Here is a 115,343-nt window from a genome sequence, read left to right on the forward strand (position 1 = left end):
TGCGCAATAAACACGGCAAGTTGTCTATTATTTTGCCATTTTTGATATCTGCCATACCTTTTGCCTATCTGGGCGGCACATTACATTTGTCAAAAACTACATTTTTATGGGTATTATTAATGTCACTTATTGTGGTTGCTGTGCGTATTTATTTTTGGAAAAATGCTGGCTTTAGACTAGATTTAAACCATCAGAAAAAATCATCATCCCTTTAGTTTCTGGTTCAATACTTGGGTTGGTTTCAGGTATTGTTGGTATAGGTGGTGGGATATATTTAATCCCTATTATGTTTAGAATTGGCTCCCCAAAAGAGGCGGCAGCAACAGCTGCAATTTTTGTTTGGAGTGTGTCATTTTCTGGGCTTGTTTCATGCTTGCAATATAACTCGATTGATTTAACACAGTATATGCCACTTATTGCAGCAGTCATTATTGGTGGCTTTTTGGGTTCCTATATAGGTTCATTTAGATTGAGTCCAAAAGCCATGGAAAAAATATTAGGTCTTATTATTTTAGTAGCGATTGCATTTTTATTTAAAAAGTTATTGTTTTAACTACTTGCAATAATGAATGCTTTAAAGCGTTTGGCAATGGGTGAGAGTTTATTATTATTGTGCACCACATGCCAGTGGCGAGTAATGGGGAATTTTTCAACATTAAGCTGCTTGATAACACCACTTTGTAATTCTAACTTAACCGTATGCTTAGAGACAAAACCAATACCTAGCCCTGCTTGAACTGCTTTAATGGTTGCTTCGTTAGAGTTAATTTCAATATTTGAATTAAATTGCATGCCTGTAATGCGCTCAATAGTAATACGTGTGCCTGAGCCTTGTTCACGGGTAATTAAAGTTTCACGCATAAGTGTTTTAATGGTGTTGTGATTATTAGCAAGTAATGGGTGTTTAGGATGTGCAATAGCGATGAGCGGATTTTCCATAAAGGGCTGTGTTATTAGTGGCATGTCTGATGGTGGTTCTCCCATGACCACTAAATCAGTTTCATTGTTACTTAGTTTTTCAAGTAGCAATTTGCGATTGGTCACTTCTAGGTGAAAAGTCATTTTTGGATATTGTTGTTTAAATTTTGCCAAGACGTGGCTAATGAATGAGTTGGTTGTGGTGGCAACTACAATTTGCAGATGTCCAGAGTCAGGATCTAGTGTTTGTTCAATATCAGATTTGGTTTGTTCTAGCTTGTTAATCACTTCTAAACAGGTTTGATATAGTTTATTTCCAATAAAAGTAGGATAAATGCTTTTGCCTTTAATATTAACCAAATCAGAACCAATATTTTTTTGCAGTTGTTGGATTTGCATATATACAGCAGGTTGTGTAATATTAAGCTCTTTGCTGGCTTTGGTAAAACTGGATAGACGTATTACCGCTTCAAAGCTGTATAGTTGTTTTAATGTATAGTTAATCATTTTGATGAGATTTATTTGTTAGAAAAATCATAAGTAAATATTATTATTTACTAAAAAATATTATTTTACATTATTTAAATGTTCTTGTATCATGGGTATTTTTTAATAAACAGGAGTCCACAATGGATCAATCCAATAGATACGCCGATTTGTCATTAGACGAAGAAACGTTAATTAAAGAAGGTAATCATTTCCTTGTTGCCTATACTATGACACCAATGCCTGGCTTTGGTGGTTATTTAGAAACAGCAGCTCATTTTGCTGCTGAAAGTTCAACAGGTACCAATGTGGAAGTATCAACTACTGATGATTTCACTAAAGACTTAGATGCGATGGTGTATGAAATTGATGAAGCTAAAGGCATCATGAAAATTGCATATCCTAACAACTTATTTGACCGCAACTTAATTGATGGTCGTGCTATGGTTGTGTCATTACTTACTCTGATTATTGGTAATAACCAAGGCATGGGTGATGTTCAATGTGCTCAAATCCAAGATTTCTGGATTTCAAGAAAATTCTTAGAAATTTTTGACGGTCCTTCTATGGACATCACTGATTTATGGAGCATCTTAGGTCGTCCTAGAACTGATGGTGGTTATATTGCAGGAACAATTATTAAACCTAAGTTAGGTCTTCGTCCAAAGCCTTTTGCTGAAGCGGCATACCAGTTCTGGCTGGGTGGTGATTTTATTAAGAATGACGAACCTCAAGGTAATCAAGTTTATGCTCGCATGAAAGATGTAACGCCTTTAGTTGCTGACTCTATGAGACGTGCGCAAGATGAAACTGGCGAAGCTAAAATTTTCTCTGCTAACATTACCGCTGATGATCATCATGAAATGTGTGCTCGTGCTGATTACATCTTAGAAACTTTTGCTGAAAATGCGCATCATGTAGCTTTCTTAGTTGATGGTTATGTTGGTGGCTGTGGTATGATTACTACTGCACGTCGTAACTACCCTAATCAATACTTGCATTATCATAGAGCAGGTCATGGCGCGATTACTTCTCCAAGTTCTGTGCGTGGTTATACTGCTTTTGTTTTGGGTAAACTTTCTCGCCTAATGGGTGCGTCCGGTATCCATGTAGGTACAATGGGATTTGGTAAGATGGAAGGTGGTGCTGATGATAGACATATTTGTTACATGTTAGAACGTGACAGTGCTGATGGTCCTTTTTTCCATCAAGAGTGGTTTGGCATGAAACCTACTACTTCAATTATTTCTGGTGGTATGAATGCACTACGCCTTCCTGGTTTCTTTGAAAATTTAGGTCATGGTAATGTTATTAACACGTCTGGTGGTGGTTCTTATGGCCATATCGATTCTCCTGCAGCGGGTGCTAAGTCACTGCGTCAAGCCTATGAATGTTGGATGGCGAAAGCAGATCCAATTGAGTTTGCTAAAGACCATAACGAATTTGCTCGTGCATTTGAGTCATTCCCGGGCGATGCTGATTCTCTATATCCTGGTTGGAGAGACAAGCTAGGCGTTCACAAGTAAAACTTGTAGTAAGTAGTTCATAAAAAGCCTCTGCCACATGCAGGGGTTTTTTATATAAAGTATTAAAATATAAACATTATAAATTTAGGATAGGACCATGTCAGATTTCGATATCAACCAATTTAAAATTAAATTAGAGCCTTTTTATGAAGCTCAGTCAAACGAAGTAGAACTATACACTACAGCATATAATGCAAAATTACCAGTGATGGTCAAAGGGCCAACAGGTTGTGGTAAATCTCGTTTTATTGAACACATGGCTTATAAGCTAGACAAGCCTATTATTACCGTATCTTGCAATGAAGATATTACTGCTTCGGACTTGATTGGTCGTTTTTTACTAGATGCTAATGGTACTCGTTGGGTAGATGGTCCATTAACACTAGCAGCACGTCATGGTGCAATTTGTTATTTGGATGAAATTGTAGAAGCACGCCAAGATACAATGGTGGTTATCCATTCCCTGACTGACCATAGACGCGAACTAATGTTAGATAAAAAAGGTGAACTTGTCAAAGCACACCCAGACTTTCAATTGGTGATTTCATATAACCCAGGTTATCAATCATTAATGAAGGATCTTAAGCAATCAACTAAGCAGCGCTTCACTGGTATGGATTTTGATTATGCTAATGCTGAATTAGAAGCCAGTATTGTTGTTAAAGAATCAGGTGTTGATGCTAATATTGCAACTAAATTAGTCAAACTTGCTCATGCGACTCGTAATTTGGTTGGTCACGGGCTTGATGAAGGCGCATCAACACGACTGCTTAATTATGCAGGTACATTAATTGCCTCAGGTGTTGGCGTGAAAGATGCTTGTAACATGGCACTGGTATGCCCAATTACTGATGATGCAGAAATTCGCACCACCATGAGTGGTGCAATTGACGCAATTTTTGACTAAAAGTTATTTAATAGTATGACTGAAGTAAGTCAGTATCAACCCTTAAATTGTACTTTTAATACGGTTCAAAGAGTATTTTCTGCAAATATTGAGCAAGCCACTCAAAAACTCTCAGAACAAAGTTTAATTGAGTATTACAATGGTGCTGAATTTTTAGCAAAAATTGGGCAGGGTGATGCCTTATCTATTGCTTTTTTAAAAACCATGCCTTGGGTAGGTGAATTTTATGGCGATGGCAGTATTCAAAAAATTGTAGATTTTGCCTATCAAAAAATATCTAGAACACCCAACAAAGGAGCAGTCGAGCCATTCTTAAATAGCTTTATTGATGTTGTTGGGCATACAAACAATAATCAACTTGATGAGTACCTGAATTTAATTGAATACCATTTAAGTAAAACTACATTTTCAGTGCACGGTATTCATGATACGCACGCCTCCCCATCATTAATAGCCATGCTTGCCAATATGCATTTGTTGTTGGAGCAATTAGAATTTGAAGGTATTTATGAGTGGATTAACTACGGTTTAAGATATTTCCAAGACCACCCTGAGCGGCAAGAGGAGTACTTTTCATTATCAAGTGCGGATTCAAAAGCTGTATTTCAACGTCAAAGAAAGGGTTTGCTGTTTAGTGATATTGAGCGAGAAATTAATTTGTTTCAGCGTGCACTTTGGAAAACGGACTTCATGTACGCGCCATACTCTCCAAATTTTGAAAAGTTAGAACATTTTCATCCTTATTTAGAAGACAAGGTTATTCGTTTGCCTGATATTTATGAGCCATTAAACGGCGTTAATGCTTGTAAGCGTTATATGGCTTTAGTGGCACATCTGATTGTACATCATCAGTTTACCACCAAGATTGTGGCTGATAATGTCTCACCACAGCAGCGATTTTTTACTGAGATTTTTGAAGATGCTCGGGTCGAGTATTTGGCCATTCAAACCTATCCTGGTTTGAAAAATTTATGGTTAAGCCTAATGCCAATCGTTGATGAATTTGACTGTGACGATAAGCATCAATCTTGCTTAAGACACCGCGCCATTATGCTTACACGTGCACTGCTTGATGATAACCACCCTTATAAAAATCAAATTATCCTAGATTACGTTGAAAAATTTAAAGCGTTAATGAGCGCAGGGGCAACAAGCACATCAGACAGTTTAAGCTTTGGTTTAGGGTATTTAATTAAAACAAAAAGTGCTTCAGATGCATTGGCCAGTATTTATTTTGAAAATACCGAGGTGACTTATCGAGATGATAATCGTTCAATGTGGTTGTTTATCGAAGACTTTGATGAAGAGGATAATATTTTTGAACATCAGAAAAAATCTGAAGAAGAAAATGAGGAAGACATTGAAGTAATACCGCCACATTATTATGACGAATGGGATTATACTTATAAGTCTTATAAGCCTGACTGGGTAGCTGTGTATGAGCGACTACATTCACATACTAATGCTTTAAAAATTGAGCAAATTTTAGACAAACATTCAGTTTTGGTTAAGCAGCTTAAAAAAGTACTAGACCTGCTTAAACCACAAAATAAAAAACGCCTACGCTATCAAGAAGAGGGTGCTGAGTTAGATCTTGATATTGCATTGCGCAGTGTAATTGATATTAAAAATGGCTCTCAACCTGATACCAGAATAAATGTTGATTTTGAGCACGATTCTCGCAGTGTATCCGTGTTATTGTTGTTAGATTTATCAGAGTCGTTAAATGAAGTTGTGGGGCAATCTGGACAAACTATTTTAGAACTCTCACAAGAGGCGGTGTCTTTGTTGGCTTGGGCAGTGGAGCAGTTGGGTGATAACTTTGCCATTGCTGGTTTTAATTCTGACACTCGGCAAAAGGTTATGTATTATCATATTAAAGGCTATAGCGAGCATTGGGATGATGCGGTTAAAGCGCGTTTGGCTGATTTGAAGGCCGAATTTTCTACCAGAATGGGTGCTGCTATTCGCCACGGCGCACATTACTTAGATTTACAGCAAAGCGATAAAAAATTAATGTTGATTTTGACCGATGGAGAACCTGCTGATATTGATGTTCATGATCCAAAAACCCTAATTCAAGATACACACAAAGCTGTGCAAGAAGCCCAACAAAAAGGCATGTACCCTTATTGTATTAGTTTGGATAAAAAAGCAGATGAATATATAGCTGATATTTTTGGCTCGCATTATTCGGTGATTGACCGCATTGAGTCTTTGCCTCAAGAGTTGCCAAAATTATTTTTATCATTGACTAAATAATGTTCATTAATACGGTTACTGTTAATATTGATTATCAAGGTCAGCATTATGCATTAAAAGATGTGATAGATATTGAGCATATTATTTACCATGAGGATTTTTACCATTGCATTTATTTACCCATTGCACGATCCAACAATATTGATTTATACTCTTATCAATTAGAAATAATGAATGATGGATCAAGCTATTGTTTTTTCCAATGAAAAAGGATGTATTCAAGGATGTGTTAGTCAAGGTGTTTTGGATTTAGTATTGTTAAAAGAAGTGCATCAAAAGGTAGAATGTTTACCAGCCGTTGAGCATATTATCCAGCAGTATATTCCCAAACTAGAGCGTAGTGATAACATTACTAAGGCGTTGGTAGATACCTATATTTTAGGAAAAAGTAGCAGTTAGTTCTATTCAAACTCTTGTTCTACAAAATCCAAGTCAATTTGAATATTGGAATTATCAAGCAGTTCTAAACACTTTGGTACTGCCAAAAACACTGCACCTAAACAAACTGCAATTGCAGCTGGTTTACCTGGTAAATTGATAATTAAACTACTGCCACGTGTACCTGCAGTTTGACGCGAAAGAATAGCAACTGGAACAGTCCTTAAGCTAACAGTACGCATTTGCTCGGCAAAACCATCAAAAATACGCTCACACACAGCATGTGTAGCTTCGGGAGTAACATCGCGAGTGGTGGGTCCAGTGCCGCCAGTAGTGAGAATAAGGTTGCAGTTTTTATCGTCTGCAAAATCTATCATAGTCTGCTCAATTAAAGTCTGCTCATCTTCAATAATGATGGACTCAACTTCGTAAGGTGACAATATCGCCTGTTGAATCCAAGTTTGCATAGTAGGTCCGCCAATGTCCTGATATTCACCACGAGCAGCGCGGTCTGAAATAGTAATAAATCCAACTTTAATTTTTGTTTTGTTCATTGTGATAGCATTGATTATGTTGAAAATTATAACACTGATTATTAGTGCCAAAATGGCAATATTTACATAATTTTTCTTTATTAGTAATGGTAATAGTATTTTTTGTAATACCGATACTTTGATGGGGCAGGTGTTTTAGATTGCGTGAGAATGCTTCTCTGCTCATACCCAAATAAGAAGAAATAAGAGACTTGTTATAAGGTAATTGAATGGTATTAGATTGCCATTTTTTGTTCGATGTTTTTATGTTTAATAGATTGAAGATTTTGCAAAGCAGTATTGGTTTTTTGTGCGCTCATAACAATGAGGTTATGTGCAAATTTGGAGGATTGTTCCAGTGCATGGTTGAGCACATTAATTGGAATAGACAACATCAATGTGTCGGTAATAGTTTTGGCATTTGCATCAAAAACTTGATGCGTAAACAGACAATGCTCTAACACAGTTTCATTATTACTAATAATTTGTAAAATTTCATTTTGGTTATTGCTTTGTTTAAAGATTTTAACCCAACCCATTAAAACAATATAATAGATGTGTTACTGGATTATTTTCCAAAATAAGCGCTTTATTTTTTGGAATTTGATAAATTCTAGAATGACTAATAATTTGCTCTATTTCATTAACAGGTATATCTTGAAAAAGTGTAATGGTCTAATTTATTGCAATAGTCTAATTTTATTGGACACAAAGATAGCCTTATAATACAAACCATAAGGAGGTCAGTAATGACACAATATAAATCAAGAAAACAACGAGTGACTTTTACCGTTGAACATTCTGTTCAATACCCCCTTGAGGGGGGAACACTAGATTATGCCAAACTCATGGTGCATGAGAATTACACCAATAAAAAAATCATGATAATATCAGGAGCTTGCTCCTCAGCAGTTAGCAGATGGAGAAAACAATACCTAGCAGAGCTTGGTGGACAAACACCAGAGTCAGGCAAAGCGCTGACTTCTGAACAACAAACAATACAACTGCTTGAGAAACAACTTTGGCGCGCACAAAGGGACAATGAAATCTTAAAAAAGGCAACAGCCTTGTTCGCTGTGGACAATCACCAAGTGATATGATTATCAAGATAAACAAGGCTTGCCAACAATACAATACTAAAGAATTATGAGCATTACTCAAACTTCCTCGCAGTAGTTATTACTATCAAGTCAAAGATAAGCGAGTAAACAACAACACCAATGCTATGATTAAATTAATCAAACAAACTGCTATTGAAGTTGGATACACCTATGGCAAACGCAGAATGCGGGTAGTTTTGAATAACCAAGGTTATAACATTGGTATTTACCAAACCGCAACGCTAATGAAAAAAGCCAATTTTCTGGACTAAAAGCAGTAGGAGAGTCTGTTCAGAAACCACTCAAATATTATGATAATAATATCTATGGCTCTATTGTTTTATTTGAAGAGGCTCAAACCGATTTTAATATCTGTAATGGGCATCGCTCTACAAGCTAAAATTTCCCCTTGTGACAAGGGTACTAGAGAATCTTGATGAATGACGTCACCAGATAAGAGTTGCAATATGCAACTACCACAATGCCCTTGACGGCAAGAATGATTAATAAGGACGTTGTGTTGTTCAAGCTCGGTAAGAATGGAGCGGTCTCCATAGACATATAATGATTCAGTTTTACCGTTAATGTTATCAACCTCTATCCTAAACATTTAGCCAGCTACAATTTAAAGCCGTTAAAATCAGAGTCTTGTTCATCCAAAGTATTATCAATAGCACTGACCAAATAAGAGGTAATTTCAGTTTCTTGTGGCGCAACTTGCACATTGTCAGAATCTAGCCAGTGGTTAATCCAAGGCAATGGATTGGTGCATTCATCAAATATGGGGCTTAGGTTTAAAGCTTTCATGCGTACGTTAGTGATGTATTCTAAATATTGTTTTAAAATCTGTGCATTTAAACCAATCATAGAGCCGTCACGGAATAAGTATTCTGTCCAGTCTTTTTCTTGTTCACAAGCTTCTCTAAACATGGTAATTACTTCGCTCTCACACTCTTTGGCAATTTTTTGCATATCAGGGTCATCTTTACCGTCGCGCATCAAATTAAGCATGTATTGGGTGCCTGTTAAATGGAGTGCTTCATCGCGAGCAATCATTTTAATAATCTTGGCATTACCCTCCATAACCTTGCGTTCAGCAAAAGCAAATGAGCAAGCAAAACTAACATAGAACCGTACTGCCTCAAGAATATTGACCGACATAATCGTAAGATAAAGTTGCCTTTTCAAACAGTACAAGTCAATTAACACCTCTTCTTCTTGAATTTTAAGCTTACCCGTACCGTGTAATAAATATGCTTGAGTATATTTAATTAACTCATCATAGTGTCTGGATACACTCTCAGCACGTTGAATAATTTCATCCATTTTCATGATATCATCAAACATCACACCTGGCTCATTAACAATAGCACGAATAATATGCGTATAAGAACGCGAATGAATGGTTTCAGAAAATGACCAAGTTTCAATCCAGTTTTCTAACTCTGGCAATGATACAATTGGCAAAAAAGCAATATTAGGGGCGCGGCCTTGTACTGAATCAAGCAAAATTTGGTATTGTAGATTAGAGATAAAAATATGTTTTTCATTAGGGAGTAATTTAGCAAAATCTATTTTATCTTTGGAAACATCAATCTCTTCTGGACGCCAAAAAAATGAGAGTTGTTTTTCAGTGAGTTTTTCAAATATCTCAAATTTTTGCTTATCAAAACGCGCAATATTCACACTGTCGCCAAAAAACATGGGCTGGGTTAGCGTGTCACTAATTTTTTTGTTAAAGATACTGTACGACATAATATAACTCCCTTATTTTATTTCTAAGCAAAACTTTTAATCTTTTGTTTAGGCTTTAATGTTAATGGTTTTTATCTACTTTATAATTTGCAAACACCATCTACACACGCGTAGTCATCTTCTTTTTCCTGCCAGTCATCGCCACCATCGCGAGTTGTGTGATAATAAAGTGTTTTAATGCCATATTTATAGGCCTTTAACAAGTCCATTAAAAATAGTTTCATCGGTACTCTATTGCCTTCAAATTGTGAAGGGTCATAATGCGTATTGGTAGAAATAGATTGATCTACAAATTTTTGCATAATCCCACAAAGTTGTAGGTAGCCTTCGTTATCTTTAATGTCCCAAAGTAATTCATACTGATTTTTTAATCTTTCATACTCAGGCACAATTTGTTTTAAGATGCCGTCTTTAGATTGTTTGATAGAAACAAACCCTCTAGGTGGCTCAATACCGTTGGTTGAATTAGAAATTTGTGATGAGCTTTCACATGGCATAAGTGCTGTTAAAGTTGAGTTTCTAAGCCCTGTTGATTTAATATCTTGGCGTAGCGTATCCCAATCAAGTTCTAATTTACAATCACAAAATGCATCAATGTCTTTTTTATAAGAATCAATGGGCATAATGCCTTGTGAATATTGAGTTTGAGAAAATAATGGACAGGCGCCTAATTCTTTTGCCAATGTATTTGAGGCTTTTAATGAGTAATATTGTAACGCTTCAAAAGTTTTGTGAATGAGCTGATTGCCCGACCCATCAGAGTATTTCACACCATTTTTGGCTAAATAATAAGCAAGGTTGGTGACACCAATACCAAGTGTACGGCGGTTCTTGCTAGCCAGTTCAGCCGCTTTAATTGGGTAGTCTTGATAATCAAGCAAACAATCCAATGAACGTACAATAATATCAGTTAGAGCTTCCATCTCATCTAAAGAGTCTAATGCACCAAGATTGACCGCTGATAGCGTACAAAGTGCCACTTCACCTTGTTCATCCTGAACTGAGTACAAAGGCTTGGTTGGCAAGGTAATTTCCATGCAAAGATTAGATTGTTTAATAGGGGCTTGCTTGGCATCAAAAGCGCTATGAGTATTGCAATGATCAACATTTTGCAGATAAATACGACCTGTATTAGCACGCTCTTGCATAAACTTGGCAAATAATTCTCTGGCCTTAATGGTTTGTTTTCTAATTGAGTCATCTTGTTCGTATTGCTCATACAAGCGTTTAAACTCTTCTTGGTCGGCAAAAAAAGAATCGTATAAACCAGGCACATCATGGGGTGAAAATAAAGTAATATCATCATCTTTTAAAAAGCGTTGATACATTAAGCCGTTAAATTGCACGCCATAATCAAGATGGCGAATGCGGTTTTCATCGGTGCCTGTGTTATTTTTAAGCACTAACAAGCTTTCAACTTCCAAGTGCCACAAGGGATAAAACAAAGTGGCTGCACCACCGCGTACACCACCCTGGGAGCAAGATTTAACCGCAGTATGAAAGTGTTTATAAAAAGGAATACAGCCTGTATGTGTTGCCTCGCCACCACGAATGGGACTGCCAATTGCGCGAATTTTGCCACCATTAATACCAATGCCAGCACGCTGAGAAACGTACTTTACAATAGCACCAGCAGCAGCACTGATTGAATCTAAATCATCATCTACCTCAATCAATACACAAGATGAAAACTGGCGTGTGGGGGTTCTAACGCCCGCCATAATAGGGGTAGGAAGAGATATTTTAAATAAACTTACTGCGTCATAAAAGCGTTTCACAATATCCATGCGTACATTGGCTTCATACTCTTGAAATAAACACATACCCACCAATACATAAAGCAATTGTGGCGATTCGTAAATTTCGCCAGTGACACGATTTTGGACTAGGTATTTGCCCTCTAATTGCTTAACTGCAGCATAGGAAAACTTCATATCACGCCAATGGTCAATATAGGCATCTAGGGTTTCAATCTCTTCTTTTGAGTATTTATTAAGAATATCTTTGTCATAAATACCCAAATCTGTGAATTTTTCAATATGTTCAAAAAGCGGGGGCGGGGTGAAAGATTTAAATGCCTTTTTACGCAAATGAAAAATAGCCAAACGTGCCGCTAAGTATTGATAATCTGGCACCTCTATTGAGATTAAATCTGCTGCTGATTTAATAATGGTTTCATGGATGTCTTCTGTTTTAATACCATCAAAAAATGCCAACTGCGCGTTAATTTCAACCTGACTCACGCTAACGCCTTTTAAATCTTGTGAAGCCCAGTGCACAACGCGATGAATTTTTTCCATATCAATGGATTCTTGTTGCCCATTACGCTTGATGACTTTGATGTCTTGGTTCATTAGTGTTCCTAGTAAAAAACACTACATATAGTGTTAGTAAAAGTTAATTGCAACTAAATATAGTGTATTTGGATTATTTTTGCAAGTGCAAAATATTGCAATTTATGGATAAAAATGCTTAAAATATTGCTACGAAAGGGATTGCTAGATTGAAAAAAAATTAGCATCATTTTTGACAAAAATATTACCGATTTATAATGTATTTTGGTTGTAAAAATCATAAAGCCTGGTGTGGCAATCTTTTTAGAGGTTAATGTTTAAAAAAATATTTTCCGTTTGATTTTTAACCTTGTTTAGCCCGTTAACTTTCTTTTAAGAATTTTTCCAACACTGGATTTTGGCAATGAGTCAATCCACTGAATTTTTCTTGGAATTTTGTAATGAGCTAAATGCTCTTTACAATAATCAATCAATGCTTGTTTTTCTAACTTTGAACTGGGTTTTTTCACCACAAATGCTTTGACAATTTGACCACTTATTTCACGCTCAATACCAACACAAGCAGATTCTACAACGTCAGAATGTTGATTAAGTACTTGTTCTACCTCGCAAGGATAAACATTAAACCCTGATACAATAATCATATCTTTGAGCCGATCAACAATAAATATTCGCCCTTGTTCGTCCATATAGCCCATATCACCACTAAGAAAGTATCCATCTTGAGTAAATACTTGTTGATTTAAGGTTTGTTTATGCCAATAAGATGCCATCACCTGAGGGCCTTTAATGCTTATTTCGCCAATTTCATTTGTTTTTAGTGCTTGGTGAGATTTGTCTAAAATTTTGATTTTTGTTTCTATTAAAGGCTTACCAACAGAACCACTAAATTTATTGGTTTGATACCCTTCAGCACTAACCACAGGTGAACATTCAGTTAATCCATAGCCCTGCACAATTGGCTTTCCAGTGGTTGACTGCCACTGGTCTGAGATATTTTTATCCAGTGACATACCACCTGAGATGGCTACCTTTAATGTTGACCAGTTTAAAATTTTAAAATCCTTATGCTTAACCAATACACCAAATAAAGTATTAACACCTGTAATCACATCAACATGGTATTTTTTTAAAGGTGTTATTAATTGCTTTATTTCTCTAGGGTTAAGCACCAAAATATTATTGCCTTTAATATGGACAAATAACAAACAATTAATCGTTAATGCAAAAATATGATAAAGCGGTAGGGCGGTTAAAATCAGGCTATTTTGATTAATACTTTTAGGCAGCCAGTACTCTAATTGGTGAATATTCGCCAAAATATTTTTATGCTCAAGTGTGGCTGCTTTTAACACCCCGCTGGTACCACCTGTGTATTGTAATAATGCCACTGTATTTTGAAAGGTTTGTTGGCTTAGGGCAGCTGATGTGTTGTTTAAAATTTTATGTAGTGTGGTATAGTGGACATTTTTGATTTTTTTGATAAGAAATACATTGCGTTTAATGCAGGTGATTAAATTAAGCGCATAACGTTTTATTAAAGGCTGTAAGTCGCCTATTTCAACAGTGATGACTTGCCGTATGTCGGTGTTTTTAAGAATAGGCTTGAGTGTTTTATAGAAAATTTTAGCAATGATGATGGTTTTGACTTGTGCATCTAAGCATTGTTTTAAAACTTCATCACTGGTGTAGAGCGGGTTAATTAAGGTTATAGTTTTATCACTATACCAAGTGCCAAACAAACCCACTGGAAAGGATAAAAGATTGGGCATCATAATTGCCACTGTGCCATTATCAGCATGACTTGATAAATAATTAGCTAGGCTAATACTATGTTGATAAAGTTTTTTATAACTAATTGGGGTGTCTAGACCTACAAATGCCTGATGATTAGGCGTGGTATTTTTAGCGTTATCAAGTAGTTGGGTTAAGTGATTGATACTAGACCGCATGATTTTCAACCAATTGACTGGCAAAATGATTGAGTGATTTTTGATTAAACACAATTGCTTGTCTGCCAAGTTGATAAAGAAAATCTAAGTATTCATCATCACTATTATCAAGATTTGCCGAATGTGATGGCTTAATAAAGGGATTAATCCTAAAATAGTTTGAACCCTTACCGTAAACGGTATTTAGTTGATAGTCACAAACCTCTGATAAAGAAGTAGTAACCAAATTACTGCCAGCATCACGCCATTCAACCGCTCCCCAATGCTTAATAGTATCACAATCTAGGTGCGTGTCTTGTCTACCAGTGCCAAGTGATAATAACACTGTATTGACAAAATAAAGATTGGGGTTGAGACGCCTAAATTCCGCATAAGCGGAAAGGGCAGGATTGACAGCAAAAATACCACCATCAACAAAACAATGTCGATTTAAGCCATCCACTGTTGTAATATTAGCAGGTGGAAAATAGGTAATGGCAGAAGTGGCAGCGCGCATAGCATCCTTTAAATAGTAATTGTGTTTTTCATTTGTAGTTGCTTTGTGTTGGCGAAAAAAATAATTTTCTCCTTGCGTTAAATCATAAACTGGAATTAAACAAGGTTTTAGTAATTCTTTCAATGTTTGGCTAGCAAAATATTGCTGATAAACAAGATTAACACCCTCGACGTCATACTTCACATCTAGTAGTCCTGAGGCGGACTTAACCTCTTGCATAAAAGAGGATTGAAATATTGTTTTAGAATGTTCTAAATACAATTGTACAATATCATTGGCAGTGTATTTTGGTCTACCACTTTCATCAGGCGTTAATAAACCAGCAATAATTAAGCCACCTGTAGAAGTACCTGCAAATAAATCAAAATAATCAGCAAGTCTAGCGTCAGCATTGCCACTCAATTGTTGTATTTTTTCTTCCAGATAAGACAAAATAACCGCAGGCACAATGCCTCTTACACCCCCGCCATCAATCGAAAGAATTCGGGTATGAATATTGGGTTTTTTATGAGTAGTTTTCAAAAACACCTGCTGCCCCCATACCACCACCAATACACATTGTGACCATGCCATAACGTGAATGGGTTCTATTTAAGTGATGTAGTAAAGTCGAAGTTCTAATACTGCCTGTTGCTCCCAAAGGATGACCCAGTGCAATCGCACCGCCTAATGGATTAACAATATCAGGGTTAAGGTTTAATTCTTGAATAACTGCAAGACTTTGTGCTGCAAATGCTTCGTTTAACTCAATATGTTTAATTTCAGATAGGTCGATATGACACTGTTTTAACACCTTAGGGATGGCTAAAATCGGACCAATACCCATGATTTTTGGATTAACACCACTCACAGCAAAGCCCATAAAACGAGCCACTGGTTTTAAATTAAATAATTTTAATGCTTTTTCACTGCAAAGCATCACTGCAGATGCGCCATCGCTCATTTGTGAACTATTACCAGCAGTCACTGAACCATTGGCATGAAAAGCGCCTTTAAGTTTAGATAATTGCTCTATAGAAGTGTCAAATCGAACGCCTTCATCCTCAGAAACAACACTCAAAGTTTGCATTGTTTCTTTTGTGTCTAGGTTGTAAGTTTTGCTTATAACCTTATAAGGCTTGATTTCATCTTTAAAATAATTTTGCTTAACAGCATGAATGACCTTTTGATGAGATTCAAATGAAAATTGGTCTTGAGCATCTCGACTAATTTTGTATTTTGTCACCACTTGTTCTGCGGTTGTGCCCATGCCATAAGCAATGCCTAAATTATCACTCTTAAAGACTTTAATATTAAAAGCAGGCTGATGTCCCATCATTGGAATCATACTCATAGATTCCACACCACCAGCCACCATAACATCCGCCTCTCCTAGACGAATTTTATCTGCCGCATAGGCGATAGATTGTAAGCCTGAGGCGCAAAAACGATTGATTGTCACCCCAGATACAGAATTAGGGTAGTGAGCAAGCAGGGCGGATATTCGGGCAATATTAAGCCCTTGTTGCGCCTCTGGCATTGCACAGCCAATCACAACATCATCAATCATGCCGGGATCAATACTGGGGTTATCTAGTAATAAAGCTTTTAAAACAAAACTTAATAAATCATCAGGGCGTACTTGGCTAAATACACCGCCTGCCTTACCAACAGGTGTTCTGATACTGCTAACAATATAGGCATCTTGTGTCATTTTAATTCCTCAGTGGCTTATGTTTAACCAGCATGTGTTCAATTCTATCTTGAGTTTTATCTTCTTTCAATAGTTCAATGAAGTGTTTTTTTTCTAAATTTAATAAATATTGGCTATCGACTTTAGTCTCAGACTCTAATTCACCACCACAAAGCGTATCTGCAATTTTCTGAGCAATGAGTTCATCATGCTCAGAGATAAACTCGCCAGTTCTCATATTAACCAATTGCGCCAATAAGTTGGCCTTTGCCGTCGCACCTCCGATTTTAAAATTTTGGTTTGGATTTTCTTGACGATAATGCTGTTTAATCATTAGTTGGGCTTGTTGTTTGGCAACATAAAGCAACTCAAGTCTTTGACTAATGATTAAATCTCCCTCATCTAAATATCCCATATCAACAGCTTGCTTTGCACTTGTTGATACTTTCGCCAGTCCAATTTGCTCAAAATATTGAGCTAATTTTTGAAAAATATCTTTATGCTTAGCAGCACGTCTTGCCATTTCCTTACAGCCACCACCAGCAGGTAATAATCCAACACCCGCTTCTACCAAGCCAATATAACTTTCTACATAAGCCACACGCTTATCACAATGCATCATCATCTCGCAACCGCCACCCAGCACTAAACCTTCAATAACAGCAATACTTGGCACTTTGCTATATTTGAGCGCCATTAATGTTTGTTGAAGCAGTTCAATCACTTCATTGGTGGGTTTTAAATTTTCAATATTGGGCAAGTTGGGTTTGAGCAGTTGCCAAACTTTTTTCTTAGCTTGAGTGAGTAGGTTTTGATTTTCAATCATGCCTAATTTTGCACCTGCAATAATCTCATAAAGATTAGCACCTGCACAAAATGGTGCACTGTCTTGCCAAAGAATGATTGCTTTAAAATCTTGCTCAGCGATTTTAATAGCTTGTTTTAATGAATTAATCGCTTCTAAATTAAGCGTGTGTAGTTTAGTTTTTAAACTAAAAATACCAATACCATCATTATCGTGAAAGAATCTGGCTGAATCATTTTCAAAAATCGTTTGACCTTGTGGCTTAATACGCTCATCCATTAAGGTGGGGCGGTAAAGCTGATGGTGATAAACAGAATGATTGGAGTAAGTTATATAGGATTTTTCTATAGGTGAATAAGCGCCTTTATCAGTATAAAAATGAGCAACATTATTAAGCCAATCTGGATTTATTACGTGTTCGTCATCTTCTAAAAATAAAGCCAATGATTGCTTGACATTATTAGAGTGCCAAAATTCAAAAATCCCCAATGTCCAACCAAACCCCCAACGCAACGCCCAATCAATATCTCGGACAGAGCAAGCAATATTTTGAATATGATAAGCGCTATAAAAGCAAGTGTCTTTAATAATAGAATATAAAAATTGAGCTTGAGGATGTGCGTTATTTTTAAGAAGAGCAATCTGTTGCGAGGTGTCTTTTTTTAAAATCGCTTCAACAGAAGCGTCTATGTCATAATCAGCCTCAAGATAAGTTTGACTCTCAATTTGATAAGTCTTAATCACCCCTTGTTCTTTTTTGTAAAATCCAGCCTTGGTTTTTACACCCAAAAGGTGGTTTTCTACCATGGTGCCCAACCAGGTAGGTGTTTTAAAATAATGACGCCAAGGGTCGTTTGGATGTGCATGATAAAATTGCTCAAACACATGTTTTAAAATATCTAAACCAACTAAGTCAGCAGTTCTGAAAGTGGCACTTTTAGGTCGTTTGAGTCGCTTGCCTGTGAGCGCATCAACTGTATCAAAACTTAACGATAATCGCTGGGCGTGATAAAGACACGCAGCGATTGAAAACACCCCGATTCGATTAGCAATAAAGCCAGAAGTATCCTTAGCATGCAAAATATTTTTACCCAATTCTGAGGTAAAAAATTCCTCTAAAGTATCTAGGATTTTCTTGTCCGTTTGTGCACTAGGGACGAGTTCAATGAGTGGCATATAGCGTGGTGGATTAAAAAAATGAATGCCACAAAATCGAGATTGAAGCTTACCCAAATTTTCTCCAATCTGGTTAATACTTAAACTTGAGGTATTGCTTGCTAAAATAACTTGACTAGACAAATAAGGCATTATTTTTTTAAGCAATGCTTGTTTGGCATCAAGGCTTTCAACAATCACCTCAATGACCAAATCACAGGCTAATAACTGTTTTAAGTCGTCCTCAAAACTAACGGGCGTGATCCAAGATTGTTGCTGAGGATGTGTGAGCGCCTCAGGTTTAAAATGGATAATACTATCTAAATCTTGTTTAACATGGTCTTGATGACCAAATAACAACGTAGGAATATTAGCATTTGCAAATACACCTGCAATTTGAACGCCCATAACGCCACTACCTAAAATACCAACTTGGTTAATTTTCATAATCATCCACCTTTAAAATTTGACGCCTCAACTGAGTTAAATTAGATAAAAGTTGGCGCTCTTGACTGGTTATTTTCTCTTGATTTAGTAATGTGTCAATTGCTTCAGGTGTATCTGTGTATTTAACATTTTTGTATACTCCTTCGGCCTTTAATGCAAATTTATAAGTTTGTTCTAATTCATCAAGTGGTGTGTCTTTGACAAGCAAAACATCATCGGTTAAATCTTCTTTAAGATTTTTATCGTGAATGAGTTGGTTAATAATTTTATTTTGCAAGTCAATAGAAGGCTTGGCTTGACTAATTCCTCTTGGTAAAACCAGCCATTTAAAAGCCCAAGTATATTTGAATTGATCACAAATTTCTTTTAGTAATAATTGTGACTCATAAACATAGTTTTGTGCTGTCCATTTGAGCAGATCATCAAAATGACTATCCAGCGTTTCTACGTACTTCAACAAAGTAGAAATACCATACATCTTAATCAGTAAATCAGCAAACAACCCATTCATACTTTCTTGAAATTTAATGCTTGAGCCATGTTTGATTAATGCCATTTCAACCAAAAAGGCAAAGCTTGCGCTTATACTGCTAAGTTGCTGATAATAAGGCCTAGTGATGCTTTTTATATTTTTTGGGGTGATGGCAACTTTGCCATTGCTTAGTGCAAAAATAAAGCTTTTAGCCTTAACGGCAGATAAATAAGCAAGATGTTTACCCAGTGTTTTATTAAATGAGACATAATCTTGATTTTCTAAACTTGTTAGCTCATCTTTTAAGAAAGGGTGACAACGCATTAACCCTTGGCCAAATATAATCATTGATCTGGTTAAAATATTTGCTCCTTCAACTGTAATGGCAATTGGAATACTTTGATAAATATTGGCCAAATAGTTACGCTTACCAAGCATGACTGTTTTGCCACCATGAATATCCATGGCTCGATTAACATTAACCCTTAACAATTCAGTATGATGATATTTTAAAATTGCAGAACTGATAGATGGATTAAGCCCCTGATCTAGCAAACTTAAATGAAAATCACTCATGGCTTTCATAACCAGTACATCTGCTGCCATGAGTACAATTTTCTCAGCCACACCTTGAAAACAATACAAAGATTGCTTAAATTGCTTTCTAATAAGTGCGTATTCAATTGAAGTCTTAAGGCTTAACTGAACACCAGATGATGACAAAGAGGGGAGTGATACACCCCTGCCTAATGATAATGATTCCATCAACATCGACCAACCTTGTCCAATCATCGCTTGACCGCCAATCAAAGCAGACATTGGGATAAACACATCCTTGCCTTGGTGTGGTCCATTGCTAAATTCTGAGCCAATAGGGTGATGACATCGACCGATACTAATACCTGCTAAGGTACTATCAATCAAAGCACAAGTAATACCTAGGTTGATTTTTTTACCAATTAGCCCATCAGGGTCATATGTTTTAAAAGCAAGCCCAATTAGGGTTGCTATTGGCGCAAGCGTGGTATAACGCTTATCCCAATTAAGTAAAATACCTAAAGTTTTCTCACTTTGATAGTTTTGATAACAAACCACGCCAGAATCCGTCATTGCGCCTGCATCTGAGCCTGCTTCAGTTGAGGTTAATGCAAAGCAAGGAATGTGTTCACCTGTTGCTAATTTGGGCAACAAATCTTGTTTTTGTTGGTCTGTGCCATGATGTGAAATTAACTCTGCAGGTCCTAATGAGTTTGGCACCATAACCGTGACTGCTAATGACACATCACAACTAGAGAGTTGGGTTAAAATTTTTGCATGCGCCTTTGCTGAAAATGCTAAGCCGCCATATTTTTTAGGAATATTAAGCGCCCAAAATCCTTCTGATTTTATTTGATTTAGGGTTTTGTCTGTTAATCCAAATTGGTTAAAAGTATCACATAGCGCACTCACATGATTATCAATAAACGCTTGTTCTTGGTTAGATAATAGCTTACTTTTAACAGACAACAACTCATCCCAATCAAGTTGATTGCTAAATAATTGCGACTCCCAATGAGTGTCACCGCTTTCCATGGCAACTTTTTCACTATCACCAATCAAAGGTTTTTTATGATTAAATAACTTAATAACAATAGGCTTGATGAAAAGTAATCTAAAAGATGGGACAACCAATATCAAATTAGCCAGTAATAAAAATAGTCCAAGCCCCCATACAATGAATAGATTTAACTGCAAAGCAATAAGAAAATAAAGGCTCACAAGGGAAAGAGTAAGCACAAAGAATGCAAAATACCGCTCAATTCTAACAAATAAGGCAGTGATTACAATAACTAATATCAGGTAATACAATACAAGCATAAACCTATCATAACCTTTTTTTTACAAGCAGTGTTATTGAAAAATCAACTAAATTGGTAGGGCAATCAATTGAGAGTCATCCAATCCATTTTCAAACAACAATTTACTTAAGTAAATTAACACTTCAGCTGGCGTACAAAGATACACCACAGACTGGTTAACAATTGACAAATCTAGCGCGCTAAAAATCTGCTTTGCTATACTTTTTAGCAATCATTTTTTTTTGATAACGGTCAAATTCACAAGCAATAGAATGATAGGTATATTTATCTATCATTGTTTGCCAAGATTTGGCGTGATTATCTAAATAAGGTGCTGATTCAGTAGCAGGGTAGGCCCAATAAAAATGCATTGAGTTGGACATTTGTAGCGAAAAAGCATGTTCAACTAGACCCCTAATTGAAGCAAAACCACCATCCCAAGCAATAAACAACATAGGCAATGTCGAGGCTTCTTTAAGAACAAATATACCCTTAGGACCCTTTAAGGCTACTTTACTTTTAACTTTAAGTGATTTGTTAAAAATAGCTTGTGCAAAAGCGTCAGGCTTGTTGTTACGAATATGAAATTCTTTTGAAATATTTATCCAAACTTTAGTTTTTGGTAAACTATTCTTAAAACTAATTTATCTAGCAATGGGCTTATTCAGTAAATACAAAAAACAAAAAAAGAAGTTTGATAAAAATCAGGACTGGCGTAAAGATTTAAAACGCAATAATGCGCTAAAAAATATCGCAGAACAACAAGGATTTTCTTTTAAAGAAAACATTGATACAAATAGTAATTTAGATATACTTTGTCCTAAGAAAGGACTAAGTTTGAATTATGCAGAAATAAGCCCAGACCAAGTCAAAATTTTAAAACAATGTGACGCTGAAAGTAGTGCTGACGAATTGATGAAAATTCTAAAAAGAACACACAAGACAAGATTCAAGAATGATATTTTAAATCCACTACTTGAATATGGTTTTTTTGAACGAACCATTCCAGAAAAACCCAAAAGTCCAAAACAAAAATACAGACTTACCAAACAGTTTGTTAATGTAAATTCGATATAAGCGTAAATTTTGGCTAAAAACCCTATTTTTTAGCTCTTAGCTCTAAATTCTTATTTTTACAAGCTTTTATAGAAAAGTAATGACTGAACCTTAAACTTATATAAAATCGTTTAAAAATAAAGAAAAAATTTTATTTTTTATAAGTTCAAGCGTTTGGTGGTATTGGATATTTCAGCGCAATGGTGTGGGCCTTGTAAAGATTTAGAGCCTGTGATTAAATCAGTTGCTAATGAGTGTGATGAGCGTGATTTTTTATTAACAAAGTTAGAGGCTGGAGATGAGAATATAAAGATTGCTGGTCGTTACCATGTGCGTGAATTTCCAACCGTTATTGCCTTTATTAAGAATCGCTTTCACTCGGTACAATCACACGATTTTATTCGTTGTTTTATTGATAAAAATTTGGCTAAATTTAAATGAAAACAGGTATTTTACTAACCAATCTTGGCACACCAGATGCGCCTACAAGGGTTGCTTTAAAGCGATATTTATCTGAATTCTTATCAGACCCTAGAGTTGTTGACCCGCCTAATAAATTAATATGGTGGCTGGCATTAAATGTCGTTATTCTCAATATCAGGCCTAAAAAATCAGCCAAAAATTACGCCAAGATTTGGAATAAAATTGGTGCTGGCTCTCCCTTACTAAGTATCACTAAGTTGCAATTACAAGGCGTTAAAAAAACATTGCTTGAACAACATGAAAACTTAGTATTTGAGGTGGGTATGCGTTATGGAAATCCTTCTATTTCATCAGCTTTAGATAAGTTATACGCCCAAGGTTGTGAAAAAATCATTGTCTTACCACTTTATCCTCAATATTCAAACACAACGACACTTTCAACATTAGACGCCATTAACCAAACATTGGACTCTTGGGTGCAAAAGCCAGAAATAGCCTTCATTGAGTATTATTATGACAATAATGGCTATCTTCAATCTCTTGCTAATTCGGTGTTAGAGCATCAAACTAAGTATGGAAAGCCAGATAAATTAATGATTTCATTTCACGGCATTCCTCAGCGATATGTTGATAATGGCGATGTATATTATGATCATTGCGTTAGCACGGCTAAGTTACTTGCTAAAAAGCTAGATTTGGATGAAAGTGACTACTTATTCAGTTTTCAATCTATTTTTGGACGAGAGCCGTGGACCAAGCCACAAACCAAAGAAAGATTAAAAGCGTTGGCCGGTGACGGTGTTGCGCATATTCAAGTTATTTGTCCAGGATTTTCGGCCGATTGTTTGGAGACCTTAGAAGAGATTGAATGTGAAAATCGTGATTATTTTATCCAAGCTGGTGGTTGCCAGTTTAGCTACATTCCTGCATTAAATGATAGAGACGACCACATAAAGATGCTCATCGATTTAATTTCCACTCATTTATGACTACTTCGCATAATTTATATTATGTTAAATAATTGTTTTTTAAACCTGTACTAACCTACTGCGTTTGCCATAGGTGTATCCAACTTCAATAGCAGTTTGTTTGATTAATTTAATTAGGATAGTCAAAGCATGAAATAAACCCCTAATGGAAGACCTAAAGATTAAAAAAGACAACGTTAAAAAAACTCGAAACTGTTGTAATTTAAATTACTAACAGCATAATAAGCCGCATAGGCAACAATCATCTTTCCATAAAGCATTTAAGCCTCTAGTAATATTAATTGGCGTATTGACACCGATATTACGCTCAAAACTTTCAGAATAATTACCGAATTTAAATAAGCGTACCAAAGGTTAAATTGAGTGGTTAAAGCCTTGCGCCGCCGCCCTTCCTTCTATACCAGTAAAAAGCATTTACATAATTTTGAGTAAAATACCCTTGCCTTTTTTGGAAAGTATCAGCCAATTGGTACTGCGCCTCAGCATTGCCTAAAAGAGGCTTGATGTTGAATTTCAATAGCCTCAGCAGTGCTTAAGCTTGATTCTGCCAATAAGTGTTTGTGAATTTGGCTCATTAATCGCCTCTTATTTATTGTTTATTTAATTGAATATACCACCGATTTTTACGCTTGTAAAGTAAAAAATAATTAATAATATTATTATATTAAATCAATGACTTATATAGTATTTATGGTATAAATACCATGACTGGTATTTTTTAACTAATTTAATGGTTAAATACAGGTGGTAAAAATTAACTATAATAGGTAAAAATTACATTGAAATTAAGGTGCAAATAATGGCAAATAAAACCAAGGAATATCTGGCTAAAGTACGTAAGAAGACTGGCTTTTCGGATTATAAAATATCTCAAGAATATGCAATTAATCAATCCAATTTAAGCAAATATAAGTCAGGAAAAGCCGCCCTTTCTGAAACACATGCTTGGCTATTTGCCAATATTTTAGGCATTAATCCTGCAGAAGTTGTTGCTCACACCAAACTTGAACATGCAAAAATTACTGGCAGTAAATCAAAGGCCATATTTTGGCAAGAGCAACTAGAAAAACTTGCAAACAACTCTAAGGTCATCAAAATAAACATTGCACAAATTAACCCCATTGTTGGCGATTTAGATGGCAATGCTCAAAAAATCATCAAGTTAACTAAAGAGGCACACGCTCAAGATTGTGATTTGTTGGTTTTTCCCGAATTATCACTGATTGGCTACCCTCCTGAAGATTTACTACTACGTGAGGGCTTTATTCAACAAGTCCAAGATAAAGTAACCTTAATCAGCCAAACCATCTCTGAAGATATTTCTATTATATTTGGCGCGCCTTCCAAGCAAGGTGGCGTTTTATATAACGGCGCCTATCTTGTTCAAAATTCACAACTGCGGGTTTATCACAAGCAAAACCTTCCGAATTATGGCGTGTTTGATGAAAAGCGTTATTTTGAACCCGGTCATGAGGCTTTTATTTTTGAATGCCAAGGTAGAAGAATTGGCCTAGTCATCTGTGAAGATGCTTGGACACCAAAGGTTATCTCTACCACAGCCAATCAGGGCGCACAAATCATCATCAGTATTAACGCTTCCCCATTCCAAGTTGGTAAACATTCACAACGTATTGAGCAAATTAAACAACGCGTATTAGCAACTAAAACTGATTTTATTTACGTTAATATGGTTGGTGCACAAGATGAATTGGTATTTGATGGCGCATCTTTTGCCATGAATTCAAATGCCGACATCACTTTGCAATTGCCCTTATTTAAAGAAACAGTTCAAAGTGTTAGCTTTACCCCCCCTACCACACTACCTGACACTGACCCTATTGAAAAAATCATTTACAATGCCTTGGTACTCGCCACTAAAGACTATATTGAAAAAAACGCCGTTTTTAATGGCGTGGTTATTGGCTTATCTGGTGGTATCGATTCTGCACTAACCCTTGCCATTGCTGCTGATGCCATCGGTACTGAAAACATTAAAGCCATTATGATGCCCTATGAATACACCTCAAACATGAGTCTTGAAGATGCCAAAATGCAAGCCGCAGCTATGAATATTGATTATCATGAAATCAGCATTCACACTATGGTGAGTAGCTTTAACACGCAACTTAACACACTATTTAACGGCATGGAAGCCGATACCACCGAGGAAAATCTACAGGCTCGTGTACGTGGCACGCTACTAATGGCAATCTCTAATAAATTAGGTAAAATCGTACTCACCACAGGCAACAAATCTGAAATGGCAGTAGGCTACGCCACCTTATATGGCGATATGTCAGGCGGTTTTGCCCCTCTTAAAGACGTTAGTAAAACCTTAGTTTACCAACTAGCAAAATACAGAAACACCCTATCAACCATCATCCCAAGGCGCGTTATCGACAGAGCGCCCTCTGCCGAACTTGCCCCTAACCAAATTGACCAAGACTTCCTACCTCCTTATGACGAACTGGACGCAATTCTGGCACTATTTATCGAACAAAAACATTCCGTTAAATACATCATCAAACAAGGTTTTAACGAACAAACCGTTAAACGCATTACTCAAATGGTACTTAATAACGAATATAAACGCAGACAAAGCGCACCCGGCCCTAAAATTAGCCAAAATGCCTTTGGCAAAGAGCGTCGCTACCCCATGACTTCTAGGTTTCAGCCTTGATACTATTAAAATACAAAAAAATATCAATTAAATTTTTCAATTATCATGTTATCGGGTTTACCAAATTGAAATCGTATATTAAGTTAGTGATTTATTTTAATAAAGCATAAAAGATAAATATGTCCTTATAACAATAGCTAGGTATAAAGATTGTAGGATTAAACATGGCTAAATTATTATCTGAAATAATAGAAAAATCATTTTTTGATAACCACAGACCCAAGTATTCTTTTCTGCCTTCAAGGTTAACTGCAATAGTCTAATTTTATTGGACACAAAGATAGCCTTATAATACAAACCATAAGGAGGTCAGTAATGACACAATATAAATCAAGAAAACAACGAGTGACTTTTACCGTTGAACATTCTGTTCAATACCCCCTTGAGGGGGAAACACTAGATTATGCCAAACTCATGGTGCATGAGAATTACACCAATAAAAAAAATCATGATAATATCAGGAGCTTGCTCCTCAGCAGTTAGCAGATGGAGAAAACAATACCTAGCAGAGCTTGGTGGACAAACACCAGAGTCAGGCAAAGCGCTGACTTCTGAACAACAAACAATACAACTGCTTGAGAAACAACTTTGGCGCGCACAAAGGGACAATGAAATCTTAAAAAAGGCAACAGCCTTGTTCGCTGTGGACAATCACCAAGTGATATGATTATCAAGATAAACAAGGCTTGCCAACAATACAATTCCTGAAGCCATTAGAAAGGCAGTCTATACCACCAATGCCATTGAATCCTTAAACTCAGTGATTCGTAAATCTATCAAGAATAGAAAGATTTTTAATCACGATGATTCTGCTTTTAAAGTTGTCTTTTTGGCCATTGAAGCAGCCAGTAAGAAATGGACGATGCCAATTAGAAATTGGTCACAAGCAGTGAATTAGTTTATAATCCTGCATGAGGATAGATTAAAGGATTATGTCTGATTTTTAACGAGGGCTTTACACAATCTGGTTTACAGGGTCTATTATTTAAAACTTGTATTCTTGAAACTATTCTTACTTTTTTAAAACAAGCAAGGTTTGTTCATTTAGATTGGTTATTAAATAATAAGTCACTAATACCACACTGTGGCTTAAAACCTGGCACAAGTTGTATTAACAATGAGCGTAGTTTATTTTGATCATGGCTAGTGATAGCAAGTTCTATATCATCTAATAACAATCTTAATTCACGCCAAGAAAGCATATTTTCTTGAGCTTTCATAATCATTGAATGGCTGGTATCCAACGCATTATCATCAATTAATAACTCTTCAAAAAGCTTTTCTCCTGGACGAAGACCTGTGATTTTAATTTCAATATCCCCATTTAAGTTGGCTTCATCTTTAAGCTCTAATCCCGTTAAGTGAATCATCTTTAAAGCCAAATCGTAAATTCTAACAGGTTTACCCATATCCAGCACAAACACATCACCACCAGAGCCCATAGCGCCCGCTTGAATAACCAATGCCACTGCTTCAGGTATGGTCATAAAATAACGAACAATTTTTTTATCAGTGACCGTTACTGGTCCACCTGCTTTAATTTGTTTTTTAAACAAAGGAATAACCGACCCGCTAGAATCCAGCACATTGCCAAACCTTACCATACTAAACCTTGTGTCACTCTGACACTTTGATAATGCTTGCAATACCATTTCAGCACAACGTTTAGTAGCGCCCATGGTGTTTGTTGAGCGTACAGCTTTATCAGTGGATATGAGCACAAACGTTTCAACCTTGCTACTAATAGCAGCTTGTGCACAATTGAGCGTACCAAAAATATTGTTCATTACGCCTTCAGTATGATTAAACTCCACCATCGGCACATGTTTATAAGCTGCTGCATGATAAATTGTCTGCACCTTAAATTGCTTACACACTCTTTCCACTCTGTCTTGGTTAACCACCGAGCCTAATATTGGAAATACCTTGGTGCTATCATTCAATTCTTTGTCAATGGTATAAAGTGCCAACTCACTTTGTTCAAATAATATTAACCTAGACGCACCAAGGCTAATAACCTGCCTACACAATTCTGAACCAATTGACCCACCAGCACCTGTTATCATCACAACTTTGTTTTTGATGTTCACTTCAAGCAGGGATTGATTAGGCTTAACAGGCTCTCTACCCAGCAAGTCACCAATACTCACATCACGCAAATCATCGACTTTAACTTGACCTTGCGCAAGTGCAGACACACCTGGCAAAATCCGTACAAGAACTGGATATGGTTCTAATAGATTGATGATTTCATTACGCCTTTGACGTGATGCTGAGGGCAATGCTAATAAAATTTCATTGACGCTATACTTGTGTATCAATAATTCAATATGCTTAGCGCTATGCACTTTTACGCCATTAATATGTTGCTTGTTTAAATCCTTCGCATCATCAATAAAAGCAACAGGCTTATACTCTTTTGATTGTAATAATGCCTCAGATAACTGCCTGCCAGCCGCTCCTGCACCATAAATAATAACATTTTTCTTGCTGTTTTTAAGAAAAATACCTGCATCGGATAGCACCCACCTAGCCAACATTCTCAAGCCACCAATTGCCATAATTGCCAGTAATCCATTGATAAATATAACTGACCTTGGAATACCCTCTACAGCAGACATAAAACCGACTATGCCCCATATAAGTGCATATAGAGATACAGCCTTAACCACTGACCATAATGCTCGCAACCCTAAAAACCGAACAATACCATGATAAAGCCCAAATTGAATAAAAATTGGAATAGCAATCACTGGCGCACCAATAATCACCAAAAAAAGATCGCTTTGTGGCCAATACCAATATCCAAGTCTAAGAGAAAAAGAAACTAGCAATATACTAACCAGCACAACTGAGTCAATCAATAACACAATTAATTGCTTAATAATTCTAGGTAGTGTTGTTAATTTTTCAAATAGTTTCATTATTCTAAGCACCTCTAATGAGACACACCTTCTCGTTTAATAACTTTTAAAAAAGTCATCCACAATATTCTTATATCAAACCAAAATGACTGATAAGTTGCATATTCTACATCTAAACTAACTTTATCAATAATTGACAACTCATCTCGCCCATTAACTTGCGCCCAACCCGTCACACCTGGTAATAATTTATTCACGCCTTTTTCAGTACGCAAGTCAATTAAATCCTCTTGGTTAAACAGTGCAGGCCGCGGTCCTACAAAGCTCATATCGCCCTTTAAGATTGAATATAATTGTGGCAATTCATCCAAACTTGTACGTCGCAAAAATCCACCTATTGGGGTTAAATATTCGCCTGGATTTTGCAATAAATGTGTTGCTATAGCAGGGGTATTTATTCTCATTGTGCGAAACTTTGGCATATTAAAAATAACATTATTTTTTCCGACTCTATCTGACCAATAAAGTGCGTCACCTTTTGAGGTTAATTTAACTAAAATAGCCACTACAATAATCGGCAACAACGAAGCACAAATTATAACCAATAACAAATCAAACCCTCTTTTCATTTGCTATCCCCTTAAGTGCTTCATCCGTAGTAACAACAGGTTGCCAACCTAATAAATCCCTTGCCTTAGAACTGTCTACTTGAAGTGATGAAAATAGGCGAATTGCATCTGATTTTTTACCCAATAAATTAGCCATAAAAACCATAAACCCTACAGGAATTGGCAATAAATATGGTTCCCTACCAAAGGCTTTTGCAATTTTTCTAAGTAATTGCGTGGTAGATAAATCCCGCCCATCAGAAATTAAAAAAACTTCATTTGGAGCTTTTTTATGACTCATACAAGTAATCATAAAATCCACCAAATTATCAAGTGCTATTAAAGAGCGAGTGTTTTTAACCAGCCCCAATGGCAAGGGCATTAAAAATTTTGAACTTGCCCAATTAATTAATCTGCCAAAATTACCAGGTGCATTAATACCATAAACTAATGGCGGACGAATGATAACCACCTCTAAACCCGTCTTCTTTGACAATTCAAACAATCCCACCTCAGCTTCATACTTACTAATGGCATAAGGCTCTTGCGGATTAGGCTTGTCATTTTCTGTAAATGCAACATGACCACTATTGCCGTTAACCCCAATAGAGCTAATAAAAATTAGTCTTTTGACTTTACTAATAGCTGCTTGCGTTGCTAAATTTAAAGTCAAATTTGTATTTATCTGTTGAAATTCATCAAGTACTGATGCCTTCTTTGAATCAAGCACATGTGCTTTACCTGCCAGATGAATCACAACATCAATACCATCTAAACTATGCGAAAAATCTATCTCATTAGAAAAATCCCCAACTATAAATTGCTTAACCTTATCAGAGAAAATACTTGTTTTTCTACGAACAGCAACAGATAAATCAAACCCTCTATTAAGCAACTCTTGAGACAACGCACGACCTACAAAACCTGTCGCACCTGTGAGCAATATGTTCATTATTTTTTCAACAATCCAACTATCTTTTGTGGGTATTTAGATAATATTTTAAAAATATTGGTTTTAATGCCGTTTTCTTTACAAACTCTTAGGGTTTCAATATTATTTATCCAAATACTACTTAAAGAAGTACTCACACCGCCTGTTCGCATTTTAACAATTACTTCTGGCAAATAATGATAGCTAATTTTATGTGTATATAAAAATCGTACTAAAATATCAAAGTCAGCAGCAATTTTTAAATCTGTTCTAAACATGCCATATTTTTGATAAACCTCTTTTCTTGCAAAAAATGTAGGATGGGCTGGCATCCAGCCATAAGCAAACTTATCAGGACTAAAATAACGACTATTATATCGTCTAATTACTTTTTCTAAATTATTAGGCTTAACGTACACCAAATCTGCAAACACACAATCCACTTTCTTTTCAAATGCTTTGATAATTTTTTGGATGACAAATTTATTAATATAAAAATCATCGGAATTTAAAATTCCAATAATATCACCAGTTGCTAACGCAATTCCCTTATTCATAGCATCATAAATACCTTTATCTGGCTCAGATACAAATTTTGCAATTTTATCTTGACATTGTTTGATAATTTCAATTGTTCCATCTGTAGAACCACCATCAATAATAATATACTCAATATTTGGATAATTTTGGCTCAAAACCGAATCAATAGCATCTCTTATAGTGGTTTTATTGTTCCAGACTACTGTTATGATTGATAGTTTCATAAACAACTTAGCCACAATTTGAACATGTTAAATAGTTTATCACTGCCATCAACTTCATTTTTGACAAACAAACATTCACCAGAACTGAATGGTAAGAAATATCTACTAAAATCTTGGTTTATTAGTGCATTCCAATGGGTAGTAACACTAAGTATTGCTAAAATTAATTTTGATATATTGAAGTGGTTTTCTTTTATATTTGTCATTTAAATATTTTTAGGGTCTTAACTAGTTAAGACCCTATTTTTATAATAACCACCCTTCTAATATATTTACTCAACAACCACAAATAAAAACCATAGTATTCAAATAAATTAATTTGTTTTCTTTTCTTTGCCCCCTTTAAGGCAAGGTTTTCGCCTTGATGCATTTTAAATAAATCATTTGACAGTCCAGAAACACCATAACTTCTTTTTCCGTTGCCTGTATAAACTAAGTCTTCATTTAAAATATAAAGCGGTGTTATATTGATAAGTCTCAGCCATAAATCAATATCTTCTCCATGTTTCAAATTTTCATTATATAAACCAACCTCTATTAGTATCTTTTTATCGACAATAGCCGTTGGTGTCGCTGGATACCATTTCCAAATAATGTTTTTTGCATTTAATGAATAAAATATTGTTTTGACCTTGTTGAAAAATGGATAAACCTCTCCGTTTCTATTCGTACCTAAAAATTTAATTTCTTTATATTTTTTTAATAATGACATTTGTTTTTCAAGCTTTTCCACTAGCCAAACATCATCAGAATCAAGCAAGGCTATCCAATTTCCGACCGCCTTCTTAATCCCCTTATTCCTCGCTTTAGAAACACCTGAATTTTCCTGATTAATTAATCTAAATTGGATACTTGAGTGCTGATTATTTTTTATATATTGCTCAACTATTTTTCTAGAATCATCACTTGAACCGTCGTTAATAATCAGCACTTCAATATTTTTTTGATAAGTTTGATTTAACACTGAATCTAGAGTATTTTTAATCGTTTTCTGGGAGTTATACATAGGAATAACAACACTCACTTTTATATTTTTCATTGTTTTATTTTTTTGATTCTATCAATTATTTGTTTTGGTAAAAATAGTTTTATTATTTTTTTAATGAATTGTTCTACATAAAGGTACAAATAATATAAATTATATTTGAGGTTGAATTTATGATTATTAATAATTCTATGATTCTGTCTTATTGCGGTAAGTCTGTTTATATCTGATACCCCGTCCAGTGATATTATTGCAATGATATTTTGAATATAGGTTGTTTTATCATTTTGTTTAAATACATTATAAAAAAAATTAAAATCTCCTGCTATTGAATACTTCAAAATAAATTTATTTTCTTTATGGTATTTACTTTCAATAAAAGTGCTTTGGTGTGAGCAAACCATGCCCTGCCATAATTTATTAAAATTTTTAGCCTTCTTTACTTTTAAAAAATTACCATAATCAATTATTACATCACCATATATTATTTTTGTGGTATATTGCTTAGTGTTAAATATTTTCTCTATGGTTGTATTAGAGTAAAATTTATCTTCAGCATTCATGAAATTAATCCAATTTCCAGTTGCCGCATCAACGCCCTTATTCATAGCATCATAAATTCCTTTATCCGACTCACTCACCCAATAAGCGATTTTATCTTCATATTTCTTGATAATATCTATTGTTCCATCCGTTGAGCCACCATCAATAATGATGTATTCAATATTGTCATAAGTTTGGTTGATGACGCTTTTAATGGTTTCTTCTAAAAATTTAACGCCATTAAAAACCACGGTAACAACGGTTATTAGCAGTTTATTTAGAGAAGGTTTTTTAGTTTTTAAATCGCTTTTCATTTGTAAATCACCAAGTATCAGTACATATCATCAATATCTAATTGTACAGACAAGCTTGATTAGGGCTGATTTTTAAAAATTTTAATTACTCATATCTTTTTGCCAACTCTGTTGATATGCGCCAATAAATCCTTATTGGTAATTTTTTCTAAATTAATAATATCAAAGAAATAAGGTAAATTACCTTCTTCGTTAAGTTGATAGGCGAGCTTTCTTTCATTACTAATAATTGCAATATCTATATCACTTCCTTTTTTGTAATTACCTTTGGTTCGCGAACCAAAAAATAATAGATTTTTCAATCTTATTATTTTCTAATACTGACTTTATAAATTGTATTTCTTTATTATTTAAACCGAACATATATTATCTTTAAACTCTACATGTAACAACAGCAATAAAGCGTAATAATCATCTTGTATTTTTTGAAATACTTCATTAGCCATTGCCTCATCATAAGTATGAATAGTCAAATTTCTATCATTTAAAAGATTTTTCAAAGTTTTCAAATCGTTGCAAATATCGTGTGTCATTTTTCATAATCCCCCGCTTGATAAGAAAGTATTTTAAATCATTTTTCATTTTGAGTAGCTTACAAATCGCCAAGTGTCAGTACAGTACACATATCATCAATATCTAATTTTCAGACCAGTCCAATACATTTCTAGCAAACTCTACATCAGCATAACAAGTAGCAATATCACCTTCTCTCCTATCTACTATTTCAAAGTCAATTTTTTTGCCACTTGCTTGTTCAAAAGCCCTGACCATCTCAAGCACGCTACGACCTTTTCCTGTGCCTAAATTTACGGTCAGAACCTTGCCTTTTATTTGCTCAAAAAGATAATTCAATGATTTGATATGTCCTTTAGCCAAATCAACCACATGAATATAATCTCTAACGCCTGTACCATCAGGTGTGTTGTAATTACCACCAAAAACCTTTAATTGTGCCAATTTCCCTATTGCCACTTGAGCAATATAGGGCATTAAATTATTCGGAATACCATTAGGATTTTCACCAATTTCCCCTGATTTATGTGCACCAACTGGATTAAAATATCGCAAAATACCAATTTTCCATTGGTTGTCTGTTTTGTAAATATCTTTGAGAATGTTTTCAACCATTAATTTTGAACCACCATATGGATTGGTAACATCACCAATGGGTGAATCTTCTGCAATAGGTAGTTTTTCTGGATTGCCATACACAGTTATAGCAGAAGAGCTAAAGATAAGCGTTTTACAGCCAGCAAGTCAAGAGATTAAGCGGGTGTTTAAATATTCCAAGACTTCGCCAGCATTGCCTTTAAATACAATTCTTTTGTGTGTTTTCTTAATTTGATAGTCATACATTGGATCATAATAATCGATAAGCAAACTTTCAATCACAGGATAAAAACCATCAAATTGGTGCTTTGTTTGATACTGACTAAGTGCACTAATAATCATTTTATGCATAACCTTATAACGCTCTAAACCTAATCTTTTTTGAATTTTTTGTAAACTGCCCAGCCAATAATTGGTAAAGTTATTAAAGCCATTAATCACATCCTGATCAATAAAATCTTGATGCATATTAATCACGTACGCATCCATACTAACAATGATGCGCTCTTGCGTGCTAGCTTGAAGTAAAACCAAATCAGCTTGGGCGGTTTTATCTTTAATACAAGTTGGAATATTTACTGTACCTACATTTGAGCTTTCATCTTCAAAAATTAAATGGGTGTAATGTTGCTTTTTAATCAATTCAATCGCCAATTCATTTTCAAAATTAACTTGGCTAGGTTGGCTTGTTGTGGTATTGCCAAAAGCTGAACCTCGATGATTGGCTAAGCCTTCTAAATCAATTTTTGCCTTAATTTTATTTAAAAATAGCGTCTTACCACAACCCGTTTGTCCACCAATAACTATGGGTGTTGTTGTATTCATAATACGACTACTTTCATCAATCAAAAATCGACGCAAAGCCTTAAAACCCCCTTTAATACGTGGATATTCAATACCAGAAGCTTTAAAAATCCATCTTTGTGTAATTTGTGAACGCAAGCCACTACGAAAACAATAAAGCGCACCATCTGGATTGCTTTTAATAAACTCAAGCCACGTTTTTATTCTGGTTTTTTTAACTTCACCTTGTATTAACTCATGCCCAAGTTTAATAGCCTCTTCTTGTCCTTTATTTTTATGACAAGTACCTACTAATTTTCGCTGCTCATTGCTCATCAAAGGCAAATTTTGTGTGTGTGGGAATGCACCTTGTATAAATTCAACTGGCGCGCGTGTGTCTATTAATGGCGTGTCATTAATAAAAAGTTGGGTAAAGTCTTCTATTTGAGCAAGGCTGCTCATGTCATTTGAATAATCGGTTGATCAGGGTTTGATTTAACAATTTCACCAATTGCTTCCAAGTTAAGATCAGCAGAACGCATAACCTTGTCAAATTGTGCTTGTGCACTATTAGAAACCATAATCAATAAACCACCACTAGTTTGTGGATCACAAATAATTGATCGCATCTCACCATTCATTTGGCTTAAATGATGCCCATAACTTTCAAAGTTACGCTGCGCTCCACCTGGAGAGCAGCCCTTAGCTAGATAGTCTTTAATATTAGGCAGAATGGGTACTTTGCTATAATCAATTTTTGCTGCCACGTTAGAACCTATGCACACTTCAGATAAATGACCACCCAAGCCAAAACCAGTCACATCAGTCATTGCATTGACGCTATCAATTTTTGCAAAATCAGCACCAATATCATTTAACTGACACATGGTTTTAATTGCCTGAATTTCATCTTTCGGTGTAATTTTTTTCTGTTTTTGTGCTGTGGTTAAAATACCGATACCCAAAGGCTTGGTTAAATAAATTTTATCACCTATTCTGGCAGTTGAATTTTCTTTTAAATGCTCGGTCTTCACTCGTCCTGTTACGCACAAACCAAAAATAGGCTCAGGAGAGTCAATACTATGCCCGCCTGCCAATACCATACCAGCAGCATGGCATACGCTTCTACCACCATCAATAACTTGTCGTCCTACCTCTACAGGGAGCTTGTCTAGTGGCCAGCCAAAAACAGCAATAGCCATAATTGGTGTGCCGCCCATTGCATAAATATCACTAATAGCATTAGTAGCAGCGATACGCCCGAAAGTAAAAGCATCATCTACAATTGGCATAAAGAAATCTGTTGTACTAATGATTGCCTCGCCATTACCAAGATCATACACAGCAGCGTCATCATTTGTATCATTACCTACTAAAAGATTGGCATCTTTATACTCACCAAATGAGGATATTAAAATAGCCTCTAATATTTTGGGCGAAATTTTACAACCACAACCTTGTCTATGGCTATATTCAGTAAGTTTAATTGTTTGACTGGATAAGTTCACACCTGAATAATTATACCCTGATTAGGTAAAAATTAGGGTGCAACGCCAAAACAGGTGTATTCTTTGCAAATTAATAGTGCTAGTATTGACGCGTTATACTTGCGTTCATTCTAGTCCAAAGAATGAATTTTAATATTCTTGGTTTAATTTAACAAAGTGTATACAATTTAGCGACTTATTAAGCAGGGGCTATATAGGCAAATAACCTTATGATTTATATGACCAAGCTGTACTTTTTTTCTAATTCTTTATATAATTGTTCTGGTGTTAAATCAGGATGCTCTTCCATGATACGAAAGGCAATAACGTTATCTTCCACCATGCCCCAATTCTTAATATAAGTACCTTCTTTATAGCCATGTTTTTGTCTAAAGGTATTGAGTTGATTTTTAACAAGATAGCGTTTGTAAAGCTCTGGCACATCCATACTCATTGTTGCTAGTGCTTTAAAGAAAAGCGCTGTGATTTCATATAAAGCATTTTGAGATTTATCTACATTAGCGCCACTTGCTGAAGCCACCAGTTTTTCTAAAATCTCTATCACAAGTTCTGGATTTGCCTGCCTTTCTGGCTTTGTATTTTCATAACCCTGAGCAAATTGAGTATCGCCAAAATGAATGGCCTCAGACATAATAAAATGCCAAATATCCACCAACTCAACTTTAGCGTTATCCAAATCATGTGCTGCTTCAATATCTTTCCAATGTTTCCAGTTAAACGAATCAATCGCCTCGGTGGCCTCCATATAAATACAACGCAACCAAGAAATATAACGCCCATCTTTGGTGATGCCACTACTCCACTCAGGGCCATTGGTGTTGTCATTTAATTGCTGTTGCAATTCAAACATTTGCTTAATTTGACTCAAAAATAAACCCTTATAATAATATGAAAAAATATCAAGAATTATAATGCAACACTTGGCAAGTAAAAAATTAATTAATTGTGATTTGGGCGAGTGCTTAACACCCAATCCTGATACACACATTATGCCACTTATTGATATGGCAAATATTGCCTGTGGTGGGCATGCAGGTGATGATAAAAGCATGGTTCAAGCCATTCAACTTGGCGGCCTACGCAAAATAACGCTGCAATTGGTGCACTATACCATGATATGACGCACAAGGAATCTTTGCTAAATACTATGTGTGATGTTATTAAGGCAATTAATCAGAGCTTAAGTCTTGCTTGTACAAGTGGGTAACGAGGCTCATTTTAAGTACATTGAAACAAACACAAAAATTCAATTATTGCATGAGGTGTTTGCTGATCGTGGTTATCATGGTATACATACCATTCCCAGAGGGAAGAAAGGGGCTATTTTGGATAATGTGCATACCATCGTCAAATAATATCAAGATTTTTTAAATAAAAAATCTTTCAAAATAGACACAATTTGCTTCCATAGAGGCTTTAAAAATACTAAAAAATGCATAAAATTATTCTGGCAGGTGAGCATTCCTTATTGATTTATTTTGGTCATAAAATCGATTCTAACTTGCCTAAAAATATTGCAAGTAGCCACGAATTCTATCTTTAATTAACATCTTTAAAAAAAATTGATGAGTTGCGATCTTGATTAAATAAAGCTTGGCGTTTTTGGGGTAAGTCAGCAATTTTCATTTGGATAAAGCCATTTTTAATAAACCAATCTGTGCCGTATTTAGTCAATGCAAAAACCTTGGAAAATTTTTCAGCTTTTGCTTTTTTCATAATCTTGTCAAGTAGTTTTAATGAAAGCCCTATTTTTTGCGCTTTTTTAGACACTGCCAATGAATAAATCTCTCCCACACCCTCTTTACAGTCTTTAAGGCCTGCACAAGCAAGTAATTGATTATTATCTATCAAACAAACAAAATCCCCAAGATTTTCATTGATTTGTGCCTTGGTTCTAGGCAATATTTTACCCTCCTTAACAAAGGGCTTAACTAGGGTAAAAATTTGTTCGGCTTTAATCAAGCTGACGGCTCAAATGTTTAATGAAACGCCTATTTTAGTCTAAAATTTAATCTTTTTATCATGCGAAGAAAAATTATGTGCAACCCAAGAAAATATTCCTCACAAGTTGTTGACGGGTTTGAGCGCGCACCAAGTCGTGCCATGCTTTATCCGGTTGGTTTTACAAAAGAGGACTTTAACAAGCCTCAAGTCGGTATAGCAAGCACTTGGTCAATGGTAACGCCGTGTAATATGCACATTAATAAATTGGCTGACGAGGCATCAAAAGGAGTCAATGCCACAGGTGGCAAAGCCATTATTTTTAACACTATCACTATTTCAGATGGCATTTCTATGGGCTCTGAAGGTATGAAGTACTCTTTAGTCTCACGTGAAGTTATTGCTGATTCAATTGAAACTGTTGTTGGTTGCCAAGGTTTTGACGGTGTGGTTGCGATTGGTGGTTGTGATAAAAATATGCCTGGTTGCGTTATTGGCTTGGCACGTCTTAACCGCCCTAGTATTTTTGTTTATGGCGGCACCATTCAGCCGGGTAAAAATCATACAGATGTGGTGAGTGTTTTTGAAGCAGTTGGCCAATTTTCCAATCGTACAATTAATGCGATTGAACTAGAAAATATTGAAAAAACAGCCATTCCTGGTCCCGGCTCTTGTGGCGGTATGTACACGGCTAACACTATGGCATCAGCAATTGAGGCATTGGGCATGAGTTTACCAAATTCTAGCGCGCAAGATGCTATTTCAGATGATAAAAATAACGACTGCGTTCAAGCTGGACAAGCCGTTCTTAATTTATTAAATAAAGACATTAAACCTCGTGACATCATGACCATGAAAGCATTTGAGAATGCCATTACCATGATTATTGCACTGGGTGGCTCAACTAATGCTGTCTTGCATTTAATTGCTATGGCAAGTGCTGCTGAGGTTAATCTTAAAATTGATGACTTTACTCGTATTGGCAAAAAAGTGCCCGTTATTGCCGACCTTAAACCATCGGGTAAATACATGATGAGTGAATTGGTTGAAATTGGCGGTACATTGCCACTAATGAAAATGCTACTTGATGCAGGACTATTGCACGGAGAGTGCCTAACAGTAACAGGTAAAACTTTAGCTGAAAATTTAGAAAATGTTCAACCATACGCCGATTCCCAAGAAATCATTAGAGCACTAGACAACCCAATAAAAAAAGATTCACACCTTAGAATTTTACGTGGCAATCTTGCAACCGATGGTGCTGTGGCAAAAATCACTGGCAAAGAAGGCTTAAGTTTCAAAGGTAGTGCAAAATGCTTTTCTCGCGAAGAGGATGCACTTGAAGCCATTCTAAATGACCAAATAACAGCAGGTGACGTTATCGTTATTCGTTATGAAGGCCCTGTCGGTGGTCCTGGTATGCGCGAAATGCTTGCCCCTACTTCTGCAGTTATGGGCAAAGGCTTAGGTGGCAAAGTTGCCCTTATTACCGATGGTCGCTTCTCTGGCGGTACACATGGATTTGTAGTCGGTCACATCACCCCTGAAGCCTTTAAAGGTGGTGTACTGGCTGTGGTTGAAGATGGTGATGAAATCTTAATCGATGCAAAAAACAACATTTTAGAACTGTTAGTTGAGCAGGCAATTATCGATAAACGCCTATCTAACTGGAAACAACCCAAGCCAAACTACACCAAAGGGGTATTGGCTAAGTTTGCAAAGCTGGCTAAATCTGCCTCTGAAGGCGCAGTGACTGATTAAGTCGCTTAACTATTCAGTTAGGTTAGGCCGCCGCATTGATGAAAATTGGATAATCATCAATTTATACCCACTTGGGCTTTAATGGGCTTGATGAAACTAGGCTCTAAATTACCGCTTAAAACCCAGTTAATGACGGGTAAAACAATCGGCAATATACTATATCCACTATTAAGTGGATTTAGAAAAATTGCTTTTGTGAATATCTCTAAATGCTTTCCTATCTAAAGGCACCACTTGAATTCAACTTGCAAATGCAACACATTCCATGGGGAATGTGGCTATGAACAACTACCAACACCTAAGCCCTGAAGAACGGGCATTCATTATGATTGAGTACAACCAAGGAAGGTCTATCCGTTATATCAGCTATTTACTCAATCGTTCACCCTCAACCATATCTAGAGAGATAAAACGTAATCTATCTAATACAATAAACAATTATTGTGCCACCACTGCAGCCAAACGTTATCAAGACAAGCGTCAACTCTGTATAAAGCCACAAAAACTAACACCAGACACTTTAATTGTATAATCAAATCAAAGAGTGGCTGGTTCACAAACAATGGTCACCTGAACAAATATCTGGTGCATTAAAGCACTACTATCCAAGTCAAAAAGATATGCAAATTAGTCATGAAACAATTTACGGATACATTTACACTCTCCCCAAAGGTGAGCTTAAAAAAACTCATGATTCATTCATTACGACGAAGTAAATCTAAACGAGGCGTACGAGGTTCAAAGAGTGGCAGCTACAGTACTATAAAGCCAAAAGAGGATCAACTTATTTGCCACCGACCCAAAGACATTAATGAAAGAATGATTGCAGGACATTGGGAAGGTGATTTAATTACAGGCTCTCAAAACAAACCTTGTGTCGGCACCTTGGTTGAAAGAAAAACTGGTTATTTAATACTGAATAAAATGAAAAGTAAGTCAGCTTTTGATGTACGTCAAGGGTTTGAACAAAAAATGAAAGCGATACCTGAATTCTTACGCCTGTCTATGACCTATGACAGAGGCTCTGAAATGGCACAACACTCTATCTTATCTGATAATTTAAAGATTGATGTTTACTTTGCTGATCCACATGCACCATGGCAAAAAGGGGGTCTAATGAGAATACTAACGGTTTAATCCGTCAATACTTGCCAAAGGGAGTAGATTTATCTCCTTGTAGCCAGAAAGATTTGGATGAAATTGCTTGGTTGCTCAACACTAGACCTAGAAAAAGATTTGACTTTAAAACACCACAGGATATGATGCATAGAGTTTTAACTGAAAAATACTAACTAGTGTTGCATTTGCAAGTTGAATTCAAGCTGTTATCTTTATTTATCTTTATTTTAACCAGCCGCATAATTTGCAGTGTTGTTATAGTCTGCGGGCTTGGTGATTAGGCAGTTTGGGCTTGCATGGGTTGGTATTCTACCTTGCGTAGGTTTTGGGTGGGTTGTTTATATTTTGGGCTTCTTTTCTATAAACAACCCAAAAATATAGCATCCCTCCTATCAACATTATAAAAAAAGAAAAAAACCATAAAGGTCTATGATTAATCTTTCTATTATTCATAAGATGGTACGTCATCCAAAAGAATAAAATAGTGCCTGATATTCCTCCATTTATTATAAGTAGTGGATGATATGGAAATTCAAACAACACTCTTAAAAGTCCCAATAAAAACAAAAAAATAATTAACCAATAAAAAATAACCAAAATACAATTTAAATTTACTCATAATTAGTGAGCCCCATTAATAAGAGGAATTTCAAAATCATAACTATAATCTAGCCTCCCTCGTCTAAAGCCAAAGCCACTTTTATAAACAAAATCTCCATTAGGATTAGTGCCATAATTTGAAGCATAATCATAAACTGACGTTGTCCAACTGTTGCCTAAGTCGTAAGAGTAACTTGCTCCAGAAAGACCAAATCCAAAGATAGTTAAAGATACTTTGCTAGAAAACACAGGGTTAGAATTGCAAGAGTTATGCATATTAACCTCTAATGTTGCAGGGTCATAACTAACTTTTAAAATTCCAGCTTTAGCCTCCCATCCTGGAACTGCTACAGAATTAGGAGTCAAAGCCTTGTCAATATTCCCAACTTGCTTTGAACCATGCGTCATCACCTCATTAAACAAATACCGATAAGCCCCACTCCTCGTCCCATTCGCAAACTTACCCCCACCAATCACCTAGACTGTGCCGCCAATCACTGCATCTCTGATGGTATTGTTAATCATTTGCTGTACCTGATGAGCCTAAATAAGACCCTGCCACGCCTGATAAAAATACAGCACCAAACTTACCTCCTGCTTGAACGTAGCTAACACCGCTGGCAAGACCATGGGCGGCTAGGGTTTTCATTGAACCTGATTCCCAGCCTTTGTTGTAGGTGGTTTTTCCACCTACAGTTTTAGCCTCTCGTAACCCGCCAATACCCATAAACAATCCTGCCGTTAGTCCTGCCCCTTGTGCGGCTTTAGCACTACCTGTGGCGGCGTAGCTCATTCTTTCTACCACCGTTGCCTTGGCCATCGGTGATGGTGTCGATACTGCCTAGGTTGTCATAGTGCAAGTAGCGGGTTTGGTCGGGGGCTGGTGTCTAGACACAGCATTACTAAGCGCATCCTTTGCCAACTGAGCATTAGGCTGTTTTGACAATGCCCAACCAACAACTTGTCTTGAGCCTAAATCCAACACACTGGCTAAATAACTCCCACCTTGATAGGTTTTGATATAGGTAATATCACCAACCCAATGCGTATTAATTGATTGCTGCTCAAACACACGATTTAATAGGTTTTTTGCCTTTTTAAACATCAATCTAGTATTAGGGTAATAATGACGCTTTCTTGGGCGTATGGCAACTACATTGGCTTTTTTCATTAGCGTTGCGGTTTGGTAAATACCAATGTTATAACCTTGGTTATTCAAAACTACTCGCATTCTGCGTTTGCCATAGGTGTATCCAACTTCAATAGCAGTTTGTTTGATTAATTTAATCATAGCATTGGTGTTGTTGTTTACTCGCTTATCTTTGACTTGATAGTAATAACTACTGCGAGGAAGTTTGAGTAATGCTCATAATTCTTTAGTATTGTATTGTTGGCAAGCCTTGTTTATCTTGATAATCATATCACTTGGTGATTGTCCACAGCGAACAAGGCTGTTGCCTTTTTTAAGATTTCATTGTCCCTTTGTGCGCGCCAAAGTTGTTTCTCAAGCAGTTGTATTGTTTGTTGTTCAGAAGTCAGCGCTTTGCCTGACTCTGGTGTTTGTCCACCAAGCTCTGCTAGGTATTGTTTTCTCCATCTGCTAACTGCTGAGGAGCAAGCTCCTGATATTATCATGATTTTTTTTATTGGTGTAATTCTCATGCACCATGAGTTTGGCATAATCTAGTGTTTCCCCCTCAAGGGGGTATTGAACAGAATGTTCAACGGTAAAAGTCACTCGTTGTTTTCTTGATTTATATTGTGTCATTACTGACCTCCTTATGGTTTGTATTATAAGGCTATCTTTGTGTCCAATAAAATTAGACTATTGCAGTTTATTAGGAATAGTATCAAGCCAAACACAATCATATTGCTTGGATGAATCAATGTTCTTTATTACTTGATTACGTAATTTAGCAAATTCTTTTAAATACTTGTAAATATTGCCTCATAATATTTTATTATCTTATCCAGTTTCTAAACTTCAAACCTGCTATGTGTTTAATTTCTTTACTATTATTACTTACCCTATGAATCGTTACTTACGCATAAGTGTGTAAGTAACGATTCATAGATTGCCTTGTGTTGTTTTCAATGGACAGAATACAAGTATTTTGAGTGAATTTATCTAAATTGATTTTTTAGATTTGGCAAATACGGCTAAGTATATACTTCTTTTTCTCAAAAGAAGGTGCCAATAATAGAATTAATGCGACAGTCAACTGCTAAGATAATATACAAAGAATAATAAGTAACTGGCTTATCAGAATTTACAATATGTATTTTGTGCATATTGCCTTTTTTGATTCACTATTGTCAAATAACATATCTTTAATATGTCTTGAAATAACAAATTACTCCTTACCAAAAAAAATATCCACAATATCCTTTTGACGGCTTCACTATTTTCTGACTTAAAAAATCGCTAAATTTTTATTCATTTTAAATATACAATCAACAATGAATGAGTGTGCCAATATGCTCACCTGCACCTAGTTTAGACAAAACGTCAGTTTGTCTGCCTGAGGCGATGATAGTAATGGTGTTTGATTCAGCGGCTGTTTTGGCTGCTAATACTTTAGTATACATGCCACCAGAGCCTAGTGAGCCGCCTGTCCTGCTAGCAACTTGTGTTAATCTTTCATCATTCACATGGATTTTGCCAATCAACTTAGCATTAGCATTTTGGCGTGGATCGGCATCATAAACACCGCCTTGATCTGTCAAGATGACCAATTGGGTCGCTTTCACTAAATTAGCCACTAATGCTGCCAAAGTGTCGTTATCTCCTAATTTAATTTCATCTGTAGCAACCGTATCGTTTTCATTAACAATCGGCACAATACCCAATGCCATTAAATTATTTAAAGTTGCACGAACGTTTTCACTTTGTTTGTGCTTGGCAAAATCATCATGAATTAACAATACTTGTGCGGTATGAATATCATGTTTAGCAAACAAAGACTCGTAAGTTTGTATCAAGCCCATTTGTCCAACTGCGGCGGCAGCTTGAAGTTTGTGTATATTTTCAGGTCGTTTGTTCCAGCCTAGACGCTTCATACCCTCAGCAATCGCACCACTTGACACCAAAATAATGTCAATATTTTGTTGGGTTAATTTAACAATTTGCTTTACCCATGAGGCAATAGCGATTTTATCTAAACCCTTACCATCATTGGTTAAAAGCGCAGATCCAATTTTAATGACCCATCTTTGCTTACTCATTTTTCCTTCACTAATTTAAACAATCCAGCTACTAAATCTTTACAGCCGAAGCCATTTAAAGCAGAAATACTGTAAACCTTTCCCTTATAACGAGTGCCTTTTAATAAACTTTGAACCACAGTCTCTCCATCCCCCTCTGGCAATAAATCCATTTTGTTAATCGCTAATAATCTTGGCTTGCTGGCCAGTTCTTGATCGTATTTTTTTAGCTCTTTTTCAATGGTTAAAAAATTCTCAACTGGGTCAGATCCATCAGCTGGCAAGATATCTACAACATGTAACAATGCTTTTGCGCGCGATAAATGCTTTAAAAACTCAAATCCCAGACCCACGCCTTCGCTGGCATTTTCAATCAACCCTGGAATGTCTGCCATGACAATATGCTCATCATAATAAGACACCACACCTAACGAAGGATGTAGCGTGGTAAATGGATAATCAGCCACCTTGGGTCTTGCACTTGAGATTTGTCTAATCAAGCTTGATTTACCTGCATTAGGCATGCCTAAAAGGCCAATATCAGCCATGATACTTAACTCTAAACCAATCTCACGAACTTCGCCCAATGAGCCTGGTGTAGTTTTACGTGGTGCGCGATTAATGCTAGATTTAAACCGTGTATTACCCAAGCCATGAAAGCCACCCTTAGCAACTAGCATGATTTGTTCATGCTCAACCATCTCGCTAATTAACTCATCGGTTTCAAGGTCGTAAACTTTAGTGCCCAATGGAATTTCAACCGTTAAATGTTGCGCTGATTTCCCACGTTTGTTTTGACCTGATCCAGGCTGGCCATTCTTTGCCCTAAACAAACGCTTAAAACGAAATTCACTAAGCGTGTTTAACCCCTCTTGTCCTTGAAAATAGACATGACCACCGTCACCACCGTCACCACCGTCAGGACCACCGTCAGGAATATATTTCTCTCTGCGAAAGCCCAAACACCCTGCCCCACCTTTGCCAGCTTCGATGCGAATACTGGCAGAATCAACAAATTTCATAAAGGACTTCAAAACCGCTAAAATACAATGAACCGTATTATACCACTGCCAAAATGAACCGAAGTCTCTACAGCACGATAGGATATTTTTTATTACCCTTTATGATTTTAAGGTTAATGATTAAAGGCATAAAAATACCTAAATTCAGGCAAAGAGTTAACGAACGACTCGGCTTAATTAGCAAAATCCAAGCACCTGTTATTTGGGTGCATTGTGTTTCTATAGGTGAATTTAAAGCAGCCATTGTTATTATTGACCAACTTATTAAACAATATCCTAATCATCAATTATTAATTACCACGACCACACCTACAGGTTCTAATGCGGTGATTAATCATTATCAAAATAAGGTATTGCATCTTTATTTCCCTTATGATTTGCCACTAATTGTTAGGCGTTATATTAAAAAAATTAACCCAAAAATATGTCTACTACTAGAAACAGAAATTTGGCCTAATTTAATCCACAAACTCAACAAAAACAACATTCCAACACTGCTTATCAATGCCAGATTATCGCAACAATCAAAAGAAAAGTACCAAAAATTTACGTCCAATTTAATTAAGCAAACTTTAAATAAACTCAGCTTGATTGCTGCTCAAAATCAAAATTCTGCTAATCGTTTTATTGAATTAGGCACTAAGAATAATAATGTAATCATGACTGGCAATATTAAGTTTGATCAAAATACAAAACCCGACACAACAATAAGTAATGCATTACAAGCGATAATTAGCAAACGTAAAACTGTTATTTTTGCCAGCACTCATGAAGGCGAAGAGGCGCAAATTATTAATGAATATTTAAAACATAAACACACCATTAATGCCTTACTTGTTATTATTCCAAGACATCCAGAACGTTTTGATGCAGTTTATAAATTAGCTAAAAATGCCAATCTTAATGTTATTCGTCGCTCAGAAAACCAACCTGCTCAAAATGCTCAAATTCTTTTAGGTGATTCTATGGATGAAATGATGTCTTACTTTGATATTGCTGATATTGTTTTTATGGGGGGGAGTTTAAGCAACACTGGTGGGCATAATATGCTTGAACCTGCTGCCCTTGCCAAGCCTATTATATTTGGCCCTAATGTATTTAATTTTACCGAAATATCATCAGACTTACTAAAACAAAACGCAGCCATTCAAATTCAAAATGTGACAGGTTTATTTAAAATAATAATAGTGTTATTAAATGATGAACAACAATACAAAGTATTAGGTAATAACGCTCAACAGTACCTTTATAGCAAGCAAGGTGCGGTTGAAAATACACTACAGTTAATCAAGAAATTTCTTACCTTATGATTTTAAATTTACAATATAAAAAATGAGTTGTTGTGACACTAAAAACAATGAAAAGCAATTATGCTACTGCTTTAACATCACTGAAAGTGCTTATATAGAAGCTATAAAACAAGGCAAAGAGAATGTCTTAAAAGGGTTTGCTGTATTTCAAACTAAACACAACTACTGTCATTGCAAAAACCTGAATCCTTCAGGTCAATGCTGTTTGAAAGACTTTAAGATTTTAGACAATAGTCGAACAAATTAAGGGTCGTTTTTTAATTAAATTAACAAAAAATTTAAGCACCTTCTTTCATGTAAATTTCACTGTCATTTTTTAAAAATTCTGCCGATTTTTTATCCATTTCTACTTGAATGGCATTAATCTTAGCAATCTCTTCTGCATCCATGGTTTTAATCTCCTGAGTAATTTTCATGGAACAAAATTTAGGGCCACACATGGAACAAAAATGCGAGGTTTTTGCAGCTTGCTTGGGCATAGTTTCATCGTGGTATTTACGTGCTGTATCTGGATCTAGACCTAAATTAAACTGGTCTTCCCATCTGAATTCAAAACGCGCTTTAGAAAGGGCGTTATCACGAATTTGTGCACCCGGATGTCCTTTAGCCAAGTCAGCTGCATGTGCTGCAATTTTATAAGCGATAACGCCTTGCTTAACATCGTCTTGATTGGGCAAACCGAGATGCTCTTTTGGTGTCACGTAACAAAGCATGGCACAGCCATACCAGCCAATTTGTGCCGCACCTATGGCACTGGTAATGTGATCATAACCCGGTGCAATATCAGTCGTTAATGGACCAAGTGTGTAAAATGGCGCTTCACCGCATTCTTCTAGCTGCTTATCCATATTCTCTTTAATCATCTGCATAGGAACATGGCCAGGGCCTTCGATAAAAGTTTGCACATCATGTTTCCAAGCAATTTTGGTAAGCTCGCCCAAGGTTTCTAATTCGCCGAATTGAGCCGCATCATTAGCATCAGCAATACAACCAGGACGTAAACCATCGCCTAGTGAAAAGGTAACATCATATTGCTTCATAATTTCACAAATATCTTCAAAGTGTGTATAAATGAAACTCTCTGTGTGGTGTGCTAAACACCATTTGGCCATAATTGAGCCACCACGAGAGACAATGCCTGTGATACGATTAATAGTCAGCGGCACATGTTGTAAGCGCACGCCTGCATGAATGGTGAAGTAATCTACCCCCTGCTCAGCTTGCTCAATTAAGGTGTCACGAAACACTTCCCAAGTTAAATCTTCAGCGATGCCATTAACTTTTTCTAATGCTTGATAAATAGGTACAGTGCCAATAGGTACAGGTGAGTTACGGATAATCCATTCACGAGTTTCGTGAATATTTTTACCTGTTGAAAGGTCCATAATGGTATCTGCACCCCAGCGAATACCCCACACCATTTTATCAACCTCTTGTTCAATACTTGAACCCAGTGCAGAATTACCGATATTACCATTAATTTTAACCATAAAATTACGACCAATAATCATCGGTTCTGTTTCTGGATGGTTAATATTAGCAGGAATTACCGCACGCCCTCTAGCAACTTCATCGCGCACAAACTCAGGTGTGATTACATCAGGAATATTAGCGCCAAAACTTTCGCCTTTATGCTGTCCAATTTGATCTTTGTATTCTTGCCATTTACAATTTTCACGAATAGAGATGTATTCCATCTCAGGGGTAATAATGCCCTGTTTAGCATAATGCATCTGTGATACATTTTTGGTATTTTTGGCACGACGTGGCACTTTTAGATGCTCAAAGCGTAGCGTATCTAACTGCGCATCATCTCGGCGTTCATTAGAAAAATTAGAGCTCAGTTTGGTTAATATTTCAGTGTCATTTCGCTGTTCAATCCAAGTGACTCTAATATTGCCAAGGCCTTTACGTAAATCAATCTCGACATTAGGATCGGTGTAAACACCTGAGGTGTCATAAACATGAATAGGGGTATTTTTTTCTGCTAACTCACCAATGGTATCTGTAAGTGTAATCTCGCGCATAGGCACTTGAATATCTTTGCGTGACCCTTGCACATAAATCTTATTAGAGTTAGGAAATGGTTTGATAAACGCCTCATTAACGTTTGACATATTTTTTAAGGTTTTGCTTGACTGGCTCATTGACGTATAATTAATGAAAATATTAAATTGAAATTCAAAAATGACAATTTTAACCCATAGACTACGTCGTATGAGAAAACACGCACATACCCGTAAATTAATGCGTGAAAACAGCCTAACAGCCAGCGATTTAATCTTTCCAATTTTTATCATTGAGGGTCAGAATAAACGACAAAGTATTGACTCAATGCCAGATATTGAGCGTTTAAGTATTGATCAATTACTAATTGAAGTGGCTGAATTGATTGAATTGGGCATTCAAGCCATCGCACTTTTCCCTGTTGTTCCATTAGAAAAAAAATCATTAGATGCACAAGAAGCATTTAATTCAGACGGTTTGGCACAACGTGCTACACGCGCCGTCAAACAAAAATATTCAAACTTAGCAGTAATTACCGATGTCGCACTTGATCCATTTACCACGCATGGCCAAGATGGCTTGATTGATGATAATGGCTATGTGTTCAACGATGAAACCATTGAAGTCTTAGTCAAACAAGCCTTATCCCATGCGCAAGCTGGTAGCGATATCGTGGCACCAAGTGATATGATGGATGGGCGTATAGGTGCCATTCGTAAAGCACTTGAAGAAAATGGATTTATTCATACGAATATTTTGGCTTATTCTGCAAAATACGCCTCCCATTATTACGGTCCTTTTAGGGATGCCGTTGGCTCTTCAGCTAATTTAGGCACGTCTAGCAAAGAGACTTACCAAATGGATCCTGCTAATTCTAATGAGGCTATTCGTGAAGTGGGTTTAGATATTGATGAAGGTGCGGATATGATTATGATTAAACCTGGATTGCCCTACTTGGATATTGTTTATCGAGTTAAGCAAACCTTTGGCATGCCCACTTTTGCTTATCATGTGAGTGGTGAATATGCCATGTTAAAAGCGGCTGTACAAAATAATTGGCTCAAGGAAGAGCAAGTGGTGTTAGAAACTTTGTTGGCGTTCAAGCGCGCTGGTGCTGATGGCATTTTAACTTATTACGCCAAGCAAGCTGCTAAATGGCTAAAGTAAGAATATTATATATCTTAATTTTGAGGTGTTATTATGGAAAATAAATCATTATTTAGCTCAATTGTTTTAACCATCGCTTTGGTTGTTGGTTATTTTATCCACAACAACCAAGTCATTAAACTTAACAATGAAATCAGCAGTCTTGCACAAGAATACAACACTAAGCTTATAGCACTTCAACCTAATAATGCCAAGCAGGTTGCCAGATCTTCTACCACCCCGAGTAGTACAAATGCATTGGAAAATCTCAATAACCAGTTAATTAAAACGCGTTCAGCATTAAAAAAAGCACAAGATAAGCTTTCATTAGCAACCAGTAAAGGCCATGTTTTGAATGATGAAATTTTACAAATAAATGATGCAAGAACCAAGGTAAAAACCTTAAAAAATTCACTAACTTCAGCTCAAGAAAAATTACAAATTTCTGATGAAAGACTTAAATATTTAAAAAGTATCTTTGAAGAGCAAAATAAAAATACAGTCACAAAAAACATTGCCCGCATTAAAAAAATAAAAGAAACCTCAGCAGGTATTGCTATAACAGGGCTTATTGTGCCTGCTATTGGTGTTGCAACCTTAATCTCTTACACTACTGAAGAAATACAAAACTACTGTGATAATATTAAAAATACCATGGACTTAGAATACAAAGTATTTGGCAAAGTTATTTCATTAGATAACGACATACAAACGAGTTACCATCAACAATGCATGCTAAGTTTTAAAGATAAAATCAAGCAAAGTTTTCAAAAAGTGCTAATTACTGAGTAACGCCATTTACAAAAAATAACAACACTAATAATTATCTGTTTTAGGTTGTCTAAACCACTCTATTTTTAATCAAATCTTTAACAACTTTTGGTTCTGCCAAGGTTGAAGTATCACCCAAATTATCATAATCATTTCGTGCAATTTTTCTTAAAATTCTGCGCATAATCTTACCACTACGCGTTTTTGGCAAACCCGGTGCAAATTGAATTTTATCCACAGTGGCAATAGGTCCAATTTCACGACGTACCAACTGAACCAATTCAGTTTTAAGCTCATCCGTTGGTTCAACACCATTCATAATTGACACATAAGCATAAATACCCTGACCCTTAATATCGTGAGGATAGCCCACCACTGCAGCCTCTGAAACACCGTCATGTAAAACTAATGCTGATTCAATCTCTGCTGTACCTAAGCGATGCCCAGAAATATTAAGTACATCATCTACACGCCCAGTAATCCAATAATAACCATCAGCATCACGCCTAACACCATCGCCTGCAAAGTACTTGCCTGGGAAGGTGGTAAAATAAGCCTCCATAAATCGCTGATGATTGTTATACAAAGTGCGCATTTGCCCTGGCCAAGACCTTGCTAATACTAAAATACCCTCAGCTTCGCCTGTTAGTATTTCACCCTTCTCATTCACAACTTGTGGTTCAATACCAAAAAATGGCTTGCTGGCTGATCCTGGCTTAAGCGCAGTCGCATAAGGCAAAGGCGTAATCATATGACCACCTGTTTCTGTTTGCCACCAAGTATCAACGACAGGACACTTACCTTTTCCAATAGTGTGATAATACCACTCCCACGCTTCAGGATTAATAGGCTCGCCAACCGTGCCTAAAATACGTAAGCTTGAACGTGAGGTATTGCTGACATATTCATCGCCAGCACCCATTAATGCACGGATTGCTGTCGGTGCAGTGTAAAAAATGTTGACTTGATGTTTGTCAATAACTTGCCAAAAACGTGAGGCGTCAGGATAAGTTGGAATGCCTTCAAACATTAATGTGGTTGCCCCATTTGCAAGTGGCCCATAAACAATGTAGGAATGCCCTGTTACCCAACCAACATCTGCTGTACACCAATACACATCACCCTCTTGGTAATCGAAAACATATTGATGCGTCATCGCAGCATAAAGCAAATAGCCACCTGAGGTATGTAGCACACCTTTGGGCTTTCCAGTAGAGCCAGAAGTATAAAGAATAAACAACGGCGTTTCAGCATCAAATGATTCACACGGACATTCAGCTGAAACATCAGCAACTAAATCATGATACCAAACATCTCTATCGTTCCAATTAACATCACCACCTGTGCGCTTTACCACGATCACTTTATCAACACAATCGCACTCACTAACTGCTTGATCAACATTTGCCTTTAGTGCAGTAGCTCTACCGCCACGCATACCTTCATCAGCAGTGATAACAATCCTACATTCAGAGTCTAGAATTCTATCTTTTAATGCCTCTGGTGAAAAGCCGCCAAATACCACAGAGTGAATAGCACCAATGCGAGCACAAGCCAACATGGCATAACTTGCTTGTAAAATCATCGGCATATAAATACAAACTCGATCACCTTTTTCAACCCCTAATGCTTTAAGGCCATTGCTAAGTTTTGCCACTTCATCATGAAGTTGTTGATAAGTGATATGTTGACTTGCCTCAGGGTCATCACCTTCCCAAATAATGGCTGTTTGATTTGCGCGTTTTGGTAAGTGTCTATCAATACAGTTGTAAGCAACATTTAACTCGCCACCCTTAAACCACTCAATTTGACCTTTTGTATAATCAACATTGGAGACTTGTGTCCAATCCTTATCCCAATCTAGGAATACTTTGGCTTGTTGCGCCCAAAATGAGTCACTATCATCAATTGAATGTTGATACATTGATTCATAAGTTGCTTCATCACATATGGGCGGCTTACTGGGTTTGATAATTGGATACATAGTGGTTGATTTAAGAAGTAAAAAAGTTAATCATACCTAGAAAAATACGCTCAGACACGTCATTTTTAAATCATCAATTCACTCAACTTAATGGTGTCAATATCACCCATATAAGCCACTTGAGCTAAAAACAATTCTGCTGTTGAAATAGCGTCTTACATAGCATTATGGGCTTTATAACGAGGTAAATTATATTGATCTCTAAGTGCAAACAATCTTAAACTCTCAGGATTAATATGGATTTGATTCACAGTGCGTTTCCTGGTCTCAATTTTTAAAGTATCTAGCATTCTCTCATTGGCAAATTATCAAATCAGTAAGCTGATGAATGCCAACATTTTGCTCAGTTAGTAAACGTTTAGGCTTAACCAAAACATGAGCACTGTCTTTTAAAAATAAATGCAAATCCTTAATCAAAGTGTATCCCATGCTAACAATTCTATCTTGTTTAGCATTCAGCCCCGTGGTTGCAATGCTCTAACCTACTTGGACACATTTCAAGCCGCTTTTTTCAATTCAGCCATCTTTTGAGCAGGTGTTAAATACCCAATCGCTGAATGAATCCTTTTGTAATTATACAAGTAGATATAACCCTCTACATTTTGCACGACTTCACTATGATTTGCAAAACTTTGATAATTTAATCTCTCAGTCTTCAGACTTCTAAAGAAACGCTCCATGACCGCATTATCCCAACAATTACCTCGCCTGCTCATGCTTTGAGTAATGTTGTTCTTGTTGCAATAATCAATAAAAACTTTAGAAGAGTATTGAGTCCCTTGATCAGAGTGGAACATGTGTTTATTTGTATTGGGCTGGTGTCTAGACACAGCATTACTAAGCGCATCCTTTGCCAACTGAGCATTAGGCTGTTTTGACAATGCCCAACCAACAACTTGTCTTGAGCCTAAATCCAACACACTGGCTAAATAACTCCCACCTTGATAGGTTTTGATATAGGTAATATCACCAACCCAATGCGTATTAATTGATTGCTGCTCAAACACACGATTTAATAGGTTTTTTGCCTTTTTAAACATCAATCTAGTATTAGGGTAATAATGACGCTTTCTTGGGCGTATGGCAACTACATTGGCTTTTTTCATTAGCGTTGCAGTTTGGTAAATACCAATGTTATAACCTTGGTTATTCAAAACTACTCGCATTCTGCGTTTGCCATAGGTGTATCCAACTTCAATAGCAGTTTGTTTGATTAATTTAATCATAGCGTTGGTGTTGTTGTTTACTCGCTTATCTTTGACTTGATAGTAATAACTACTGCGAGGAAGTTTGAGTAATGCTCATAATTCTTTAGTATTGTATTGTTGGCAAGCCTTGTTTATCTTGATAATCATATCACTTGGTGATTGTCCACAGCGAACAAGGCTGTTGCCTTTTTTAAGATTTCATTGTCCCTTTGTGCGCGCCAAAGTTGTTTCTCAAGCAGTTGTATTGTTTGTTGTTCAGAAGTCAGCGCTTTGCCTGACTCTGGTGTTTGTCCACCAAGCTCTGCTAGGTATTGTTTTCTCCATCTGCTAACTGCTGAGGAGCAAGCTCCTGATATTATCATGATTTTTTTTATTGGTGTAATTCTCATGCACCATGAGTTTGGCATAATCTAGTGTTCCCCCCTCAAGGGGGTATTGAACAGAATGTTCAACGGTAAAAGTCACTCGTTGTTTTCTTGATTTATATTGTGTCATTACTGACCTCCTTATGGTTTGTATTATAAGGCTATCTTTGTGTCCAAGTTTTTCAGACCACTACATAAACAATTGTTAACTATCATATGTTGCTAATATAGATAGCAAGTGTTTTTAGATAAAAAAAATGACGCACTTGCGTCATTTTTAAGCAATTAAGCGTTAATTACTGCTCAATTTCAGACATTTTTGCACTATCTGCTACTTTTTGCTGTGCTGATAATTGCTCTTGCATTTCATAAGTTTCGCTTAAAATTGAAGCATCAATAAGCCCTGCCTCAATCTCTCTTAACGCCACTACTGTTGGCTTGTCTTTACCTGCATCTAATAGTGGTTTATAGCCACCAGAACTTAATTGATGTGCACGCTTTGCTGCAACTAATACTAACTCAAAACGATTTTCCACATGTTCCAAACATTCTTCAACTGTTACTCTTGCCATAATATTTATAAATTTTACTTATGATAAAATCAAATAATTTTACACGAAAAATAAGTTCAAGGAATATTCGATGGAAAGACTAATTGTACTGGACACTGAAACTACAGGCATTGAGCCTTCCGAAGGTCATCGCATCATTGAAATTGGTTGTACAGAAATTGTAGATAGACAAATCACTGAGAATAATGAATATCATGAATATATACAACCCAGTCGCAATGTTGGCGATTCGGTGCGAATTCATGGTATTACTGACAAGTTCTTAACAAAAAAGCCTAAATTTGAAGCCATTGTTAAAACGTTTCTAACCTATATTGAAGGTGCAACACTCATCATTCACAACGCCCCATTTGACCTTGGGTTTTTAAACCATGAACTTAAACTTATGGGTATTGATGAGCGTATTGAGGATAAATGCAATATTATCGATTCATTAGAACTATCTAAACAACAACGACCTGACACATTGCACAATCTTGACGCCTTATGCCGACGATTTGAAATTGACTCAAGTGCAAGAACTGTACATGGCGCACTACTAGATGCGAAAATTCTAGCACAAGTTTATCTAGCAATGACTGGCGGGCAATCGACTTTATTTGGCAATGAACAAGTGGCCAACGAGCAAGCCAATAATACTAATAACATTATTCGAGTAGAACGCGCTATTGGCAAAATCAAAGTTGTTTATGCAAATAAACAAGAACTAACAGCACACGCTAGTTACTTTGAAAAAATTTAATTAATTTAAGGCAAATACCAATGCAATATCAAGATTTACGTGAGTTTATCACTGGGTTAGAAAAACAAGGCGAGCTCAAACGCATTCAAACACAAGTTGATGCCCATTTAGAAATTACTGAAATTTGTCGCCGAACACTGGATAAACAGGCCCTGCACTTTTGTTTGAAAATGTTAAAAATTCAAACATGCCAGTACTGGCATGTTTATTTGGTACAACAAAACGTGTTGTTGCTGCCATGGGACAAAAAGACTTAATCGCATTAAGAGAATTGGGAAGACTCTTGGCTGAATTGAAACAACCTGAACCGCCTAAAGGGTTTAAAGATACCATTGAAAAACTACCAGTACTAAAAAAAGTACTCAATATGCCCGTTAAATTGGTTAAAAAAGGTCAGTGCCAAGCTGTCGTTATTGAAGGCGATGAGGTTGATTTATCTAAATTACCCATTCAAACTTGTTGGCCTAAAGACGCTGCACCACTACTTACTTGGGGGCTAACCATCACCAAAGGACCCTATAAAAAACGGCAAAATTTAGGCATTTATCGCCAACAAGTTCTTGGAAAAAATAAACTCATTATGCGTTGGCTGTCGCATCGTGGCGGTGCGCTTGATTTTAAAGACTGGTGTGAAAAAAACCCTAACAAACCTTTTCCAATTGCTGTAGCACTTGGGGCTGATCCTGCTACAACATTGGCAGCAGTTAACCCGATTCCTGATACATTAAGTGAATATGGCCTTGCTGGATTGTTGCGAAGCAAAAAAACCAAAGTCTGTACGTGTCTAGGTAATGATTTACAAGTCCCTGAAAATGCTGAGATTATCTTAGAAGGTGTCATCCATCCAAATGAGATGGCAAACGAAGGCCCTTTTGGCGACCACACTGGTTGTTATAACGAAGTAGAAAAATTTCCTGTTTTTACAGTGCAAAGAATAACCACCAGAATTAACCCGATTTATCACTCCACCTATACAGGCAAACCCATTGATGAACCTGCTGTATTAGGTGTGGCACTTAATGAGGTGTTTGTGCCACTTTTACAACAGCAATTTCCAGAAATTATAGACTTTTATTTACCACCTGAAGCTTGCTCATATAGAATGGCGATTGTCAGCATCAAAAAGCAATATCCAGGGCATGCCAAGCGTGTAATGATGGGAGTTTGGTCGTTCTTACGTCAGTTTATGTATATACCAAATTTGTGATTGTGGTTGATGATGATATTGACGTTAAAAATTGGCAAGAAGTGATTTGGGCATTAAGCACACGCGTTGACCCGAGTCGTGACACTACTTTGGTTGATAATACGCCCATTGATTATCTTGATTTTGCCTCACCAGTTTCTGGTCTTGGTTCAAAAATAGGCATTGATGCGACTAATAAACTTACTGGTGAAACCAATCGAGAATGGGAGAGCCCATTGAAATGGACAAAGGCGTCATACAAAAAATTGATGCCATTTGGCATGAGTTAGGGATTGACTAATTACTAACCATCGGTAATTTAACCATTTACATTTCAATTTAACAAAGTATAATTATTGTTTTTTCGGAGTGTAGCGCAGTTTGGTAGCGTATCTGGTTTGGGACCAGGTGGTCGGGGGTTCAAATCCCTCCACTCCGACCAAAAAAATACCTTGCATTTAGAGTGCTTTAATAACAACCATTTTTGGTATATGCGCCCATAGCTCAGCTGGATAGAGCAACGGCCTTCTAAGCCGTAGGTCACACGTTCGAATCGTGTTGGGCGTACCACTTCAAGGCAAAAAGCCTGAGGTAATAGTTTATGGCGGGAATAGCTCAGTTGGTAGAGCCCCGGATTGTGATTCCGGTTGTCGCGGGTTCAAACCCCGTTTCTCGCCCCATCTTGCTTTTACAATATTTTTTATATGTTTAATTAGAAAATATCTTATCTAAATCACTCTCATCAAAAAATAAGTGGGCATTGCATATTTCATTATGAATGGCAATTTCACCATGTTCTTTAAGCAAATCTCTAGCGTCTTTTTCACCTAAATTGAAGATAATTTTTTCAAATTTTTCTCTATCTTGCTGGCATTCGTATTCAATTGTGTCTTTTTCAAACAATGTCACCACTTCTTCATGAAACAGCTTATGCAATAGAGATTGCGCAGGTAGTTCACATAATTCTGCATGGGTAATGGTGTTTGCTAATAACAATATTCTATCCCAGTCTTGTTGACTATTTTGCTTGCTATCTGGCATTTTTTGAACCAACATGGCTGATAAATTATCTTGATTTGATAAAATCCAAATCTTGGATGCCAATTGATCTGACTGAGAAAAATAATCCTCAAATGTTTGTATCAATCCTTTTGAATTAATAGACACTAATGACTGAAAATTACGCTTAGTTTGTGCATTATATAAGGTGGCAACGATTTTTCCTTTGCCTAAAATTCGACCAAAGTTATCATGCTCATCAATAACGCCACTCACTTTAACCATACCGCGTATCTTCAAATCATCGCTCACCTCAACCAGCAGCAAACTAATTGCACCACCCCCTTGAAGTTGCATGGTAATTTTGCCTTTGTGCTTCATACCATTTGCCAATATGATTGCCAGTGCACTCAATTCACCAAATAGTTGCTGAACCACTTTAGAATAACCACGACTCTCAATCATCTGCTGCCAAGGCCTACTGATTGATAAATGCTGACCGCAGATGTCTAACTCTTTGAATAAAAATTTTCTAATACTGTTCATAAAAGATATTTTAGTTAAAATAAAAATTATGCACAACACGATTGAGAGAAAAAAATTTATTAAAAATGACAATCAATTGTTACTTGATGCTTTGGTAATTACCTATCTTGCCAAAATAAGCCTTAAAATCAACACTGGATAAGAAAACATTTCGGTGGCTATAGCCTACCCAATCATTGGTGGCAGGCTTTATAACAAAACTAAGAAAGTGCATGCAACTCCAAACAATTTCACTTGAATTTATTTACCTATTAAATATAAAACGTTCAAAATTGAATTAAAAGGAAATGAAAGACTTGAATTTAAAAGCAATAGCCTTATATAATTAACATCGATATTGATTAACTTTTAGGAGATTTGAGATGGAATTTTTAACACAAAACTGGCTGCTAATTACAATTGTGGTTGTTTTACTTATTTGGATTGTCAGCATTTATAACAACTTGGTTTCTTACAAAACTCAGTATCAAAATGGCTTTGAGCAAATTTCAGTACAACTTAAGCGACGCTTAGACTTGATTGGCAATTTGGTTGATATTGCTAAAAAATACATGGAACATGAAAGAGAGACGTTAACTGCTGTTACTGAAGCTAGAGCAGGACTGACACAAGCCAACAAAGTGGCACAAAAAAATCCAGGCGAGGCAAGTGCCATGGCAAATTTAGCCAGTTCTCAGATAGCATTGGACAGTGCAATGGGTGGTTTTAACTTAAAAATGGAAGCCTATCCTGATTTAAAAGCAAGCGAAAACATGATGCAACTAAGTGAGGAAATGACCACCACAGAAAATCGCATTGCCAGTGCTCGACAGGGGTATAACGACTTAGTTCAAAAGTTTAATGAGTACAAAAAATCATTTCCAAATGTATTGTTTGCTGGTCTGTTTGGCTTTGGTGTGGATGCACAAAATTTAGAATTTGGCGAGAGCATGGAACAATTAAACCAAGCGCCTAAAGACTTATTTGCTTAAAGGGTGTATCAAGGAAACCCTAACACAATTTATACCAATGGCAGACTTCGTACTGAAATACATAAAACAGTGCTTTTTTTCATCCCTCAAAGGGGTACTAAAAGAGTACATTCCCTAAATTACATTGGGATTTCTGGGGGTATCGTTAACAATGGATTTTAGGGAGCATCAAGACAAGGCCAAAAAGAACACGCTAATTATTTGGTTTTTATATCTTATTTTATTACTAATTTCGTCTACACTAATTGGCTACACTTTGTTTGTTGGATTCAATTTAACACAGTTTTATCAGCCTGAATATCAACAATACAGCTTTGGTGAAAAGTTCATTGCTGCTAATCAAATCGTCTTTCAAAATCAAGAGCAGTTGTTTGGTTTTTTAGGATTTTCACTGGTGGCATTATTGGCAATGCTGAGTGCCACTGCATTTGGTTTTTTTCAAAAATCAAATGGACATAAAGTCGCACTTGCCTTTGGTGGTAAACTAATTAATGATGAAGACGAGTTGTCAATTGAGAAAAAACAAGCACTTAATATAGTCGCTGAACAAGCTTTGGCGGCTAACATTCCTGCGCCTGCCTTATACATCATTCCAGATAATGCTATTAACGCCTTTGCTGCAGGGAAAACTACTCAAGAGGCGATTGTTGCCATTACTCAAGGTTCAATGGTAAGTTTTAATCGCACTCAATTATCTGGTGTTATTGCTCATGAAATTGGACATATTGTCAACCATGACATCAAACTTAATATCCAAATCAGCGCCTTTGTGTTTGGTTTTACTGCACTATTTTTCCTCGCCAGGATGATATTTTACCAAGCCGCTTATAATCGCCGTATGGATGGTCGAGCAAAATTAGTATTATTCGCAATCGCTGCTATCATTGCATTAATTGGGGTCATGACGGTTTGGTTTGGGCGTATTTTACAAGCAGCAATGTCGCGCCAGCGCGAATACTTGGCTGATGCTTCTGCTGTTCAATTTACTCGTTATCCTAATGGCTTGGTTGAGGCATTTGAGATTATGCAAAATGGTGGTAAAACCAAACTTGAGAATCCTAATGCCAAAGAGTATGCCCATGCCATGTTGTTTGGTATGGGTGGTGAGTTATTTGCCACACATCCGCCACTAGATAAGCGCATTAAAAAAATTCAAAATAGACTCTAATGTCAATAGCCATTAAATCAAAAGATGATATTGAAAAAATGCGTGTGGCTGGGCACTTAGCAGCTGATGTCATTGATATGATATCACCTCATGTTAAGGCTGGCATTAGTACTGATGAGTTAGACAAAATTTGCCATGATTATATTGTTAATCAGCAAGGTGCGATTGCTGCACCACTTAATTATCACGGCTTTCCAAAATCTATTTGCACCAGTGTTAACCATGTGGTTTGCCACGGCATTCCTGGAGACAGGAGGCTTAAAAAAGGGGACATAGTTAACATTGATATCACCATTATTAAAGATGGTTTTCATGGCGATACTTCAAAAATGTTCATCATTGGTAAATCTAGTGTCAAAGCACAACGCATTTGTAGAATTGCACAAGAATGTTTATATATCGGCATTAAACAAGTAAAGCCTGGTGTTCATTTGGGTGAAATTGGCAAGGCAATTGGCACTCATGCAATTAAAAATAATTGTGCTGTGGTGCGTGATTATTGTGGACATGGCATTGGGACTGAGTTTCACGCCGAACCTCAAGTGGTTCATTATGATGATGGAAAATCAGACATTAGCCCAATTCTTGAAGCAGGCATAACTTTTACAATTGAGCCTATGATTAATCTAGGTGGATTTGAAGTTGTCACTTCTAAAGTCGATAACTGGACAGTAACTACAAAAGACCGCGCGCTTTCTGCACAATGGGAGCACACTATTTTAGTCACGAAAAATGGATGCGAAATCTTAACACTCAGAGATGAAGAGTCGGTATAAAAATAGTGCGATGCTTATGCTAAAATAGCCTTTTTTATCGCTATTATTTTGAACCGTTGAAACGCTTACGAAATTATTTTATCTCTGGTCTATTATTCTGGATACCTTTAGGGTTGAGTATTGTTGTTGTTAAATTCTTTTTAGAATTAGTCAATAACATTGTTCCCACCCAATACCTACCAGAAGCTTTATTTGATTTAGACAAGACCATTCCTGGGTCTGGCATTGTTTGGGTTATTTTAATCATGCTGATAACGGGCGCTTTGGTTAGTAACTTTATTGGTCGTAAACTTATCCAACTTTGGGAAAAACTACTCAATAAAATTCCAGGCTTTAGAGGTATTTATAGCGCACTTAAACAACTTTCAGATACCGTGCTTAGCCCTTCTGATGAGAGTTTCAAAAAAGCATTATTGGTTGAATATCCGCGCAAAGGTATGTGGACCATTGCCTTTCAAACAGGCAACTATGGTGGTGAGGTAGCACAAAAAATTGGGCAAGAAATTATTAATATTTATGTACCCACCACACCTAACCCTACTTCTGGCTTTTTCATTATGCTCGCAAAAGAGGATGTGATTGAGCTTGACATGAATGTTGATGAAGCATTCAAACTAATTATTTCTACTGGCGTGGTAACGCCAACACAAACAAAGGACAAACTATGAGAACACATTATTGTGGCGAACTAAACAAAGACAATATAGACCAAACAGTAGAAATTTGTGGCTGGGTTAATCGCAGGCGTGATCATGGGGGTGTTATCTTTTTAGACATGCGTGACAAACGCGGTATTGCTCAAGTGGTTATTAATCCTGACAATACAGATTTCTCTTTAGCTAAAACTATTCGTAACGAATTTGTATTAAAAATTACAGGGATAGTGATTGCCAGAGGTGAAGGTTTAACAAATCCAAAACTAAGCACTGGTGAAATTGAAATTAAAACACAAAATATTGAAATTCTTAACACCTCCAAACCCACGCCATTCCAAATTGATGCAACTGATACCTCAGAAGAAGTCCGGCTTAAATATAGATATTTAGACTTACGTAGTGATGCCATGCAAAATCGCTTGCGTTTACGTTCTCGCGTTACTCGTTACATGCGTGAATTTATGGATGAGCATGATTTTTTAGATATCGAAACCCCATTTTTAACCAAGGCTACCCCAGAAGGGGCTCGTGATTATTTAGTACCTTCGCGCACACATCCAGGTGAGTTCTTTGCCTTGCCACAATCGCCACAATTATTCAAACAACTTTTAATGATGTCAGGATTTGAGCGTTATTATCAAATTGTTAAGTGCTTTAGAGATGAAGACTTACGTGCTGATCGCCAACCTGAATTCACTCAACTTGATGTTGAAACTTCATTTATGAGTGAAAATGAAATCATGGCAATGATGGAAAAAATGACTAGAGGCTTGTTTAAATCAGTCATTAACGTTGATTTAGGTGATAATTTTCCCACCATTACCTACGTAGATGCCATGGAAAAATACGGGCTAGACCGCCCAGATATGCGTATTTCAATGCAAATAGTCAGCATGGACAAGCTAATGCAAGATGTTGATTTTAAAGTATTTTCAGGTCCTGCTAACGATGATAACTCTCGTGTTGCTGCTTTAAAAGTACCAGGTGGTGCTAGTATTAGTCGTAAAAATATTGATAAATACACAAAATACGTGAGCATTTATGGCGCAAAAGGTTTGGCTTATATCAAACTTAATGAGGACGGCCCAACCTCCCCTATTTTAAAATTCTTAGGCGCTGAAGTAACCGCTAAAGTTATCGAAATGACCGATGCAAAAACAGGGGATATCATTTTCTTTGGCGCTGATAAAAGCAAAATTGTTAATGAAGCTTTGGGTAATTTACGCGAACAACTTGCTAAAGATTTAGACTTATTTGACAAACAATGGGTAGCCGTGTGGGTGGTTGATTTTCCAATGTTTGAAGCGAGTGACGACGGCTCATTAAATGCAATTCATCACCCATTTACCGCACCCAGTGTTGATGCTAAAATCCTAGAACAAACTGCCACAACCGCCCTATCCAAAGCCTATGATTTAGTCATTAATGGATCTGAAGTAGGTGGTGGTTCTATTCGCATTCATCAAGTTGACATGCAAAAAACCGTCCTAAAACTACTAGGCATCTCCGACCAAGAGGCACAAGATAAATTTGGCTTTTTACTGAATGCACTAGAATATGGCTGTCCACCTCATGGTGGCATGGCGTTTGGTCTTGACCGCTTGGTAATGATTATGACAGGTGCGGATTCTATTCGTGATGTGATTGCCTTTCCTAAAACTCAAACTGCCGCTTGCCTTTTAACCAATGCACCTACCAGCGTGCCAAGAAAGTTATTGCGTGAATTAAGCGTTAAGGTTAGCCTGCCAGAAAAAGACTAATCATTCGTGTTGTCAACTCAAGAACAAATTAAGGCTGAATTAAAAGCTCATAATGCCGTTTTAGTTGCGCACTATTATGTAGATGCTAAATTGCAAACTTTGGCAGAAGCAACGGGTGGTATCGTGTCTGACTCATTAGAAATGGCACGCTTTGGTCAAAACTGTGATGCAGATACTATTATTGTTGCAGGGGTTAAATTTATGGGGGAAACTGCCAAAATTCTCTCACCTGAAAAAAGAGTATTAGTCCTAGACACTCATGCAACTTGCTCGCTTGATGAAGATTGCCCAATTGATCAATTCTCAGCATTTTGTGACCAGCACCCTGATAGAGTTGTGGTAGTTTATGCAAACACCTCAGCACAAGTTAAAGCACGTGCTGATTGGGTTGTTACCTCAGGTAGTGCACTTAATGTCGTCAAACACCTTAAAGACAATGGCAAAAAAATCTTATGGGCACCTGATAAGCACCTAGGGCACTACGTGCAAACCCAAACAAATGCTGATATGCTCTTGTGGCAAGGTGCTTGTGTGGTGCATGAACGTTTTAAAGCAGATGCACTAAAAGTCTTAAAAGTATTACACCCTGAGGCTGCTGTTTTAGTTCATCCAGAATCGCCACAAGAAGTGGTTGCTTTGGCAGATGTAGTCGGTTCAACCACTGCACTGATTAATGCAGTCAAAAATAGAAAAGAACAAACTTTTATCATTGCAACTGATAATGGCATTTTTCATAAAATGCATGAAATTGCACCCAATAAAAAATTAATAGAAGCCCCCACTATGGGTGAAGGTGCAGATTGTGAGTCGTGTGCACATTGTGAGTGGATGGCAATGAACACACTGGAAAATTGTTTGAGTACCTTAAAAACAGGTAATAACGAAATATTTATTAATACCGACATTCGCAAAAAAGCAAAAAATGCGACTCAAAAATTACTTGACTTTACCACATAAAAGGTAAAATTTATACCCACACTAACGGAGCATCATTATGGCAGGACATAGCAAATGGCAAAATATTCAACACCGCAAAGGTGCACAAGATGCCAAGCGTGGCAAAATATTCACCAAGCTGATTAAAGAAATCGTCATCGCTGCCAAAATAGGTGGTGGTGTAATTGAAAACAACCCCTCTCTTAGAATGGTAATTGACAAAGCCCTGGCAGCAAACATGAAGCGCGACACCATTGAAAATGCCGTCAAACGTGGCAGTGGTGATCTTGATGGAGATAATTATGAAGAAATCCGTTATGAAGGCTATGGCTTAGGCGGTACTGCTATTATGGTTGATTGTTTGAGTGATAATCGTAATCGCACAGTATCTGATGTACGCCACGCTTTTTCAAAACACGGCGGTAATTTAGGTACAGATGGCTCAGTATCTTATCTGTTCACCAAACAAGGCTTTATTAGCTTTGAGGCGGGTGATGAGGATCAAATCATGGAGGTCGCACTTGATGCGGGTGCGCAAGACATTATCATCAACAATGATGGCTCTATTGATGTAATCACCACGCCTGAGGATTTTTTCATAGTTAAAGATGCACTCACAAGCGCAGAACTTAAGCCAAGCCACGCTGAAGTAACAATGGAACCTGCCAATCGTGTTGAACTTAATTTGGGTGATGCAGAAAAATTCATGCAACTCATTGACCGCTTAGAAGATTTGGATGACACCCAAGAGGTCTATCACAATGCTGATATTTCTGATGAGGTAATGGCGCAATTATGATTCATATTCACCGAGGCATTAGTGCCCTTGAAGCCTTTAAAACTAAGGATTTAAAATTAAAAATATCTAAAATACAACCAGCCCTTAAGCTTTTGGGCGCTGAATTCATTCACTTTGTAGATTTACACAATACACTTGATAATAAACAAGTTGACCATTTAAATAAATTACTATCTTATACAAATAACCTAGTTGTCAATAATGCAAAATCAATCATTATTGTTATACCAAGGCTAGGAACAATATCCCCTTGGTCTTCGAAAGCTACTGATATTGTATATTTGTGTGGTATTGATAAAATTAAACGTATTGAGCGTAGCATTGTTTATCATTTTAACGGTGAAATTACTAACAAACCTCAGGTGCTATCTTGCATCATGGACAAAATGACTGAGTCAGAACTTGGCTCAATTGATGATGCGCATTTAATTTTTGACAACTTTGAGCCTCAACCACTAACAAATGTTGATATTTTAGCTGAGGGAAAATCTGCGCTAGAACGCACTAATGCAGAATTGGGTTTGGCATTATCGAGTGTGGAAATTGACTATTTAGTGGCTAGTTTTACCGAGTTAAAGCGTAATCCTACAGATATTGAATTGATGATGTTTGCACAAGCAAACTCAGAACATTGCCGACATAAAATCTTTAATGCCGATTGGACGATTGATGGTGAACACCAAGCAAAAAGCTTATTTTCTATGATTCGTAATACTTATCATCAGCATCCAGAAGGGTTGTTAAGTGTTTATTCAGACAATTGTGCAGTGATGGAAGGTTATCAGGGTGAGCGTTTTTATGCAGACACCAAGGGTAAATACACCACTTCAAAAGAGCACCGAGCGATTTTAATGAAAGTTGAAACCCACAACCACCCTACTGCCATTGCACCTCACCCGGGGGCAGCGACAGGCTCTGGTGGGGAAATTCGTGATGAGGGTGCAACGGGTCAAGGCTCTAAGCCTAAAGTAGGTTTGTGTGGATTTAGTGTTTCTAATTTAAACATTAACAATGCCCAGCAACCTTGGGAGGTTGATTATGGCAAGCCTAATCAAATTAAATCGGCACTTGATATTATGCTTGAAGGGCCAATTGGAGCAGCTAGTTTTAATAATGAATTTGGTCGTCCAAACACCTTGGGCTACTTTAGAACGTTTGAGCAAAAAATGCCAAATGGCGACGTACGCGGCTATCACAAACCGATTATGTTGGCAGGTGGTTTGGGACACATTCAAGAACAACATATTAAAAAAGGGGATATTCCAGTAGGTAGTAAGATTATCGTTTTAGGTGGCCCGGCAATGTTAATCGGCTTGGGTGGTGGTGCGGCATCAAGCATTAAAAGTGGTGAGCAAAGCGAAGATTTAGATTTTGCTTCAGTGCAACGTGCCAATCCTGAAATGCAAAGGCGTGCTCAAGAGGTGATTGATAGTTGTACCAACATGGGTAAAGATAACCCGATTGTTTCTATTCACGATATTGGTGCAGGTGGTTTATCTAATGGCCTGCCTGAATTAGTGAATGATTCTGACAGAGGCGGAAAATTCCAATTACGTGCTATTCCCAATGATGATTTTAAAATGTCACCACTTGAAATTTGGTGTAATGAATCACAAGAACGTTACGTGTTGGCGGTTGAAGAAAAAAATCTTAAAACATTTACAGATATTTGTACTCGTGAGCGAGCGCCTTTTGCGGTGCTAGGCGAGTCAACCAAGGAGCAAGTACTTATCTTAAATGATAAGTTATTTGACAACAATCCCATTAATATGCCTATGAGTATACTGCTTGGCAATCCACCAAAAACCAGTATTTATGCACGCTCAACAAGTAATCATCTTAATGCGCTGGATACTAGTCACATCACTATTGATGACGCTATTTCTAGACTATTACAACTCCCAACCATTGCTAGTAAAAATTTCTTAATTACTATTGGCGATAGAAGCGTCACTGGCTTGGTCGCGCGCGACCAATTTGTAGGACCGTGGCAAGTGCCTGTTGCTGATTGCGCTATATCATTAGCAGATTACACAGGCTATCAAGGCGAAATTATGTCTTTAGGTGAAAAAACACCTTTGGCATTGTGTAATGCTGAATCTGCAGCCAGAATGACAATTGGTGAAGCATTGACCAATATGCTAGGTGGCTTTGTAGAAGATATTCACCACATTAGTTTAAGCGCCAACTGGATGAGTGCTAGTGGACATGCAAATGAAGATGCAAAATTATTCTCAGCCGTTAAAGCTGTGGGCATGGATTTATGTCCAGAATTAGGCTTGACAGTGCCTGTGGGTAAAGACTCAATGAGTATGAAAACTTCATGGCAGGAGCAAGGCGAGAATAAATCAGTCACCGCCCCGCTTTCGCTCATCATTACTGCTTTTTCTAAAACCGCTGATGTTCGCTTGCAACTTACACCACTACTTGAAACTGACCAAGATAGCGAGTTATTGTTGATTGATCTTGGCTTTGGAAAAAATAGAATGGGTGGCTCTTGTTTGGCACAAGTTTATAACCAAGTCGGTAAAGATGCGCCCAATCTTGATGATGCCTCTGTGTTTAAAAACTTCTTTACAGTCATCAATCAGCTTAATAAAGATGGCTTAATCAGTGCTTATCATGACAGAAGTGATGGCGGTGTTATCACCACTTTAATAGAAATGGCATTTACCTCACATTGTGGCTTAAACATTATTTCTAATGGTGACATTGAAGATTTATTTAATGAGGAATTAGGTTGTGTTATTCAAGTTAAAGCACAAAACAAACAGGCTGTTACTGATACCTTAAACCACACTGGATTGTCAAGTTGCACACACAAAATTGCCTCGATTAATCACACTGATACAATTGAAATCATTGCAAATAATGAAATTATTTACACTAAATCAAGGGCTGAATTACAATCCTTATGGTCAACCACCTCATTTGAAATCGCTAAGTTAAGAGACAACCCCGATTGTGCTAAGCAAGAATTTAATAACGTAGCTCATAACACTTCAGGCATCAAAATTAACCCTAGTTTTGATATTAATGAATCAGTTTCAACGCCTTACATTCTAAGCTCAGCAAGGCCAAAAATTGCCATTCTAAGAGAACAAGGCATTAACGGGCAGATAGAAATGGGTGCTGCATTCACCAAAGCTACATTTGATGCCATTGACGTACATATGAGTGATATTTTGTCTGGCAAAGTCTCTCTGGCTGATTTTAAAGGCTTGGTAGCTTGTGGTGGTTTTTCCTATGGTGATGTGCTTGGTGCGGGGCGTGGCTGGGCCAGTTCTATCTTGTATAACGAATGCACTAAGGATGAATTTGAAGCTTTTTTTACCAGAAAAGACAGTTTTGCATTAGGCGTTTGTAATGGCTGTCAAATGATGTCCAACTTAACAGATATTATCCCTGGCTCATCACACTGGCCAAGTTTTCATCGTAACACTTCAGAACAGTTTGAAGCACGTTTTTCCTCAGTTCAGATTAGACAATCAAACTCAATTTTCTTAAAAGACATGGCAGGTTCAATCATGCCAATTGCCATTGCTCATGGCGAAGGTCGTGCAAGCTTTACACCTCAAATGGATAAAAACCATTCAATCATGCAGTATGTTGACCATGACGGCAAACCAACACAAAACTATCCACACAATCCAAATGGCTCGGATTTTGCCACAGCGGGCGTTACCAGTGAATCTGGACAAGTCACCATCATGATGCCACATCCAGAAAGGGTATTCAGAGCAGTACAAAACTCATACCATTCAAAAAACTGGCATGAGCGCAGCCCGTGGATGAGAATGTTTGAAAATGCTAGAGCTTGGGTTGATTAATACGAACTCTAACAATTATTTAAAAAGTTGTAATTAGTCGGTGTTTGGACTGTATCATTGTCTTTAATTGCTTTAAGCACTTTTTCAAGAATGCCATTTAATTCAAACAAACCAGCAACTGGCATTACAAGACGTTGGGACACTTTGCGCATCTCTTTTTGCTCTTGCCCTTCATTATACCCCCCAATCAATCATGCCAAGTGCTTGATAAAAATCAATCTTAGCCGCGCCAGAACGCAAACTAATACTCATTGCGCCATCAACATATATCTCATGTTCTGGTTTCATTGGTTCAGAATTTTTTTTGTATATTAGTATTATCTGCCTTTTTATTATTTGTTGCCATGAGTTACTCCACTATCTTTTAGTTAAAAAAATTTATGCGTTCCATTTTAAAGTCAAATCAAGCCTCATTACCCATTCATATACAAATTAAAATAACGCTTTTAATAAATGGCTCAACTCATGAAGTATCAACTCATTCGCTCTAAGCGAAAAACGCTAAGCTTACAAATTTCTGACAATGCAGAGCTATTAATACGTGCACCAAACAGGCTAAGTGTCAAAAAAATTGAAAGCTTTATCCATGAAAAGCAACACTGGATTAAAAAAAACAAGCGCTGATTAAAAACACCAAACGAAAAATGCATTATCATGAGGATGAGGATTTTTTGTATTTAGGCAACACTTACCCACTTAAACTCATACACATGCAAAAACCACAAATACATTTTGATGGTGCGTACTTTCATTTAAGTGGTGATGGTGAAACACATTTTCACTCGTGGTATAAAAACGCATTCAGAAACATTGCTCTACCTAGACTTGATTACTATGCCGACTTACACCAACTTAATTACAACAAGGTGCATCTTAAAGCGCAAAAAACCCGATGGGGGTCTTGTAGTCATGTTAACAATATTAACTTAAATTATCTACTCATCATGGCACCAATGAGTGTGATTGATTATGTCATTGTGCATGAACTTGCCCATATCAAACACAAGCACCATCAAAGTGAGTTTTGGCAGTTGGTTGAATCTATTTTGCCTAACTATCATCAAGCCAAACATTGGCTTAAAGAACAAGGTTATCAATTAAGAAGATTGTAAGAATAAACTTAATTTTGTTTTTTTAACCAAACGACTTAATCTTTTCCTCGCAAAGCTACTTAGTGCAATGCTCTAACCTACTTGGACACATTTCAAGCCGCTTTTTTCAATTCAGCCATCTTTTGAGCAGGTGTTAAATACCCAATCGCTGAATGAATCCTTTTGTAATTATACAAGTAGATATAACCCTCTACATTTTGCACGACTTCACTATGATTTGCAAAACTTTGATAATTTAATCTCTCAGTCTTCAGACTTCTAAAGAAACGCTCCATGACCGCATTATCCCAACAATTACCTCGCCTGCTCATGCTTTGAGTAATGTTGTTCTTGTTGCAATAATCAATAAAAACTTTAGAAGAGTATTGAGTCCCTTGATCAGAGTGGAACATGTGTTTATTTGTATTGGGCTGGTGTCTAGACACAGCATTACTAAGCGCATCCTTTGCCAACTGAGCATTAGGCTGTTTTGACAATGCCCAACCAACAACTTGTCTTGAGCCTAAATCCAACACACTGGCTAAATAACTCCCACCTTGATAGGTTTTGATATAGGTAATATCACCAACCCAATGCGTATTAATTGATTGCTGCTCAAACACACGATTTAATAGGTTTTTTGCCTTTTTAAACATCAATCTAGTATTAGGGTAATAATGACGCTTTCTTGGGCGTATGGCAACTACATTGGCTTTTTTCATTAGCGTTGCAGTTTGGTAAATACCAATGTTATAACCTTGGTTATTCAAAACTACTCGCATTCTGCGTTTGCCATAGGTGTATCCAACTTCAATAGCAGTTTGTTTGATTAATTTAATCATAGCGTTGGTGTTGTTGTTTACTCGCTTATCTTTGACTTGATAGTAATAACTACTGCGAGGAAGTTTGAGTAATGCTCATAATTCTTTAGTATTGTATTGTTGGCAAGCCTTGTTTATCTTGATAATCATATCACTTGGTGATTGTCCACAGCGAACAAGGCTGTTGCCTTTTTTAAGATTTCATTGTCCCTTTGTGCGCGCCAAAGTTGTTTCTCAAGCAGTTGTATTGTTTGTTGTTCAGAAGTCAGCGCTTTGCCTGACTCTGGTGTTTGTCCACCAAGCTCTGCTAGGTATTGTTTTCTCCATCTGCTAACTGCTGAGGAGCAAGCTCCTGATATTATCATGATTTTTTTTATTGGTGTAATTCTCATGCACCATGAGTTTGGCATAATCTAGTGTTCCCCCCTCAAGGGGGTATTGAACAGAATGTTCAACGGTAAAAGTCACTCGTTGTTTTCTTGATTTATATTGTGTCATTACTGACCTCCTTATGGTTTGTATTATAAGGCTATCTTTGTGTCCAAGTAGGTTAGAGCATTGCACACTCACCGAAACCCTACATTTCCCTAAATCATGCCTTCATTGTGAAGATCCGCCACTGAATCAAACGTTCTAATGATTGAATAACTCGTCTTGCTGGCATGGACAAGTCCACATCAATATTCAAGCCTTCCCGATTGTAATCATCGACAACATTGTGGATTGCCACCAAGACTGTGAGAATAAAAAGTATTTACACCTAACTCATTGCCTCTAAACCATTTAGCTTCTAAATTTTTTGCAATGCGTTCGTATTCTTGATTACATAGTTTTCCTGAACGATTCTTAAACTCTTTATTATAATTGATGAGGAACTTCCTATTGCTTGCAACGATGTATTTGCAAACGAACTTGTTATAACTCCTGTAAATAAAAAACAACTAAAAAACATTAAAAAATTCATATCAAATACCCACAATATTTAAAAAATAAATTTAATTGTAGATAAGAAATATTTCAATTGTATGACAAGATATTAAAATATTCTGAAAATCCCACTTCAAAGCGCACCACACCTGCAGATATTCCACAACACATCATTCAAAGAGGCAATAATAAACAAGCGTGCTTTTCCAGTGAATTGGACATGAAAGCTTATCTTAAATGGCTTACAGACTTTTCAGCTCAATACGGTGTGGCAATTCATGCTTAAGTACTAATGACTAACCATATCCACTTACTTTGCACGCCAACAACAGATAATGGCATTAGTAAAATGATGCAATCTGTGGGAAGAATGTACGTTAGCTATTTTAATCACCAACACAATCGCACCGGCACACCTTGGGAGGGGCGTTACAAATCTTCTATCATTCAATCACAAAAATATTTATTAAGCGTTTATCGTTACATTGAACTTAATCCTGTTCGTACTGGCATGGTTAAAAGCCCTAATGAATACAGCTGGTCAAGCTATAATCACAATGCGCTGGGCATTGAGAATGATTTGATCATACCGCATGATGAATATCTATCACTCGGTGAGACGAAAAAAGCAAGGCAGATAGCCTATATTGAATTGTTTGGTAGTGAGATAGAAGGGAAATTATTAACCAATATTAGATAAACAGCAAACAAAGGCTTGGCATTGGGTAATGAGGATTTTATTCAATAAATTGAGAGTTTGACCAATGTGAGAGTTAGCAGTAGAAAAGCAGGAAGACCAAGAAAGAAAATTGATGAATAAATTACACTCTAACCCTAATTATTGTGTTTTTCACTGCTTAATGAAAAATTATCTAAATTTGCAAACACATCAACACTTAGCAAAAAATACAAAATAAATAATTTCATACAAAACCTACTATCTGGCGGTAAAATCAACTATTTTATCTTAGGTCTTTATAAAGAGTGGACGCATTAAAGCAAACAAAATTTGACGATGAAGGCTTGATACCCGCCATTGCTCAAGATTTTAAAACAGGGGAAATCTTGATGTTTGCTTGGATGAATCAAGAGTCTTTAGCGCTAACCATTGAAAAGCAGCGCGCAGTCTATTATTCTAGATCACGCCAAAAACTTTGGTTTAAAGGCGAACAGTCGGGATATACGCAACTTATTAAAAAAATCTTTACAGATTGCGATAATGACGTTATCCTACTCAAGGTAGAACAGGTTGGTGGTATTGCTTGTCATACAGGCAGAAAATCATGCTTTTTCCAACAACTAGATAAAAACAATTGGAAAACCGTTGCTAACGTATTAAAAAATCCGAAAGATATTTATGGATGATATACTAACAAAATTAGAACAAGTTTTAGAGCAAAGAAAATCTGCCAAAGCAGATGAATCGTATGTCTCATCCTTGTACAATAAAGGCACAGATGAAATTTTAAAAAAAATTGCTGAAGAATCTGCTGAGGTGATTATGGCAGCTAAAGATGGTGCTAATGATAAAATCATCTATGAGGTGGCCGATCTTTGGTTTCACACGCTTGTATTACTTCGTTTTAAAGAGATAAAAGTAGAACAAATAACGAATGAATTATCCAGACGATTTGGCTTGTCTGGTTTACAAGAAAAAGCCAATAGAGACAACTAAATAATAGGAGAAAAAACCATGATGCCAGGACCATTTGAACTGATTATCATTTTAGTAATCGTACTACTTCTTTTTGGCGGAAAACGCTTAAAAAACATTGGTGGTGATTTAGGTAATGCCATTAAAGGCTTTAAAAAATCTATGAAAGAAGAGCCGACCGACCAAATTGACACAAAAGATGATATTGTTGAAGCCAAAATCATTAAAGAAGACACAAAACAAGAAAAATAAACCATGTTTGATGTTGGCTTTTGGGAATTTGCCTTAATTGGTATTATTGCACTCATTATAGTTGGGCCAGAACGCATGCCCGCATTTGCTAGAAAAGCAGGCACTTATGTTGGCAGAGCTAAGCGTTTTATTGCCAATACTCAGGATGATATTAGTGATGAACTTGAGATTGATAAACTCAAAGAGCATCTAAACACTGTGGATAAAAAATCTAATATTTTAGAAATTTTTGATGACACGAAAAATACTTTAAGTGACACCAAAAACACCTTGAATGATATTGAAAATAATACTAATCAAAAATAATGACCAGTAAAGAAATGACTTTTGTTCAGCATTTAGTTGAACTTCGCAATATTTTATTGCACTCGGTTATTGCTATTTTGATTATTTTTATTGGCATATTCCCTTTTGCTAATGAAGTTTATGGCTTTATTGCAGCGCCCATTATTAACGTACTGCCTGAAGATACCAACATTATTGCCATCGGCGTTATATCGCCATTTTTGACACCCTTAAAAATGGCGCTCATTATTGCTGTCTACGCAGCCATGCCCTATCTTTTATACCAAATCTGGTCGTTTGTTGCGCCTGCACTTTACAAGCACGAAAAGCAAATGATTTTGCCATTGGTTGTCTCGTCGACCATTTTATTTTATACAGGATTGTTGTTTTCTTTTTATGTGGTTTTTCCTGTTATATTTGGCTTTCTATCTAGTGTTGGTCCTAATATTGTTGACTTTACCCCAGATATTCAATATTACCTAGACTTTGTGCTCAAAGTTTCTTTTGCCTTTGGCGTGGCTTTTGAAGTGCCTATTGCCACAATTTTGCTGATTATGTTTGGCATAACAACGGTCGAAAAATTAAAGAGCAACCGGCCCTATGTCATTATTGGTGCTTTTGTTTTAGGTATGTTGTTAACACCACCTGATATCATCTCTCAAACCTTAATTGCAATTCCAATGTGGTTGTTATTTGAAGCAGGTCTGATTTTTGCACCATTATTCAAACAAAACAAGCAAGAAACGCCTGATGAGCCTTCTCCAAACCCTGGCAAAAATTCTTCAGAAAAAGAAGCGGCCTCAGATAATGACGATTGGAGTGATGATGAAATGGAGGCAGAGATGGAAAAAATTGATGCTGAAATGGAAAAATTAGATAAAGAATAAGACCCTACTCTAATAATTCAAAAGCATTAATCACACTTTCAGCCACATCAACAATGCGCTTATTTTTATTCATGGCCATTTTACGTAACGACTGGTAGGCTTCATCTTCATTGACACCCTTGTGTTGCATTAACAAGCCTTTGGCTTTTTCAACTGCTTTACGCTCTGAAAGCAGATTACGTGTCGCATCAAGCTCGTCTTTAAGTGCTTGAAACTCTCTAAATCTAGCAATCGCTACATCAATAATAGGTTGCACTCTATTCTCTTCAAGTCCATCAACAATATAAGCATGAACGCCAGATTTAATAGCAGAGCTTGCCATTCCAGGATCTGATTCTTCAGTAAACATAACAATAGGCTTAGGTTTGGTTTTGTTAATGTCTGTCAAATTTGCAAACACTTGTTCATCAGGAATATCTGCATTAACAATCACCACATCCGCATGCGTCATTTCATTACTATCTTGTAAGTTTGAACTGTCACTCATGCGACAAATCACTTCATGACCCTTATCTTGCAAGGCTCTACGTAACATGGCTGAACGCCCTGTATTTTTATCAACTAAGATAATTTTTAAAGCGGTATTCACTTAATACGTGATTTAAAAATAGCTCTATGCACATCACCGATACTAACAATGCCAACTAATTTATTGTTGTGAGTTACTGGGATTCTTCTAAAATTTCTAAGCCACATAGTGGATGCTGCTTTAAGGCATGGCATACTTAAATCAATGCTAGCAACATCTTTAGTCATCAATTCGCCCACTTTAACATTCATGGTATCTTTGTAATTATGCTCCATATTTTCAAAGTCAAAATGTGTATCACTCATCACTTCATCTAATTTTGGAAACATGTGTTGTAGAATATCTTTTTCAGAGATAATGCCGACTAAATTGTTATCATCATCTACCACTGGCGCGCCACTAATATGATCCATCACCATAATAATAGCAATGTCTTTGACCAGCTGATCAGGGGTGACTGTTTTCACATTGGTTGACATAATATCTTGAACTTGCATGTTTATACCTCAGTATCTTTTATTAAAACTTTCATTCTACCTGATTTCTCTTAAATTCAAATAAAACATAAGGCAAAATACCTTATGTTTTTTTGATAAAAGTTTTTACCTTGTTAAATGCAATTAACAAGGTAAATAACAATTTTTTATATAAAACCAAACTTGGCTAGCAATGCAGAATCCTTTAATATATTAAAAACTTTTGCCAATACTAAAAACAATATGACTCTCGCTATCACCCTCTGTTGGTTTGGATTTATTCCAGACAATGGCATAATCAAGTTCACCCATAGATTTGGCAAGTGTTATAGAATGGTATTTATTACTATCTTTATAATCGCCATATACTAATGTGGTATCTATGCCTGATAATTCTAAATTATAAGACAATTCTAAATTATCGCTTGCGCCATCAATACCCTTGTACTGGGTCAATCCAAAGCCCTTGTAAGATGTACCTACATAAACTTCTTCAAAATTAGCAGCGGTTGCATTTAGATATTGATAACTGATATAGCCAACTTCATAATCAACCTGCTTATAACTCATGGCATATGAAGCATATAAATCCATTTCAATAGAAGCATCTTTTCCATTAGCATCTTTAAAACTAACATTTGAACCCCACACCCCAAGTGCAAATCCATTGTTAAAATCATAATCCAACCCACCTGAGATAGTCACTTCTTTCTCATAATTGCTTGCACTATCAACATGTTGTGCTAGCCCTCTCCAAATGTAATCATTAGCAATAGTAATACTGCCACTAATGGGTGATTGCACTTCTTCAGCTAAAGATGCAAAACTCATTGTTGAAGTTAAGCCAATGGCTAATAATAATATTTTTTTTGTCTTGTTTTTCATATTTTTCCTTGTTTTAATTTTAAAAAAATTTTGTTTAAAGCAAGCGCCAAAAACGCTTATTTTTTTGTGTTGCTTATTGTCTTTATTTAGTGAACTCAGGGTAAGCTTCTAGGCCACATTCTGAAATATCAACACCTGAGAATTCTTCCTCTTCAGAAACTCGAATACCCATCACTGCCTTAAGCACCAGCCACAACACCATTGAAGTGCCAAATACCCAGATAAAAATTGTTCCTGCACCTGCCAACTGGCCACTAAATGACACGCTACTATTGGTTAATGGCACTGCTAACAAACCCCATAAGCCAACCACACCATGAACAGAAATTGCACCCACTGGATCGTCAATTTTGAATACTTTATCTAGAGCATTAATCGAAAATACCACCAAAATACCACCAACAGCACCAATTAATGTCGCTTCTAAAGCGCCCGGTGTGTCTGGACCCGCGGTAATTGCCACCAATCCAGCCAATGCACCATTAAGCGCCATGGTTAAGTCTGCCTTACCCCATAGTAATTTAACCAATAATAATGCTGCAATTACGCCACCTGCTGCTGCTGCATTTGTATTTAAAAATACCATTGCTACTGCATTAGCGCTTTCCTTGCTTGCCATTGCTAGCACTGAACCGCCATTAAACCCAAACCAGCCCATCCACAAAATAAACGTCCCTAAGGTTGCCATTGGCATATTAGCACCAGGAATCGCTCTAGAATTGCCTTGAGCATCATATTTACCCTTACGAGCACCTAGCACTAATACACCAGCCAAAGCTGCTGCTGCACCTGCCATATGCACAATACCTGAACCTGCAAAATCAGCAAAACCTAAATCAGCCAATTTAAACAAACCAAAGACTGCATCACCATTCCAAGTCCAAGCACCTTCCATTGGATAAATCACTGCTGTAAATACAACGACAAAGGCAAAAAAAGCAAACAGCTTCATTCTTTCTGCTACTGCACCTGAAACAATTGACATTGCTGTTGCAACAAATACGACTTGAAAGTAAAAGTCTGCTGCATTTGAATATTTATCGCCCGTGCCACTAATGCCGTCTAATAAAATACCGCCACCATACATAATGTCATAACCAACCACCATATACATCGTACAAGCAATTGCAAACAGACCAATATTTTTGGTCAAAATTTCAGCTGTGTTTTTACTACGAACCAACCCCGCTTCTAGCATCGAAAAACCAGCAGCCATCCACATAACTAATGCACCCATTACTAAAAAGTAAAAAGTATCTAGGGCGAATTGCATTTCAATTAATGTATTTTCCATGTTGTCTCCTTATAGTGCTACTGAGCCAGTTTCACCCGTACGAATACGAAGTACCTGCTCTAATGATGAAACAAATATTTTTCCATCGCCAATCTTACCCTCACCTTCTGATTTAGCAGCAGTGCTAATAGCCTCAACCACACTATTAACCTGATCTGCTGCAATGGCAATTTCTAGTTTAACTTTGGGTAAAAAATCCACCGTATATTCTGCGCCACGATAAAGCTCTGTATGTCCTTTTTGACGACCAAAGCCTTTGACTTCTGTAGCTGTAATGCCTGAAACACCAATCACAGAAAGTGCCTCTCTAACATCATCGAGCTTAAACGGCTTAATAATTGCTGTTACCATTTTCATTTAACTTCTCCTTTTTTAAAAACAAAAAAAGCCAGTCGTTATGCTTGTACAAAAATACAAACTTAACGACTGGCTTCAATACCTTATTGTCAGTTCCATCATGAAACTGACAAAAAAAAAGACGTTTATCTAAAATTCCTTTTGCAAGAAATCTAAATAAACGTCTATGTTCTTTGCTAAGCACCCGCCTTTGGGTGCTAACTGCTGGTAATTATAACCATAAAAACAAAGCAATGCTATTTTTTTATTAAAAAAACAAAATTGTATCATAAGTACTGTTTGTACTCATTATTGCATGGTTAAATTTTAGATAAATAATCAGCTTCAGTCATCACTGCCACGCTAAACTTTTCAGCATCTTGGATTTTCTTTTGTCCAACTTTATCACCAATAACTAAGTAATCTATTTTGGCACTAATAGCAGTTGAAACTTTAATACCAATTGACTTGGCGTGTTTTTTCATGTCATCTCTTGAATGGCTCATTTTGCCAGTAAAAACAATCTTTTTATTAAACAGTTCATGTGTTAATGTTTGCAGATATTTGGTTAGTATGGTTGTTTCCAAATTAAAACCATATTGATATAATTGATTAAATTCATCAGTAATAGAGGCCAACCTTTGTACAATTATTTGCGCTGTTAATTCAGCAAAGCCATCAATATTAACTATTTGTTCTAAATTTAAATCAAAAATATCATTCAAATGATGGGACTTTAAAAGGTTTTCACAATTGCCCAAACCCATTCGATGTACGCCAAATGCTGCTAAAAAACGCCAGTCTTCAACCTGTTCACTAACAGAACGGTTTAATTGGCTAATAAGGTTTATACTGGTTTTTTCGCCAAACCCCATTGCCACTAAATGCTCTATATTTAAAGCATAAATTTGTGAAACTGACCTAATATCATGCGCATATAACTTTTCAATAGTAGCAATACCAAAACCATCATTATTAGCTAATATCTTAAAAAAATAGGCCATTTTTCCAACAATTTGAGTAGGGCAATTTTCATGATTAATGCACATTAGAAAATCTGCTTCCCAAACAAGTGGCTTGTCGCAACTTGGGCAATTATCAGGAATGTCAACAGGCATAGGTTTTAGTACGGATACAATTTTAGGAATAACCAACCCAGAGCGAGTTAATTCAACCAGACTACCAGCACCCAAGCCTTGCTCTTTCACTAACCCGTAATGATGCCCTGTTGCACGTACAATGGTTGCGCCACTTAACAAGGTGGGTTCTAGCTCTGCCACTGGGGTTATTTTTCCACTACGTCCTACTTGAGGTGTCACGCTGAGCACTTTGACTTGTGCTTTGTCTTTATTTTCTTTAAAGGCAATTTGCCAGCGGTGGAATTTTCGATTAGCGCCCATTTGGGTTTTTAAATCAGCATTAATTACCTCAAAAACCACGCCGTCTACATCAAAATCTACCATCACCAATACCTGAGCAACAATTTGGTCAAATTTAGCAGCTAATTCAGCCACAAGACCTGACCAAGTGGGTAATTGAACAAACGGAACAAACAAAGCGGCTTTATCTATAATGGTCTTTTGGACTTGCTCATCTAAGGCTTTTTCTTTAATAAGACTGGCTTGAAAATTACGTGGATATTCAAAACTGTGTGCTAAATATTTTTCAAAATAGCTTTTTTTAATCACAATTTCACCTGCACCAAGTCCACGCTCAGCATCGTTAAAAACACACAAGCCTCGCTCGAATACTCGGGAAATATCGCTGCCTTTTTTGCCATCACCTCGCGTATAAAGCCGATGGCCATCATCAAATCCAGCAAAGCCGTCTAGTTTAGGCGTGGCTTTGATTTGAATGGCACTCAAATCTAGTCCAATCTGCATGGCTGATTTTTCTAAGCGTTCTATCCATTTGCTCACTTCATCCCATGAGTATGCCTTATCAATAGAAAGCATTGCCTCTGGTAATAAAACTTTTTCCTCAGAAAAAACCTGCCCTTCTGGCTCTATAGATTTGAGTAATGGATTGTCGGGGTCTCTATTTTTAAGTGCAGCAAGATAAATAAAATCATAATCTTGGTCGCTAATAATAGGCTTTCCAGCTCGATAAGCTAGATTGGCTATTTGGCAAAATTGTGCTAATTCTTCATCTAACAACTCAACCACCAATATCTCTTGGCGGATGAGTTTATCAACAATGTCTTGTGACAGCGTCACCCTTTATTTAACTAAAACTGCTTGGCAATATCGCCTAAGAATTGATAACTAAAGTCAATTGTTGCTTGCTTATTCTCTTCAGATAAATCATTAAAGTAAACTTCTGTTATATTGCTGTCAATCTGCCTAACAACAATTTGAAAAGACTTTTTAATCGCGTCATCGCCAAACATTCTTGAGAATATACCCTTGTCCTCTTCTTTAGCAATATTGATATAAAAACTACCTTCTTTAACATCTTTATCCTCAACATCAATACCAAGTTGGTCCAATGCCCAGCCGATATTATTCCAAGTTTCATATTGCGTTAATGAGAACACCAGCTTGGCATAACCACCAATACTTTTAGCAACCTTCACCGTTAACTCTTGTTGCTCTCTAGCAGCCATAATTTTCTCTCTAGCAAGAGTATGATCACTACCTAAAAAGGTCATTAATCGATATAGCATTTCTGTTTCAAGTGTGTGATCTTTGGCTTGAAATTGCCAAATGGTATTTTCATCATCACTGCCTTTATTGGTCAATACTTCTTGCATTGAAGTAAGTGATAAATAAACCTCGGTCTTATTGCCATTGTCAGTGGGCTCAATACGAAGTCGATATTTATCAGCAATCGGTAGTGTGTATCTAGTTTTTGTTGCCTTTCTGAGCATAGAGCGAATAAAACCCAAAGATTGGTCAGGAATTTCTGGATGATTTTCTAAAAAATCAGTCTCCATCACCCCAATTTTTTTATTAGCTTTCTTGATAATAAAACCGTGAGACTTAAAGAAGCCTTTAGCCAAACCCCATACTGCATCCGGTTTTTTATCAACCACCAACCAACGAAGACTGCCAGATTTCATCACCTCAACATTAGAAGGTGTTCTTAAAACATTTGAAGCCTCCTTGATGGTGCTGTCTTTTTCAGAGAAACTAATCAAATCCTCTTGAATATTGGCAACATACTCACTTAACTTTAAGGCGTTTTGGGCACTGGGTTTGGTTAAATCTGGTGGGACTTCTAGAGAAGTTAATGTTTTATTTAAATAATATTTAATGTCTCTTTCACCAAGCCCATCTTGTTTTTGTTTTTCTTTACCACCTAAAGAAATACAACCACCTAAAGAAATACAACCACCTAAAGAAAACACCAAAAGCAGTGTTGTTAATTTTCTGATTACCATTATTATATAACTCCTAAATTGGATAAATCTTGCTCTAGCATTGCTTGAGCTTGTTGTGATAGTGTTGTTAAGGGCAAGCGAATGCCATGATTGCACTTGCCCATTTTAAACATTGCCCATTTAACAGGGATTGGATTGGATTCAATGAACAAATGTTGATGCAAACCAGCCAGTGGTGCATTGGTTGATTCTGCTAATTCTCTGTCACTCTCAAGCGCGAATTGATAAGCACAAGCCACCTGCTTTGGTGCAACATTAGCCGTCACAGAAATGCCACCATGTCCACCCATTAAAATAAATTCAACCGCTGTTGCATCATCACCACTATAAAGCAAAAAGTCATCCGCACATTGTTCAATCAATGCCTTTGCAACATTCAAATCACCCGTTGCATCTTTAATGCCGATAATATTATCAATATTGGACAAACGAAGTGCTGTTTCTACGCAGAGATCAACCGCCGTTCTACTAGGCACATTATATAAAATTTGATCAATATCTACTGTTTCAGCAATCAACTTATAATGCTGATACAATCCCTCTTGAGTCGGCTTATTGTAATACGGCGTGACCAAAAGACAAGCATCCGCACCAATTGCTTTAGCAGCTTTAGTAAACTCAATAGCTTCAGAAGTCGAATTTGCACCCGTGCCAGCAATGACTGGAATGCGCGAATTGGCAAATTCAACCGTTGCCCGCATCACTTCAATATGCTCATCCTGATTAAGCGTTGCACTTTCGCCTGTGGTACCCATCGAGACAATTGCTTTAGTGCCAGCATCAATATGAAACGCCACCAATGATTTTAGCGTATCAAAATCTATCGACCCATCATCAAACATTGGGGTGATTAGGGCGACCATTGAGCCAGTTAGTGGATGATTTATACGCACTTTGATTACTTAATAAAACTAATTAGTGTGGATTATATACGAATCCGTTTTTATCAACATAAAAAACCTGCTAATGGTTTAACAATAAGCAGGTTCAATTAAGCTTAGTTTAGCTTACAAATCGTAGCCTTTTTCTTCATGAGAAACAATGTCCAAACCCTGTTGTTGTTCCTCTTCACCCACTCTTAACCCGTTATGACATCCACCACTTTAAGAATAAGATAAGTGGCAACAGCCGTATAAACAACCGTTGCCACTACACTTGTGAATTGAATTTGTAATTGGTCAGCAATTACAATTGCCTCACGATCCCAGCCACCTTTGTCCAGAAAAAATACCCAACTCTTTAGAAGCAAAAAAACCTGCCATTAAGGTGCCAATAATACCACCCACACCATGCACAGGAAATACATCTAATAAATCATCAATTTTAAATTTTTGCTTGATGATAATCACTGCATTAAAATACACAATACCCGCAATAAATCCAATTACTAAAGCACCTGTAGGGCCTACAAAACCTGAGGCTGGTATAATTTTGTCCCCAAGCCTGCGACCATGCCTGTTACTGTACCTAATTGCACCCGTTGCCGCTGAGATGTGCGTCACCAAAATAGCCGTCGCCGCATCCCCACCTGCTGTCAAAACAGAACCACCATTAAAACCAAACCAAACCAACCCACCCACAACACTGCTACACCCGTAATGGCCATGGTCATATTATGCGACGGTTGGGTTTTTTAAAAAACCTTTTCTAGGTCCTAAAACAATAGCCGCTACTAACGCTGAAATACCCGCAGTAATATGAACACCAGCATAGTCAAGCACATTGCCTAGCCAGCCACCACCCCACACCCAATGCGTGATAGGTGCATAAACCACTAATAACCAAATAGAGCTAAATAGAGCTAAATAATAACACCGCTGAAAATTTCATTCTTTCTGCATAGCCACTAATAATCAAAGCTGGGGTAATAATAGCGAATGTCATTTGAAACATGGCAAACAAAGATTCTGGAATTGAGCCATTGACCGTATTTATACTGACTTGCGCCAAAAGCACATTAGAAAAATCACCAAAGTAAGGATTATCACCTGAAAAAGCAATAGAATAACCCACTACAAACCACTGACAATGCCCGTAATGGAAAAACACTGTATTAATATTGATAAGATATTTTTAGTGCGAACCAAGCCACCATAAAATAACGCCAAACCTGGCAATGTCATAAACAACACCAAAGCCGTTGATGTCATTATCCAGGCCGTATCAGCACCATTAATCTCTTGTGCAAACACACCCATTGGCAAGCACGCCAATATTGCTAATATTTTCTTCACTACTAACTCCTCAAAGCGCGTCTTTATCGGTTTCGCCTGTACGAATACGAACCACTTTGTCTAAATTGGTCACAAAAATTTTGCCATCACCCACCTTGCCAGAATTAGCCACATTACTAATCACCTCAATCACTTCATCAAGTCTTGAAGCCTCAATCGCAATTTCTAATTTAATTTTAGGCAAAAAGTCAATTTGATACTCTGCTCCTCGATACAACTCTGTGTGTCCTTTTTGACGACCAAAACCTTTCACCTCAGTTACCGTTACGCCAGATACGCCAACCTCAGATAACGCCTCTCTAACATCGTCTAATTTATGCGGTCTTAAAATTGCTGTCACAAACTTCATATATCCCTCCTATTTTTGTCATTCATCTAGATAATCATGCAATTTTCATTGCCATACATCGCTTGATTATAGAAATTATTTAAAAAAAAGCAATAGCCCGTAGCGGTCTTTTATAGATATTTGAAGACATAATTAAACCATTTGTAACTGATATGTAATCATTGCCTTTATTTATTAACACTAAGAGCATAGTTTAAAAAACCACGGTTTGCATGGCTATTAGTATTACTATTAAAAACTACTTAATTTAATACAATACCATCAATCCCAAAATCATTTACCCTGCACTGATTCCTAAGCTTTTTAGCTCAAAAATATGTGCGCCACTAGATTCACTCACAAAGCCAACACTTTCTTGACGCCATCCCGCCGCCCGCTTGTGCTGAATAAACTGCGCCTGCCTTTTCTCCGTCAATATAAAGTTGTGTTTCAACTTTACGATTTGCATTAACCCAATAATCAAATTGATATTGCTGATTAGCACCTAACTCAATCTCTTGTTGCCAAAAAGCTTTAGCCTCGCCTAAAGTAGAGTCATCAACCATTAAAAACTTACCAGAGCTTCCCAAGCCAAAAGTATCACCCAAACCCCAGTTAGGTGGCGTATCAACAATCGCTAAAGTATCATGCCCTCGTGCTTGAGTAAGGATTTGATAATCTGTTTGAAAAGCTTGATTGCCGCTTTCAAAGTCACCATTTATAACCACACCAGTTGTATCTGTTAGTACAACTTCTTTTAGATTGATTTCATCAATACTAAAGTCATTAGGCTTTTAAGTTCAAATAGTGCTCTAACCTACTTGGACACATTTCAAGCCGCTTTTTTCAATTCAGCCATCTTTTGAGCAGGTGTTAAATACCCAATCGCTGAATGAATCCTTTTGTAATTATACAAGTAGATATAACCCTCTACATTTTGCACGACTTCACTATGATTTGCAAAACTTTGATAATTTAATCTCTCAGTCTTCAGACTTCTAAAGAAACGCTCCATGACCGCATTATCCCAACAATTACCTCGCCTGCTCATGCTTTGAGTAATGTTGTTCTTGTTGCAATAATCAATAAAAACTTTAGAAGAGTATTGAGTCCCTTGATCAGAGTGGAACATGTGTTTATTTGTATTGGGCTGGTGTCTAGACACAGCATTACTAAGCGCATCCTTTGCCAACTGAGCATTAGGCTGTTTTGACAATGCCCAACCAACAACTTGTCTTGAGCCTAAATCCAACACACTGGCTAAATAACTCCCACCTTGATAGGTTTTGATATAGGTAATATCACCAACCCAATGCGTATTAATTGATTGCTGCTCAAACACACGATTTAATAGGTTTTTTGCCTTTTTAAACATCAATCTAGTATTAGGGTAATAATGACGCTTTCTTGGGCGTATGGCAACTACATTGGCTTTTTTCATTAGCGTTGCAGTTTGGTAAATACCAATGTTATAACCTTGGTTATTCAAAACTACTCGCATTCTGCGTTTGCCATAGGTGTATCCAACTTCAATAGCAGTTTGTTTGATTAATTTAATCATAGCGTTGGTGTTGTTGTTTACTCGCTTATCTTTGACTTGATAGTAATAACTACTGTGAGGAAGTTTGAGTAATGCTCATAATTCTTTAGTATTGTATTGTTGGCAAGCCTTGTTTATCTTGATAATCATATCACTTGGTGATTGTCCACAGCGAACAAGGCTGTTGCCTTTTTTAAGATTTCATTGTCCCTTTGTGCGCGCCAAAGTTGTTTCTCAAGCAGTTGTATTGTTTGTTGTTCAGAAGTCAGCGCTTTGCCTGACTCTGGTGTTTGTCCACCAAGCTCTGCTAGGTATTGTTTTCTCCATCTGCTAACTGCTGAGGAGCAAGCTCCTGATATTATCATGATTTTTTTTATTGGTGTAATTCTCATGCACCATGAGTTTGGCATAATCTAGTGTTCCCCCCTCAAGGGGGTATTGAACAGAATGTTCAACGGTAAAAGTCACTCGTTGTTTTCTTGATTTATATTGTGTCATTACTGACCTCCTTATGGTTTGTATTATAAGGCTATCTTTGTGTCCAATAAAATTAGACTATTGCAATCAAGAAAATCATTAGCACTGTCAAACCACTCTTCATAGTCTATTATTGCCATTTTCTTACATGCTTTTTGGGTTAAGTTCCCCGGTACAGCCAACTCCCTCCTATTAAACTCATACAACACAATCCCCTGACCCTTAAATATCAGTAAAGAAGTATTGCCCTTCTTTAAGCGAATTATTAACCTCATCTAGCGTATGTATAGTCAAGTTACATTATCCTCAATCGTATTCCACAAATCAAGCTTTGCCACCAAGTCATACTGATTAACAATCACTAAAATATCATAATCACTAATATAACCAGTCTCTGGTTTATTCACCCACTTACCTGTAGCGTGCGAACCAAACAGAATAACCTTAATTAACTTACCTGTTTTCCTTTTTCCTGATGCTGCACTTACAACTGAATCAAACTCTTCGCGAATGACCTGGAGAATTCGCCTTAAATGGGTTTGCTTATTGCTAGGTAAATGGTCTAAAGAATCTTTCATTTAGTTTGGTTAAGGGTGTTTATTGGTTAGGTGTTAATGTTCATTGTTGACAAAGATTATACAGATACAGTGATAGGTATAAAGTAGAGGATAGAGCTTGATTATTGTTATGATCAAAGTAGTGAAAACTCCGCCTCCACTACTTCAAGAATAAAAAGATAAAACCCTTTGAAAGTGATACTACATGTATTGATTGCATAGTAATTGTATCAATACATTAAAAACATTACTTGGCTTCGAACTTTTTGCTGGCTTTTTCCATTTCACCTTTTAAAGTACCCATCTCAGCCATTTCAACAATAATATCCCCACCACCCACTAACTCTGAATTAAAATAAATTTGAGGAAATGTTGGCCAGTCTGCAAATGCAGACAGGTTTTGAAAGACTTCTTGATCTTCAAAAATATTAACATAGGCAAACTCAACACCTGTTGAGGCAAGCGTTTTCGCTGCTGTAGCAGAAAAACCACATTGTGGAAATTGTGGCGTGCCCTTCATATAAAGCACAACTGCTGCACTATCTACTTGCTGTTGAATTCTGTCCATTACGTCCATTGTATTACTCCTTTAATGTTTAATTGCTGAGTATTTTACTCATATATTATTATTTTACAAATATTTCTATTTAATCGCCTGAGAAATTGTGTATTTTTGCCCTTGTTTGAGTTTTTTATAATTATTAAATACAGATTTAAAATTGTCTTTAATAAAATGTCTTAAACCATTGATGGTTACAAATGTTATTTTACCGCCTGGTTTTAACGCATCATAAGCATCATGCAAAATAATACTAAGCTGTTCTCTGCCTACTTTTGCGGGTACGTTTGATAATATTTGATCAAAATAATTTATTTTGTTGACACTTAAAAACGCATCTGACAAATAAGCCTGAGCATTGTCAATATGGTTAAGTTTGGCATTGATGTTTGACAACTCAACAGCAACAAAATCTTTATCCACCATGTGCACCTCTGCTTGTGAACAAGACTTGGCAACTGCCAAGCCAATAGGACCATAACCACAGCCTAAATCAAGGCATTTGTCATTATTGGCAATTTTTAAATGCTTCATGAATAATTCAGTGCCATCATCAATAGAGCGAGGGCTAAATACACCCCAACGCGTTTTTAGAGTTAAACCAACCCCAAGTAACTTTGTTTGAATGGTTAGATCTTGCTTTAATCTTGGAATGTCTTTTTTTGTAAACATATCGCGCCCTATTATACATAAGGGTATTTAATAAACTGCTGCTGATAAAATACACGACCATGAACAGACCAGAACTACTCTCCCCTGCCGGTAGCCTTAAACATATGCGCTATGCTTATGCTTATGGTGCAGATGCTATCTATGCAGGGCAGCCAAGATATAGCCTTAGAGTGCGTAACAACTCATTTGATGCCAAAACTTTAGAACAAGGCATACTTGAGGCGCATGCAAATAATAAAAAATTCTTTGTTGCCTCAAACATAATTCCACACAATAGCAAGATTAAAACCTACATGAAGGATATTGAGCCTATTGTTAATCTTAATCCTGATGCTTTGATTATGGCAGACCCTGGTTTAATTATGATGGTGAAAGAAAAATTCCCCAATCAAGTGATTCATTTATCAGTTCAGGCAAATGCGGTTAACTACGCAACGGTGAAATTTTGGAAAAATGCAGGTATTAGTCGCATTATTCTTTCTCGTGAATTGTCGTTAGATGAAGTTAAAGAAATTCGCCAAGAATGCCCAGATATTGAACTAGAAGTATTTGTACATGGTGCACTGTGTATTGCCTATTCTGGTCGTTGCCTATTGTCAGGCTATTTTAATCACCGTGACCCAAACCAAGGTTCATGCACCAACTCTTGTCGTTGGAAATATGATGTTAAAGAAGCCGAAGAAACCCTTGAGGGTGATATTCAAGCAGTTGAAATTAAAACCCCTGAAAATCAAGTTGTGTTGCTTGAAGAGCAAGGTCGCCCTGGTGAGTTAATGCCAGCTTTTGAGGATGAGCATGGCACTTATATCATGAATTCCAAAGACTTACGCGCCGTTGAACACGTACACACACTTACAGCTATGGGCATTGATTCACTCAAAATCGAGGGCAGAACCAAATCACATTACTACGCTGCACGCACAGCACAAGTATATCGACAAGCCATTGATGATGCAGTTGCAGGTCGTGAGTTTGATAAAGATGCCTTTGGTGTGCTAGAAAATCTTGCCAATAGAGGGTATACCGATGGCTTTTATCAAAGACACCAGCCAGAAGAATTGCAAACTTATTTTGATAATTATTCACGCTCAAATAAGCAACAAGTGGTGGGGGAGATTCTAGATTATAAAGATGGTAAGGCGTTTATCGAAGCCAAAAATAAATTTAGTGTGTGTGATTCCATTGAAGTTATCTTGCCCGATGGTTGTTTTAATACCACGGTTGAATCAATGATAACTGAACATAACGAAGTGTTGGAGGTTGCTAAGGGTAGCGGCTATCGAGTATGGATTCCGATGCGTGAAATAAAGCCAGAACTTGGCTTTATCGCTAGAAATTTTGATGAAAAAATTAAAATTAAAAACAAAAATATTAAAAAAGACCCCTCGCTAAAAATTCGCCGCCCTTCTTGGTAGTTTACAAATAGCCTTATTATTACCAGTATAATGATGTCTTTTTAAGTTAAGTCTCTATTAGGTGTTAAATTCAATAACGTCCCCTGCAGATATTAAACAACTTGACATTGCACAATTGCAGTCTTTAGCTGAAGAAGTGCGTACATTTTTAATTGAGAACATTCAAAAAACAGGTGGCCACTTAGCGCCCAACCTTGGCACAATTGAGATGACCATTGCCATGCATTATGTGTTTGACACACCTTATGATAGCTTTGTCTTTGATGTTGGGCATCAGGCTTATACCCATAAAATCCTCACAGGTCGTCTTAACAAAATGCACACATTGCGTCAAAAAGACGGGTTGTCAGGTTTTACAAAACGTAGCGAAAGCGAGCACGATAGCTTTGGTGCTGGACATTCATCAACCTCAATTAGTGCCGCTTTAGGCATTGCTATTGGTAATGGCATTAATAATAGTGATGGTAAATCTATTGCTGTGATTGGCGATGGCGCACTCACAGGTGGCATGTCATTTGAAGCACTCAACCATGCAGGTGATAGTGATGCAGACTTGCTCATTATCCTAAATGACAATGATATGTCAATATCAAAAAATGTGGGTGCTATGAGTAAATACCTTACCAAGCTTATCTCTGGCAAGGTTTATTCAACCATGAAATCAAAGTCATTAGGATTTTTAGAAAAAATGCCTAAAATCCATGAATTTGCCAAACGCTCAGAAGAGCACCTTAAAGGCATGGTTTTGCCTAGCACTTTGTTTGAGGAATTAGGGCTTGATTATTTTGGACCTATTGATGGGCATGATTTACCAACCTTAATCCAAACGCTACAAAACCTAAAACAACAAACAAAACCAAGACTTTTACACATTATTACCAAAAAAGGTTACGGGCTTGAAACAGCAGAGAACGACCCATGCAAGTTTCATGGTGTAGCACCTGCTTCATTAAACGCTTCCAACCTACCCAGTTACAGTACTGTATTTGGTACTTGGCTAAATAACACCGCACTTCATCATAAAAATCTAATTGCGATTACACCCGCCATGTGCACTGGGTCTGGCATGAGCGAATTTGAAAAGAATTATCCTAAGCAATATTTTGATGTGGGCATTGCAGAGCAGCATGCCATTACTTTTGCAGGTGGGCTTGCCACCCAAGGCTTAAAGCCGATAGTGGCTATCTATTCTACTTTTTTACAACGTGGTTATGACCAACTCATTCATGATATTGCACTACAAAATCTAGGTGTTATTTTTGCAATTGACCGTGCTGGATTAGTGGGTAGCGATGGTGCAACCCATGCAGGCAGTTTTGATTTGAGTTTTTTAAGATGTATTCCCAACTTAACCATTATGGCACCAAGTAATGCAATGCAAATGTATCAAATGCTTAATACTGCATTTGAAACCAACAGCACTATTTGTATACGCTACCCTAGAGGCACATCAGACATTCAAAATTACATCACTGATAAAAAAATTCCACTAGGTAAAGCAAAAATTATACTTGAAGGCTCTAATGTAGCAATTTTTGCTTTTGGTATTATGGTTAAAAGTGCACTTGCTGCGGGTAAAAAATTAAGTGCAACGGTGGTTAATATGCGTTTTGTTAAGCCACTTGATGAAGCATTAATTATTAAATTAGCCAGTTCACACGCCAAACTTATCTCCATTGAGGATAATGCCATCACAGGTGGTGCAGGCAGTGCAATCAGTGAACTTCTACATCAAAAAAATATCAAAACACCTCTAAGCATTTTAGGTTTGCCAGACAAGTTCAGCGAGCAAGGCGAGCAACAAGAATTGTATGACTTGTATGGGTTAAATGAAACAGGTATTATCAATGCTGCACGTTCATGAAAAAACTATTAAAACGCTACAGTCCTAACACGAATGAGTTAAAAAATAACAAGCACTTAGGCTGGCTTGGTAAGCATTTTCACCATCCAAGCTTGTGGAATTTTAATAGAAAGTCTATCTCTAAAGCATTTGCAGTTGGATTGTTTTGTGCGTTTATTCCCATACCCTTCCAAATGCTATTGGCTGCACCAATTGCGGTCATATCTAGTGCAAACTTACCACTATCTATTGCACTGGTTTGGATCACCAACCCTATTACCATGCCAGTTATTTTTTATGGTTGCTATAAACTTGGTGCTTGGATTTTGGATGTTAGTATCGAGAATAGCTTTGTGATGTCACTTGAGCATGTTTGGCAAGTGTTTGATGTTATTTGGCAGCCTTTCTTGCTTGGATGCTTGATTGTCTCTATCACCAGCTCAGTACTTGGCTATTTATTGATACAATTTATTTACCGCTACAAAGTTTACAAAAGAATCAAAGGTCTCTAGGTTTTTTAGTCTAAATTTTCACCTCCTCATTTACCAAAAACCTTACTAGTCATTTGTCATATATTTTGATTAACTGCTGTAGAAAACACTCCTATTTATCATTGATTACAAATAATCATTACAAATGGTATAATCTCTGCAGGACCTTGAGAGAAAAAGGGTTATCAAGTAAAGGAGATAAATAAATGGATATAAATTTTCCATACCAAAAGCAATTGAACTATCATTAACTGATGCTTTATTAGAGCTAAAAAATACAATAGGTATAGACTTTCTAGCTATAGAAGAAAAAATTCATGGCACTTTTTTTGAAACTTTTGATTCGGGTGAGTCTTTTTCTGACAATTTTGGAGATGGCTATTCTGAAATACTAGAAAATTGGGGTTTTTTACCTTCAGATTATGATTTAGAAAGTGAGGAAATCGAAAATCTCTTAAATGATTTTTTATTAGCCAGTCTTAATCAAATAATAAAAGAAGAAAGGCAAAGTCTCATCAATCAAATGAGAAAAGGTGTAAGCATAGAAAAGGTTGAACGCTATGATACATCTTATTTAGAGTCCCAAGCAGAATGGGTAACTGAAAAATTATCTGAATTAACACAATAACTATAATATTAAAATGGATTCCATGAATACAAGTCTAAATCATATGCTCTATCTTTGTGTTGGTAGCAAAAAGAAAAGAACAATTCATATAGTGGGTTGTGAATATAAAAAACACCTTAATGAATACAATTCTTTCACTTTTAAAAGTGAAAAGGAGGCAATAGAACAAGGCTATCCTCATGCAGGATTATAAACTAATTCACTGCTTGTGACCAATTTCTAATTGGCATCGTCCATTTCTTACTGGCTGCTTCAATGGCCAAAAAGACAACTTTAAAAGCAGAATCATCGTGATTAAAAATCTTTCTATTCTTGATAGATTTACGAATCACTGAGTTTAAGGATTCAATGGCATTGGTGGTATAGACTGCCTTTCTAATGGCTTCAGGATAAGCAAATATTGTTGCTACATTATCCCAATGACGTCGCCATGATTTGGCAATGCTTGGGAACTGTTTACCCCACTGGTGTTCAAACTGCAATGCTCTAACCTACTTGGACACATTTCAAGCCGCTTTTTTCAATTCAGCCATCTTTTGAGCAGGTGTTAAATACCCAATCGCTGAATGAATCCTTTTGTAATTATACAAGTAGATATAACCCTCTACATTTTGCACGACTTCACTATGATTTGCAAAACTTTGATAATTTAATCTCTCAGTCTTCAGACTTCTAAAGAAACGCTCCATGACCGCATTATCCCAACAATTACCTCGCCTGCTCATGCTTTGAGTAATGTTGTTCTTGTTGCAATAATCAATAAAAACTTTAGAAGAGTATTGAGTCCCTTGATCAGAGTGGAACATGTGTTTATTTGTATTGGGCTGGTGTCTAGACACAGCATTACTAAGCGCATCCTTTGCCAACTGAGCATTAGGCTGTTTTGACAATGCCCAACCAACAACTTGTCTTGAGCCTAAATCCAACACACTGGCTAAATAACTCCCACCTTGATAGGTTTTGATATAGGTAATATCACCAACCCAATGCGTATTAATTGATTGCTGCTCAAACACACGATTTAATAGGTTTTTTGCCTTTTTAAACATCAATCTAGTATTAGGGTAATAATGACGCTTTCTTGGGCGTATGGCAACTACATTGGCTTTTTTCATTAGCGTTGCAGTTTGGTAAATACCAATGTTATAACCTTGGTTATTCAAAACTACTCGCATTCTGCGTTTGCCATAGGTGTATCCAACTTCAATAGCAGTTTGTTTGATTAATTTAATCATAGCGTTGGTGTTGTTGTTTACTCGCTTATCTTTGACTTGATAGTAATAACTACTGCGAGGAAGTTTGAGTAATGCTCATAATTCTTTAGTATTGTATTGTTGGCAAGCCTTGTTTATCTTGATAATCATATCACTTGGTGATTGTCCACAGCGAACAAGGCTGTTGCCTTTTTTAAGATTTCATTGTCCCTTTGTGCGCGCCAAAGTTGTTTCTCAAGCAGTTGTATTGTTTGTTGTTCAGAAGTCAGCGCTTTGCCTGACTCTGGTGTTTGTCCACCAAGCTCTGCTAGGTATTGTTTTCTCCATCTGCTAACTGCTGAGGAGCAAGCTCCTGATATTATCATGATTTTTTTTATTGGTGTAATTCTCATGCACCATGAGTTTGGCATAATCTAGTGTTTCCCCCTCAAGGGGGTATTGAACAGAATGTTCAACGGTGTATTGTGCATATGGTTAGAAACTCCCTTAAATATGTGGGTTACAAAGACAGAAAGCAGGTTGCCAGTAGTCTTAAACAAATTTACCAGTCCATCAGTGAAGATGAGGCTTTACTCGCATTAAATGAGTTTGAACACCAGTGGGGTAAACAGTTCCCAAGCATTGCCAAATCATGGCGACGTCATTGGGATAATGTAGCAACAATATTTGCTTATCCTGAAGCCATTAGAAAGGCAGTCTATACCACCAATGCCATTGAATCCTTAAACTCAGTGATTCGTAAATCTATCAAGAATAGAAAGATTTTTAATCACGATGATTCTGCTTTTAAAGTTGTCTTTTTGGCCATTGAAGCAGCCAGTAAGAAATGGACGATGCCAATTAGAAATTGGTCACAAGCAGTGAATTAGTTTATAATCCTGCATGAGGATAGATTAAAGGATTATGTCTGATTTTTAACGAGGGCTTTACACAATCTGGTTTACAGGGTCAAGAATCAGTGGAAGTAAATACTGATACCCACCATCTAGATACAATGAAGTCAAAGGTAGAACACCTAAGATTGAAACAACATTGGCTATATTTTTAAACAAAAAATAAAAAGAATGGAATTTTGGAGAGGGAATTATGAATTACGCAAAGGTCTCACTTAACAATAACTGTTAAAAAAAAAATAATGTATAAATTACTACCCATATTACTAATTTCTAGTGTGATTAGTGCTAATTCGTTGAACAACGATCTCTTTGATAATGGCTTTAAGCACAATGTTTGGCGCGATTTTGAGCAACTGTTCCAACAGTTTAATTATAAAATGAGCCAAATACAAAGCTCTAGTAACTTTGGCACAAAGGGTAGAAGGTACTTTGATAATCAAACAAACAACTACATTATTCAATTAAAAGTTAATGGGCTTAATAAAGAGAACCTTGATATTTCTACCAACAATGGTCGTATTTTTATCAAAGGGCGTGTTAAAAAAATTCAAAACACCGCTCACAGTTCAAGCACCTCGTCTGGCAGTTTTTCCCAATCATTTACACTGCCGTATGATGTTGATACTGATAATATCAATGCAAGTTTTAACAATAATATCTTAACTGTCTCTATTCCAAAACTTAAACAGCCAAAACTACAGATACGAAAAATCACTATTCAATAGTTACTTGCCTTTTTCATCACCCCAAAGTAGTTTATGCAATTGTAATTGCAGTCGTACATTTAGCTGTTGATCCAAAATCCAATCTGCCAATTGCGTTGGCGTAATATCGCCAAATACGGGTGAGAATAATACGCCTGCAGTGGTGGGATATTGGCTCAAAATAGCCACACTCCAATCAAAATCAGCACGTGACCCGATGACAAATTTAAGCTGGTCTTTGGTGGTTAATTTTTTAATATTTGTGTATTTATTTTGTTCAGATTCGCCAGAACTTGGGGTTTTAATATCCATAACTATTGACACTAAACCATTAACCTCTTGTATGTTAATACTACCACTGGTCTCTAAAGAGACTTGATAATTATTTTTAACCAATTCATCTAACAATAAATAGCAGTTTTTTTGTGCTAATGGCTCACCACCTGTCACACAAATGTAAAGGGTATCGTATCGCTTGATTTTTTTAATAATTTCATCAACTGCCATTAAGTTATTGCCCTTAAATGCATATTCAGTATCACAATATGTGCATCTAAGTGGGCAGCCTGTTAAGCGAATAAATACGCTAGGCAAGCCAACTTCACGCGCTTCACCTTGAAGGGAATAAAATATTTCATTAATGTTTAATTTAGTGTTAATCATAATGCTTTTTAAATTGAGTGTCTTTGAGCTGTTTAATCTGATTACGCACATCTGCTGCACGCTCAAACGCCAAATCGCTAGCAAAACCATACATTTTCTTTTCTAATATTTTAATTTCTTTTGCTAATTGCACGGGTAAAAGTTGGGTAAACACTTTCTGAGTACCATCTTCCTCGATCTGGTTACTGGTTAAATCTGTATCAAGGATATTAATAATAGGCTTATCAATGCCTTTAGGAGTGATGTTGTTTTTCAAATTATAAGCTTGCTGTTTAATCCGACGTCTTTTGGTTTCATCCATCGCTTTTTGCATCGATTTGGTTATGCGAGCAACGTATAAAATGACGTGTCCATTTATATTTCTAGCTGCTCGCCCCATGGTTTGAATTAATGAGCGTTCAGAGCGTAAAAAACCTTCTTTATCCGCATCTAAAATAGCCACCAAAGACACCTCAGGAATATCCAAACCTTCACGTAATAGATTAATACCAACCAGAACATCAAATATACCTAAGCGCAAATCGCGAATAATTTCCACCCTTTCAACCGTATCAATATCAGAATGTAAGTAACGAACTTTAACATGATGGTCGTTTAAGTAATCACTTAACTGCTCACTCATTTTTTTGGTCAAAGTTGTCACCAATACGCGTTCGCCCGCTTTAACGCGCATACGTATTTCACTCAGTAAATCATCCACCTGAGTATCCACAGGTCGAATGTCAATCTCAGGGTCTAACAATCCTGTTGGCCTTACTACTTGTTCAGCAATCACACTAGAAACTTCCAACTCATATTGTGCAGGCGTGGCAGACACCAAGATACATTGATGAACTCTGTCTTCAAATTCTGAAAATTTAAGTGGTCGATTATCCAACGCACTTGGTAGGCGAAAACCAAACTCAACAAGCGTTTTTTTGCGTGCCCTATCACCTTTATACATACCACCAATTTGGCTAACAGTCACATGCGATTCATCTAAAATTACCAATGCATTATCGGGCAAATAATCCAACAATGTTGAGGGTGGCTCGCCAGGGTTTTGATTGGATAAATAGCGCGAGTAATTCTCAATACCTGTGCAGTATCCTAACTCGCGCATCATTTCGATATCCATATGTACGCGTTGTGTTAAGCGCTGTTCCTCAACTAATTTATTCACAGACAATAACTCACTTCTGCGATCTTTTAGTTCTGCTTTAATATCATCTAACATATTCAAAATTTTAGATTTTGGTGTAACGTAGTGTGTTTGTGGATAGATGGTAATTCTTTGCAAAGACTTTAGTTTTTCCCCTGTTAAAGGATCAAACCAATAAAGTTGTTCAATTTCTTCATCAAACATTTCAATGCGTATGGCTTGTTCTTCAGAATCAGCAGGAAAAATATCAATCACTTCACCTTTAACTTGAAAATGACCACGTATTAAAGTAGCATTACTACGCGAATATTGCATTTGCGACAAACGTGAAAGTATCTCACGCTGATTAGTAATTTCCCCGACACTCAAATGCAGCAACATGGCCATATAACTTTCAGGGTTGCCCAGGCCATAAATAGCAGACACACTAGCAATAATAATAACATCATCACGCTCTAATAACGCCTTAGTGGCAGATAGGCGCATTTGCTTAATTTGCTCATTAATAGAAGAGTCTTTTTCGATATAAGTATCAGAGGCGGGTACATAAGCTTCTGGCTGATAATAATCATAATAAGAAACAAAATATTCCACTGAATTGTGTGGAAAAAACTCCTTCATCTCACTATACAATTGTGCTGCTAATGTTTTATTGGGTGCCATAATCAAACTGGGGCGCTTAGTCTGTTGAATAACATTGGCCAATGTAAAGGTTTTACCCGAGCCAGTTACGCCAAGCAAAGTTTGAAACTTAGCACCAGCATTCACACCATCAACCAAAGTTTTAATCGCTTCTGGCTGATCCCCACTAGGGGAAAATTTCGATATCAGTTGAAATTTATTGTCCACACGCAAGATTTTTTCATTAACATAAACACTCAATTTTAATCTATTTTCTTATTAATAACCATGTCAGCACATCTTTCCGATAGGGTTCAAAAAGTTAAACCTTCAGCCACGCTTGCTGTTACTGCAAAAGCCAATGAATTAAAATCTCAAGGTATTCAAATTGTATCCATGGGTTCTGGTGAGCCAGACTTTGACACCCCTGAAAACATTCAAAAAGCAGCTATACAGGCTATTAAAAATGGTCAAACTCGTTACACAGCGGTAGATGGTACACCTATATTAAAACAAGCGATTATTGACAAATTTAAACGAGAAAATAACTTAACTTACACCAATACTGAGGTCATGGTTTCATCAGGTGGCAAACAAGTATTTTATAATCTATGCCAAGCTGTGCTAAATCAAGGTGATGAAGTGATTATCCCTGCACCTTTTTGGGTAAGTTACCCAGATATGGCTCTTTTAGCTGATGCAACACCAATCATTATTGAAACAGGATTGGAGCAAGACTTTAAAATCACACCAGAGCAACTAGAGGCAAGCATTACTAGCAATACTAAATTATTTGTTATTAACAGCCCTTCTAACCCTACAGGTGCGGTTTATTCTCAAGCTGAGTTACAAGCACTAGCAAAGGTATTAAAAAAACACCCAAAAGTATTAATCATCACCGATGACATTTATGAGCATATTCGTTGGGGCAATGATGATGGCTTTGTTAATATTGTTATGGCTGATAAAACACTGAAGAATCACACCATTATTCTCAATGGCGTGTCTAAAGCCTATGCGATGACTGGTTGGCGCATTGGCTATAGCGCAGGTCCAGAAAATATTATTAAGGCCATGAAAAAAATCCAAGGTCAGTCCACCTCCAATCCTTGTTCAATTGCCCAAGCTGCCGCTTTAGAAGCTTTAAATGGCGATCAAAGCATTATTAATATAATGGTTTGCGCTTTTGAGAAAAGGCATGACTTTATTGTTGACGCATTAAATGCAATTGATGGCATTGAATGCCCCAAATCACAAGGTGCCTTTTATGCCTTCCCAAGAGTTAAAGGCTTAATTAGTCGCCTTGGTTTAAAAAACGATATTGAACTTTCTACTTACTGCTTAGAAGTGTTAAACATTGCATTAGTCCCAGGTTCAGCCTTTGGTGCACCAGACTATGTGCGTTTTTCGTTTGCCACGAGTATGGACAACATAAAGCAAGCCGTTGAAAAACTCAGCAAGGTCTAAAAACTACCATACTAAGCCAGTATTTTAAAATAAAAAAAATCCTATCATGTAGATAGGATTTTTTTGCATTAATGGCTCCTCGAGGTGGAGTGTAACTATCCCTAATATACCTTACTACAAGTACATTACAAACAATATAGGTAATTTTGTACTCACAAATGTACTCACAAATGAATTAGTTATTTATTATGGATTTACTAATAATAACTGGTAATTTATAGTTAATGAGAATGGTTCTCATCTAGTGATTGATAGACCCTCCCTCTAACTTTTATATTCAATTAGACCCACCCTGGGGGCCCCTAATGGCAGTACGGATGTATTAATAAACCATCACTTTTAGATGAAACAGGATTTCAAATTAATCATCCAGTATTTCATTTTGGTCTACAATTGACCTATGAAACTAAAAATATTATCAACTTTATTAATATCATTAGGGATAGCTATCAGCTACCCAGCTCTAGCTGATGAATCAACTCAAGCTAAGAAAGACCATTTAAATAAGGTTTATGAAAAATTTAAAAGTGAATGGAGAATCCCAAAAGCAAAAGATGGCTGGACTTGTGAAGTGTATATCTTGCAAGATAGAGATGGCAATGTATTGAAGAGTAATGTCAGTAAATGTAATACTGATGATAAGAGGTTTATTAGTCAAACTGAGAAGGCTGTCAAACTAGCATCACCTTTTCCTAGGGCATCAGACGAAGTATTTACCAGTGAGTTGATTCTAAACCCAACAATAAAGGGGTGACGTTGATGTTCTTAGAAAGATGCGGAAAAGAGTATTAGACGGAGACCTTAAGGCAATAAAGGCGGCTGAAGTACTTAAGAAGTATCTTGATAAGAAGATGGAGGATGACCCAGTCTTTCGCCAATCTATGGAAGACACAAAGGAGAGGCGACTTAACCAACTTAGAGATGCCGTTATCGCTCTAAAAAGTGGTGATTCTAAAACTGCCTTTAAGATTTGGCTGCCATTTGCTGAAAGAGGAAGTAGCACTATACAATGGAATATAGGTTCACTATATCAATTAGGCGAAGGCGTTGATAAGAACATAGATAAAGCTTTCTATTGGTACGAGAAATCAGCTGAAAAAGGGTATCACGCTGGTCAACACAGCCTAGGCAAAATGTATCAAAAAGGTACTGGGGTAACCCAAGATATTGATAAGGCTGTTTACTGGTATAAGAAAGCAGCTAAGCAAGGGAATAAGCAAGCACTTGAGGTACTTGATGAATATAATTTAAATTAAATTAAATTATATTATGATAATTAAACACCTTAGAACAGGATTTTTATTTATTGTTGGGATAATATGTTTTGGATCTATATATCACGTTGCTGGTCTTTATGCTCGGCACATTATTGATTCTGGTATACCTGGCTCAATAATTACCAGCTTGATTGGTGCTGCATTTGTAACATTCATTCCTATAATTGCTCATCTAGCAATTGTTGGGAATAAAGCTCCTGTTAAAGACCACGAACTAACTAGTAGAAGTATATTTCTAAATTTTGGTTTGTTTTGTTTTGTTGTAACTTTTTTAATTACTTTGTTAATTCGTTCTGATTTTTTAATCAGTTATTACAGTCTTGCAACTGTGTTGTTAGCAATATGGACGTTTTTTGGAATCGCTCAAATGATTGCTACACTTGATTTCGATAAAGAAGATTAAGTTAATCTATCAATTAGAAGAAGAATGGGCGATACAAAATTAAAAGGGAGCAATGAACTTTATTGATTTAAGAAATAATCGTATAAAGGAAATTTGCATAGCTTGCCTAGCTTAAATACTAATAAAGAATAATATTATGGCGGAGACAAAACATCTTATACCTGGACTATTCTGGAGACTCCTTGGATTCAAAGGTGGTTCTATTGATATTAGTGAAAAAGGGATAACATTACACAAAAGTGATAAAAGCTACTTTATTGATAACCATGCCTTTGTAAAGAAAGGATTTATTACAGGAGGATGGCCTAGTTTTCTTGTATTCAACACCACCCAAGGTGAAATTAAGTTTGGCCCCCTATCCCACGCTAAAGCCACACAGGCATACGAATGGCTACAAAGCTATTGGTATAAAGAAATCTTCCCTGAAATAAATAAAACATTCAAGAGCTTACAGCGAAGACTTACGAGTCGATATATTAGAAGTTCCCAGTGGCCTGAGATTATAAGTGATGCACAATCTGCATTAAATAGATTTGTAAAGCCACCTAACGAAGGTTTGGTGGATGACAAGATAAGACATCCTTTTATCAAGATAAACATCTATGCCCATATGGAAAGAGACAAATTGGATGATTATCGAAAAGAATATCTAACTCGAAAGAAGAAACAATTTAAGAAGTATTTTAAGAATATCGAATCTCACCCATTAACCGAAGACCAAATCGAAGCCTGCATCATAGATGAAGACAACAACCTAGTATTGGCTGGAGCTGGTACAGGTAAGACCAGCACCATGGTTGGTAGAGCTGGATTTCTGTTGGAAAGTAAACAAGCTAAACCTGAAGATATACTAATGCTTGCATTTACCAAAGAAGCATCCAAAGAAATGCAAGAAAGAATGCAGCAAAGGATAAATAGAGATGATGTAAGTATTAGCACCTTTCATAAACTAGGCATAAATATCCTCTCTGAAGTTGAAGGTGGTCAGCCTAATATTAGTAAATATGCTGAAGACAACAAATCTAAAAATAGCGTATTCAAACAAGATGTTAGCAAGTGGATTGACGAGCTATTAGAACAAGACAGTTATAAAGATAAAGTTATTAAGTATTTTGAAGATTACTTATATGTAGAAAAGAGTCCGTTCGATTTTAAAACTCAAGGTGAGTACTTTACTTATATCGAGGCTGATGAAATACGAACCTTTAAAGGTGTAAAAGTAAAAGGCCATGGTGAGCGAATTGTAGCAAATTTTCTTCTCAGGATGGGCATTGAGTACGAGTATGAAGCCAAATATAAATTTGATACAAAAACAATAGAGTACAGACAATATAAACCTGATTTTTATCTACCTGAACATGATGTTTATATTGAACATTTAGGAGTAGATAGAGACGAATCGACTGCTCCCTACATTGACAAAGATTTATACCATCAGGGAATACGGTGGAAGCGTAATATTCATAAAATCAATAAAACCAATCTAATCGAGACATTCTATTATGAGCATAAAGACGGAACATTAAGAAGCAACCTAACCAAAAAGCTTAATGACTTAGGTATTGAGTGTAATCCATTGCCAAACGATGCAATTATCGAAACCTTACGTGAACATGAGGAAATAACCAAGTTCTCCGATTTAATGGCTGAGATTATTAAGAGATATAAAGCCAACTGGTTTGATCAAGACAAGTTAAACAGCAAGATAAACGCTTCTCCGTATAAGAAACATTTAAATATTGCATTAGAGTTAATGATGCCATTGATGAATAGGTATGAAAAAATACTAAGGGATAACGACGAGATAGACTTCGAAGATATGATTGGTAAAGCTTTGGAGTATGTATTGGATGGTAGTTTTAAGCCACAATGGAAATTCATTATGGTTGATGAGTTCCAAGATATATCAGATCCTAGAGCTAGACTAGTACAAGCATTAAAAGAGAAATCAGTTGACTGCTCTTTGTTCTGTGTTGGGGATGATTGGCAGGCTATTTACAGGTTTAGTGGGAGTGATATTAGTTTTACAACAGGATTCTCAGAATACTTTGGAGCAACACAATTTACCAAGCTTAAAAAGACTTTCAGGTTTAATAATAGCATTGCAGAAGTGTCTTCACAATTTGTTCTAAAGAATCCTTTTCAAACCAAGAAATCAATAACCACCCTCAGCAAGGTTAAAAAACCAGCTATTTCTATACTTAGAGAAAGTAATAAAGTTGTTGCTGGAGATGACAAGGAACTAAATTTACTGTTAAGGAGGCTTGCCAAACAACCAGATAACAACAATTCTCCTTATTTATTAGGCAGATATATGCAGGTAGACAAAGTCCTGCAAGCTATTAATAAATTAGACCGAAAAGTTTCTGTATTAATCTTAGGGAGATATAAATATACAATACCTAGCCCTGCAGAAATGAAACTGCATAAGGAAAAGTTTCCTAATTTAGAATTGAATAAACACACAGTCCATGCTTCAAAAGGTAAAGAGGCAGATTACGTTATTGTTATGAGATTACAGTCTGGAAAAGATGGCTTTCCTTCGGAAAAAACAAATAATCCACTACTAGACGCCCTACTACCAACCCCTGAAGATTTTGAATTTGCAGAGGAAAGAAGATTGTTTTATGTGGCAATTACAAGAGCTAAAAAGCGTTCTTATTTAATAGCTGATATGTCTACCTCTTCAAGCTTTGTAAATGAACTTATCAATGAGGATTACGACATTGAGTTGAATGAGTTTGAAATCGCCCAAGAACAACGAATCTTTCAAAAGTTTCATTGTATCAAATGTGAAACTGGAGTTATGCAACACAAAGTCAGGCGTAAAGATAATGCCACCTTCTATGGCTGTTCTCACTGGTCCCTTTGTAAGCACACAGAAAATGAATGCAGTCACTGTGGAGGTGCAATGACAAGGGTTAATGAATCTAATAAATATAGAGTTTGTTTGCCTTGTAAGAATTGGGTGTTAGTTTGCCCTGATTGCGGTGACGATATGAAGTGCATTTCTGGTAAATACGGCCTATTCTGGAGAGGTTTGCGTTCACATAGTGACGACAAAACTACATGTCAATATACAGTCAACAATAATAAAGTTATTCCGCCAAAAGGATATCCAAATATTGAGCAATTAATGGGTAAAAAGTTTAGTAGTCGCAAAGATGCTAAACAATATGCAGAAAAAGTTACAACAGAATCCAAAAAAACAACGCATCTAGTAGAGAATGAGTTTGACTTTGAGGTTTTTTCTAACTGGGATGATGCAAGTGAGTACGCTCAAGAGAAGCCTGGTAAGAGGAGTATTGAAAGACTAGATGAAAGACTAGATAAAGGAAGAGGATTTACCGTTAAAGAGAAAAAGTAGTTTGTATTAATTGACGTTACTCTATTTATGTTGTATGATGTACAACAAACAACATAAAGTCAGATATGAACACAACAGGTTTTGGTTACTTTCTAAGAGATATTCGTGAAAACGGTAAGATTTCTTTGCGCAAGCTAGCCCAAGAAACTCAGCTTGATCCAGCATATCTTTCACGAATGGAACGTGAAATGAGTCCAGCTCCTAGAGTGGAAATTGTTCAACGACTCGCTAAAGCACTTTGTGGTCTGCAAAACTTATCAATGGCAGAATGTGAAAAACTGAAACGTGATTTACTAGATTCAGCAGGACAACTTACTGAGAGCGCTGATTTGATTGATGACCTAAAGCAGCGTTTTGCGGAACGATTAAGAGACCAAGGGATGGAGGAATCCTACATTGTTGATGCAGTCAGCAAGGTTAGCTTAGAAACTATGGACAGAATCTTAAGTGGCCTAGAGAATTTAGAAATTGGTTGTATCAGTCATTTTGTACCTGGTCCAGATTATTTACCGCTTGATGAAATTGAAGAGCGTAAATCAAAAGGCGAAGAAGTACACTTATTGAAAATGAAGGAAGTGCCTGCTTCTCCATCTCCTAGAAGAGCGAGCAAAGCTGTCAAAAAAACTAAGTTTCGAGCTGGCTCCCGTGCTTTTATTGAGGTCGATGGCGACCTGACCCCCTATCAAGAAGAGTTACTGAGGTCGATCACTAGTACGGTGCGACTCATACTAAAATAAAAATAAGATAAATAATAACAAAATAGGAGAACGAAAATGATTAGAAGATCAAAAGGCTACGCAGTGGTAGAAGTAATGAATGCTGATAGAGAAATTAGAGCATCATTCAGCAAACTTGTGGATGCAATGGCGTTTCATAATGATGACAAAATTGACATTGAAAAAGCAAGAATGCAATTTAAGAAAATAACCGATCGTGTGATTCGTGATTTTGAAGAAGATATGATGAATTTTCCTTCGCATAGCGATTCACAAAGACCAGTTGAAAGAAGAATTTATACACACCAGTAGATGTTAGAGAGTATACAACTTAGCGATTATCAACCTGACGAATTTAAGGAGTTGTACGTCTGTGCTTTAATACTGATGGCGCAAGATTCATCAATACAGGATGCACACAGTAGAGTGGAAACCTTGAGAGAGGGGTTAGAGTTTGAAGTAGAGGTCATACCAAATCGTGAAGAGACACACTAATGTCATGAAGATCAACTAAAAACAACCTTGGTATTTAGATGAAAAAACTAATATTATTATCTTTATTATTAAGCTTTAGTGCCTATAGCGACTGTTTAGACAACGCCATAACAACCACTGCTATGGTTGCTTGTTACGAGACACAGTTAGAAATAGAAGAGCAGAAACTAGATGATATGCTTAACAAGGCTTACAAGAAATCAGACTGGATTGCTTATGAGATTGAGCAGTCGCAGAAGTATTGGCTTCAATATAGGGACGCTCAATGCAGTGCTATATATTCTTTCTATGAGAGGGGCACAATGAGATTTATCGCTCATCCTTCTTGTATGGTTGAGTTGAGCAAGCAGAGGCAGAAGGAAATTTATACAAGTTTTGTTGAGGATTGGTAATAATTTTGTTGATAGATAAGTAGTAGCTAAGAAGATAAGAGTAAATAAGCTATGCACCCTATGCACATTGATTTAATGCATAGCTTGCATAGCTTTAATAGGTGATAATTAATACATAAATCATTATGAATATAACACAGATAGAACAAAACCTTAAAGGCCTAATCGATTCATTCGATAAGGATGAGTTTATCTATGATTTATTATTAGCTTACGGAAGGCCTAAGGCGTCCATTACTCGTCTTAAAAGTGGCAACTTAAACCTGTCTTCAGTAGAAGGTGAAGTATCCTGGAAGAAGCAATTATTCTTTAAAGAAGAATACAATGCTGACCTACACCTAACAGTTTCAGAGTTAGTTAAAACAATCAAGAATGACCAAAGGTTTGTCATCGTTACTGATTATGAAACTCTTCTAGCGATTGATGCCAAGACACTAGATAAGCTTGATATTAAACTAACTGATTTACCTAAGCATTATGATTTCTTCTTGCCTTGGGCTGGCATGGAGAAAACTCAGCATCAAGATGAAAATCCTGCCGATGTTAAAGCTGCTGAGAAGATGGCTAAGCTATTTGATAAGATTAAGGAAGATAATCCAGATGACTCACCTGAGTTTATTCATGGTCTAAATGTCTTCTTATCAAGGCTGTTGTTCTGTTTCTTTGCAGAAGACACTAATATCTTTACTGGGAATCAGTTTACTTCTAACATAAGCTCACACACACAGCCTGATGGCAGTGATTTACATAGTTACCTAGCAAGCTTGTTCAAGGTATTAAACACACCTGAATCGGACAGACAAGGCCTACCTGATTACTTAAAAGAGTTTCCTTATGTCAATGGTGAGCTGTTTAGTAAAGAGCATCAAATACCTGTATTTAAGACCAAATCAAGACAAGCGATTATCGATAGTGGTACGCTAGACTGGTCAAGCATTAACCCTGACATCTTTGGCTCAATGTTCCAAGCAGTAGTTGGAGAGACTGAACGGGGTAGCTTAGGCATGCACTACACCTCGGTGCCTAATATCATGAAGGTAATCAAGCCTTTATTCTTAGATGATTTGTATGAAGCCTTTGATAAGTCAATTGGAAATAATAAGAAGCTAATTAAGTTAGCTGATAGACTTAGTAAGATTAAGATATTCGACCCTGCTTGTGGCTCAGGGAACTTCCTGATTATTGCCTTTAAAGAGCTTAAGAGATTAGAGATGGAAATCTTTAAAGAGTTGAACTCTTTCACCTTTTCACAAATAACACCTTCACAGTTCTACGGTATTGAAATAGATGACTTTGCTCATGAAATAGCCAAACTGTCTTTATGGTTGACCGAACATCAAATGAATGTTGAGTTTAATAATGAGTTTGGCAGGGCTAATCCAACGCTACCACTTAAGAAAGCTGGCAATATTACTTGTGCAAATGCTACGAGAATTGATTGGGAAGAGGTTTGCCCTAAAGATCGAGATGATGAAATTTATGTTTTAGGAAATCCTCCCTATTTAGGTTCAAGAAATCAAAATCTTCATCAAAAAGATGATATGAAATTTGTATTTACAACTGGATACAAGAGTTTAGATTATATTTCTTGTTGGTTTTATCTGGGTGCGAACTACATAAGGGGTGTAAATATAAAGTGTGCATTTGTATCTACTAATTCAATATCTCAAGGCGAACAAGTGTCACTTACATGGCCAAGAGTTCTAAAAAAAGATGTAGAGATATTTTTTGCTTATCAGTCATTTAAGTGGAAAAACAATGCCATAAGCAATGCTAATGTAATAGTTGTTATTATTGGCATTGCAAACACCTCTAGTGATAAAAAATATATGTTTAAGGAAGCGATAAAGCATGAAGTTTCAAGTATAAATGCATATGTTATGGATGAGGGCTGTTGGAGGAAGGCTAAAAACAGATTATAGGTATTCAAAAAATGTTGTTTACAATACCTTTCCATTTCCAACAATGAGCAAGAGGCAAAAAGAAGAATTAACTCAACATGTTTTTAATATCCTGGGTGAGCGAGAAAAGCACCCTGAGAAGACATTAGCCCAACTCTACGATCCAGACAAAATGCCAGACGGTTTACGAGAAGCTCATCATCAAAATGATTTAGCGATTGAGAGTTGTTATCGTAGCAAGCCATTTGAAAATGATGAAGAAAGACTGGAGTATTTATTTAAACTATATGAAAAGATGATTGCCGAAGAGGAGACTAAGTAATATGCCAAATTTAATTGATGTTGAATACGCTCAAACGGGCCAAAGCACCAGTACCAATGAGATGGGTATGCGAGACATGCAGGTTCGTGCCTTTGATGGTCGTGATGCTCAATACATTCTACTAAAGTCTCCACCAGCCTCAGGCAAGTCTCGTGCTTTAATGTATATAGCGTTAGACAAGTTAATCAATCAAGGTGTTAAAAAGGTAATTGTTGCCGTGCCTGAACGCTCAATTGGTGGCTCGTTTGTGACAACTGATTTAAAGTCCAAAGGATTCTTTGAGGACTGGGAGCCAAGTGATCGATATAACCTTTGCACCCCAGGGGGAAGCAAGAGCAAGGTCAAGGCTTTCCATAACTTTCTAGATAGTGATGAACAGATACTAATTTGTACACACGCCACACTTCGCTTTGCATGTGAGGGGATAGATGAAAGTCAGTTTAACGATGTACTATTGGCAATTGATGAGTTCCATCACGTGTCGGCAGATGTAAATAGTCGATTAGGTGAACTATTAAGGCCAATCATGAATAGGTCTTCCGCACATATTTTTGCCATGACTGGTTCGTACTTTAGAGGAGATAGTGTTCCAATTCTATTGGCAGCAGATGAAGCTAAATTTACTAAGATCACTTATAACTATTATGAGCAGTTAAACGGCTATAAATACTTAAAGTCTTTAGGTATTGGCTATCACTTTTATCAAGGTAAATATACTTCTGCGATTATGGAAGTATTAGACACAGACAAGAAGACCATTCTTCACATTCCTAATGTCAACTCAGGTGAGTCAACCAAAGACAAGCATAATGAAGTTGATTTCATTCTAGATGCTATTGGCGATGTAGTGAGCCAGGATGCCGATACAGGCGTTATTCATGTCAAAAGACATGGTGATGACGGCAAGATGTTAAAAATAGCCGATTTAGTGGAGGATACCGCTCTTGAAAGGGATAAGATTGTGGCTTATTTGAGAGGTATGAATTCTGTTGATGACATGGATTTAATTATTGCTCTGGGTATGGCCAAAGAAGGATTTGACTGGCCATATTGTGAGCATGCATTAACCGTTGGTTACCGAAGTTCACTCACTGAAATCATTCAAATCATTGGCCGAGCCACTCGTGATAGTGACAATAAGAATCATGCCCAATTCACTAACTTAATTGCTCAGCCTGATGCAGATAATGATGAGGTTAAGATAGCTGTTAATAACATGCTTAAAGCTATTACTGCGTCACTATTAATGGAACAAGTTCTAGCCCCTAGCTTTAAATTTAAAACCAAATTATCAGATGATGACACATCAACAGGCAGGACAATAAAAGTTGGCGGCCTGAAAGAGCCTAGCTCTAAACGAGTTAAAGATATTGTTGAGTCTGACTTAAATGATTTAAAGGCTGCGATATTACAAGACCCTCAGATGCTCAAAGCCATGCCAGGCAATATAGACCCCAAGGTTATGAATGAGGTGTTAATCCCTAAAATCATTAGAACCAAATACCCTGATTTATCTGACCAAGAGTTAGAAGAAGTACGTCAGCATGTAGTGACTGATTCAGTGATTAAGAATGGTGAGATTAAAAAAGTAGGTGACAAACGATTCATTCGTATGGCGGATACTTTTATTGATATTGATGAGATAAACATAGACTTAATTGATTCTATTAACCCCTTTCAAAAAGCCTTTGAAATCATGTCTAAGTCAGTCACTAAACAGGTGCTTAAAGTTATTCAAGAAACTATCCAGGCTACAAGAATTAAGATGGATTGGGAGGAGGCAAAGATACTGTGGCCCAAGGTTAAAGAGTTTGTCAAAGCCAATAAAAGAGAACCAAGCATTGAATCTCGTAACCCTCAAGAGCAACGTTTGGCAGAATGTGTAATTTACCTTAAAGAAGAGAAAAGAAGGAATGCCCAGAATGGATAAAGAGCAAGCTCTATCCGCTATATTTGCAGATGACCCTTTAGGTATTCTTGTAATAAGGGCAGCTTCAGCACCGAGAACATCTGATGAGAGGCTAGTGTCTTCATTCCAAGAGATTACTGATTTTTATACAGCCAACGGGCGTGAGCCAGAAGCAAATCAGAGTGATATTGCAGAGTACCAATTACATGCAAGATTAAACAGTCTTAGAGAAGACACTGATAAAGCCGAATCGTTAGAAGAGTACGATCAGTTTGATTTACTTAAGGTTGAAGAAAAAGAAATTAATTCTATTGATGATATATTTGATGATGACTCCCTAAATATTCTTGGTGGAGATGATGAGGGTCTGTTTGATTTTGAACACACACCAAAGCAAAAAGATATTAATAAAGCTGACTTCGTTGCTCAAAGAAAACGATGCAAGGACTTTGATAAATATGAGCAGCAGTTCAAAGACATTCATCATGACTTAAAAGCAGGAAAAAGAAAGCTTATACCTTATCAAGAGAAGCAATTAAATGAGGCAGGCAATTACTTTGTTCACAATGGAATCTTGCTTTACCTTGAAACTATTAATGACCTAGCAAAGGATAGGTTTCATAAGGCTGATGGTAGAACTAAAATCATCTTTGAAAATGGCACTGAATCAAACATGAAGCTTCGTTCACTTGGTAAAAATTTACTAAAAAATAGCAAAGCAGTTACAGCTAATACAGAACAATACGATGAAGACTTCCTTAAAACCTTTAATAATGTAACTGATGAAGACGATGAAACAGGCTTTATCTATGTCTTAAAATCGAACAGCATGGACGAGACTATTGCATCAATTGCCAACCTGCATAAGATTGGATACTCAAAGAATGATGTTGCTGGACGAATTAAGAATGCAGAGCATGAGCCAACCTATCTAATGGCCTCAGTTTCAATTGTTGGTATTTGGCAATGTTTCAATATGAATCCGCAGAAGTTCGAGCAATTACTCCATAACTTCTTTGGCATGACATGTCTTGATCTAGATGTGTTTGATGACAATGGCAAACGTCATAGGCCGCAAGAGTGGTTTATTGTCCCAATTGAGGCAATCAATCAGGCGATTGAAATGATAATTAGTGGCGTTATTGTCAACTATAGATATGACCAGGAATCTGAATCTATTGTATTAAGATAGGCCCAATTAAAGCTAGGCAAGCTATGCACTTTGCATAACTTGCATAGTGTTATGTTGCTAGAACTTGTCTTTGAATGATTTTAAATCTATATGACTGTCATCAAAATCGTCATCCTCTGCTTCAAACTCATATTCAGTTGCTCTTTGATTGTGCTTACTAATCGTTACAAAGGTTTTGTTCGTCCTGTCTTTTGATTTTTCATAGTAAATACCAACAATCTCTAATGATTCTTGAAGCCTATCCAGGTAGTTAACCACGCCTTTGGCGGTAGTTGGCCATCTTTGTGACCTGATAACCTTTTCAGATACATAACATTTGTCTTCTAGCCTCTCCAGCAATTCAATCGGTCTGCCATAAAAGTTACTTTCTCTTTCAAACATCTTAACAATACCAGAAGCAAAGGTAGAGGACTCTAACGAATCGACATGGGTGTTCCTTATGTTGTCTTTATAGACTTTCATAAACTCACCTTCGAACCATCCATAGGCACCTGATGCTGCTGTAGACAGTCGACAGAAGTCGGCCATACGGGTTAAATCATCAACCTGTGTATGCGGCATGGCTTGAATTGACCAAGCCAGTCCATCTAGTAATGCACCAAAGATAGATGGAGCATCTGCCGTAAAGTCAGCCCAAACCTTTTTCTCAGTTTTCCTAGTCTTGATTTTTCTTAGCGGTAACTTAACGCTACGACTAACTAAATCACCACGCTTAGCTATCTCATCAATACCATTCATAAGACAAGGTTTCTTAATGGAGATGGTCATCTCATCGTTAGTGGTGTAGAGCTTTCTAACTGCCTGGTTGTCGCCTGTTGCAATCTTGCAAATAGCATCACTAAACTGAGGACTGATGCCACTCAAGTTGTCAAATGCTAGTACATGGTTGTTAGTTCCAATTACTCTCATGTCACTAATGCTTGGCTTGGTGAGCAAGTCAACTTTGTTAGGGTCTACAAGCTCTCTAAGCATCCTAGAAGCGGTTGTCTTACCTGTGCCAGCACTACCCCATTAAGAATCATAACAGGATAGGCTCCTGGTCCAGCTTGCAATGACATTAGCAACCACCCAACAGCAAGAGGTAAGTCTCTCTTCTCGATGTTAATATGATTAAGTAACAATGAAATATCACCACCCTCTATAGGAGCAGGCAATGGCCTCATGTTTCCAGTACGTGTAAAGCATACTGGAGATTTATCTAGCACTCTCCAGCCATTTATATCAACTTCAACAACCTGCCATGAGTCATTACACAGGTCAATGTACATGGAGTTATCTACTTGGGCTACCCTTAGATAAACATCTTTTCTATCGCCATCAAAATCTGCAATAGATTTAATGGTGTCAATAGCAGTATCTAGTGCCGCCTTAGAAACGCCTGTGAGTGTTTGATAATAATACTTCTTTCTTAACCAGCTCTTATATTTAACCGAATCTGCTCGATATATTTCCGTATGGCCATTGAGTTTAATTTCAGCGTATTCATTTTCTTGATTATCACAAAACAAAACGTTTTCCAACCTAGCAAAATCAATTAATATGTTCTCTGGTTTTTTGTTAGAATTATCATTGAGGTTATTATCCAATTTCTTCTGGCCAGTTAAGCTCTCTACAGTTTCACTGGCTTTTTTATTGTCATTCATTTCGTCACCGCCCTCTTCTCAATACATTTATCCAAATAGTCCATCACCTCTTGCTCAACCCAACCGCTTGAGCGTTCACTTAATTTGATTTGCTTTGGAAACTTTCCATCCGCTATTAAACGGTAGATAGTTGTACGACTAAGGGTGGTTATATTTAGTACCTGGTACAGTTTTATGATATTCATGTGCTTCATTAAGACTCCTTGTCTTGGTTAAAAAAGCGTTATTAGGTTGTAATAACTACTTGTGGAGTATTATGAAATATCGTGTGATTTATTGAAAAGGTGATTTTATAAAATAAAATAAATCACCTAAGAAGAATGTTGTTATGACTAGGGTTTCAGAGCGTTGAAGATATATTTCTTTATTGTATTATCTTTTAAATTCCGCTCTGCTTTATTTAAACAAAGCTTAACCAAGTTGAAGAACCTGCCCTCAATAAGCTCATCGTCAGTCTCATTGATATAGTAGCCGTCGTCCTTACCTTTGTGTGTTGTGGTGTATTTACCTTTAGAGCTTCCTGTGAAGATTTTATAGTTAATAAAAAGATTTCTAATGAAAGCCATATCAATATTCACTTTGCTTTGATTTGATTCTAACTCGATATAATTTGAATTATTCTTTTCAAGATTTTCTATTACACCTTGCAATAAAAGCAGTGAAGTAATAATATCTTCTCGTGATGTTGAGATTTCTTTTGCGATTGAACTGGTGTTGAGCTTTACAAGTTCACTATTGATAATATCTAACTTTTGACTGTGTGTACTTACAGGTGGTGGTGCAAATGCAGAGAAGTAGGTTATAGGGTCATCCTTGTTTGTAGTTTTGTATCGATTAACCTCATCCAGTGCCTTGGCTTTAAATTCACCAGCCCCTACTTCATTAGATAAAAGCAAGTTAACTAACGTATCAGCAGTCTCGTATATTTCACGTCCAGATGATTTCTTCCACGATTTAGCGCGAATATAAATCATTTGGTCAATATTTATATGCTGAACAAAGTCGCTCTCGATTTCATCAATAGATGAATTAGTGTATGACTTGTTATCAAATCCAATTTCAAGTAGGTCTTGCTCCGTAATTAGGTATGACTCTCTATCCATTGGAGTTGCCTTTTATATTATCTAAGTAATCAGACCACTGCTGCATCATATCCCTTCTCTTCTCAAGATACTCCGCATTGTTATAGGCATCTCGAGTCTTATTAGCTTCAACATGTGCTAATTGCATTTCAATCCAATCTGAATTAAATCCCATCTCATTTAACCTGGTGCTAGCCATGCTTCTAAAGCCATGAGTAGTGAACTTTTCTTTCGGAATGCCTAACCTTCTAATAGCTGCACGTAAACTTTCAGCACTTATTGGAGATGAGCTTTTCTTGGGACTTGGGAAGACGTATGTATCACTTAAACTTAAAGACTTAATCTCCTTAAGTTTAGAAAGCACTTGTTTACTTAAAAACACCAAATGCTCCCTACCCATCTTCATGTTTTCAGCCTTGATCCTGATAAGCTTCTCTTTAAA

General features: G+C 36.8%; 111 protein-coding genes, 3 tRNA genes and 16 pseudogenes (2 of these 130 only partly in view). 61 read left to right on the forward strand and 69 right to left on the reverse strand.

Going from position 1 to position 115,343, the window contains the following annotated elements; genetic code table 11:
* Nucleotides 1-215, forward strand: the 3' portion of a protein-coding gene (locus CVFO_RS04455; RefSeq protein ID WP_201338880.1) for a TSUP family transporter. Its footprint begins 199 nt before the window's first position; the window shows 215 of its 414 coding nt (coding positions 200-414); the start codon falls outside the window, past its left edge; the stop codon is at nt 213-215.
* A gap of 11 nt (nt 216-226) precedes the next feature.
* Entirely contained in the window at nt 227-553 is a 327-nt protein-coding gene (locus CVFO_RS04460; RefSeq protein WP_225879353.1) for a TSUP family transporter, read from the forward strand.
* Here the strand turns inward: CVFO_RS04460 and CVFO_RS04465 are convergent.
* Entirely contained in the window at nt 550-1,425 is an 876-nt protein-coding gene (locus tag CVFO_RS04465; protein ID WP_201338882.1) for a LysR family transcriptional regulator, read from the reverse strand. The two genes, CVFO_RS04460 and CVFO_RS04465, sit on opposite strands and share 4 nt — an antisense overlap.
* A gap of 122 nt (nt 1,426-1,547) precedes the next feature.
* Here CVFO_RS04465 and CVFO_RS04470 point away from each other — a divergent pair, with 122 nt between their 5' ends.
* The 5 genes from CVFO_RS04470 to CVFO_RS04490 all read left to right on the forward strand — a co-directional run bounded on the left by CVFO_RS04470 (nt 1,548) and on the right by CVFO_RS04490 (nt 6,498).
* Entirely contained in the window at nt 1,548-2,930 is a 1,383-nt protein-coding gene (locus CVFO_RS04470; RefSeq protein WP_201338883.1) for a ribulose-bisphosphate carboxylase, read from the forward strand.
* Between the two features lie 97 nt (nt 2,931-3,027).
* The gene (locus tag CVFO_RS04475) at nt 3,028-3,837 is read left to right on the forward strand and encodes a CbbQ/NirQ/NorQ/GpvN family protein (RefSeq protein WP_201338884.1); all 810 of its coding nucleotides are present in this window, start codon (nt 3,028-3,030) and stop codon (nt 3,835-3,837) included.
* Between the two features lie 15 nt (nt 3,838-3,852).
* Nucleotides 3,853-6,099 (forward strand): nitric oxide reductase activation protein NorD, encoded by a 2,247-nt coding sequence (locus CVFO_RS04480; protein ID WP_201338885.1) that lies wholly within the window; start codon nt 3,853-3,855, stop codon nt 6,097-6,099.
* Nucleotides 6,099-6,305 carry a hypothetical protein gene (locus tag CVFO_RS04485; RefSeq protein ID WP_201338886.1) on the forward strand — a complete coding sequence of 69 codons (207 nt, stop codon included), beginning with the start codon at nt 6,099-6,101 and terminating at the stop codon, nt 6,303-6,305. Before CVFO_RS04480 ends, CVFO_RS04485 begins: the two co-directional genes overlap by 1 nt.
* The gene (locus CVFO_RS04490) at nt 6,274-6,498 is read left to right on the forward strand and encodes a hypothetical protein (RefSeq protein WP_225879207.1); all 225 of its coding nucleotides are present in this window, start codon (nt 6,274-6,276) and stop codon (nt 6,496-6,498) included. The genes CVFO_RS04485 and CVFO_RS04490 overlap by 32 nt, the downstream gene beginning before the upstream one ends.
* A 2-nt stretch (nt 6,499-6,500) precedes the next feature.
* Here CVFO_RS04490 and mog read toward each other — a convergent pair whose 3' ends face one another.
* The 3 genes from mog to CVFO_RS04505 are packed head-to-tail and all read right to left on the reverse strand — an operon-like array spanning nt 6,501 to nt 7,549.
* On the reverse strand, nt 6,501-7,031 hold the full coding sequence (mog, locus tag CVFO_RS04495; protein WP_201338888.1) for a molybdopterin adenylyltransferase: 531 nt from the start codon (nt 7,029-7,031) through the stop codon (nt 6,501-6,503).
* Nucleotides 7,012-7,197, reverse strand: a complete 186-nt coding sequence (locus tag CVFO_RS09480; RefSeq protein ID WP_425352093.1) for a helix-turn-helix domain-containing protein — start codon at nt 7,195-7,197, stop codon at nt 7,012-7,014. The genes mog and CVFO_RS09480 overlap by 20 nt, the downstream gene beginning before the upstream one ends.
* Nucleotides 7,198-7,246: 49 nt before the next feature.
* Complete coding sequence (locus CVFO_RS04505) at nt 7,247-7,549, reverse strand: Crp/Fnr family transcriptional regulator (protein WP_201338889.1); 303 nt, start codon at nt 7,547-7,549, stop codon at nt 7,247-7,249.
* A gap of 210 nt (nt 7,550-7,759) precedes the next feature.
* Here CVFO_RS04505 and CVFO_RS04510 point away from each other — a divergent pair, with 210 nt between their 5' ends.
* The 3 genes and pseudogenes from CVFO_RS04510 to CVFO_RS09490 form a co-directional block, all read left to right on the forward strand.
* Nucleotides 7,760-8,110 carry a transposase gene (locus CVFO_RS04510; protein ID WP_201338890.1) on the forward strand — a complete coding sequence of 117 codons (351 nt, stop codon included), beginning with the start codon at nt 7,760-7,762 and terminating at the stop codon, nt 8,108-8,110.
* Nucleotides 8,111-8,235: 125 nt separating this feature from the next.
* On the forward strand, nt 8,236-8,382 hold the full coding sequence (locus CVFO_RS09595) for an IS3 family transposase (RefSeq protein ID WP_201338891.1): 147 nt from the start codon (nt 8,236-8,238) through the stop codon (nt 8,380-8,382).
* A pseudogene (locus tag CVFO_RS09490) lies at nt 8,370-8,459 on the forward strand (SDR family NAD(P)-dependent oxidoreductase); the annotation flags it as partial. The gene CVFO_RS09595 and the pseudogene CVFO_RS09490, both read left to right, overlap by 13 nt.
* On the opposite strand, the gene CVFO_RS04520 reads toward CVFO_RS09490, so the two are convergent.
* The 9 genes from CVFO_RS04520 to CVFO_RS04560 form a co-directional block, all read right to left on the reverse strand.
* Complete coding sequence (locus tag CVFO_RS04520) at nt 8,451-8,720, reverse strand: 2Fe-2S iron-sulfur cluster-binding protein (RefSeq protein WP_201338892.1); 270 nt, start codon at nt 8,718-8,720, stop codon at nt 8,451-8,453. The pseudogene CVFO_RS09490 and the gene CVFO_RS04520 overlap by 9 nt on opposite strands.
* Before the next feature lie 8 nt (nt 8,721-8,728).
* Nucleotides 8,729-9,865, reverse strand: coding sequence for a class Ia ribonucleoside-diphosphate reductase subunit beta (gene nrdB / locus CVFO_RS04525; RefSeq protein ID WP_201338893.1), 1,137 nt, complete (start codon nt 9,863-9,865; stop codon nt 8,729-8,731).
* A gap of 80 nt (nt 9,866-9,945) precedes the next feature.
* Nucleotides 9,946-12,219, reverse strand: a complete 2,274-nt coding sequence (nrdA, locus tag CVFO_RS04530) for a class 1a ribonucleoside-diphosphate reductase subunit alpha (RefSeq protein WP_201338894.1) — start codon at nt 12,217-12,219, stop codon at nt 9,946-9,948.
* A gap of 293 nt (nt 12,220-12,512) precedes the next feature.
* Complete coding sequence (locus CVFO_RS04535; protein WP_201338895.1) at nt 12,513-14,111, reverse strand: AMP-binding protein; 1,599 nt, start codon at nt 14,109-14,111, stop codon at nt 12,513-12,515.
* Entirely contained in the window at nt 14,101-15,129 is a 1,029-nt protein-coding gene (locus CVFO_RS04540) for a patatin-like phospholipase family protein (RefSeq protein ID WP_201338896.1), read from the reverse strand. The genes CVFO_RS04535 and CVFO_RS04540 overlap by 11 nt, the downstream gene beginning before the upstream one ends.
* Nucleotides 15,113-16,300 (reverse strand): acetyl-CoA C-acyltransferase, encoded by a 1,188-nt coding sequence (locus CVFO_RS04545; RefSeq protein ID WP_201338897.1) that lies wholly within the window; start codon nt 16,298-16,300, stop codon nt 15,113-15,115. Before CVFO_RS04545 ends, CVFO_RS04540 begins: the two co-directional genes overlap by 17 nt.
* Nucleotide 16,301: 1 nt before the next feature.
* Nucleotides 16,302-18,686 (reverse strand): 3-hydroxyacyl-CoA dehydrogenase/enoyl-CoA hydratase family protein, encoded by a 2,385-nt coding sequence (locus CVFO_RS04550; protein WP_201338898.1) that lies wholly within the window; start codon nt 18,684-18,686, stop codon nt 16,302-16,304.
* On the reverse strand, nt 18,676-20,916 hold the full coding sequence (locus tag CVFO_RS04555; RefSeq protein ID WP_225879208.1) for an acyl-CoA dehydrogenase: 2,241 nt from the start codon (nt 20,914-20,916) through the stop codon (nt 18,676-18,678). The genes CVFO_RS04550 and CVFO_RS04555 overlap by 11 nt, the downstream gene beginning before the upstream one ends.
* Nucleotides 20,917-21,196: 280 nt before the next feature.
* Nucleotides 21,197-21,451: a ferredoxin reductase domain-containing protein gene (locus CVFO_RS04560; protein WP_201338900.1), complete on the reverse strand. Its 255-nt coding sequence runs from the start codon at nt 21,449-21,451 to the stop codon at nt 21,197-21,199.
* 199 nt (nt 21,452-21,650) lie between these two features.
* Between CVFO_RS04560 and CVFO_RS04565 the strand changes: the two genes are divergently transcribed.
* From CVFO_RS04565 to hemH, 3 genes are all read left to right on the forward strand, one after another.
* Nucleotides 21,651-22,073: a Fic family protein gene (locus tag CVFO_RS04565; RefSeq protein ID WP_201338901.1), complete on the forward strand. Its 423-nt coding sequence runs from the start codon at nt 21,651-21,653 to the stop codon at nt 22,071-22,073.
* A gap of 156 nt (nt 22,074-22,229) precedes the next feature.
* Entirely contained in the window at nt 22,230-22,493 is a 264-nt protein-coding gene (locus tag CVFO_RS04570) for a thioredoxin family protein (RefSeq protein ID WP_225879209.1), read from the forward strand.
* Nucleotides 22,490-23,464, forward strand: coding sequence for a ferrochelatase (gene hemH / locus CVFO_RS04575; RefSeq protein ID WP_201338903.1), 975 nt, complete (start codon nt 22,490-22,492; stop codon nt 23,462-23,464). Before CVFO_RS04570 ends, hemH begins: the two co-directional genes overlap by 4 nt.
* Before the next feature lie 39 nt (nt 23,465-23,503).
* On the opposite strand, the gene CVFO_RS09120 is transcribed toward hemH, so the two are convergent.
* Both CVFO_RS09120 and CVFO_RS09495 read right to left on the reverse strand, forming a co-directional pair.
* Entirely contained in the window at nt 23,504-23,638 is a 135-nt protein-coding gene (locus tag CVFO_RS09120) for a hypothetical protein (RefSeq protein ID WP_281064385.1), read from the reverse strand.
* A gap of 36 nt (nt 23,639-23,674) precedes the next feature.
* A pseudogene (locus tag CVFO_RS09495) lies at nt 23,675-23,794 on the reverse strand (amino acid ABC transporter substrate-binding protein); the annotation flags it as partial.
* A 469-nt stretch (nt 23,795-24,263) separates the two neighbouring features.
* Between CVFO_RS09495 and CVFO_RS04580 the strand changes: the two are divergent.
* The 3 genes and pseudogenes from CVFO_RS04580 to CVFO_RS04595 all read left to right on the forward strand — a co-directional run.
* A complete protein-coding gene (locus tag CVFO_RS04580; RefSeq protein WP_201338904.1) occupies nt 24,264-26,144 on the forward strand; it encodes an NAD+ synthase in 1,881 nt (626 codons plus the stop codon).
* 414 nt (nt 26,145-26,558) lie between these two features.
* A pseudogene (locus CVFO_RS04590) lies at nt 26,559-26,778 on the forward strand (IS3-like element ISSde8 family transposase); the annotation flags it as partial.
* A gap of 69 nt (nt 26,779-26,847) precedes the next feature.
* Nucleotides 26,848-27,042 (forward strand): annotated as a pseudogene (locus CVFO_RS04595) (transposase); the annotation flags it as partial.
* Between the two features lie 142 nt (nt 27,043-27,184).
* Here the strand turns inward: CVFO_RS04595 and CVFO_RS04600 are convergent.
* The 12 genes and pseudogenes from CVFO_RS04600 to CVFO_RS04655 form a co-directional block, all read right to left on the reverse strand.
* Nucleotides 27,185-29,068: a polysaccharide biosynthesis protein gene (locus CVFO_RS04600; RefSeq protein ID WP_201338906.1), complete on the reverse strand. Its 1,884-nt coding sequence runs from the start codon at nt 29,066-29,068 to the stop codon at nt 27,185-27,187.
* A 14-nt stretch (nt 29,069-29,082) separates the two neighbouring features.
* Complete coding sequence (locus tag CVFO_RS04605) at nt 29,083-29,637, reverse strand: sugar transferase (protein WP_201338907.1); 555 nt, start codon at nt 29,635-29,637, stop codon at nt 29,083-29,085.
* On the reverse strand, nt 29,621-30,568 hold the full coding sequence (locus CVFO_RS04610) for an NAD-dependent epimerase/dehydratase family protein (RefSeq protein ID WP_201338908.1): 948 nt from the start codon (nt 30,566-30,568) through the stop codon (nt 29,621-29,623). Before CVFO_RS04610 ends, CVFO_RS04605 begins: the two co-directional genes overlap by 17 nt.
* Nucleotides 30,568-31,311, reverse strand: a complete 744-nt coding sequence (locus CVFO_RS04615; protein ID WP_201338909.1) for a glycosyltransferase family 2 protein — start codon at nt 31,309-31,311, stop codon at nt 30,568-30,570. Before CVFO_RS04615 ends, CVFO_RS04610 begins: the two co-directional genes overlap by 1 nt.
* Before the next feature lie 232 nt (nt 31,312-31,543).
* On the reverse strand, nt 31,544-32,350 hold the full coding sequence (locus tag CVFO_RS04620) for a glycosyltransferase family 2 protein (protein ID WP_201338910.1): 807 nt from the start codon (nt 32,348-32,350) through the stop codon (nt 31,544-31,546).
* The gene (locus tag CVFO_RS04625) at nt 32,347-33,153 is read right to left on the reverse strand and encodes a glycosyltransferase family 2 protein (protein ID WP_201338911.1); all 807 of its coding nucleotides are present in this window, start codon (nt 33,151-33,153) and stop codon (nt 32,347-32,349) included. The genes CVFO_RS04620 and CVFO_RS04625 overlap by 4 nt, the downstream gene beginning before the upstream one ends.
* Before the next feature lie 89 nt (nt 33,154-33,242).
* Nucleotides 33,243-33,455 (reverse strand): nucleotidyltransferase domain-containing protein, encoded by a 213-nt coding sequence (locus tag CVFO_RS04630; protein WP_225879210.1) that lies wholly within the window; start codon nt 33,453-33,455, stop codon nt 33,243-33,245.
* 48 nt (nt 33,456-33,503) lie between these two features.
* Nucleotides 33,504-33,686, reverse strand: a complete 183-nt coding sequence (locus CVFO_RS04635; RefSeq protein ID WP_201338912.1) for a nucleotidyltransferase substrate binding protein — start codon at nt 33,684-33,686, stop codon at nt 33,504-33,506.
* A gap of 103 nt (nt 33,687-33,789) precedes the next feature.
* Nucleotides 33,790-34,407, reverse strand: a pseudogene (locus CVFO_RS04640) (NAD-dependent epimerase/dehydratase family protein); the annotation flags it as partial.
* 3 nt (nt 34,408-34,410) lie between these two features.
* Complete coding sequence (mnmH, locus tag CVFO_RS04645; RefSeq protein ID WP_201338913.1) at nt 34,411-35,508, reverse strand: tRNA 2-selenouridine(34) synthase MnmH; 1,098 nt, start codon at nt 35,506-35,508, stop codon at nt 34,411-34,413.
* A complete protein-coding gene (gene selD, locus CVFO_RS04650; protein ID WP_201338914.1) occupies nt 35,505-36,554 on the reverse strand; it encodes a selenide, water dikinase SelD in 1,050 nt (349 codons plus the stop codon). The genes mnmH and selD overlap by 4 nt, the downstream gene beginning before the upstream one ends.
* Nucleotides 36,555-36,768: 214 nt before the next feature.
* Nucleotides 36,769-37,422 (reverse strand): dUTP diphosphatase, encoded by a 654-nt coding sequence (locus CVFO_RS04655; RefSeq protein ID WP_201338915.1) that lies wholly within the window; start codon nt 37,420-37,422, stop codon nt 36,769-36,771.
* Between the two features lie 52 nt (nt 37,423-37,474).
* Between CVFO_RS04655 and CVFO_RS04660 the strand changes: the two genes are divergently transcribed.
* Complete coding sequence (locus tag CVFO_RS04660; RefSeq protein ID WP_225879211.1) at nt 37,475-37,675, forward strand: LamB/YcsF family protein; 201 nt, start codon at nt 37,475-37,477, stop codon at nt 37,673-37,675.
* 418 nt (nt 37,676-38,093) lie between these two features.
* Here the strand turns inward: CVFO_RS04660 and CVFO_RS04665 are convergent, their stop codons facing one another.
* Nucleotides 38,094-38,516 (reverse strand): GNAT family N-acetyltransferase, encoded by a 423-nt coding sequence (locus tag CVFO_RS04665; protein ID WP_201338917.1) that lies wholly within the window; start codon nt 38,514-38,516, stop codon nt 38,094-38,096.
* 75 nt (nt 38,517-38,591) lie between these two features.
* On the opposite strand from CVFO_RS04665, the gene ilvD reads away from it, so the two are divergent.
* The 3 genes and pseudogenes from ilvD (at nt 38,592) to CVFO_RS09500 (ending at nt 41,548) form a co-directional block, all read left to right on the forward strand.
* Complete coding sequence (gene ilvD, locus CVFO_RS04670; RefSeq protein ID WP_201340408.1) at nt 38,592-40,256, forward strand: dihydroxy-acid dehydratase; 1,665 nt, start codon at nt 38,592-38,594, stop codon at nt 40,254-40,256.
* Between the two features lie 45 nt (nt 40,257-40,301).
* Entirely contained in the window at nt 40,302-40,481 is a 180-nt protein-coding gene (locus CVFO_RS04675; protein ID WP_201338918.1) for a hypothetical protein, read from the forward strand.
* 55 nt (nt 40,482-40,536) lie between these two features.
* Nucleotides 40,537-41,548, forward strand: a pseudogene (locus CVFO_RS09500) (IS30 family transposase).
* Nucleotides 41,549-41,996: 448 nt separating this feature from the next.
* Here the strand turns inward: CVFO_RS09500 and CVFO_RS04685 are convergent.
* The 7 genes from CVFO_RS04685 to cgtA form a co-directional block, all read right to left on the reverse strand.
* Nucleotides 41,997-42,398: a hypothetical protein gene (locus CVFO_RS04685; RefSeq protein WP_201338919.1), complete on the reverse strand. Its 402-nt coding sequence runs from the start codon at nt 42,396-42,398 to the stop codon at nt 41,997-41,999.
* Nucleotides 42,399-42,492: 94 nt separating this feature from the next.
* The gene (locus tag CVFO_RS04690) at nt 42,493-42,768 is read right to left on the reverse strand and encodes a hypothetical protein (protein ID WP_225879214.1); all 276 of its coding nucleotides are present in this window, start codon (nt 42,766-42,768) and stop codon (nt 42,493-42,495) included.
* Nucleotides 42,769-42,816: 48 nt separating this feature from the next.
* Nucleotides 42,817-43,266 (reverse strand): DDE-type integrase/transposase/recombinase, encoded by a 450-nt coding sequence (locus tag CVFO_RS04695; RefSeq protein ID WP_201338921.1) that lies wholly within the window; start codon nt 43,264-43,266, stop codon nt 42,817-42,819.
* A gap of 125 nt (nt 43,267-43,391) precedes the next feature.
* On the reverse strand, nt 43,392-43,637 hold the full coding sequence (locus tag CVFO_RS04700) for a transposase (protein ID WP_201338905.1): 246 nt from the start codon (nt 43,635-43,637) through the stop codon (nt 43,392-43,394).
* Nucleotides 43,576-43,743 (reverse strand): hypothetical protein, encoded by a 168-nt coding sequence (locus CVFO_RS04705; RefSeq protein ID WP_201338863.1) that lies wholly within the window; start codon nt 43,741-43,743, stop codon nt 43,576-43,578. The genes CVFO_RS04700 and CVFO_RS04705 overlap by 62 nt, the downstream gene beginning before the upstream one ends.
* Nucleotides 43,744-44,429: 686 nt before the next feature.
* Nucleotides 44,430-45,200 (reverse strand): glutamate 5-kinase, encoded by a 771-nt coding sequence (gene proB / locus CVFO_RS04710; protein ID WP_201338922.1) that lies wholly within the window; start codon nt 45,198-45,200, stop codon nt 44,430-44,432.
* On the reverse strand, nt 45,197-46,201 hold the full coding sequence (gene cgtA, locus CVFO_RS04715; RefSeq protein WP_201338923.1) for an Obg family GTPase CgtA: 1,005 nt from the start codon (nt 46,199-46,201) through the stop codon (nt 45,197-45,199). Before cgtA ends, proB begins: the two co-directional genes overlap by 4 nt.
* 53 nt (nt 46,202-46,254) lie before the next feature.
* Between cgtA and waaA the strand changes: the two genes are divergently transcribed.
* Nucleotides 46,255-47,511 (forward strand): lipid IV(A) 3-deoxy-D-manno-octulosonic acid transferase, encoded by a 1,257-nt coding sequence (gene waaA / locus CVFO_RS04720; protein ID WP_201338924.1) that lies wholly within the window; start codon nt 46,255-46,257, stop codon nt 47,509-47,511.
* 278 nt (nt 47,512-47,789) lie between these two features.
* Here waaA and thiC read toward each other — a convergent pair whose 3' ends face one another.
* A complete protein-coding gene (gene thiC, locus CVFO_RS04725; protein ID WP_281064386.1) occupies nt 47,790-49,658 on the reverse strand; it encodes a phosphomethylpyrimidine synthase ThiC in 1,869 nt (622 codons plus the stop codon).
* Between the two features lie 40 nt (nt 49,659-49,698).
* On the opposite strand from thiC, the gene hemB reads away from it, so the two are divergent.
* Complete coding sequence (gene hemB, locus CVFO_RS04730) at nt 49,699-50,685, forward strand: porphobilinogen synthase (RefSeq protein WP_201338925.1); 987 nt, start codon at nt 49,699-49,701, stop codon at nt 50,683-50,685.
* 33 nt (nt 50,686-50,718) lie between these two features.
* Nucleotides 50,719-51,456: a hypothetical protein gene (locus CVFO_RS04735; RefSeq protein ID WP_201338926.1), complete on the forward strand. Its 738-nt coding sequence runs from the start codon at nt 50,719-50,721 to the stop codon at nt 51,454-51,456.
* A gap of 49 nt (nt 51,457-51,505) precedes the next feature.
* Here CVFO_RS04735 and acs read toward each other — a convergent pair whose 3' ends face one another.
* From acs to rpoZ, 4 genes and pseudogenes are all read right to left on the reverse strand, one after another.
* The gene (gene acs, locus CVFO_RS04740) at nt 51,506-53,419 is read right to left on the reverse strand and encodes an acetate--CoA ligase (protein ID WP_201338927.1); all 1,914 of its coding nucleotides are present in this window, start codon (nt 53,417-53,419) and stop codon (nt 51,506-51,508) included.
* Between the two features lie 294 nt (nt 53,420-53,713).
* Entirely contained in the window at nt 53,714-53,848 is a 135-nt protein-coding gene (locus CVFO_RS09125) for a hypothetical protein (RefSeq protein WP_281064387.1), read from the reverse strand.
* A gap of 68 nt (nt 53,849-53,916) precedes the next feature.
* Nucleotides 53,917-55,023: pseudogene (locus CVFO_RS04745) on the reverse strand (IS3 family transposase).
* Nucleotides 55,024-55,288: 265 nt separating this feature from the next.
* Nucleotides 55,289-55,564 carry a DNA-directed RNA polymerase subunit omega gene (gene rpoZ / locus CVFO_RS04750; RefSeq protein WP_201338928.1) on the reverse strand — a complete coding sequence of 92 codons (276 nt, stop codon included), beginning with the start codon at nt 55,562-55,564 and terminating at the stop codon, nt 55,289-55,291.
* Nucleotides 55,565-55,634: 70 nt separating this feature from the next.
* On the opposite strand from rpoZ, the gene dnaQ reads away from it, so the two are divergent.
* From dnaQ to CVFO_RS04775, 5 genes and pseudogenes are all read left to right on the forward strand, one after another.
* Nucleotides 55,635-56,306, forward strand: a complete 672-nt coding sequence (gene dnaQ / locus CVFO_RS04755) for a DNA polymerase III subunit epsilon (protein ID WP_201338929.1) — start codon at nt 55,635-55,637, stop codon at nt 56,304-56,306.
* A 20-nt stretch (nt 56,307-56,326) separates the two neighbouring features.
* Nucleotides 56,327-57,793: pseudogene (gene ubiD, locus CVFO_RS04760) on the forward strand (4-hydroxy-3-polyprenylbenzoate decarboxylase).
* A 64-nt stretch (nt 57,794-57,857) separates the two neighbouring features.
* A tRNA-Pro gene (locus CVFO_RS04765) sits at nt 57,858-57,934 on the forward strand.
* Between the two features lie 51 nt (nt 57,935-57,985).
* Nucleotides 57,986-58,062 (forward strand) — tRNA-Arg (locus tag CVFO_RS04770).
* Nucleotides 58,063-58,096: 34 nt separating this feature from the next.
* Nucleotides 58,097-58,172 (forward strand) — tRNA-His (locus CVFO_RS04775).
* A gap of 28 nt (nt 58,173-58,200) precedes the next feature.
* Here CVFO_RS04775 and CVFO_RS04780 read toward each other — a convergent pair.
* Together CVFO_RS04780 and CVFO_RS09130 are read right to left on the reverse strand one after the other, a co-directional pair.
* Nucleotides 58,201-59,037, reverse strand: coding sequence for an Hsp33 family molecular chaperone HslO (locus CVFO_RS04780; protein ID WP_201338930.1), 837 nt, complete (start codon nt 59,035-59,037; stop codon nt 58,201-58,203).
* A 79-nt stretch (nt 59,038-59,116) separates the two neighbouring features.
* A complete protein-coding gene (locus tag CVFO_RS09130) occupies nt 59,117-59,251 on the reverse strand; it encodes a hypothetical protein (protein WP_281064388.1) in 135 nt (44 codons plus the stop codon).
* Nucleotides 59,252-59,399: 148 nt separating this feature from the next.
* Here CVFO_RS09130 and CVFO_RS04785 point away from each other — a divergent pair, with 148 nt between their 5' ends.
* From CVFO_RS04785 to purL, 8 genes are all read left to right on the forward strand, one after another.
* A complete protein-coding gene (locus CVFO_RS04785) occupies nt 59,400-60,008 on the forward strand; it encodes a LemA family protein (RefSeq protein ID WP_201338931.1) in 609 nt (202 codons plus the stop codon).
* 151 nt (nt 60,009-60,159) lie between these two features.
* Entirely contained in the window at nt 60,160-61,176 is a 1,017-nt protein-coding gene (locus CVFO_RS04790; RefSeq protein ID WP_201338932.1) for a M48 family metalloprotease, read from the forward strand.
* Complete coding sequence (gene map / locus CVFO_RS04795; protein WP_201338933.1) at nt 61,176-61,952, forward strand: type I methionyl aminopeptidase; 777 nt, start codon at nt 61,176-61,178, stop codon at nt 61,950-61,952. Before CVFO_RS04790 ends, map begins: the two co-directional genes overlap by 1 nt.
* Before the next feature lie 56 nt (nt 61,953-62,008).
* Nucleotides 62,009-62,620, forward strand: a complete 612-nt coding sequence (locus CVFO_RS04800) for a DUF502 domain-containing protein (protein ID WP_201338934.1) — start codon at nt 62,009-62,011, stop codon at nt 62,618-62,620.
* Entirely contained in the window at nt 62,617-64,368 is a 1,752-nt protein-coding gene (aspS, locus tag CVFO_RS04805) for an aspartate--tRNA ligase (RefSeq protein WP_201338935.1), read from the forward strand. The genes CVFO_RS04800 and aspS overlap by 4 nt, the downstream gene beginning before the upstream one ends.
* Before the next feature lie 6 nt (nt 64,369-64,374).
* Nucleotides 64,375-65,325, forward strand: a complete 951-nt coding sequence (gene nadA, locus CVFO_RS04810) for a quinolinate synthase NadA (protein WP_201338936.1) — start codon at nt 64,375-64,377, stop codon at nt 65,323-65,325.
* Nucleotides 65,326-65,362: 37 nt separating this feature from the next.
* Nucleotides 65,363-66,103: a YebC/PmpR family DNA-binding transcriptional regulator gene (locus CVFO_RS04815; protein WP_201338937.1), complete on the forward strand. Its 741-nt coding sequence runs from the start codon at nt 65,363-65,365 to the stop codon at nt 66,101-66,103.
* Nucleotides 66,100-69,933, forward strand: a complete 3,834-nt coding sequence (gene purL / locus CVFO_RS04820; protein ID WP_201338938.1) for a phosphoribosylformylglycinamidine synthase — start codon at nt 66,100-66,102, stop codon at nt 69,931-69,933. Before CVFO_RS04815 ends, purL begins: the two co-directional genes overlap by 4 nt.
* An 8-nt stretch (nt 69,934-69,941) precedes the next feature.
* Here purL and CVFO_RS04825 read toward each other — a convergent pair whose 3' ends face one another.
* Nucleotides 69,942-70,085 (reverse strand): hypothetical protein, encoded by a 144-nt coding sequence (locus CVFO_RS04825; protein WP_201338939.1) that lies wholly within the window; start codon nt 70,083-70,085, stop codon nt 69,942-69,944.
* 313 nt (nt 70,086-70,398) lie between these two features.
* On the opposite strand from CVFO_RS04825, the pseudogene CVFO_RS04830 reads away from it, so the two are divergent.
* Nucleotides 70,399-71,045 (forward strand): annotated as a pseudogene (locus tag CVFO_RS04830) (M48 family metallopeptidase).
* A gap of 92 nt (nt 71,046-71,137) precedes the next feature.
* Here the strand turns inward: CVFO_RS04830 and CVFO_RS04835 are convergent.
* Nucleotides 71,138-72,244: pseudogene (locus CVFO_RS04835) on the reverse strand (IS3 family transposase).
* Between the two features lie 193 nt (nt 72,245-72,437).
* The gene (locus CVFO_RS04840) at nt 72,438-72,575 is read right to left on the reverse strand and encodes a hypothetical protein (RefSeq protein ID WP_201338940.1); all 138 of its coding nucleotides are present in this window, start codon (nt 72,573-72,575) and stop codon (nt 72,438-72,440) included.
* 291 nt (nt 72,576-72,866) lie between these two features.
* Between CVFO_RS04840 and CVFO_RS09215 the strand changes: the two genes are divergently transcribed.
* The 7 genes from CVFO_RS09215 (at nt 72,867) to tatC (ending at nt 75,850) form a co-directional block, all read left to right on the forward strand.
* Nucleotides 72,867-73,058, forward strand: coding sequence for a hypothetical protein (locus CVFO_RS09215; RefSeq protein ID WP_342590992.1), 192 nt, complete (start codon nt 72,867-72,869; stop codon nt 73,056-73,058).
* Nucleotides 73,059-73,064: 6 nt separating this feature from the next.
* A complete protein-coding gene (locus tag CVFO_RS09220) occupies nt 73,065-73,472 on the forward strand; it encodes a transposase (RefSeq protein ID WP_342590993.1) in 408 nt (135 codons plus the stop codon).
* 284 nt (nt 73,473-73,756) lie between these two features.
* Complete coding sequence (gene hisI / locus CVFO_RS04850) at nt 73,757-74,137, forward strand: phosphoribosyl-AMP cyclohydrolase (protein WP_201338941.1); 381 nt, start codon at nt 73,757-73,759, stop codon at nt 74,135-74,137.
* Nucleotides 74,130-74,447 (forward strand): phosphoribosyl-ATP diphosphatase, encoded by a 318-nt coding sequence (locus CVFO_RS04855; protein WP_201338942.1) that lies wholly within the window; start codon nt 74,130-74,132, stop codon nt 74,445-74,447. The genes hisI and CVFO_RS04855 overlap by 8 nt, the downstream gene beginning before the upstream one ends.
* A gap of 18 nt (nt 74,448-74,465) precedes the next feature.
* The gene (tatA, locus tag CVFO_RS04860; RefSeq protein ID WP_201338943.1) at nt 74,466-74,678 is read left to right on the forward strand and encodes a twin-arginine translocase TatA/TatE family subunit; all 213 of its coding nucleotides are present in this window, start codon (nt 74,466-74,468) and stop codon (nt 74,676-74,678) included.
* Nucleotides 74,679-74,681: 3 nt separating this feature from the next.
* Nucleotides 74,682-74,984 carry a Sec-independent protein translocase protein TatB gene (gene tatB, locus CVFO_RS04865; RefSeq protein ID WP_201338944.1) on the forward strand — a complete coding sequence of 101 codons (303 nt, stop codon included), beginning with the start codon at nt 74,682-74,684 and terminating at the stop codon, nt 74,982-74,984.
* The gene (gene tatC / locus CVFO_RS04870; protein ID WP_201338945.1) at nt 74,984-75,850 is read left to right on the forward strand and encodes a twin-arginine translocase subunit TatC; all 867 of its coding nucleotides are present in this window, start codon (nt 74,984-74,986) and stop codon (nt 75,848-75,850) included. Before tatB ends, tatC begins: the two co-directional genes overlap by 1 nt.
* Before the next feature lie 4 nt (nt 75,851-75,854).
* Here tatC and CVFO_RS04875 read toward each other — a convergent pair whose 3' ends face one another.
* The 15 genes and pseudogenes from CVFO_RS04875 to CVFO_RS04945 all read right to left on the reverse strand — a co-directional run bounded on the left by CVFO_RS04875 (nt 75,855) and on the right by CVFO_RS04945 (nt 89,119).
* Nucleotides 75,855-76,439, reverse strand: a complete 585-nt coding sequence (locus CVFO_RS04875) for an ANTAR domain-containing response regulator (RefSeq protein WP_201338946.1) — start codon at nt 76,437-76,439, stop codon at nt 75,855-75,857.
* Nucleotides 76,436-76,876: a CBS domain-containing protein gene (locus CVFO_RS04880; RefSeq protein ID WP_201338947.1), complete on the reverse strand. Its 441-nt coding sequence runs from the start codon at nt 76,874-76,876 to the stop codon at nt 76,436-76,438. The genes CVFO_RS04875 and CVFO_RS04880 overlap by 4 nt, the downstream gene beginning before the upstream one ends.
* Before the next feature lie 192 nt (nt 76,877-77,068).
* Nucleotides 77,069-77,740, reverse strand: a complete 672-nt coding sequence (locus CVFO_RS04885; protein WP_201338948.1) for a TorF family putative porin — start codon at nt 77,738-77,740, stop codon at nt 77,069-77,071.
* Nucleotides 77,741-77,822: 82 nt separating this feature from the next.
* Nucleotides 77,823-79,034 carry an ammonium transporter AmtB gene (amtB, locus tag CVFO_RS04890; RefSeq protein WP_201338949.1) on the reverse strand — a complete coding sequence of 404 codons (1,212 nt, stop codon included), beginning with the start codon at nt 79,032-79,034 and terminating at the stop codon, nt 77,823-77,825.
* A gap of 9 nt (nt 79,035-79,043) precedes the next feature.
* Nucleotides 79,044-79,391 carry a P-II family nitrogen regulator gene (locus CVFO_RS04895; protein ID WP_201338950.1) on the reverse strand — a complete coding sequence of 116 codons (348 nt, stop codon included), beginning with the start codon at nt 79,389-79,391 and terminating at the stop codon, nt 79,044-79,046.
* 299 nt (nt 79,392-79,690) lie between these two features.
* Nucleotides 79,691-81,586, reverse strand: coding sequence for a helix-hairpin-helix domain-containing protein (locus tag CVFO_RS04900; RefSeq protein WP_225879215.1), 1,896 nt, complete (start codon nt 81,584-81,586; stop codon nt 79,691-79,693).
* An 11-nt stretch (nt 81,587-81,597) separates the two neighbouring features.
* Nucleotides 81,598-82,752: an NlpB/DapX family lipoprotein gene (locus CVFO_RS04905; RefSeq protein ID WP_201338951.1), complete on the reverse strand. Its 1,155-nt coding sequence runs from the start codon at nt 82,750-82,752 to the stop codon at nt 81,598-81,600.
* A gap of 2 nt (nt 82,753-82,754) precedes the next feature.
* Nucleotides 82,755-83,645 (reverse strand): 4-hydroxy-tetrahydrodipicolinate synthase, encoded by an 891-nt coding sequence (gene dapA, locus CVFO_RS04910; protein ID WP_425352095.1) that lies wholly within the window; start codon nt 83,643-83,645, stop codon nt 82,755-82,757.
* Between the two features lie 114 nt (nt 83,646-83,759).
* Nucleotides 83,760-84,950: pseudogene (locus CVFO_RS04915) on the reverse strand (ammonium transporter).
* A 46-nt stretch (nt 84,951-84,996) separates the two neighbouring features.
* Nucleotides 84,997-85,335, reverse strand: coding sequence for a P-II family nitrogen regulator (locus tag CVFO_RS04920; protein ID WP_201338952.1), 339 nt, complete (start codon nt 85,333-85,335; stop codon nt 84,997-84,999).
* 332 nt (nt 85,336-85,667) lie between these two features.
* On the reverse strand, nt 85,668-86,042 hold the full coding sequence (locus CVFO_RS04925) for a hypothetical protein (protein WP_201338953.1): 375 nt from the start codon (nt 86,040-86,042) through the stop codon (nt 85,668-85,670).
* A 104-nt stretch (nt 86,043-86,146) separates the two neighbouring features.
* Nucleotides 86,147-87,253: pseudogene (locus CVFO_RS04930) on the reverse strand (IS3 family transposase).
* Nucleotides 87,254-87,621: 368 nt separating this feature from the next.
* Nucleotides 87,622-87,909 carry a nucleotidyltransferase domain-containing protein gene (locus tag CVFO_RS04935; protein ID WP_201338954.1) on the reverse strand — a complete coding sequence of 96 codons (288 nt, stop codon included), beginning with the start codon at nt 87,907-87,909 and terminating at the stop codon, nt 87,622-87,624.
* Between the two features lie 226 nt (nt 87,910-88,135).
* Nucleotides 88,136-88,465 carry a Grx4 family monothiol glutaredoxin gene (gene grxD / locus CVFO_RS04940; RefSeq protein WP_201338955.1) on the reverse strand — a complete coding sequence of 110 codons (330 nt, stop codon included), beginning with the start codon at nt 88,463-88,465 and terminating at the stop codon, nt 88,136-88,138.
* Between the two features lie 66 nt (nt 88,466-88,531).
* A complete protein-coding gene (locus CVFO_RS04945; protein WP_201338956.1) occupies nt 88,532-89,119 on the reverse strand; it encodes a class I SAM-dependent methyltransferase in 588 nt (195 codons plus the stop codon).
* Between the two features lie 59 nt (nt 89,120-89,178).
* On the opposite strand from CVFO_RS04945, the gene trhP reads away from it, so the two are divergent.
* From trhP to CVFO_RS04960, 3 genes are all read left to right on the forward strand, one after another.
* Complete coding sequence (gene trhP / locus CVFO_RS04950) at nt 89,179-90,534, forward strand: prephenate-dependent tRNA uridine(34) hydroxylase TrhP (RefSeq protein ID WP_201338957.1); 1,356 nt, start codon at nt 89,179-89,181, stop codon at nt 90,532-90,534.
* Between the two features lie 61 nt (nt 90,535-90,595).
* Complete coding sequence (gene dxs, locus CVFO_RS04955; RefSeq protein WP_201338958.1) at nt 90,596-92,398, forward strand: 1-deoxy-D-xylulose-5-phosphate synthase; 1,803 nt, start codon at nt 90,596-90,598, stop codon at nt 92,396-92,398.
* Nucleotides 92,395-92,889: a DUF2062 domain-containing protein gene (locus tag CVFO_RS04960; RefSeq protein WP_201338959.1), complete on the forward strand. Its 495-nt coding sequence runs from the start codon at nt 92,395-92,397 to the stop codon at nt 92,887-92,889. The genes dxs and CVFO_RS04960 overlap by 4 nt, the downstream gene beginning before the upstream one ends.
* Before the next feature lie 801 nt (nt 92,890-93,690).
* On the opposite strand, the pseudogene CVFO_RS04965 reads toward CVFO_RS04960, so the two are convergent.
* Together CVFO_RS04965 and CVFO_RS04970 are read right to left on the reverse strand one after the other, a co-directional pair.
* A pseudogene (locus tag CVFO_RS04965) lies at nt 93,691-93,972 on the reverse strand (transposase); the annotation flags it as partial.
* 30 nt (nt 93,973-94,002) lie between these two features.
* Nucleotides 94,003-95,109, reverse strand: a pseudogene (locus CVFO_RS04970) (IS3 family transposase).
* A 41-nt stretch (nt 95,110-95,150) separates the two neighbouring features.
* Here CVFO_RS04970 and CVFO_RS04975 point away from each other — a divergent pair.
* Nucleotides 95,151-95,579: pseudogene (locus CVFO_RS04975) on the forward strand (transposase); the annotation flags it as partial.
* A gap of 320 nt (nt 95,580-95,899) precedes the next feature.
* Entirely contained in the window at nt 95,900-96,331 is a 432-nt protein-coding gene (locus CVFO_RS04980) for an Hsp20/alpha crystallin family protein (RefSeq protein WP_225879216.1), read from the forward strand.
* Here CVFO_RS04980 and queE read toward each other — a convergent pair whose 3' ends face one another.
* Together queE and uvrB are read right to left on the reverse strand one after the other, a co-directional pair.
* Nucleotides 96,332-96,973: a 7-carboxy-7-deazaguanine synthase QueE gene (queE, locus tag CVFO_RS04985; RefSeq protein ID WP_201338960.1), complete on the reverse strand. Its 642-nt coding sequence runs from the start codon at nt 96,971-96,973 to the stop codon at nt 96,332-96,334.
* A complete protein-coding gene (gene uvrB / locus CVFO_RS04990) occupies nt 96,966-98,963 on the reverse strand; it encodes an excinuclease ABC subunit UvrB (RefSeq protein ID WP_201340413.1) in 1,998 nt (665 codons plus the stop codon). Before uvrB ends, queE begins: the two co-directional genes overlap by 8 nt.
* Before the next feature lie 60 nt (nt 98,964-99,023).
* Here uvrB and CVFO_RS04995 point away from each other — a divergent pair, with 60 nt between their 5' ends.
* The 12 genes and pseudogenes from CVFO_RS04995 to CVFO_RS05050 all read left to right on the forward strand — a co-directional run bounded on the left by CVFO_RS04995 (nt 99,024) and on the right by CVFO_RS05050 (nt 112,176).
* On the forward strand, nt 99,024-100,202 hold the full coding sequence (locus tag CVFO_RS04995; RefSeq protein WP_201338961.1) for a pyridoxal phosphate-dependent aminotransferase: 1,179 nt from the start codon (nt 99,024-99,026) through the stop codon (nt 100,200-100,202).
* A 400-nt stretch (nt 100,203-100,602) separates the two neighbouring features.
* The gene (locus CVFO_RS05000) at nt 100,603-100,956 is read left to right on the forward strand and encodes a TonB C-terminal domain-containing protein (protein ID WP_201338962.1); all 354 of its coding nucleotides are present in this window, start codon (nt 100,603-100,605) and stop codon (nt 100,954-100,956) included.
* A gap of 19 nt (nt 100,957-100,975) precedes the next feature.
* Nucleotides 100,976-101,458, forward strand: a complete 483-nt coding sequence (locus CVFO_RS05005) for a tetratricopeptide repeat protein (RefSeq protein WP_201338963.1) — start codon at nt 100,976-100,978, stop codon at nt 101,456-101,458.
* A 13-nt stretch (nt 101,459-101,471) separates the two neighbouring features.
* On the forward strand, nt 101,472-101,882 hold the full coding sequence (locus CVFO_RS05010; protein ID WP_201338964.1) for a hypothetical protein: 411 nt from the start codon (nt 101,472-101,474) through the stop codon (nt 101,880-101,882).
* A 136-nt stretch (nt 101,883-102,018) separates the two neighbouring features.
* Nucleotides 102,019-105,249 carry a UvrD-helicase domain-containing protein gene (locus CVFO_RS05015; RefSeq protein ID WP_201338965.1) on the forward strand — a complete coding sequence of 1,077 codons (3,231 nt, stop codon included), beginning with the start codon at nt 102,019-102,021 and terminating at the stop codon, nt 105,247-105,249.
* A gap of 65 nt (nt 105,250-105,314) precedes the next feature.
* Nucleotides 105,315-105,986 (forward strand): helix-turn-helix domain-containing protein, encoded by a 672-nt coding sequence (locus CVFO_RS05020; protein WP_201338966.1) that lies wholly within the window; start codon nt 105,315-105,317, stop codon nt 105,984-105,986.
* 36 nt (nt 105,987-106,022) lie between these two features.
* Nucleotides 106,023-106,277, forward strand: coding sequence for a hypothetical protein (locus CVFO_RS05025; protein WP_201338967.1), 255 nt, complete (start codon nt 106,023-106,025; stop codon nt 106,275-106,277).
* Nucleotides 106,278-106,460: a hypothetical protein gene (locus CVFO_RS05030; RefSeq protein WP_201338968.1), complete on the forward strand. Its 183-nt coding sequence runs from the start codon at nt 106,278-106,280 to the stop codon at nt 106,458-106,460. It abuts the gene before it with no gap.
* 38 nt (nt 106,461-106,498) lie between these two features.
* The gene (locus CVFO_RS05035) at nt 106,499-106,852 is read left to right on the forward strand and encodes a lysozyme inhibitor LprI family protein (RefSeq protein ID WP_201338969.1); all 354 of its coding nucleotides are present in this window, start codon (nt 106,499-106,501) and stop codon (nt 106,850-106,852) included.
* Between the two features lie 125 nt (nt 106,853-106,977).
* Nucleotides 106,978-109,075, forward strand: a pseudogene (locus CVFO_RS05040) (DNA methyltransferase).
* Between the two features lies 1 nt (nt 109,076).
* Nucleotides 109,077-111,005, forward strand: a complete 1,929-nt coding sequence (locus CVFO_RS05045; protein WP_201338970.1) for a DEAD/DEAH box helicase — start codon at nt 109,077-109,079, stop codon at nt 111,003-111,005.
* Entirely contained in the window at nt 110,998-112,176 is a 1,179-nt protein-coding gene (locus tag CVFO_RS05050; protein WP_201338971.1) for a GIY-YIG nuclease family protein, read from the forward strand. The genes CVFO_RS05045 and CVFO_RS05050 overlap by 8 nt, the downstream gene beginning before the upstream one ends.
* 57 nt (nt 112,177-112,233) lie before the next feature.
* Here CVFO_RS05050 and CVFO_RS05055 read toward each other — a convergent pair whose 3' ends face one another.
* The 5 genes from CVFO_RS05055 to CVFO_RS05075 all read right to left on the reverse strand — a co-directional run.
* Nucleotides 112,234-113,148, reverse strand: a complete 915-nt coding sequence (locus CVFO_RS05055; protein ID WP_201338972.1) for an AICE element replication initiation protein — start codon at nt 113,146-113,148, stop codon at nt 112,234-112,236.
* Nucleotides 113,130-113,819 (reverse strand): hypothetical protein, encoded by a 690-nt coding sequence (locus CVFO_RS05060; RefSeq protein WP_201338973.1) that lies wholly within the window; start codon nt 113,817-113,819, stop codon nt 113,130-113,132. Before CVFO_RS05060 ends, CVFO_RS05055 begins: the two co-directional genes overlap by 19 nt.
* Nucleotides 113,816-114,013 (reverse strand): helix-turn-helix transcriptional regulator, encoded by a 198-nt coding sequence (locus tag CVFO_RS05065; RefSeq protein ID WP_342590997.1) that lies wholly within the window; start codon nt 114,011-114,013, stop codon nt 113,816-113,818. The genes CVFO_RS05060 and CVFO_RS05065 overlap by 4 nt, the downstream gene beginning before the upstream one ends.
* A gap of 138 nt (nt 114,014-114,151) precedes the next feature.
* Complete coding sequence (locus CVFO_RS05070; protein WP_201338974.1) at nt 114,152-114,922, reverse strand: hypothetical protein; 771 nt, start codon at nt 114,920-114,922, stop codon at nt 114,152-114,154.
* Nucleotides 114,915-115,343 carry the end of a tyrosine-type recombinase/integrase gene (locus tag CVFO_RS05075; RefSeq protein WP_201338975.1) on the reverse strand. 765 nt of this gene lie beyond the right edge of the window, so only the last 429 of its 1,194 coding nucleotides appear in the window; the start codon falls outside the window, past its right edge; it ends in the stop codon at nt 114,915-114,917. Before CVFO_RS05075 ends, CVFO_RS05070 begins: the two co-directional genes overlap by 8 nt.

It is taken from the genome of Isorropodon fossajaponicum endosymbiont JTNG4 (assembly GCF_016592615.1).
In the GTDB taxonomy this organism is placed as follows: domain Bacteria; phylum Pseudomonadota; class Gammaproteobacteria; order PS1; family Pseudothioglobaceae; genus Ruthia.

Coding starts and splice junctions, on each gene's coding strand:
- CVFO_RS05030 (WP_201338968.1), top strand. CDS start 106,278: ATGTTAGAGAGTATACAACTTAGCGATTATCAACCTGACGAATTTAAG.
- CVFO_RS04475 (WP_201338884.1), top strand. CDS start 3,028: ATGTCAGATTTCGATATCAACCAATTTAAAATTAAATTAGAGCCTTTT.
- CVFO_RS04895 (WP_201338950.1), bottom strand. CDS start 79,391: ATGAAAATGGTAACAGCAATTATTAAGCCGTTTAAGCTCGATGATGTT.
- CVFO_RS04785 (WP_201338931.1), top strand. CDS start 59,400: ATGGAATTTTTAACACAAAACTGGCTGCTAATTACAATTGTGGTTGTT.
- tatC (WP_201338945.1), top strand. CDS start 74,984: ATGACCAGTAAAGAAATGACTTTTGTTCAGCATTTAGTTGAACTTCGC.
- CVFO_RS04635 (WP_201338912.1), bottom strand. CDS start 33,686: ATGACACACGATATTTGCAACGATTTGAAAACTTTGAAAAATCTTTTA.
- dnaQ (WP_201338929.1), top strand. CDS start 55,635: ATGGAAAGACTAATTGTACTGGACACTGAAACTACAGGCATTGAGCCT.
- CVFO_RS04610 (WP_201338908.1), bottom strand. CDS start 30,568: ATGAACATATTGCTCACAGGTGCGACAGGTTTTGTAGGTCGTGCGTTG.
- hemB (WP_201338925.1), top strand. CDS start 49,699: ATGACAATTTTAACCCATAGACTACGTCGTATGAGAAAACACGCACAT.
- CVFO_RS04490 (WP_225879207.1), top strand. CDS start 6,274: ATGATGGATCAAGCTATTGTTTTTTCCAATGAAAAAGGATGTATTCAA.
- CVFO_RS04960 (WP_201338959.1), top strand. CDS start 92,395: ATGAAAAAACTATTAAAACGCTACAGTCCTAACACGAATGAGTTAAAA.
- CVFO_RS09130 (WP_281064388.1), bottom strand. CDS start 59,251: ATGCACTTTCTTAGTTTTGTTATAAAGCCTGCCACCAATGATTGGGTA.
- CVFO_RS05045 (WP_201338970.1), top strand. CDS start 109,077: ATGCCAAATTTAATTGATGTTGAATACGCTCAAACGGGCCAAAGCACC.
- CVFO_RS04550 (WP_201338898.1), bottom strand. CDS start 18,686: ATGAAAATTAACCAAGTTGGTATTTTAGGTAGTGGCGTTATGGGCGTT.
- CVFO_RS05000 (WP_201338962.1), top strand. CDS start 100,603: ATGAAACTAAAAATATTATCAACTTTATTAATATCATTAGGGATAGCT.
- proB (WP_201338922.1), bottom strand. CDS start 45,200: ATGAGTAAGCAAAGATGGGTCATTAAAATTGGATCTGCGCTTTTAACC.
- CVFO_RS04905 (WP_201338951.1), bottom strand. CDS start 82,752: ATGGTAATCAGAAAATTAACAACACTGCTTTTGGTGTTTTCTTTAGGT.
- CVFO_RS04920 (WP_201338952.1), bottom strand. CDS start 85,335: ATGAAGTTTGTGACAGCAATTTTAAGACCGCATAAATTAGACGATGTT.
- CVFO_RS05005 (WP_201338963.1), top strand. CDS start 100,976: ATGCGGAAAAGAGTATTAGACGGAGACCTTAAGGCAATAAAGGCGGCT.
- CVFO_RS04605 (WP_201338907.1), bottom strand. CDS start 29,637: ATGAAAAGAGGGTTTGATTTGTTATTGGTTATAATTTGTGCTTCGTTG.
- CVFO_RS04880 (WP_201338947.1), bottom strand. CDS start 76,876: ATGCAAGTTCAAGATATTATGTCAACCAATGTGAAAACAGTCACCCCT.
- CVFO_RS04780 (WP_201338930.1), bottom strand. CDS start 59,037: ATGAACAGTATTAGAAAATTTTTATTCAAAGAGTTAGACATCTGCGGT.
- CVFO_RS09125 (WP_281064387.1), bottom strand. CDS start 53,848: ATGGGATACACTTTGATTAAGGATTTGCATTTATTTTTAAAAGACAGT.
- CVFO_RS04480 (WP_201338885.1), top strand. CDS start 3,853: ATGACTGAAGTAAGTCAGTATCAACCCTTAAATTGTACTTTTAATACG.
- map (WP_201338933.1), top strand. CDS start 61,176: ATGTCAATAGCCATTAAATCAAAAGATGATATTGAAAAAATGCGTGTG.
- CVFO_RS05060 (WP_201338973.1), bottom strand. CDS start 113,819: ATGAATGACAATAAAAAAGCCAGTGAAACTGTAGAGAGCTTAACTGGC.
- acs (WP_201338927.1), bottom strand. CDS start 53,419: ATGTATCCAATTATCAAACCCAGTAAGCCGCCCATATGTGATGAAGCA.
- amtB (WP_201338949.1), bottom strand. CDS start 79,034: ATGGAAAATACATTAATTGAAATGCAATTCGCCCTAGATACTTTTTAC.
- ilvD (WP_201340408.1), top strand. CDS start 38,592: ATGTGCAACCCAAGAAAATATTCCTCACAAGTTGTTGACGGGTTTGAG.
- hemH (WP_201338903.1), top strand. CDS start 22,490: ATGAAAACAGGTATTTTACTAACCAATCTTGGCACACCAGATGCGCCT.
- tatB (WP_201338944.1), top strand. CDS start 74,682: ATGTTTGATGTTGGCTTTTGGGAATTTGCCTTAATTGGTATTATTGCA.
- CVFO_RS04565 (WP_201338901.1), top strand. CDS start 21,651: ATGGGCTTATTCAGTAAATACAAAAAACAAAAAAAGAAGTTTGATAAA.
- CVFO_RS04510 (WP_201338890.1), top strand. CDS start 7,760: ATGACACAATATAAATCAAGAAAACAACGAGTGACTTTTACCGTTGAA.
- CVFO_RS05025 (WP_201338967.1), top strand. CDS start 106,023: ATGATTAGAAGATCAAAAGGCTACGCAGTGGTAGAAGTAATGAATGCT.
- CVFO_RS05055 (WP_201338972.1), bottom strand. CDS start 113,148: ATGCTTAGAGAGCTTGTAGACCCTAACAAAGTTGACTTGCTCACCAAG.
- CVFO_RS04935 (WP_201338954.1), bottom strand. CDS start 87,909: ATGAAAGATTCTTTAGACCATTTACCTAGCAATAAGCAAACCCATTTA.
- CVFO_RS05035 (WP_201338969.1), top strand. CDS start 106,499: ATGAAAAAACTAATATTATTATCTTTATTATTAAGCTTTAGTGCCTAT.
- CVFO_RS09480 (WP_425352093.1), bottom strand. CDS start 7,197: ATGAGCAGAGAAGCATTCTCACGCAATCTAAAACACCTGCCCCATCAA.
- CVFO_RS05065 (WP_342590997.1), bottom strand. CDS start 114,013: ATGAAGCACATGAATATCATAAAACTGTACCAGGTACTAAATATAACC.
- queE (WP_201338960.1), bottom strand. CDS start 96,973: ATGATTAACACTAAATTAAACATTAATGAAATATTTTATTCCCTTCAA.
- CVFO_RS04695 (WP_201338921.1), bottom strand. CDS start 43,266: ATGATTAAATTAATCAAACAAACTGCTATTGAAGTTGGATACACCTAT.
- nrdA (WP_201338894.1), bottom strand. CDS start 12,219: ATGAACCAAGACATCAAAGTCATCAAGCGTAATGGGCAACAAGAATCC.
- CVFO_RS04535 (WP_201338895.1), bottom strand. CDS start 14,111: ATGCGGTCTAGTATCAATCACTTAACCCAACTACTTGATAACGCTAAA.
- nrdB (WP_201338893.1), bottom strand. CDS start 9,865: ATGTCGTACAGTATCTTTAACAAAAAAATTAGTGACACGCTAACCCAG.
- CVFO_RS04995 (WP_201338961.1), top strand. CDS start 99,024: ATGTCAGCACATCTTTCCGATAGGGTTCAAAAAGTTAAACCTTCAGCC.
- mnmH (WP_201338913.1), bottom strand. CDS start 35,508: ATGAGCAGCCTTGCTCAAATAGAAGACTTTACCCAACTTTTTATTAAT.
- CVFO_RS04615 (WP_201338909.1), bottom strand. CDS start 31,311: ATGAAACTATCAATCATAACAGTAGTCTGGAACAATAAAACCACTATA.
- aspS (WP_201338935.1), top strand. CDS start 62,617: ATGAGAACACATTATTGTGGCGAACTAAACAAAGACAATATAGACCAA.
- CVFO_RS04580 (WP_201338904.1), top strand. CDS start 24,264: ATGGCAAATAAAACCAAGGAATATCTGGCTAAAGTACGTAAGAAGACT.
- CVFO_RS04465 (WP_201338882.1), bottom strand. CDS start 1,425: ATGATTAACTATACATTAAAACAACTATACAGCTTTGAAGCGGTAATA.
- CVFO_RS04815 (WP_201338937.1), top strand. CDS start 65,363: ATGGCAGGACATAGCAAATGGCAAAATATTCAACACCGCAAAGGTGCA.
- CVFO_RS04700 (WP_201338905.1), bottom strand. CDS start 43,637: ATGAGAATTACACCAATAAAAAAAATCATGATAATATCAGGAGCTTGC.
- cgtA (WP_201338923.1), bottom strand. CDS start 46,201: ATGAAATTTGTTGATTCTGCCAGTATTCGCATCGAAGCTGGCAAAGGT.
- CVFO_RS04690 (WP_225879214.1), bottom strand. CDS start 42,768: ATGAGCTACGCCGCCACAGGTAGTGCTAAAGCCGCACAAGGGGCAGGA.
- waaA (WP_201338924.1), top strand. CDS start 46,255: ATGAACCGAAGTCTCTACAGCACGATAGGATATTTTTTATTACCCTTT.
- purL (WP_201338938.1), top strand. CDS start 66,100: ATGATTCATATTCACCGAGGCATTAGTGCCCTTGAAGCCTTTAAAACT.
- CVFO_RS04485 (WP_201338886.1), top strand. CDS start 6,099: ATGTTCATTAATACGGTTACTGTTAATATTGATTATCAAGGTCAGCAT.
- CVFO_RS04560 (WP_201338900.1), bottom strand. CDS start 21,451: ATGTTGTTTATTGCTTGGGATGGTGGTTTTGCTTCAATTAGGGGTCTA.
- CVFO_RS04735 (WP_201338926.1), top strand. CDS start 50,719: ATGGAAAATAAATCATTATTTAGCTCAATTGTTTTAACCATCGCTTTG.
- trhP (WP_201338957.1), top strand. CDS start 89,179: ATGAACAGACCAGAACTACTCTCCCCTGCCGGTAGCCTTAAACATATG.
- CVFO_RS04790 (WP_201338932.1), top strand. CDS start 60,160: ATGGATTTTAGGGAGCATCAAGACAAGGCCAAAAAGAACACGCTAATT.
- CVFO_RS09220 (WP_342590993.1), top strand. CDS start 73,065: ATGACTAACCATATCCACTTACTTTGCACGCCAACAACAGATAATGGC.
- CVFO_RS04945 (WP_201338956.1), bottom strand. CDS start 89,119: ATGTTTACAAAAAAAGACATTCCAAGATTAAAGCAAGATCTAACCATT.
- CVFO_RS04825 (WP_201338939.1), bottom strand. CDS start 70,085: ATGCGCAAAGTGTCCCAACGTCTTGTAATGCCAGTTGCTGGTTTGTTT.
- rpoZ (WP_201338928.1), bottom strand. CDS start 55,564: ATGGCAAGAGTAACAGTTGAAGAATGTTTGGAACATGTGGAAAATCGT.
- CVFO_RS04505 (WP_201338889.1), bottom strand. CDS start 7,549: ATGGGTTGGGTTAAAATCTTTAAACAAAGCAATAACCAAAATGAAATT.
- CVFO_RS04855 (WP_201338942.1), top strand. CDS start 74,130: ATGGATGATATACTAACAAAATTAGAACAAGTTTTAGAGCAAAGAAAA.
- CVFO_RS05020 (WP_201338966.1), top strand. CDS start 105,315: ATGAACACAACAGGTTTTGGTTACTTTCTAAGAGATATTCGTGAAAAC.
- CVFO_RS04885 (WP_201338948.1), bottom strand. CDS start 77,740: ATGAAAAACAAGACAAAAAAAATATTATTATTAGCCATTGGCTTAACT.
- CVFO_RS05050 (WP_201338971.1), top strand. CDS start 110,998: ATGGATAAAGAGCAAGCTCTATCCGCTATATTTGCAGATGACCCTTTA.
- CVFO_RS05070 (WP_201338974.1), bottom strand. CDS start 114,922: ATGGATAGAGAGTCATACCTAATTACGGAGCAAGACCTACTTGAAATT.
- CVFO_RS04600 (WP_201338906.1), bottom strand. CDS start 29,068: ATGAAACTATTTGAAAAATTAACAACACTACCTAGAATTATTAAGCAA.
- CVFO_RS04470 (WP_201338883.1), top strand. CDS start 1,548: ATGGATCAATCCAATAGATACGCCGATTTGTCATTAGACGAAGAAACG.
- CVFO_RS04520 (WP_201338892.1), bottom strand. CDS start 8,720: ATGTTTAGGATAGAGGTTGATAACATTAACGGTAAAACTGAATCATTA.
- CVFO_RS09595 (WP_201338891.1), top strand. CDS start 8,236: ATGATTAAATTAATCAAACAAACTGCTATTGAAGTTGGATACACCTAT.
- CVFO_RS05010 (WP_201338964.1), top strand. CDS start 101,472: ATGATAATTAAACACCTTAGAACAGGATTTTTATTTATTGTTGGGATA.
- CVFO_RS04625 (WP_201338911.1), bottom strand. CDS start 33,153: ATGAAAAGCGATTTAAAAACTAAAAAACCTTCTCTAAATAAACTGCTA.
- CVFO_RS04620 (WP_201338910.1), bottom strand. CDS start 32,350: ATGAAAAATATAAAAGTGAGTGTTGTTATTCCTATGTATAACTCCCAG.
- thiC (WP_281064386.1), bottom strand. CDS start 49,658: ATGAGCCAGTCAAGCAAAACCTTAAAAAATATGTCAAACGTTAATGAG.
- tatA (WP_201338943.1), top strand. CDS start 74,466: ATGATGCCAGGACCATTTGAACTGATTATCATTTTAGTAATCGTACTA.
- grxD (WP_201338955.1), bottom strand. CDS start 88,465: ATGGACGTAATGGACAGAATTCAACAGCAAGTAGATAGTGCAGCAGTT.
- CVFO_RS04705 (WP_201338863.1), bottom strand. CDS start 43,743: ATGACACAATATAAATCAAGAAAACAACGAGTGACTTTTACCGTTGAA.
- mog (WP_201338888.1), bottom strand. CDS start 7,031: ATGAACAAAACAAAAATTAAAGTTGGATTTATTACTATTTCAGACCGC.
- CVFO_RS04545 (WP_201338897.1), bottom strand. CDS start 16,300: ATGACACAAGATGCCTATATTGTTAGCAGTATCAGAACACCTGTTGGT.
- CVFO_RS05015 (WP_201338965.1), top strand. CDS start 102,019: ATGGCGGAGACAAAACATCTTATACCTGGACTATTCTGGAGACTCCTT.